Raw genomic sequence first — 98,003 nt, 5'->3', positions numbered from 1 at the left:
GACGTTTTCCGCTCCGTTTTCCGGGGCTTCGTCATCCAACTCGCCGGTGTCTTCTGCGGCTTGACGCCCCGTCCGACGTTTCAAACTCTAGCCGACCCTCGCTCCGAAAAGCGAATCCAGCTGCAATCCGATAAAACGCACATGCCATATAAGCACCGGGCCGAGACGCAAAGAAGCGAAACGGCAGGTGCGGACCTGACGTGGTGTTTCAAGGGATTGGCCGCCCCGGGGCCGTCCGCGCCGATGCGTGTCCGGTGCTCCCTGCCGAGCGACTGGGAGACAGTACCCGTCGTCAGGCCTCGGGGACAAACTCGGCTCGTCAGGCCACGGGCGTCCGCCCGCGCTGGGCCGACCAGGGGATTCCGGGATGCGCCGTCACTCCGTACCCGCCCAGCCCGGAGTGCGGCCACTAACTTTGTCGACGCTTGGTCAACTCCACCCTCTCTCCCCCGGGACCAGCCATGCCCAAAGCCCGTCGGCACGCCCTCTTCACCACGACCAGCCTGCTGGCGCTGCTCTTCAGCGCTGCCCCTGCTCTCCCCGCCCAGGCCGCTGTCCGGGGCCCGATCGCCGACCACCACCACGACAGCGCGCTGCGGTACGGCACCAGCAGCAACTGGTCCGGCTACGCAGCGACCGGCGGGAAGTTCACCAGCGTCAGCGCCGAGTGGATCCAGCCGGCCGTTTCCTGCACCAGCACCAACACCTGGTCAGCCTTCTGGGTCGGGCTGGACGGCGACGGCAGCGAGACGGTCGAGCAGATCGGCACCGAGGCCGACTGTTCGCGCGGTAAGCCGGTGTACTCCTCCTGGTACGAGATGTACCCGGCCTACCCGACGAACTTCGGCAACGCCGTCCGCCCCGGCGACCACTTCACCGCGAGCGTCACCACCAACGGCAGCGGCTCCTTCACCCTGACCCTCCGCAACACCACGCTCGGCTGGAGCCACAGCATCGCGAAGACGCTGAAGAGCGCCACCCTGGCCTCCGCCGAGGTGATCGCCGAGGCCCCGTCGAGCCTCACCGGCGTCCTACCGCTCGCCGACTTCGGCACCATCGGGTTCACCAACGCCAGGGTGAACGGCAAGAACCTCGACGCCTCGAACCCGTCGGTCATCGACATGGCCACGAAGGACGGCGTCACCAAGGCGACCACCTCCGGGATCAACACCGGCACCGACTTCTCGGTGACCTGGCACCACAGCTGACCGGTCCCCCGGCGACGCCTGACGTCCACGGTCGTCAGGCGTCGCCCGTCAGCCGGCGCCCCTGCTCCAGGAAGTCCATCAGGCCGGCGGCGCCGCCGAGCTCGCGGACCGGACGGGCGGCGCCGAACGGCGCGTTCCAGAACTCCCCCTGCCGTAGCTCGTGCGGGCCGACATAGGCGTACGGCTCCGCGAGGAACGCGTCCCCGGGCGAGAGCCCGTAGTTCACCGCGCCGACGGTCACCCCGACGTCGAAGTGCTCGGGCCAGATGACCGGCTCCGCCTCGGGGAACAGCCCCCGCAGCGCCGCCTCGCCGAGCGCGAAGCAGTGCGCGAGCCACCGGGCCGCGGCCGGGTCCACCTCGATCGGCCGGTCGGCGGCGACGCCCGGACCGTCCCGGTACACCCCCTCCGGGGCGCCGACGCCGAGCCCGAGGGCCGCGCCGAGCGCGACGCAGCTGGTCCGTTCGAGCGACACCGCCCGCCCGCGCCCCACCAGCTCCGCGCCCACCACCCGCAACCACGGCTCGGCCACGGTCCCGAACCCGCCCGGGCAGGCCCGCAACCGGATCGTCCCGCTCGCCCGGTACTGCGGTCCGGCCAGTACCAGCTCGGCCACCGCGTGCAGGGAGCGACGGGTCCGTTCGAGCGTCTCTGAGTCCATGGAGGCATGGTCTCCCGGGAAGCGGGTCCGCGCACGCTCCTCCACCGCCCCGACCACCGCCCCCCGACCACCGACCACCGACCACCGCCCCCGGCGGCGCGGAACGGCCCCGCCCGCCGGAGGCCCCGGGCCCAGCCGGCGAGGTCCACCGCGAGGTGCGGACGTTCTCATCGAACTACCTCTTGTAAGTGGGGGGTTGGTGAGGGAATCATGACAGCCCTCACACAACCGGGGAGTTGAGACCTCATGGGCGCCGTGGCGGCCGGCACCGAAGTGGCACGGCGGACGGCCTCGGCGAGTCGCCGTCAGCTGGCGATCCTCCTGACCGCCAAGACGATCTCGGACGTCGGCTACGCGCTCGACTTCATCTGCCTGTCGGTCTTCGTCTGGGAACTCCACCACTCGACCCTGGACACCGGGCTGGTCAGCGTGGCGCTGTACGCGGGCGCGATCGCGGGTGGGCGGCTCGGACACCGCTACGGGGACCGCTGGGACCGCCGTCGGATGATGATCGGCGCCGACCTCGCCCGGTCGCTCATGCTGGCGCTGCTGGCCGTGCTGCCGACGGGCGTGCAGAGCTGGTGGCTGTACCCGGCGGTGGTGGTGGTCGGCAGCGGGCGGTCGGTCTTCGAGGCCACGCTGTCCGCCGCCACCCCCGTGCTGGCCGGGCCGCGCACCCCGTCGGTGAACAGCGCGCTGGCCGGACTCAAGGGGGTGGCGTTCATGGTCGGCATGGGCCTCGCCACCGTCCTGGTCCCCCTGGCCGGGTACCGCTGGGTGTTCGGGCTGGACGCGGCCAGCTACGCGCTCTCCGCCGCGGTGCTGCTCGCCCTGCGCCTTCGGATGCGGGAGCCGGACGGCCCGGGCCCTGGGGATCGGGACCGCTCCGGTGCCTGGCCGTTGCTGGTCGCCGCCGGGCTGGCGGGGCTGGTCGCACTGCGCGGACTGGACGCCTTCGGCAGCGCCTCCCAGCACGTCGGACTGCCGCTGCTCGGCACCGAACTGCGCCCGGACGAGCCCGCCGTGGTCTCCGGTGCGGTGTGGGGCAGCTGGGCGGCCGGGCTGCTGTTGGCGAGCTTCGTGCTGCGGCCCCTGGCCAGGCGCATCGTCGACCGCGCGCCGGCCCGGGTGTACTGCGTGGCCACGATGGTGATGTCGCTGGGCTTCATCGGCGTCTTCTGGCTCGACGGCTGGTGGCCGCGGCTGCTGGCGGCGGCCGGGGCCGGTCTGGGCGACGCGCTGAGCGAGATCACCTACAAGCAGTCCCTCCAGCAACTGCCCGACGGGCGGCGGGGGCGGGCGTTCGGGCTGTCCCAGATCACGGTCAACGCGGGCTTCATGTCCGGCCTGCTCGTCACGAGCCTGGTGCTGCAGCCGGCCTGGGTGGCGCAGTGGGTGCTGCTGCTGCACGGCGTCCCGCTGCTGGTCGCGGGCTGGATGGCGGTCGCCGCGCCCCGGGCCGCCCGCCCGGTCGGGCCGGTCTCGTGAGCGGGCTCCGACGACCGGCCGGCGCCGCCACCGGTGAGGTCTACCTCGACTACGCCGGGCTGGGGCGGCTCCGGCCCGCCGCCGTTGCCGCGATGCGCACCGCCGTGGACGAGGTCCTCCCGTACGGCAGCGCCAGGGTCGGCCCCCTCTTCGGCGCGCGCACCGCCGCCCGGCGGTCGGTCGCCCGGCTGCTCGACTGCACGCCCGACGAGGTCGCCTTCGTCCCCAACACCTCGGCCGGCATCCATCTGGTGGCCGACGGGCTGGACTGGCGCCCGGGCGACCAGGTCGTGCTGTTCGACCGGGACTTCCCGGCCAACGTGCGGCCGTGGCTGCGCCTGCGCCGCCACGGGGTGGAGCCGGTCTGGGTGCCGATGCGTGACGGCGGCTACCGGATCGAGGACGTGGCGGCGGCCATCGGGCCGGCCACCCGTCTCTTGGCGGTGAGCCACGTCAACTTCGCGACCGGGTTCCGCTGCGACCTCGACCGGATCTGCGCGCTGGCCGCCGAGGTCGGGGCGCTGGTCTGCGTGGACGCCGTGCAGAGCTTCGGCGCGCTGCCGCTGTCGGTGGCCGCGACCCCGGTGGACTTCCTCGCCGCGGGCGCGCACAAGTGGCTGTGCGGGCCGCCGGGCACTGGGGTGTTCTACTGCCGGGCGGACCGGCTGGAGCTGCTGCGCACCACGCCCACCGGCTGGTTCGGCCACCAGGGCGCCGCGGAGGTGTCCAAGGGGCCGGGGCAGCTGCGCTACGACCTGCCCGAGCGGGCCGGGGCGGCCAGGGTCGAGGGCGGGATGTACGACCTGGTCGGCATGGCCGGGCTCGCCGCCGCGCTGGCCGAGCTGGAGGAGACCGGGCTCACCGTGGTCACCGACCGGGTGCGCACCCTGGCCGACCGACTGCGCACCGGGATCGCCGCGCTCGGCTACCGCCCGGCGCTCCCCCCGGACGGCGCCGGACACTCCGGCGTCGTGAGTTTCACCGGCCATCGGACGGAAGGGGTGGAGATCGTCCGGAGATTGACGTCGGCCGGAATACACGTTTCCGTTCCGGACGGCTGGGTCCGGGTTTCCCCGCATTTCTGGACAACCGACGAAGAAGTGGCGGAGATCCTTTCGGAGCTTGCCGCGCAGAAGCCTTGACGGCGCCGTTCCGGTTCCCGAAGAATATCGCTCAACCGCTTCGCCGGACCGGATATCCGGACCGGCCCGTGAAAAGAGAGGGGTGGCGAAATGGCTTACGAGACCTGGGAGTCCCTGGAGGACGAGGTCGAGATCAGCACAGGTGCGGCGGACTGCTGGACCTGTCTGATCGACGACGCCGGCGTCTGATCCCGGCGCTCCACGCATGCCCCGCGAGGGATTTCCGGCCCGCCCGGATTCCGTCGCGGGGCATGTCGCCGATCGCCCGGATCCTGATCCCAGAAAGGCACAGGAATTACCGCGTGAACCGTTGGGAATTCAGTCACGGAATCGTCGGGGTCAACGCGCCGAGTTGGCTCACCTTCGAGGTGCACCGCCCGTACTTCGATGGTGCCGAATCACCGGCCACCGCCATCCAGGCGCGGGCCGCGGTCCTGGCCGCCCGGCGTTTCGAGAATCCCGCTCCGGGCGCGCTGCGGTTCGGCATGACGATGCCCGCGAGCTACCGCCGGCTGCTGGTGCAGGAGTCCCGGCTGACCGCCTACCGGGCGGCGCTCCCGACTGACCTGCCCGACGAGCTGGCCTCCCCCGCCTGGCGGCGGATGACCGGGGCGTACCGGCGGCACGCCGAGCTGGACCAGGTGGACCGCTCCGGGCTCGCCCACTGGCTGGTCGCGGTCTGCCTTCCCGCCGCGGTGCTGGAGGTCGTCCCGGAGGACCTCGACCCGGCAGCCTGCCGGGACCAGGTGACGGCAGGCCTCCAGGCCGCCCGCGCGGCCGCCCTGTTCGGCTCCGAGGGCCTGTCCGAGCGGACCGCCACGGCCTACCGGGTGCTGGCCGACCGTCCCGCGCCCACGGTCTCCCACGTCCAGGCGGTGGCCGCCTGGGGCTACCTGCTCGCCCGGCACTCCGGGGACGACTCCGCCGCGCCGCTCCTCCTCGCCCGCGCCAGGGAGCTGCTCAAGGAGATCGCGGGCGAGCTCACCCCCTTCACCCACACCGTCCTGACCGCCCGGCTGGCACTGCGCGAGGTCATGTACGCCGAGCGGCAGCGGGACTTCGGCGGCGCCCGGGCGCTGCTGGCCGACGTCCGGGCGGGCGTCGCCGAGCTGACCGCACCCGACCGGGACGACGAACTGGTCCTGCTGGAGACCCGTCGGCGGCTGCTCGACCGGCACCTGGAGATCGTGGTGCGGATCGGCGACACCGAGGCCGAACGCGCCGCCGTCGAGGAGGGCCTCGCCCTCGATCCGTGGGACGTGAAGATCCGGATGCAGGCGGCGCAGGCCCACGAACGCGCGGGCGAGCACGAGCAGGCGCTGGCCGGCTACCTGCACGCCGCCCGGCTCGGCCCGTTCGGCACCGCCTTCGCGCTGCTGCGGGCCGCCGACCGCGCCCGGGACCTCGGGCACACCGAGTTCGCCCGGGTGCTCGCCGAACGGGCCTTCCGCGCCGCCCCGCGCGCCCGCGCCACCCGGGACGCGCTGCTGGAGGCCTGCCGGAACGACGGCGACCGGCCGCTGGAGGAGCTGACCGCGCGCGCCGCCACCCGGGACGCGGAGCGGCCGTACGCCAACAACTGGCACTACCGGATGTACGCCTCGTACTTCAACCTGGGCGAGTCCGAGTCCCCCGGCCTGTACGCCCGGCTTCCCAGCCTCGCCTACGAGTTCGCCGAGCGCGGGGGTGAGCGGGCCGAGGTCAACTGGCAGCGCCTGATGCCGCCGGCCTTCCGCGGCAACCTGATCCGCGAGTCCGGGCTGACCGAGTTCGCGGTCGACCACCCGGCCGAACTGCCCGCGCACCTGCGCACACCGCGCTGGAACCGGCTGTGCGAGTGGCTGGACGAGTTCGACCGCTGCGAGCCCGAACGCCGGCAGCAGATCGCCATGGTGCTGTACCGGCTCGGATTCACCAAGCTGGTCCTGGAGCTGATCCCGGCCGTGCCGGTCGACCGGCTCCGGACCCCGGCCGAGCTGCGGCTGCACCACTGGCGCGACCTGGTGCGGTACGTCGCCTCGATCGGCACCGCGGTGGCCGCACCGGAGACCTCCTTCGCCATCGCCGAACACCCGGCCTGCCCGACCCACCTGCGGTTCGTCATCGCCGTGGTGGCGGTGGTGTTCCACGCCCGCGAGACGCGTTCGCTGGAGGAGGCGACGCGCTGGCGGGAGATCGGCGCCCGTGCGCTGGAGGAGCTGCTGGCGGACCCGGACCGCTCCGCGTTCGAGCGGACGATGGCGGAGAGCCGGTTCTACCGCAGCGTCAGCTTCGTCCCGTTCATGGCCAGGGACCGCGCGTGGCTGGCCCGCGACATGGACCGCGCCGAGGAACTGGCCCGGGCGGTGCCCGCCGAGGGGCCGTACCAGGAGTTCCTCAAACGGGAGAACCTGCGGGCCTGCGTGGAGAGCCGCTCCAAGGAGTGCTACGCGTTCGGCGAGGACGAGCGCGGCGACCTCATGGTCGCGGAGGCGCTGGCCGTGGACCCGTACGAGCCCAAGACGCACATCGAGGTGGCGGAGGGCCTGCTGCGGCGCGACCGTCCCCGGGAGGCCGCCGACAGCTTCCTGCGGACCGCCCGGCTCGGCCCGGTCTCCACCGCCTTCGGCTACGCGTCCGCGGCCGAGTGCTTCCGGCTGGCCGGTCAGCCGGTCCTGGCCGAGGACTGCTACCTCCAGGCCCTCCGGGTGGACCCGTACGCGATCTCCGCGGCACGCGGCTGGGCGGCCGTCGGCGCGGCCAACGGCATGGCCGAGGCGGCCCGGGCGTACCTCGCCGACCTGGAGGCCTGGGGCGCGGCCCGGCGCGCCGCCCGGCAGGAGCGGCCGTGAGCGTCACCTGGGTGCTGCGCCCCGAGCCCGGCCCCGAGGTGGAGGCCGTCGTACGGCCGGTGCGGGTCGGCGAGCTGCCCGCCGACCTCCCCGCCGCGTTCCTCGCCGGGACCGGGTTCAGCGGCGAGGTGGGCGAGGTACTGCAGCTGCCCGGCACTCCCGTGACCGTGCTGCTCGGCGTCGGCCCGCGGGCCCGGACCGACCGGGACGCGATCCGGGCGGCGGCGGCCGGGCTGGCCCGGGCCGTCTCCGCCTACCGGCGGCTGGCCGTCCACCCGCCGGGCCCGGACCTCCGACCGCTCGTCGAGGGGTACCTGCTCGGCGGGTACCGGTTCACCCGGTACCGGAGCGGTCCGGCCGAGCCGTCCGACCAGCTCGTCGAGGTGCTCGCCCCCGGCACGCCGGAAGCCGCCCGAGGCCTGTTCGAGGGCCGTCGGCTGGGAGAGGCCGTCCTGCTGGCCCGGGACCTGGTCAACGAACCAGGCGAGGCCCTGACCCCGCCCGCGTTCGCCGACCGCGCGGCCGAGGTCGCCGAGGCGGCCGGACTGGAGTGCGAGGTCTGGGACGGCCCCCGGATCGCCGACGAGCGGCTGGGCGGACTGCTCGGGGTCAGCCGGGGCTCCCTGGTGCCGCCCAGGCTGGTCAAGCTGGGCTACCGGCCGGACGGCTGGACGGAACGGCCCGGAGCGGGCGGACGGACCGGGCGGATCGCCCTGGTCGGCAAGGGCGTCACCTACGACGCCGGCGGCCTGTCCCTCAAGCCCAACGCGCAACTGGCCGGGATGAAGGCCGACATGGCCGGAGCGGCCGCTGTCCTGGGGGCGATGTCCGTCCTCGGCGCTCTGGACTGCCCCGTCGCGGTGGACGCCTGGCTGCCGCTCACCGAGAACATGCCCAACGCAGACCCGATCCGGGTCGGCGACGTCCTGGTGATGCGCAACGGCACCACCGTCGAGATCTGCCACGCGGACGCCGAGGGCCGGCTGATCATGGCCGACGCACTGGTCCTGGCCGGCGAGACCGGGCCGCAGGCGATCATCGACATCGCCACCCTCACCGACGCCGCCGCGATCGCCCTGGGCCGCCGGGTCGCCGCGCTGATGGGCACCGACGACACCCTGGTGGAGCGCCTGCGCGCAGCCGGCGCCCGGGCCGGCGAGCCGCTCTGGCCGCTGCCGCTCCCCGACGCGTACCGGCCCCAACTCCGCTCCCGGGTCGCCGACCTGGTCAACTACACCCTCGGCACCCGGCACGGCACCGCACTGCTGGCCGGCCACTTCCTCCGCGAGTTCGTCCCGCCCGACATCCCGTGGGCCCACCTCGACATCCAGGGCACCGCCCTCTCCGACGGGACGGATGCGGAGTGGGTCGCCGGCGCCACCGGCTTCGGGGTCCGCACCCTGGCCGAACTCCTCACCGGCCACCCCCACCCGCCCAGCTGACCGTCCGCCGTCGCGCAGCGGCGTGGAGTGGCACGGAGTGGCGTGGAGTGGCGTGGATCACGCCGGGTTCCGGCCCGTCGGTGAAATGCGGAGGCCGCCGCGGTGGTTGGCACCGGCGATCGCCGCTGCCCCAGCGCACCCCACCGCTACCCGCGAGGAAGCCCCCATGACCGTCACCGAGCCGTCCTCCTCCCGCGCGGCCGAGATCCTCTCCCGGCCCGTCACGATCAACGGGCTGACGGTGCCCAACCGCATCGTCATGGCGCCGATGACGCGCCAGTTCTCCCCGGGCGGCGTCCCCGGCGAGAACGTGAGCGCCTACTACGCCCGCCGTGCCGCCGCGGGCGTCGGCCTGATCGTCACCGAGGGCACGTACGTCAACCACGAGTCCGCCGGGCAGAGCGACAGTATTCCGCGCTTCCACGGCGAGGAGCAGCTCGCCGGGTGGGCCCGCGTCGCCGCGGACGTCCACGCGGCGGGCGGCACCATCGTGCCGCAGCTCTGGCACATCGGGATGGTGCGCAAGCAGGGCGACCCGCCGGTCGCCGACGCCCCGGCCGTCGGCCCGTCCGGCATCCGGCTCGACGGCACCGAGGGCACCGGCCGGGCGATGACCCGGGCCGACCTGGACGCCGTCATAGGCGCCTTCGCCGAGGCCGCCGCGGCCGCCGAGCGGATCGGCTTCGACGGTGTCGAGCTGCACGGCGCCCACGGTTACCTCCTCGACCAGTTCCTGTGGGCCGGCACCAACCGCCGCACCGACGCCTACGGCGGGGACGCGGTCGCCCGGACGAAGTTCACCGCCGAACTCGTCGCGGCCGTGCGCGCCGCCGTCTCCCCCGAGTTCCCGGTGATCTTCCGCTACTCGCAGTGGAAGTCGGACAACTACGACGCCCGGCTCGCCGAGACCCCGCAGGAGCTGGAGTCGATCCTGGCCCCGCTCGCCGAGGCCGGCGTGGACGCCTTCCACGCCTCGACCCGCCGCTACTGGGTCCCCGAGTTCGACGGCTCCGACCTCAACCTGGCCGGCTGGACCAGGAAGCTCACCGGCCGCCCCACCATCACCGTGGGCTCCGTCGGCCTGGCCGGCGACGTCATCGCCTCCTTCGCCGGCGAGGGCTCCGACACCCGGAGCATCGACAACCTCCTCGACCGCCTGGAGCGCGACGAGTTCGACCTCGTCGCCGTCGGCCGCGCCCTGCTCCAGGACCCGGAGTGGGCCGCCAAGGTCCTCGACGGACGCTTCTCCGAGCTCCGCCCCTACGACGCCGCCGCCGTCCGCACCCTGAGCTGACCGGCAGCGGTGGCACCGGTGGCGGGATCGGCCGATCCCGCCACCGGTGCGCGGCCCGCGCCGTATGCTCGCCGGATGGAGACGAACGGGTCCTTACCTCCGTACGAAGTCCTGGTTGCGGGGCCGTACTTCACCGATCTGGTGTTCCACGGCCTGGACCGGCCGGTGCGGCCGGGCACGGAGGTGTTCGCGGACGGCTTCGGCCTGGTGCCGGGCGGCGCGTACACCCCGGCGATGGCACTGCACCGGCTCGGCCGGCGGGTGGTGTGGAGCGCGGACTTCGGCACGGACCCGTTCAGTGCCCACGTCCTGGCCTGCGCCCGGCGGGAGGGGCTGGACGGGGCCGCGTTCCGGCGGCACCCATTCCCGGTGCGCAGCCTGACCGTCGCCCTGGCCACCGAGGACGACCGTGCGATGGTCAGCTTCCAGGACCGGGTCGACCCGGCTCCGCTCGTCCCGCTGCTGCGGCGGTTCCGCCCGAAGGTCCTGCTGCTGCCCCAACTGCGGTGGGACGAGGGGACGGTGGCGGCGTGCCGGGCCGCGCGGGAGCTGGGCGCGCTGGTGGTGATGGACTGCCACGACACGCCCGCGAGCCTCGACGACCCGGCCGTCCGCGCCGTCCTCGCCCTGGTCGACGTCCTCACCCCGAACGACGGTGAAGCCCTGCGCCTCACCGGTGCCGCCGGTCTGGACGAGGCGGTCGACCTCCTCGGCCGCCTGGTGCCCACCGTGGTGGTCACCCGGGGCGCGCAGGGTGCCACCGCCGTCCGGGCGGGCGAGCGCCACGACGTCCCGGCCGCCCGGACCGCCACCGGGGCCGCCACCGTCGACCCGACGGCGGCGGGCGACTGCTTCAACGCGGGCCTGGTGCACGGGCTCCTCGGCGGCTGGGACCTGCCCGACTGCCTCGCCGCCGCGTCGCTGTGCGGGGCCGCGGCGACCACCGGCCCCGGCTCCGGCTCGGCCCTGCGCGCCGAGGAGCTCGACCAGCTCCTCGGCCAGCGCACGCGACCGCTCGCTCGCTCCGCCGAACTCCGCTCGTAGCAGCATGAGATGAACACTTCACCACCCGGCGTGATCGTGTTAGCGTCCGTCGGATGTCGAGGATTCTGGTCACCGATCTGGACGGCACCCTGCTCGGCGGCACCCCGGACGACCGGCGTCGATTACGGGACGCCCTGGCCCGCCACCCCGAGGTGGTCACGGTCTTCGCCACCGGACGCGGCCTGGCCTCGATCCGCGAGGTGCTCCGCGACCCGCTCGTCCCGCACCCCCGGTGGATCATCGCCGACGTCGGCGCCACCGTCCTGGACGGCACCGACCTCACCCCCGTCGACCCCGTCCAGGACCAGCTGCGGGCCGGCTGGCCGGGACCGGACCGGATCCGCGCCGCGCTGCTCCGCTTCCCCGCACTCGCCTACCAGCACGGCGTCCACCAGGACGGGCGGTGCTCCTACCACCTCCCCCCGGACGGGCTCACCGCGGAACTGACCGCGGCCGTCGAGGCCCTCGGCTGCACCTGGGAGTACTCGGCGGACCGCTACTTCGACGTCCTGCCGCCCAACGCCTCCAAGGGCAACGCCCTGCGGGCCCTGGCCGCGAAGCTGGGCTGGGAGTCCGACGGGATCCTGGTCGCCGGCGACTCCCTCAACGACCTCTCGCTGTTCCGCGCCGGCACCCACGCGGTGGTCGTCGACGGGGCCGAACCCGCCCTGCTCACCGCGCTCGCCGGGAACCCGCTGGTCCAGCGCCCGGGCCGGCCCGGTGCGGCGGGCATCCACGCGGCGCTCCGCACGCTCGGCTGGACCTCCCGCGCCGCCGACCACGAGTCCGACGACGGGCCCGGCCACAACTCCGGCCACGAGTCCGACCACGAGTCCGTCGCCGCGGCCGAGGCCGAGGCCGGTGCCGAAACACCCGTCGGCCGGCACTCCCTCGTGGTCGCCTACCACCGCCCGCCGCTGCACTGGAACGGCGAGAGCTGGCAGCCGCCCAGCAGCCCCAACGGCATCCTGCCCACCCTGAGCAGTGCCTTCGCCGACGACCTGCCCGGCGTCTGGGTCGCCGCCCGCACCGGCCGTGACCGGCAGGCGCCGCTCCCGTCCCCGGCCTCCGCCCCGCCCCTGGCCGCCGTCCCCGTCGACCCGGCCACCTGGAGCGGCTACTTCCACCGCGCCTGCAAGGAGACGCTCTGGCCGGTCCTGATGTCCGAACCGGACCGGGCCGTCTTCGACGAACGCTCCTGGGCCGACTACCGCACCGTCAACGCCCGCTTCGCCCGGCACATCAGCGCCCAGGCCGCCCCCGGCGCCACCGTCTGGCTGCACGACTACAACCTCTGGCTCGTCCCGGGCCTGCTCCGCCGGTCCCGCCCCGACCTGAGAACGGGGCTCTTCCACCACACCCCGTTCCCGGCCCCGGAGACCTTCGCCGGCCTCCCCGTCGCCGCCGAACTGCGCTCCTCGCTCGCCTGCCTCGACTGGGCCGGCTTCCACATCGAGGCCTTCGCCGACCGGTTCCGCCGGACCCTCGCCGGCCTCCCGGGCCAGCCGCACACCACCGTCCACCCGCTGGGCATCGACCGGCCGGCCGTCGAGCGGCTCGCCCGCCTGCGCGCCCCGCACCGCCGCCCGGGCACCCAGCGCGTGGTGCTCTCCGTCGAACGCCTCGACTACGCCAAGGCCCCGGTCCAGAAGGTCGACGCCGTCGACCGCCTGCTCGCCCGCCGCCCCGACCTGCGCGGCCGGCTCGCCTTCCGCCTCGTCTGCCCGCCGCCCGAGCCCGGGATCACCGCGTACGAGAGCACCCGCCGGCACCTGGAGCGACGCATCGCCGAGACCAACTCCCGCTGGCGGAGCGGGGCCTGGCAACCGGTCGACTACCTGCCGCGGCGCCTGTCCACCACCGAGGTGATCGACCAGTACCTCAGCGCGGACGTCCTCTGGATCACCTCCCTCCAGGACGGCATGAACCTCACCGCCAAGGAGTTCGTCGCCGCCCGCGCCGCGCTCCCCGAGCACCCCGAGCACCGGGCCGACCCGGGGGTCCTCGTGCTGTCCCGCCACACCGGCGCCGCGGCCGAACTCGGCGAGGCCGCCCTGCTCACCGATCCGCACTCCCCCGAGGACCTCACCGCCGTGCTCGCCCACGCCCTCGACCTCGCCCCGGCCGAGCGCCGCGCCCGGATGGCCCGGCTCTCCGCCCTCCTCGGGAACAGCCGGCCCGCCGACTGGGCCCACGAGATCCTGCGCGCCATCCGGAGCGGCGCCCACCGGAGCCCGGCCGCGTGACGCGCCGTGAACCCCGGCCCGGGAGCTGCCGGGCCGGGGGGTCACGGCTGGAAGCGGATCCCGCCGTCCCGCCCGGCCGCTCCGGCCGCTCCGGCCGCTCCGGCCAGGACGACGTACGCCCGCCGCCACCACTCACCCCACGGACGGTACGGCCGGGGTACCTTCGCGACACGGATCGCGGGGCGTGATCGAGTGCCAGCAGCGCTACGAGCGCCGACCCGGCGACCCGACCACCCGGCGACCCGACCACCCGGCCCCCGGCGACCGCCGTCCCGACACCGACAGGAAGGCCCCGCGAACCATGGCGCAGCATTTCGGTGACTACCAGAACGAGATCTACCTCAACGGGCTCGGCGGTGTGCTGCCGACGATGCCGATGGCCTTCGCGGAGTTGGAGGCGCGGGCGCAGGCCGCGTTGCCGCCGTCGGTGCTCTCGTACGTCGCGGGCGGGGCCGGGGACGAGTCCACCCAGCGGGCGAACGTCGCCGCCTTCGAGCGGTGGGGGCTCTACCCGCGGATGATGGTCGGCGCGAAGGAGCGGGACCTGTCCGTGGACCTGTTCGGGCTGCGGTTTCCCTCGCCCCTGTTCATGGCGCCGGTCGGGGTGATCGGCCTGTGCGCGCAGGACGGCCACGGGGATCTCGCCACCGCCCGGGCGGCCGCCCGGACCGGCGTGCCGATGGTCGCGTCCACCCTCACCGTCGACCCGCTGGAGCAGGTCGCGGCCGAATTCGGCGACACCCCGGGCTTCTTCCAGCTCTACACCCCCACCGACCGCGACCTCGCCGCCAGCCTGGTCCACCGCGCCGAGGCCGCCGGGTTCAAGGGCATCGTCGTCACCCTGGACACCTGGGTCACCGGCTGGCGCCCGCGCGACCTGGCCGCCTCCAACTTCCCCCAGCTGCGCGGCCACTGCCTCGCGAACTACACCTCGGACCCGGTGTTCCGTGCCCGCCTCGCCAAGGCCCCGGAGGAGGATCCGGGCGCGGCCGTCCTGGAGTGGATCCGGATCTTCGGCAACCCGCTGACCTGGGACGACCTGCCCTGGCTGCGCTCGCTCACCGACCTGCCGATCATCCTCAAGGGCCTCTGCCACCCGGAGGACGTCCGCCGGGCCAGGGACGGCGGGGTCGACGGCATCTACTGTTCCAACCACGGCGGCCGGCAGGCCAACGGCGGCCTGCCCGCACTCGACGCCCTGCCCGGGGTCGTGGCGGCCGCCGACGGCCTGCCCGTCCTGTTCGACTCCGGGGTGCGCACCGGCACCGACGTGATCAAGGCGCTCGCCCTCGGCGCCACGGCGGTCGGCATCGGCCGCCCGTACGCCTACGGGCTGGCGCTGGAGGGCACCGACGGCATCGTCCACGTCCTGCGCGCCCTGCTCGCCGAGGCCGACCTGCTCATGGCCGTCGACGGCTACCCCGCACTGGCCGACCTGACGCCGGAGGCGCTGGTACGGCTCTGACACGGGTAGCCGTCCTCCTCCCGTGTGACGGATGCGGCGCGGCTCGCCGAGCGGGCCGCGGCCGTACCCCCCCTGGGGAGCGGCGTGGCAATTCCGACATCCGAGCCGTAATCAGACAACCCGAACATGAAATGTCATCAATTCAACTAACTGAATTGCGGATACGGCCGACGAGGGCGCGGAACACCCGCCCGGTCCGGCTTCCGGGAGATCCACCTCACCCTCCGCTGGTCATGCCGCCGCAACACGGCAGCAATGAAGCCTCAGGTCGTATCCATACCATCTGACGGCAGTCCGACCAGGGTTCCGAAGGCATATCCGAGTGATAGCCTTGCTTTCTGCGAGCGGGTGACCCCACAGACCCCGATGTCGCATCAGCTGACGAACCATCCGCGCACCGCTGAACCTCAGTGCGCACGCCCGGTCCGTTTCCCGAACCCGTTGCCCGCCGAGTCGCACCGGAATCGAATTCCACCGACCGCCGGCTCAAAGATCGCCTCCGACCCGTAGGGCGAAGTCGTGCACCCCACGACCTCGCTCCGCCCTCGCACGCCCAAAAGCAGGAATTGATGCCCGTTCAACCGATAGCGGAACTCATACGCTTCGCCCGCCACAACTCACCCTTCTACGCCGAGCTGTACGCCGGTCTGCCCGACTCGGCCACGCTGCTGACCGACCTCCCGGTCGTCCCGCAGGCCGAGTTCTGGCAGGCCAACACGCCCCGCGACAACCGGCTGCTGACCGGGCCGCTGGAGGAGGCGGTCGTCTTCAAGAGCGGTGGCACCACCGGTTCGCCGAAGTTCTCGTTCTACAGCCGGGAGGAGTGGCGGGAGTTCACCACCTCCTTCGGTGCCGGGCTGGTCGACGCCGGACTGCGACCGGGGCACCGGGTCGCCGACCTCTTCTACGCGGGTGACCTGTACGCCAGTTACACCTTCATCCTCGACTCGCTGCACCGCTCGCCCGTCGGCAACGTCCGGCTGCCGATCGGCGGGGCGGCGCCCCTGGAGTCGACCGCGCAGACCCTGGAGCAGTTCCAGGTCGAGGTGGTGGCCGGCACCCCGACCACGCTGTGCGCACTGGCCGACCACCTCCTGACCTCCGGTCGCGAACTCCCCTCCGTGGAACTGCTGTTGTTCGGCGGCGAGGGCCTGTACCAGGACCAGCAGCCGCTGCTGCACAAGGTGTTCCCCAACGCCCGTGTCTCGTCGATCGGTTACGCCGCCGTCGATGCCGGACTGCTCGGCCGCCCGGTACCGGGGCCGGACACCCGGGTGCACCGGGCGTTCACCCCGGAGACGGTGGTGGAGATCCTCGACGACCACACCGGCGAGCCGATCGACACCGAGGGCGTACCCGGCCGGGTCGTGGTGACCGACCTACGGCGACGGCTGATGCCCGTACTGCGCTACCCCGTCGGGGACCGCGCGGAGTGGACCGACGTCGCCACCGGGCAGTTCCGCATCCTCGGCCGGGCCCAGGAGGGCGTACGGGTCGGGCCGGTGTCGCTGTACACCCAGGACGTGCTCGACCTCGTCCGGGCCGCCGACCCGGCCGGCCGGGTGATCGGCGTGCAGCTGGTGGTGCGCCGCTGGGACGGCCGGGACGGGTTGGTCCTGCGGCTGGCCTGCGACGGGGACCCCACCGGGCTCCCCGAACTGGCCGCCGCCGTCACGAGCGCCGTCCACACGGCGCGGCCGCTGTACCCGGAGGCGGTCGCCGCCGGGTTCGTCCACGCGCTGTCCGTCACGTGGGTGCGTCCGCACGAACTCGCCGTCAACCCGCGGACCGGCAAGCTGATCCGCGTCCTCGACGAACGGCCGCACTCATGACGGGGGGCCGGGCTTCCGGGGCCGCCGGGACGGTCGGGACGGTCGACGCTGCCGAGGCGGCTCAGGCTGTCGAGGCGGTCGAGGCGGTCGAGACGACTGACGAGGCCGACCTGGCCGACGCAGCCGCCCGCCGCCTGCCGCTCGTCCTGCGCAACCGGCGCTTCGCCGCCGTCTGGGGCGCGCAGGTCCTCACCCAGGCCGCCGGCCGGATGTTCCAGGTCGGCGCGGTGTGGTGGCTGATCGGCTACGCCGCGGGCTCGGACCGGGGCCTCGCCTCGGGCGCCTTCCTCGCCGTCAGCACCCTGCCCGCAGTGGTGCTGGCCCCGCTGGTGGCCGCGCTCATCGCCCGCCGCCCGCACCGCACGGTGCTGGCCGCCTCGGCGGCCGTCGCCGGTCTGGTCGCGCTCGGCACGGCCTGCTGGACGTACACCGCGACACCGCCGATGGCGGTCATGTACGGAGCCGCACTGCTGCTGGCGGGCTGCCAGGCGGTCTTCGACCCCTGCCTGACCACGTCCGTCCCCGAGCTGGTGGGGGACGCCGACATCGAGGCCGCGACCGGCTTCGAGCTCGCCACCCAGTCGCTGGCCGGCCTCGCCGGCGGGCTGTTGGGCCCGCTGGTGGTCGACGGCGCGGGCCTGCCCGGCATCGTCGCCGGGTGCGCCGGGGCCTACCTGCTGGCGGCCGCGCTGGTCGGCGCGACCCGCTTCCCCGCCGCCCCGCCCGCCACCGCGCCGGAAGCCCCGGGCGAGGACGGCCCGTCGCCCACCGCCCGGCGGCCGCTGCGCCGCATCCTGGCCGAACTCCCGTTCATCCGCCGGGTGCTCCTCTGCTTCACCGCCGCGAACGTGTTCACCACGGCGGTGTTCGTGGTCATGCCGCTGTACACCCGGACGGTGCTGCACGCCGACGGCTCGACCGTCGCCGCCCTGGAGGCGGCCCTCGGCGTGGGCACCCTGGTGGGCTCCTTCACGGGCGGCCGGCTCCCGGGCTCGCCGACCGCGATCGGCGCCGGCTGCCTGGGCCTGATGGCCGCCGCGCTCGGTCTGCCCGGCCTGGCCGTGGGGCAGGCGCCGGCCGTCGGGGCGATGGCGGTCGCCGGCTGGTGCGTCGGCGTGATCGGCGTACGGTTCGTGGCGCTGTTCCAGCGGCTGGTGCCGGCCGAGGACCGGCCCGGTTTCTTCGCCGTCATGCAGGCGCTGCTCGGGGCGACCTTCCCGGTGTCCTCGCTGGCGTTCGGCCTGCTCGGCGACCACCTCCCGGCGCGGACCCTGTGCCTGGTCCAGGCCGTCGGCGTGCTGCCGGTCGCCGCCGCGCTGTGGTGGACCGGCCGACGCGAACCGGCCCCGGCCACCGCCACCGCGATCTCTCCGACCACCGCCGCGCAGCCGAACGGGGATCCGCGATGACCGTGACGATCGCCCCGGCGGTACCGCAGGACGTCGCCCAGTTGCGGCAGCTCTACTTCGACGTCTACGGCCACGGCTACCCGGTCGCCCTCGGCAGCGATCCCGCCGAGATGCGCCGTCTGATCGACGACCCGCACACCCACTGGCTGACCGCCCGCCCCGAGGGCGCCGGCCGCCTGGCGGGTTCGGTGGCGGTGCAGACCGACCCCGGCAGCCGGATCGGCAAGCTGGTGGGCCTGGCGGTCCACCCGGAGCAGCGCGGCGGGGGCCTCGCCGCCCGGCTGACCGCCTCCGTCTGCGCGGACGCCTTCGCCGCCGGCACGCTGGACTCGGTCTACGCGACCGTCCGCGTGGTCACCCCCGGCCCCCAGCAGGTCTTCGCCCGCAACGGCTTCCAGGCCCTCGGCCTGATGCCCAACGCCGTCGAGGTGGCCGGGTGCGAGAGCCTCGCCCTGTTCGCCCGGCACGCCGACGGCGTCCTGGCCCGCCGGGAGAGCGTCGGCGCGGTGCCGCAGGCCCTGGTCCCGCTGCTGGAGGCGGCCCGGCAGAGCACCGGCGTCGACTACGGCCGCCCCCGCCCGACGGACGCCCCCGCCCCGGCCCTCGGGCGGGCCGCGCCCGTCACGGCGCCGATGGAGCTGATCACCGCACCCGGCTTCGTCCGCCGCCGCTTCCTCGAACTCTTCCCCGATCCGGGGGAGCGGTTCTTCCCGCTGCACGTCCCGAACGCCGTACTCACCCCGCCGGACGGCGCGTTCGAGGCGTACGCCGACCTGGACCGGGCCGCGGCGAGCTGCTCGCTGATCGCTGTGCACCCGTCCCCGGCGGCCGTCACCGGGGCGCTGGAGCCGCTGATGGCCGCCGTCACCCGGGCCGGCGCCGACTACGTCGAGACGCTGCTGCCGCTGGCCGACACCGCCGGGCTCGACGCCTTCCTGGCCGCCGGGTTCATCCCGAGCGCCGTCTACCCGGCGATGCGCCGGATCGGCGACCGGTTCCACGACTACGTGGTGCTCTCCCGCACCAGCCGTCAGATCGACTTCCGGGCGGCGGCCGTCAGCAGTCCGCTCCAGCCGTACCTGCTGGCCTACCTGACCGCCTGGACGTCGACCTACCTACCCATTCCCGAGGTCTCACGATGACTGACCACCTGGCCGACCACCTCACCGACCACCTCACCGGCCACTTGGCCGACCACACGGCCGACCAACCCGTGAACGCCCATCTCGCGCCGGTCGCGGTGCCCGACCCGGCCGCGCTCCCGCACGTCCAGCGGCTCTGCGACCTGGCCGCCCCGTACGCAGCCGGGCCGGAGACCGACGCCCTGTTCGCCGCCGCCATGGCCGAGTCCCACGCGTGGCACGCCGAGCGCTCGCCGTTCCTCCGCTCGCTGCTGGACGGCCCGGCGGAGACCCCGGCACCGACCGTCGGCGAGGGGATCCGCACGCCCCTGGTGCACGCCAACTTCTTCAAGCGGCACGAGGTGCTCTCCATCCCCCGGGAGGAGGTGTTCCTCCACCTCACCTCCTCCGGCACCACCGGCCAGAAGTCGCAGATGTTCTTCGACACCTGGACGATCCGCTCCGCGCAGCGCATGGTGGCCCGCATCTTCGACCACTACGGCTGGATCACCCCCGACCAGCCGGTCAACTACCTGCTGTACAGCTACGAGCCGGCCCCGCAGCTGAAACTCGGCACCTCGTTCACCGACAACTACCTCTGCGACTTCGCCCCGGCGAACCACACCACGCACGCGCTGCGGCACACCGGCAGCGGCCACGAGTTCGACGTCCACGGCTGCATCGAGGCCCTGCAACGCTACGCCGAGGAGGGCCTGCCGGTACGGATCCTGGGCTTCCCCTCCTTCCTGCACTTCACCCTGGAGCGCATGCGCGCCCTCGGCCTCCCGCCGCTGCGACTCCCGGCCGACTCCCTGGTCCTGCTCGGCGGCGGCTGGAAGGGGCACACCGACCGGCAGATCGGCAAGGAGCAGTTCTACGCCGGGGTCACGGAGCAGCTGGGCATTCCCTCGGACCGCATCCGCGACACCTTCGGCTCGGTCGAGCACTGCGTGCCGTACATCGAGTGCGGTCACCACCGGCTGCACGTCCCGGTCTGGTCGCGGGCGGCGGTGCGCGACACCCGCACCCTGGAGCCGCTGCCGTACGGCGAACGCGGCTTCCTCCACCTCGTCTCCCCGTACATCACCTCGGTGCCGGCGCAGAGCGTCGTCATGGGCGACCTCGCCTCGCTGCACCCCGGGCAGGAGTGCCCCTGCCCGCTGCCCACCCCGTGGTTCACCATCCACGGCCGCGCCGGGGTCAGCCGGAACCGCAACTGCGCGGCGGCCGCCGCCGAACTCCTGAAGGGGATGTCGTGACCACCGAACCCATGACCACCGAACCCGCGAGCACCGAACCCGCGAGCACCGAGCCCGTGACCACCGAACCCCCGAGCACCGAACTCGTCGGCACCGGGCCCCACTTCTGGCAGGGCTCGTTCATCGACGACGACGAGGCCGCCCGCCGGCTCGCCGAGCTCCCGGCGCTCGCCGCCCGCGTCCTCGCCGAACCTCTGCCCACCGAACTGGTGTTGAGCGCCTGCCAACGCCTCGCCGACGCCCTCGCCACGGCGGGCAGCCCGGTCCGCACCCGCCTCCTCTCCGAACTCACCACCGGCGGTGTCGAGGCGGACGAAGCGGCCGCGACGCTCGCCGAGATCGCCGGCGCGATCGCCCGCCCTGCCCTGGAACTCAAGCTCCGTCGCGAACTCGGCGGACTGCGCCCCGAGCGGCTCACCCGGCCCGACGCACGGGAGACCACCTTCGAGGCGTGGGCACCGGTCGGGCTGCTGGTCCACATCGCCCCCGGCAACGCCGCCGCCGTGGCCCCGCTGAGCGTGATCGAGGGCCTGCTCACCGGCAACCTCAACGTGCTCAAGACCAGCAGCAACGACACGCTGCTCCCCCAGCACCTGCTCGCCGAGCTGGCCGCCGCCGACCCGACCGGCGCCCTGGCCCGCCGGATCGTCGGGCTGCGCTTCCCCTCCGCCCGCGCCGAGTGGCTGCGCCTGCTGTGCGAGCCCGCCGACGCGGTGGCGGTGTGGGGCGGCGAGGACGCCGTCCGCTCGGTCGCCGAACTGGTCCCGCCCGGCTGCCGCCTGGTCGAGTGGGGCCATCGGATCTCCTTCGCCTACCTGACCCGTGACGCCTGGTCGGACGGGCCGACCCTGGACGCGCTCGCCGCCGACGTCTGCCGCTTCGAACAGCAGGCCTGCTCCAGCCCCCAGGTGATCTACCTCGACACCGAGGGCACCTCCGACGGTGACGCAGCCGACGACGCCGCCAACGCCACCGAGGTCTTCGCCTTCGCCGAGCGCTTCGCCGCCCACCTCGCCGAGGCCTCCGCCCGGCTGCCCCGCCCCGAACTCGAACCGGCCGAGCACGCCGAGGTCACCACCACCGAGCTGATCGCCCGGCTGGAGGAACACCTCGGCCTCACCAGGGTCGTGGCCGCCGAGGACGGCTCCTGGCGCGTCCTCGCCGACACCCGCCCCGCCCTGGCCGCCTCGCCGCTCCACCGCAGCGTCTGGGTCAAGCCGCTGCCCCGCGGCTCCGTGATGACCGTGCTGCGCCCGATGCGCCGCTACCTGCAGACCGCCGCGATCGGCGGCAGCCGGGCCGACGTCGCCCGGCTGTCGCAGGCGGTGCTCGCCGCCGGCGTCCTGCGGGTCACCCCGGTCGGCGGGATGCTCGACAGCTACCACGGCGAGCCCCACGACGGCGTGTACGCGCTCCAGCGCTACAGCCGCCGGGTCAGCGTCCGCGCCGACGGGGCCTTCGCCACCACCGCCTGCCTGGACGACCTGGCGGCCCCCGCCTTCGTCCCGGCCGCGCCGGACGGCCCGCTGCTGGACAAGGCCGGGGTCCAGGAGCAGCTGCGCACCCTCGCGCTCGAGCACGCCCACCTCCACTTCCGCAGCGGCGGCAGCTCCGGCGCCCCGGCCCTGTCGGTGTTCACCAACGCCGACTACGACACCCAGATGCGGGCCTGCGCCGACGGCCTGCTCGCCGCCGGGTTCGACCCGGCCCGGGACCGCGCCGCCAACCTGTTCTACTGCGGCGGCATGTACGGCAGCTTCATCAGCTTCTTCTCGATCCTGGAGCGCCTCAACGCCACCCAGCTCCCGATCGCCGCCGGCCCCGACCACGCCGCCACCGCCGAGGCCCTGGTGACGCACCGGGCGGACACCGTGTTCGGCATGCCCTCGTACCTCTGGCAGCTGTTCCACGACCAGGGCGCCGCGCTGCGCGCGTACGGCGGGATCCGCAAGGTCTTCTACGGCGGCGAGCACTTCACGGCGGAACAACGCCGGGTGCTCACCGAGGAGTTCGGCGTGGAGGTGATCCGCTCGGCGGCGTACGGCAGCACCGACCTGGGGCCGCTCGGTTACCAGTGCACCCACTCCGAGGGCTCGGTCCACCACGTCCTGACCGACCTCCACACCCTGGAGATCCTGGCCCCGGAGGCCGACCGCCCGGCACCCGCCGGGCAGCCGGGCCGCCTGGTCTTCACCAGCCGCACCCGGGCCGGGCAGCGCCTGGAGCGGTACCAGATCGGCGACCTCGGCCGCGCCGTCGAGGGCGTCTGCCCCTGCGGCAGCCACACCCCCCGCATCGAACTCCTCGGCCGCTACGGGGACGTCGTCCGGGTCGGCACGTACTTCCTCAACGTCCGGCGCCTGATCGCGGTGGCGCAGGAGGAGTTCGGCTACCAGGGCGAACTCCAACTGCTGCTGGACCCGGGCGCGGCCCGCGAGCACGCCACCGTCCGCCTCGACGAGCGCTACGCCCCGCCCGCGGCCACCGCCCGCGCCGCGTTCCTGACCGCCGTCCCGGAACTGGGCTCGGCCGTCGCCGAGGGCCTGCTCGACGTCACGGTCGAGACCGTCGGCTCCGCCGCCTTCGAACGGACACCCACCAGCGGCAAGCTCCGGACGGTGGTCGACCGGCGGCAGCCCACACCGTGACACCGCCCTGCGCCGGGCTTGCGCCGCCCCCGGGCGGGTTCAGGCCCGGCGCAGGTCCAGCATGGCGAACACCTTGTCGTACCGACGCTCCCCGACGGCGACGTAGTCCGGCAGCCGTCCGTACTCGGTGAAGCCGAGCGAGTGGTACAGGTGCAGCGCGTCGGCGTTGTCGCCGCGGGCGTCCAGGGTGAGCACCTCGATGCCCGCGGCCCTCGCGTCCGCGATCAGCGCCGTGGTCAGCGCCCGCCCGATGCCCCGCCCCTGGGCGGCGGCGGACACCGCGAGCTTCTCCAGCTCCGCGTGCGGACGGTGGGTCGGCCGCTGGTGGCGCAGCCAGTAACCGAACCCGACCGGCCGCCCGCCCAGGTACGCCACCCGCAGCGCCCCGTCCCCGGCCCGCGACCTCGCCACCACCTCCTCGACCAGCGCCGCCACCTCCTCCCCCGACGGCGGCTCCACCCACCCCAGCGCAGCGCCCCCCGCCACCAACTCCGCCAGGATCCGGTGCGCCGCCCCCGCGAACTCCCCACCCACCGCTGCCGCATCGACGATCACAAGCTCTCCGGCACTCGCGGCAACACTCACGTTCTGACCCATGCCCGGCAGCCTAACCAAGCCCGACCGAGCGCCCCTGGTCGCGCGTCGTAATCGGCGTTGATGTGGTCCGTATCCAGGGCGACGGCCACTGCTTCGTCCACTAATCGTTGCAACATGTCATCACACGATGACAACCAAGAAAGTCGCCGAACAAGCGACAAGTGTGGGCCCTGGGGGGAAGAAGATCTTCATGGCCGATTCCAGGAAACCTCGCTCTGCGGTTGTGCCGATACCGTCTTTGGAGGTATACGGACTGGTGGGGGCTGCCCTGTGGCCGGCCCGCACCTCGGAGGAGCCTGCGCAGTGCATCGCCTCGGCGGAGGAGGTGTCGAGAGTGATCACGGAATTGGCCCTGGAACGCGTGGAGTTCACCTGCGGCCACTGCTGGCACCAGTGGAGCATCGACTACGACGTCCAGCACTACCGCGATGACGAGGGCCGGGACTGGGAGTACTTCTCCCGGGACGGCATGCCGGTGGACTCGCCGTACACCCCTGCCGGGGCGCCGCCGTGCCCTGAGTGCGGACGCCACTGGGTGGGGCGCGTCGCCGCGCGCCGGCTGATCCCGGTGCCGCCGGGAGCGCTCGAAACGCCACGTCAGCAGATCACCGACGCCGCGGGTCACCGGCCGGAGCGGCACGGCGCACCCGTGCTCGGCGCACGGGCCCACGCGCAGCCGGAGCAGCTCGGCCCCCCCGGACCAACGGCCTGACGGCGGTGGCGACCCCGCAGGGGCTCGCGACGCCCGCGCGGAGGAGGCGTGAGGTGACGGCGCGGCTGACGGTGGCCGAGCTGCACACGGCGACGAACCGGTCAGAGCTGGCGGCACAAGAGGGTTCCGGGCCTGACCCGGGCGGTTCAGCCGTGCTCCCGGTCCCAGGGTGCATCACTACTTGAAGGGAGGCCGACCTTCCTTCGCGGTCACGGTTCCACCTCCCACAGCCGGCGCAGCATCCAGGCCAGAAGGTCTCGGGGGGTCGGGTCTCCGGGGTCGCTCCGGGCGAGCGGGGATTCGGACGGTGCGAACCGCACCGGCCCGACCCGGACCGCCGGGCCGGACGGCCGACCCGGTCGGCTCCCGCCTCGCGGGAACGGGGCGGCGGCCGCTGTTGCGCTGCCGGCCGCCGGGACGACGCGCACTTCCACCCGCCTGCTCCCGGCCGCACGACCTGCACGGTTGCCGCCGTGCTCGGCGTCATAGGCGGCGCGCCGCTCGGGATCATGCAGGACCTGGTAGGCGGCGACCACCTCGCGCAGCCGCTCGGCCGATCCGGGCCGGTCGGCGCCGGCATCGGGGTGCAGCAGGCGTACCAGGCCGCGGTAGGCCGAGGTGACCTGCCGCGCGGACGCCGAGGGCTCGACGCCGAGGACCGCGTAGTGATCAAGCACCGCGTAGTGATCCCGCTGGGGTCGCCCGCTGGTCATCGCAACCGCCCTCCTCCCGTGTGCCGGTGAGTCCGCGCCCCACCTGGGAGTGCGGACCCGATCCGCGGGGCAAATCCCTCCTCATTGACCTGGATAAAATCTTGGCGGGCGCTTGTCAAGGCGCTGCCCGAGAGGGGCTTGTTCGCTGGTGGGCGACCGCCTCCGCAGCGGACGGGGTTCGCCCGTTCGGCTGCGGATCGCGTGGTGTTCACCGCAGATGGACGGATCGTGGAGGGGTACCCGCCCGACCACGAGGGATGAGCACCATGAAGCTTCGCAAGGTGACCGTCGGGGCCTCCGCAGCGCTCGTGCTGTCCCTGACGGCCGCCGGCTGCAGCTCCGGCGGCGGCACGAGCGGTAAGAAGATCACCGTCGGTATCAAGTTCGACCAGCCGGGCATCGGCCTCAAGACCCCGGACGGCAAGTACACGGGCTTCGACGTCGACGTGGCCACCTATGTCGCCAAGCAGCTCGGCCACCAACCCGGCGACATCGTGTGGAAGGAAGCCAAGAGCGCCGACCGCGAGGCGCTGCTCCAGCGCGGCGACGTCGACTTCATCGCGGCGTCGTACTCGATCACCCCGGCGCGCTCGGAGAAGGTCGACTTCGCCGGCCCCTACCTGCTGGCGCACCAGGACGTACTGATCCGGGCGGACGACGACTCCATCAAGAAGCCGGAGGACCTGAACAGCAAGAAGCTCTGCTCGGTCACCGGCTCCACCTCGGCGCAGAACGTGAAGACGAGGATCGCGCCGAACGCCCAGCTGCAGGAGTACGGCGGCTACTCGGAGTGCCTGACCGGTCTGGAGAACAAGGTCATCGACGCCCTCACCACCGATGACTCGATCCTCGCCGGCTACGCCGCGCAGGCCGACTTCAAGGGCAAGTTCAAGCTCGGCGGCTTCAAGATGAGCAACGAGAACTACGGCATCGGCGTCAAGAACGGCAGCGATCTCAAGGCGAAGATCAACACCGCCCTGGAGAAGATGGTCCAGGACGGCTCCTGGGACGCGTTCGTCAAGAAGAACTTCGGTCCGGCCGACTACCACAACGAGCCCGCGCCGAAGATCGGCGTCATCGTCAGCTGAGGCCGCCACCCTCGGCGCGCCGCCCTCGAAGCGGCGCGCCTCGCCCTTCCCGCACCCAGCAGGCCGGGAGTCACAGAACGTGTTCGACTTTCTCAACCGCTATGACCTGTTGGGGGCCTTCTGGGTGACGGTGCAGCTCACCTTCTACTCCGCCATCGGGGCCCTGGTCTGGGGAACCGTGCTCGCGGCCATGCGGGTGAGCCCGGTGCCGCTGATGCGTGGCTTCGGCACCGCCTACGTCAACACGGTCCGGAACATTCCCCTCACCGTGATCATCGTCTTCACCTCACTCGGCCTGTTCCAGACGCTCGGCGTCACGCTCGGCGCCGGCAGCTTCAAGACGATCGACTTCCGGCTCGCCGTACTCGGCCTGATCACCTACACCTCGGCGTTCGTCTGCGAGGCCCTGCGCTCGGGCATCAACACGGTGCCGATCGGTCAGACCGAGGCGGCGCGCGCCCTCGGCCTGACCTTCCCCCAGGTTCTGACGCTCATCGTCCTTCCGCAGGCCTTCCGTTCCGTGGTGGGCCCCCTGGCGAACGTCCTGATCGCCCTGACCAAGAACACGACGGTGGCCGCCGCCATCGGCGTCGCCGAGGCCGCGGCGCTGATGCGGGAGATGATCGAGAACGAAGCCCAACTCCTGCTCATCTCCGCCATCTTCGCGTTCGGGTTCATCTGCCTCACCCTCCCGACCGGGCTGATCCTCGGCTGGGTGAGCAAGAAGGTGTCGGTCCGGCGATGAGTCCGTCGTCCGTCCTGTACGACGCGCCGGGGCCGCGTGCCAGACGCCGCAATGCGATGTCGACGGCGCTGTTCCTGGTCGCCCTGGCCGCGCTGGCCTGGTGGGTGGTCCAGAGCCTCGCCGACAAGAACCAGCTCGAGTGGGTCAAGTGGAGGCCCTTCTTCACGGACTCCCGCGCCTGGGGCACGTACCTTCTGCCGGGGCTCCAGAACACCGTCATCGCCGCATCGCTCGCCATGGTCGTCGCACTGCCGCTCGGAGCCCTGTTCGGTATCGCCCGGCTCTCCGACCACCGGTGGGTGCGGGGTGCGGCCGGGACCGTCGTGGAGTTCTTCCGCGCCATCCCGGTGCTGATCCTGATGCTCTTCGCGAACGCGGCGTACGCCCAGTACACCAACGTCGGCTCGGACAGCCGACCGCTGTACGCCGTGGTCACCGGTCTCGTCCTCTACAACGCCTCGGTGCTCGCGGAGATCGTCCGGGCCGGAATCCTGGCCCTCCCCCAGGGCCAGAGCGACGCGGCCGTGGCGCTCGGCATGCGCAAGGGCCAGGTCATGCGCCACGTGCTGCTGCCGCAGGCGGTCACGGCGATGCTGCCGGCGATCGTCAGTCAGCTGGTCGTCATCGTGAAGGACACCGCGCTGGGCGGCGCACTGCTCGGCTTCTCCGAGCTGCTGGCGTCGGTCCGCCCGCTGAGCGCGAACTACGGCGCGAACACCATCGCCGCCTTCACCGTCGTCGCGGTGGTCTTCGTCGTCGTGAACCTCACGCTCACGACCTTCGCCGGCTGGCTGGAGGGCAGGCTCCGACACGGCAAGAGGTCCACCGGCGCGGTGGTCGGCGCGCACGCGGTCGAGGATCTGGCGACGCCGGGCGAGCACCTGGGCCCCGACGAACTCGGCGGAGCGGGCGGCGCCTCCGGCAGATGAGTACGCGCGGATCCGAAGCCGAGGCCGTAGGCGCCGGCACACCGGCGGTTCCGCCGTCCACCCGTTCAGCGGTGGACCGGGGTGGTCGCGTGGTGTCGGTGGCGCACCCGGGGCCACCGGGGTGGTAATCCCTGGATCCCCTGACAATGCGGCGGAGGTACGAGCATGGCGGAGATCGTGACCGAGGCGGGCCGACTGGTGGTGCGCCTGACGGCGTGGGAGCGGATCGAGGCGATGCACAGCGACATCGCCGCGCCGCTGGCCGCCATCCGCTCGGTGTCGGTGGAGGATCAGCCGCTGACGGCGGCACACGGCCTGCGCGCGCCGGGAACCAGCGTTCCGGGCGTCGTCAAGGCCGGGACCTGGCGAAGTTCGACCGAGGGACGGCAGTTCGTCCTGGCGAGTCGGGGCCGACGGGCCGTACGCATCGAACTGGCCGAAGACGGCGGCGACTTCGACGTGCTCCTGGTGGCCGTCCCGGACCCGGAGGCCGTGGTCGCGCAGGTCCGGGCGGCTGCGGGCCTCTGAGGACGCGGCTGTCCGCTGTCAACCGCTGGATCTCTGTCCCAGGAGTGAACCCATGTACAGGAGTGAACCCGTGTCTCCGTCCGCGCCCTCGAACCGTCCGACCGTCCGACTGGCCTCGGCGATCGCTCTGCTCACCGCGCTGGGCCTGACCACTGCCTGCGGCTCCGGCACCAAGCCCGAGCCCACACCGGCCGGCGGCCGGGCCGCCGCCAGCTCCGCCGTCAGCGCCGCCGCCCAGGTCGAGGCGACCCCGGCGGCCGCCTCGACCTCCCCGTCCGCACCCGGGTCGCCCACGGCCCCGGGCGACCAACAGGTGTCCTTCGTCGTCAACGGCACCACCACCTACGGCACCCTGCACATCCCGCCGAACGCGACCGGTGCGAAGATGCCGGCCGCGCTGTTGCTGCCCGGCAGTGGGCCCACGGACCGCAACGGCAACCAGCCCCCGCAGTTGATGCCCGACACCCTCGCCGACATCGCCCAGCAGATGGGCGACGACGGCATCATGACCCTGCGATACGACAAGTACGGCACCGGCCAGACCGGCCTCGGCACCTACGCGGGCAACCCGGGCGGCCTCGACCTGAACTCCTTCGTCCAACAGGCCACCGCCGCCTACCAGTTCCTCGCCGGTCAGCCCGGCGCCGACCCACAGCGGCTGCTCATCGCCGGCCACAGCGAGGGCGCGATGATCGCCCTGGAGGTCCAGCAGGCCGCGAAACCGGCCGTGGCCGGGCTGGCGCTGCTGGAACCCCAGGACGAGCGACTGCTCGACCTCGTCACTCTTCAGGTGGATCAGCAGGTGGACGCCGCCGTCTCGGCCGGGCAGCTCGGCTCCGCCGAGGCCACCACTGTCAAGACCGCCGTGACCAACGGGGTGTCGAGCATCCGGGCCGGCAACCCCGCCGACACCACGGGCATGCCCGGGCCGATCGCGACGGTGTTCCAGAGCCTCAACGCCAATCTCGCCTTCGCTCGGACCGACGATGCCGTGTACCCGCCGGACCTGGCGGCCAAGCTGCCCTCCAGCATCAAGGTGATGGTGACCTGCGGCACCGCCGACACCCAGATTCCGTGCTCGACCACCGGCCCGCTGGTCAGCGCCCTCAAGGCGGCCGGCACCGGCGGGCCCGGCCTGGTCACCCTCCCCGACGTCACCCACCTCCTCCAGCCGGCCGGGTCGCCCCCCACCACCAACACCCTCGCCCCGGCGGCCCAGCAGGCCATCCACACCTTCGACCAGCTCTGGCAGTGAGACCGGACCGACACCTCTGGCGTGCCAGGGGCTTCAACCGTTTCGTCCTCCGCGGTCGTCCTCTCGTGCGCTCCCGCCTCCGCCCGGGTGCCCGCCGCCGGGCACCCGGGTCGGCCGAACGAGAAGCGTCAGCAGGACGCCGGTGGCGAGGGCCAGCGCGAGCAGCAGCCAGGAGCAGCCGGAGAGCGCGGAAGTGAAGTCGCCCGGCGTGCGCCCGGCCGAGGAGTCCTGCGGGTCCGCGCCCAGCAGGACGACGAACACCGCTCCGACCACGGCGACCCCGAGCGAGCTCGCCAGCTGGTTCACCGTCAGCACGATCCCGGAGCCGGCACCGGCCTGTCCGGGGCGGACGGTGGCCAGGACCGCGCCGAGCAGCGGAGCCGAGACGAGCCCCTGGCCGACGCCGCCGACCAGCAGGGACGGCGCCATCGCCAGCGCCTCGACGGGGCCGGACCGGGTCGGACCGGGCAGCAGCGTCAGCACCAGCAGCAGGTACCCGGCCGCCATCACCCCGGCACCGACGGGCAGCACCACCGGCCCGTACCGGCGCACCATTCGGCGGCCGGACAACGAGGCGACGGCGAACCCGGCCCCGAGCGGCAGGAAGGCGACCCCGGAGGCGAACGGGGACAGCCGCAGGCCGTCCTGAAAGACGTAGGCGAGCAGCAGGAACAGCCCGTAGTTCCCCGCGTAGAACGCCAGCGCCGCGCCCAGACCGATCCGGAAGCCCCGGTCGCGGAACAGCGCGGGCGGCATCAGTGCCACCCGACCGGCCGACTCCCGGCGCCGTTCGACCCGCCACAGGGCGGCCAGCGACAGGGCCGAGCCGGCGAAGGCCGGCCACACCCACACCGGCCAGCCGTCGTCGGAGCCCTGGATGAGCGGGTAGACGAGCAGCGCCATCGCGGCGCCGGTGAGGAGCAGCCCGGGCAGGTCGAACCGCCGGCGAACCGGCCGGGTGGCCGGGACGAGGGCCGGGACACAGGCCGCGGCGAGCAGGCCGACCGGCACGTTGACCAGGAACACGGACCGCCAGCCGAGCGCGAACAGGTCCGCCCGGATGAGCGCACCGCCGACGAGTTGCCCGGCCACCGCCCCCAGGCCCAGCGTGGCCGCGTACAGCGCCAGCGCCCGTCCCCGCTCGCCGACCGGCACGATCACCTGGATCAGGGACAGCACCTGCGGCAGCATCAGCGAGGCCGCGAGCCCCTGGCCGATCCGCAGCCCGATCAGCACACCGACGCTCGGCGCCGCCGCGCAGCCGGCGGACAGTGCGGTGAACGCGAGCAGGCCGGCGAGGAGGAGCGGCTTCTGGCCGTACGAGTCGCCCAGCCGCCCGCCGGTGGCCAGGGTGGCGGCGTAGGCGAGGACGTATCCGCTGATCACCAGTTGGATGTCGGCGAAGTCGGCGCCCAGATCCCGCTGGATGGACGGCGCGGCGACGTTCACGATCAGGACGTCCAGGATCCCCATGAAGGACGCCGAGAGCAGTACCGCGAGCGTCAGGTGCCGCCGACGACCGCTGCCGCTCGGTGCACCGGCCGCCGGGGCGTCGGAAACCTGGGGCATGGGCACCATCGTCGAGGGCACGCAGGTCGTCGGCCACTCGGCACCCGGCGGGCGGAGGACCGGATGTACCAGCACCGGGAGGCCCGGAACGGGCGCCCCGCCCAGGATGGGCCCGTGAGCAGTGCGCGGGCGGCGAGGCGCTGGTGGGTGCTGACGGCCATGAGCGGAGCGCTCGCGACGACGGGCCGGCGCTGACCGCGTTGCTCTTCGGCGAGCCGTGGCGGCGGACGGCCGCTCATCGGACGGCCGCTCATCGGGCGGCCGCCTCGGGTTGCCGGGCCGCCGCGCGCAGCCACCGCTGGTACACCGGGCTGCGCTCGGCCGCGACCCGGTGGGCCGCGCGGACGTGCTCGACCAGTGCCGTCTCCAGGGCGGCCAGCGGACCCGCCTGGTGCCAGGCGATCAGGTGCCGGTACCAGAGCGGGTCGCCCGTGATGGGCCGCACGGCGATGCCGGGCAGTTCCTCGTAGGTGGCCTGGCACAGGCTCACCGCGCTGCCACTGCGGACCAACTCCATCAGCAGCCGCCCCTCCGCCTCGTGCACGGTGCGCATCCGGTGGCCGGTCGCGTGGAAGGTGGTGGACCAGTACTCGCGGACCCGGTCGTCGTCCGGCCGGGGCGACACCCAGTCCTCGTCGGCGAGTTCATCCAGTCCGACCTCCGGCCGGGCGGCGAGGCGGTGGCCCGCCGGCAGGGCGACGAAGACGGGCTCGGTGACCACCGGCCGCAGGACGACGCCGGGCCGCGCGGCCAGCTCGTAGCCGGGGCAGTCGCCGACCACGACGGCTTCGAGGCGGCCGGCCGAGACGTCCTCGATCAGGGGGACGGACGAGCCCTGGGCGCGGGAGACGATCCGGGCCTCGGGGAGGTGGGCGCGCAGGGCGTCGATCAGCCCGCCGATCAGCGGGGCGTTGACCGAGCCGAGCCGCAGGCGCGGGACCGGGCTGCTGGAACGGGCGGCCAGGGCGGAGGCGCTCAGCAGTTCGTCGACGGTGGGCAGGACGGCGCGGGCGCGGGTGAGCACGGCCTCGCCGAAGGCGGTCGGCACGGCGCCGGTGCGCCCACGGTCGAACAACGGCCCGCCCAACATCGCCTCGATCCGGCGCAGTTGGGCGCTGAGCCCGGGCTGGCTGAGCCGTAGTGAGGCGGCGGCGCGGGTGAGGCTGCCGGTTTCGGCGATCGTGCAGATCATCCGGAGATGCCGTATCTCGAGCTCCATAACCGGATGTTATGAACAGCTGGGAGCTCCCGGAAGGGACCGCGGAGGCCCAATCTTGTCCCACATGTGAAATGTCATATCACACCAGAGGGGGACGAATGAGGCCACGAAGAGCCGCATGCGCCCTGGCGGCGGCCCTCGGGCTGCTGTCCGCGGCGGCCTGCACCGGATCGACCGGGGCCGGATCGACCGGGGCTCCCGGGAACGCCGTCCCCGTGAAGGGCGGCACCCTGCACGTCCTGTCCACCATCGATCTGGAACACCTGGACCCGGCCCGCGCGTACGTCACCTCCACCCAGGACGTAGGCCGACTGATCTACCGGACGCTCACCACCTTCGCCCCGGCGCCCGGCCAGGCCGGCGGAAAGATCGTGCCGGACCTCGCCACCGACACCGGCCGTCCCACCGACGGCGCCCGGACCTGGACCTTCACCCTCCGGGACGGCGCGCGCTTCGAGGACGGCCGGACCGTCACCAGCAAGGACGTCAAGTACGGCGTCGAGCGCACCTTCGCCGCCGAACTACCCGAGGGCCCGCCGTACGCCCGGCTCTGGCTGACGGGCGGCGACACGTACAAGGGCCCGTACCAGGACAAGGCCGGCCTCGCCTCGATCGAGACCCCGGACGAGCGGACCGTCGTCTTCCACCTCAACCGGCCGGTCGCCGACTTCGGCTCGGCCGTGTCGCTGCCGATGTTCGCGCCCGTGCCGCAGGACAAGGACACCGGCGTGGGCTACGACAACCGCCCGTTCTCGTCCGGCCCCTACCGGATCGACGTGTTCGAGCCCAAGAAGCAGCTCACCCTGGTGCGCAACCCCTCGTGGGACCCGGCCACCGACACCGTCCGCAAGGGCCTGCCCGACAAGGTCGTGATCGACCTCAACCTCGACCCGGCCGTGGTCGACCAGCGGCTGATCTCCGGCCAGGGCGAGGACGCGAACGCCGTGGCGATGGAGCCCATCGGCCCGGCCTCGGTGGGACGGGCGCTGGGCGACCCCCGGCTGAAGCAACGCCTGGTCACCGGCGACTCCATCAACACCCGCTTTCTCGGCATCAACACCAGGCACAAGCCGCTGGACGACGTCCGGGTGCGCCAGGCGATCGCGTACGCACTCGACAAGGACGCGCTGCGCACCACCCGTGGCGGCCCGATCGCGGGCGACCTCGCCACCACCCTGCTGCCGCCCACCCTGCCCGGGGCGGCCCCCGAGGACCCGTACCCGAGCCAGGACGGCAAGGGCGACCCGGCCAAGGCCAAAGCCCTGCTCGCCGAGGCCGGACACGCGTCCGGCCTGGAACTCACCCTCGACACCCCGGCCACCGCCGGCGGCAAGGCGCAGGGCGAGGCCGTGCAGGCCTCACTCGCCCGGGCCGGCATCGCCGTGCGGATCAACGAGATCAGCTCCTCGGCGTTCTACAGCACCATCGGCAGCCCCGCCCGCGAGCACGACCTGCTGATCGACGGCTGGACACCGGACTGGCCGGGCGCCTCCACCTACCTGCCGATCCTGTTCGACGGCAGGCTGATCACCGCCGAGGGCAACAACAACCGCTCCCAGTACGACTCCCCCGAGGTCGACGCCCGGCTCGACGAGATCGCCGCCGCCGGCGACCCGACCACCGCGCAGGCGGCGTACGGCGAGCTCGCCAAGCGGATCATGCGGGACGCACCCGTCGTCCCGTTCCTCTGGGACCGGGCCGCCGTCCTGGTCGGGCCGAACGTGGCCGGCGCGTACGGGCACACCGCCTTCGTCGGCCGACTCGACCTCGTCTCGCTGGGACTGCGCAGGTGAGCGCCCGCGCCGCCGCGACCACGGACACGGGTTCCCGCACGGCCGGGACCGCGCAGGTGACCGTCCTGCGCAGGCTCCTGTCCCAGCGCGGGACAGCGCTCGCACTGGCCGCGGTCGCCCTGCTCGTCCTGGTCGCGCTGGCCGCCCCGCTGATCACCTGGCTGACCGGCGGTTCCCCGACCGCCTTCCACGGCGAAGCCGTCGACCCGGCGCTCGGCGGACTGCCCCGCGGTACGGCCGGCGGCGTCAGCGCCGAGCACTGGCTGGGCGTCGAGCCGGTCAACGGCCGGGACGTGCTCGCCCGGGTCGTGTACGGCGCGCGCGTCTCACTGCTGATCGCCGTACTGGCCACCGCCGTCTCCACGCTCCTCGGCACCGCGCTCGGCCTGCTCGCCGGATTCCTCGGCGGCTGGGCCGACACCCTGATCGGCCGGCTGATGGACCTGCTGATGTCCTTCCCCAGCCTGATCTTCATGATCGCCCTGATCTCGGCAGCGCCCGGGGCGGACCGTCGGCTCTTGCTGATCATGGTCCTCGGCCTCTTCGGCTGGCCGTACATCGGACGGATCGTCCGCGGGCAGGCGATGGTGCTCGCCCGCGGCGAGTTCGTGGCGGCGGCTCGGGTGCTCGGCGCGTCCCGACGGACACTGCTGCTGCGTGAGGTGCTGCCCAACCTGACCGGGCCGGTGCTGGTGGTGGCGACGATGTCGATCCCGGCCTGCATCGCCACCGAGGCCGGGCTGTCCTTCCTCGGCGTGGGCGTGCAACCGCCCACGCCCTCCTGGGGGCAGATGATCGCGTCCGCCGTGCCCTGGTACGCCTCCGACCCCGCCTACTTCCTCATCCCCGGCGTCCTCCTGTTCGTCACGGTGCTCGCCTTCAACGTGCTCGGCGACGCCGTGCGCGACGCGCTCGACCCCCGGAGCAAGCCTCGATGATCCGCTATCTGCTGCGAAGACTGGCCGTCACCGCGGCCATCCTGGTGGTGATCTGCGCCGCCACCTTCGCCATCTTCTACCTGATGCCCGCCGACCCGGCTCAGGGCGCCTGCGGCAAGGCCTGCAGTCCCGAACGGCTCGCCACGATCCGCGCCACCCTCGGGCTGGACCGCTCCCCGTTCGGACAGTTCGGGGACTACCTCGGCGGCATCCTCTCCGGACGCACCTACGGCAGCGGGGCGACGGCCGTCCAGTGCCCCTTCCCCTGCCTGGGTTTCAGCTTCCAGACGAACCAGCCGGTCTGGGAGATGCTCACCGGCAGGCTGCCCGTCAGCATCTCCATCGCCGTCGGTGCGGCGGCACTGTGGCTGTTCGTCGGCGTGACGGCGGGCGTGGTGTCGGCACTGCGGCGCGGCAGTCTGTGGGACCGCGCCGCCATGACGGCCGCCCTCGGCGGGGTCTCGCTGCCGATCTACTTCACCGCTCTGGTGCTCCAGTACCTCCTGGTGGTCCAGCTGAACGTGCTGCCCTACCCGACCGCCGTCCGCCTCACCGAGGACCCGGTCGGCTGGGCGCAGTCGATGGTCATGCCCTGGATCACCCTGGCCATGCTCTACGCCGGGGTGTACGCCCGGGTCACCCGCAGCGAGATGCTGGAGAGCCTCGGCCGCAACTACGTCCGCACGGCGCGCGCCAAGGGACTGTCCGAGGTCACCGTGGTCCGCAGACACGCGCTGCGACCCGCACTGATGCCGATCGTGACCATCTTCGGCATGGACCTCGGCGCGCTGCTGGGCGGCGCGCTGATCACCGAGTCGGTCTTCGGCCTGCCCGGCGTCGGCAAGCTGGCCGCCGACGCGATCGCGAGCGCGGACCAGCCGGTGATCCTCGGCGTGACGCTGTTCGCCGCCTCCTTCGTCGTGCTCGCCAACCTGGCGGTGGACCTCGGTTACGCCGCACTGGACCCGAGGGTGAGGGCCGTCGGATGACCTTGCTGACCGTACGGGACCTCACGGTCGACTTCGCGTCAGGCGTCCGGGCGGTGGCCGGGCTCGACCTCGACCTCGCGGCCGGACAGGTCCTGGGCGTGGTCGGGGAGTCCGGCAGCGGCAAGTCCGTCACCAGCCTCGCCGTCCTCGGGCTGCTGCCCCGCGATGCCCGCGTCGGCGGCGAAGTCCGCTTCGACGGACGCGAGTTGACCCGCCTCGACCAGCGCGCCCTGCGCCGCCTGCGCGGCAACCGGATCGCCATGGTCTTCCAGGACCCGCTCTCCTGCCTCAACCCGTACTACCCGGTGGCCTTCCAGATCGCCGAGGCCTACCGCGCTCACCACCGGGCCGGCCGGAAGGCGGCCCACCGGGTCGCCGTCCGGATGCTGGAACGGGTCGGCATCCCCGAGGCCGAACGACGCGCCCGCTCCTACCCGCACGAGTTCTCCGGCGGGATGCGGCAGCGCGTGATGATCGCCATGGCGCTGTGCCTGGAGCCGGACCTGCTCATCGCGGACGAGCCGACCACCGCACTCGACGTCACCGTCCAGGCCCAGATCCTCGACCTGCTGCGCGAGCTGCGGCGGGAGACCGGTACCGCGATCATGCTGATCACCCACGACATGGGCGTGGTGGCAGGGCTCGCCGACCAGGTCGTCGTGATGCGCGACGGCCGCGCGGTCGAGCGCGGCGCCGTCCACGACGTCTTCCACCGCCCGCGGCAGCCGTACACCCGCGGCCTGCTCGCCTGCGTCCCCCGCATCGACGGGCCGCTGCCGCGCCGGCTGCCGACCCTTGCGGAGCAGACATGACCGCGTTGTTGGAGACCAGGGACCTGGTCAAGCGATTCCCGGTCCGCCACGGCCTCACCCGGCGCCTCGCCGGCCACGTCACCGCCGTCGACGGCGTCTCGTTGCACGTGGCGGCGGGCGAGACCCTCGGCCTGGTCGGCGAATCCGGCTGCGGCAAGTCCACCCTGGCCCGCCTGCTCACCAGGCTGGAACCACCGAGCTCCGGCAGCATCCGGTTCGCCGGCCAGGACCTCGCCGAACTGGACGAACACGGCCTGCGCCCCGTCCGCCGCGAGCTCCAGATGGTCTTCCAGGATCCCTTCTCCTCACTCAACCCCCGCCAGACCGTGCGCCGGATCCTCACCTCGCCCTTCGCCTACCAGGGGTTGGAGCCCGACGAGCCGGTGGAGCGACTCCTGGAGCGGGTCGGCCTCGGACCCGAGCACGCCGACCGCCACCCGCACGAGTTCTCCGGCGGCCAGGCCCAACGCATCGGCATCGCCCGGGCGTTGGCCCTGCGGCCGAAGCTGGTGGTGTGCGACGAGCCGGTCTCCGCCCTCGACGTCTCGGTGCAGGCCCAGATCCTCAACCTGCTCAAGGACCTCCAGGACGAACACGGCCTCGCCTACCTGTTCATCGCCCACGACCTCGGCGCCGTCCGGCAGATCAGCACCCGGATCGCCGTCATGTACCTCGGTGCCGTCGTCGAGACCGCCGACCGCGACACCCTCTTCGGCGCCCCCGCCCACCCGTACACCCGCGCCCTGCTCTCCGCCGTACCCCTGCCCGACCCCGACGCCGAGCGCGCCCGCGAGCGGATCGTGCTCCACGGGGACCCACCAAGCCCCCTCGACCCGCCCAGCGGCTGCCGCTTCCGCACCCGCTGCCCCAGGGCGGCCGACCGATGCGCCGACGAGCGCCCCACCCTGCGGGTGATCGCGCCCGGCCACCAAGTCGCCTGCCATCACCCGGAGTTGCCACAGTGATCCTGACCACCCACCGCCTCCCCGGACTCGCGGTGACCGACCACGTCTTCACCGTCCCGCTCGACCACGCCGAAGCCGGCGGCGCGACCATCGACATCTTCGCCCGGGAGGTCGCCGACCCGGCCCGCGGCGACGAACAACTGCCGTGGCTGCTCTACCTCCAGGGCGGCCCGGGCGGCAAGTCACCCCGCCCGCTGAACGCCGGCGGCTGGCTCGACCACGCCCTCAGGACCCACCGGGTCCTGCTGCTCGACCAGCGCGGCACCGGCCGTTCCACCCCCGTCACCGCCCGCTCCGCGGCCGGGTTCGGCTCGCCCCGGCAGCTGGCCGATCACCTCGCGCTGCACGGGGCCGACTCGATCGTCGCCGACGCCGAGCTGATCCGTCGTCGCCTCTGCGGCGATGAGCCCTGGGAGACGCTCGGACAGAGCTACGGCGGATTCGTCACCCTCAGCTACCTGTCCTTCGCGCCCGAGGGCCTGCGTGCCTGCTACATCACCGGTGGCCTGCCCGGACTCGACGCCACCGCCGACGACGTGTACGCCGCCACCTACCCCCGAGTGCGCGACAAGGTGCTCGCCCACTACCTCCGCCACCCCGGTGACCGGCTCACGCTCCGACGGCTCGCCGACCACCTCCACCGCCGCGCGGTCCGCCTTCCCGACGGCGACCGGCTCACCGTACGGCGGCTTCGCACCCTCGGTCTGATGCTCGGCATGGGCGACGGCTCCGCCCGCCTGCACTGGCTGCTCGACGAGTCCCTCGACCCCGCCGGCGAGCCCACCACCGCCTTCCTCCAGCAGGTCATGCAGCTGACCGCCTTCACCGACAACCCGCTCTTCGCCGTCCTCCAGGAGTCCATCTACGGCCGCCCGGGCGCCTGCACGGGCTGGGCCGCCGAGCGCGCCCTGGCCGCCCACCCCGCCTTCGCCGAGGACGCCGACCCGCTGCTGCTCACCGGCGAGATGATCTACCCCTGGATGTTCCGGGAGATCAGCGGCCTGCGCCCGTTCGCCGACGCCGCCGACCTGCTCGCCGCACGGACCGACTGGGCCACGCGGTACGACCCGGCCCGACTCGCCGCCAACCGGGTACCGGTGGCCGCCGCCGTCTACCACGACGACATGTACGTGGACGCCGACCTCTCCCTGCGCACCGCGCGCTCGATCGGCGGTCTGCGGGCCTGGGTCACCAACGAGTGGGAGCACGACGGCGTGACCGCCTCGAACGGACGCGTCCTCGCCCGCCTCATGGCCCTGGCCTCCGGCCGGGCGTAACCACCCACCCGAAGGAAAGAGTTGAGTTCTCGCCTGCTCGCCGGCGCCCTCGCGCTGGCCCTGCCGCTGATCGCCGCCACCCCGGCCGCCGCGTCCCCTTCCCCCTCCGCCGCGGCGTGCGCCCTGCCCGGCCGCACCGGATGGACGGACGAGGGCCACGACACCGACCGTACGCAGTTCCTCCGGCCTCTGGGCACCAAGCACGTGCTGATGCTGTTCGTCGACTTCCCCGACGCGCCCGCGGTCGGCGACCGCGACGACTACTACAACCGACTCGCCCCGGCCGCGGACTGGATGAGGCAGGACTCCTACGGCCGGACCCGCCTCGACATCACCCCGCTCGACCGCTGGGTCCACATGCCCCAGGCGTCCACCAGCTACGGTTTCGAGCGCGGCCTCTCGTTCGAGCAGCACGAGGCGTACGTCCGCCAGGCCGTCGAGGCCGCCGGGCCGGACGTGAACTTCTCCCGGTACGACCTGCTGTACATCGTCCCCACGAAGTCCGCCTCCGCCATCTCCTTCTCGCCCACCTACCTCTACGACCCCGCCGCCACCGGCATCGTGGCGGGCGGCACGCGGATCAAGTGGGCGGTCACCTTCGGCCAGGACATGTACCGCTGGGGCCCGAAGGTCGCCGACCACGAGACCTCGCACACCTTCGGCCTGCCCGACCTGTACGCCTTCCAAGGCGCCGACACCCACCGCTACGTCGGCGGCTGGGACCTGATGGGCCTCATCTCCGGCCCGTCGCCGCAGCATCTGGGCTGGGAGCGCTGGAAGTTCGGCTGGATCGACGACCGCCAGGTCGCCTGCCTCCCCGCCGCCGGCCGCCGCACAGTCCGCCTGCACGCGATCGAACGCCCCGGCGGGACCAAGATCGCGGTGATCCGCACCGGCGAGACCACCGCGTACGTCGCCGAGTCCCGCCGCGCGATCGGCGGCGACGAGTCCGCGTGCTCCACCGGCGTCCTGGTCTACCGGATCGACACCGCCACCCAGACCGGCCAGGGCCCGGTCCAGGTCGTCAACGGCAACCCCACCGCCGTACCGCCGACCGGCTGCACCCCGCTCGACATGGCCGCCCACCGGCCCGGCCAGAGCTTCACCGACCCCGCAACCGGGGTCCGGATCGACGTCCTCCACGGCACGCCGACGACCGACACCATCACCGTCACCAAGTCGAGCTGACGGTTCACCCGCCCGCGCCGTGAACAACTCCGGCGGCCCGCCCCCGGGCCAACGGCGCGCCCCAGCCCGGCCAGGGATGCCCGGCCCTGGCCGGGCTTCCTCCCCCACCCCCACACGGGAGGCACATCCGGGCGATCTCCGAAAGCCGCCCTGCTGGCCCTCCTCGGCGCCCTCGTCCTGGCGTTACGACCAGAACGAGGTCGTCCGGCCCAAGTACCGCACCTACACAGCCATACGGCCAGTCCCGCGGCTACGCCGACGTGCAGACGTTCACCGGCGACGGCGTCAATGACCGGCAGACGCAGAGCGAGGTCCGCTACTACCAGGGCATGTCCAACGACAACAACACCACTGCGGTGACGTTGCCGGACTCCCAGGGCGGCACCCACGACGACGCCGACCGGCTCTCCGGCCGTCCGCTGGAGGCGACCTCCTACCTCGGCAGGGGCGGCCCGGTCGACCACTCGACGATCAGTTCCTACTGGATCTCCCCGGCCGCCACACCTCTCCTAATGTCACACCAGGAGCCGGCACGGGCACGCCACTCGGAGGAGGTGGCACCGGAGGCTGTCTTCCCGACTACCGCCCTTGCCGGGCCCGTTGGGCGGCGATCAGGTCGCGATACCAGGCATACGAGGCCCTCGGGGTGCGCTTCTGCGTGGCGAAGTCGACGTGGACGAGGCCGAAGCGCTGGTGGTAGCCCTCGGCCCATTCGAAGTTGTCGAGGAGGGACCAGGTGTAGTAGCCGCGGATGTCGAGGCCCTCGGCGACGGCCTGGGCGAGGGCGTCGAGGTGGGCGGCCAGGTAGTCGATGCGGGGCTGGTCGGGGACGGTCTCCTCGGCGACGGAGCAGCCGTTCTCGGTGATGGTGATGGGCGGGAGGGCCTTGCCGTAGGTGTCGCGGAGGTGGAGGAGGAGGCGGGTGAGGGCGTCGGGGACGACGGGCCAGCCGAAGGCGGTGTGGGGGGCTTCGGGGATGTCGACGAGGTCGAAGGGGAGGTCCGGGGTGGTGGGGGCGGCGACGCGGGTGGGGTTGTAGAAGTTGAGGCCGAGGGCGTCGAGGCCGGGGGTGTGGATGAGGTCGAGGTCGCCGTCGTGCACGGCACCGTAGATGTCGTCGGGGACGCCGAGGGCGGAGAGGTCGGGGTAGCGGCCGAGCAGGACGGGGTCGGTGAACAGCCGGTTGTGGAGGGCGTCGTAGGCCTCGGCGGCGGCCTGGTCGGCGGCGGAGTCGGAGGCCGGTTCGACGGGGGTGAGGTTGTTGGAGAGCATCACCTCCAGGCCGCGGTCGTGGAGGATCGAGGCGGCCAGGCCGTGGCCGAGCAGCTGGTGGTGGGCAGCCGGGAGGGCCTGGAACATCAGGGTGCGGCCGGGGGCGTGGGTGCCCAGCGCGTAGCCGAAGACGGTGTGGACGAAGGGCTCGTTGAGGGTGATCCAGGCGGGGACCCGGTCGCCGAGGCGGTCGGTGACGAGGGCGGCGTAGTCGGCGAAGCGGTACGCGGTGTCGCGGTCGAGCCAGCCGCCGTGGTCCTCCAGGGCCTGCGGGAGGTCCCAGTGGAAGAGGGTGGGCAGCGGGGTGATGCCCGCCTCCAGCAGTGCGTCCACGAGTCGGTCGTAGAAGGCGAGTCCGGCCGGATTGACGGCGCCCGCGCCGGCGGGCAGGACCCGGGACCAGGAGACCGAGAAGCGGTAGCCGTCCAGCCCCAGGCCCTTCATCAGGGCAATGTCCTCGGGGTACCGGTGGTAGTGGTCACACGCCACCGCCCCCGTGTGCCCGTCGCGGATGACCCCGGGGCGGGCACAGAAGGTGTCCCACACGGACGGGCCACGGCCGTCCTCCGCCACCGCCCCCTCAATCTGGTACGCGGCGGTGGCGGCACCCCAGCGGAACCCCGCCGGTAGGTCGTAGCGGTCCGGCATGACAGCCTCCTAACGCAAACGTGAGGAGGACTCATGTTACCGGCGAGGCCTCAGAACGCCAGAGGACCGTCGCCCACGTGCCGGAGACTCCACAACCGGCCCCCGGAGCCCCCTTGACCCCCAGTCATTTGACTGACGACCCGCTCGCGGTCCGCGGGTCAGGGGGCACTGGCCGCCCCGGCCCGGGTATGGGCCAGGGTTCGACACGGGCTCGAAGGGCCCGCGTTCCCGGGATCATGGTCGGTGGTCGGCGTACGCGGGAAGGGGCCGGAGCATGACTGGGTCGCAGCGGTGGGGTGTCACCACGACGCTGGTGGGCCGCGAGGAGGAGCGGGCGCAGCTCGCGGAGTTCCTCGGGTCCGCCACGGGCCGGGCGCTCGTCCTGCGCGGGGAGGCGGGGGTCGGCAAGAGTTCGCTGCTGAGCCACGCCGTCGCGCTGGCGGAGCAGGAGGGCCACGTGGTGGTCCGGGCCGCCGGCGTCGAGGCGGAGTCCGGGCTGCCCTATGCCGGGCTGCACCAGTTCCTCCATCCGCTGCTGGCCGACGTCGAGCGGCTGGACGACGGGACCCGGGCGGTCTTCGACGCCGTGTTCGGCGGGGTGCAGGGCGATCCGCCCTCGGTCATGACGCTCGGCATCGCCGCTCTCAACCTGCTGTCGCTCGCCGCCGCACAGCGGCCGCTGCTGCTGGTCCTCGACGACGGGCAGTGGCTGGACGACGCCAGCGCCGACGTCTGCGGCTTCGTGGGCCGGCGCCTGGCCGGCGGCCCGGTGAAGCTCCTGGTCGCGGTCCGCACCGACCTCACCTCGCGCTTCGACACCGCCGCACTGCCCGAGCTGCCGGTGGACGCCCTCCCCGACGAGGAGGCGGCACTTCTGCTGGACCATCGGTATCCGGATCTGGGCCGACAGGCCCGCCGGATCGTCCTGGACCAGGCCCAGGGCAACCCGCTGGCCCTGGTGGAGCTGCCCGCCCACTTCGCGGGCCGGTCGAGCGACCTCCCGCTCGAAGACCTCATCGGTCAGCGCGGCGTGCCGCTGCCCCGGCGGCTGCAACGGCTGTTCGGCGCCCGCATCGCGGCCCTCGACGAGCAGGTCCGGGCCGAACTCCTGACGGGCGCGCTCGACGGAGCCGGAACCCCGCGCGGCACCGACGCCGTCCCCGGCACCCGCTACGCGATGCGCGACGCCGACGCGGCCGTGGCCATCGGGCTGCTGGACAGCGACGCGGTCACCGGTGATCTCGTCTTCCGCCACCCACTCGTACGTTCTGCCGTCGTGCGGATGGCCACTCCCAACCAGCGCCGCGCCGCGCACCTGGCGCTGGCGCAGCTTCACCGGGAGAACCTCGAACGCCGGGCGACGCACCTGGCGGCGGCGACGGTCGATCCGGACGAGGAGGTCGCCGACGTCCTGGAGGCGGCAGCCGAGTCGGCGACCCGGCGCGGCGGCGCGCTGGCGGCCGTGAGCTGGCTGACCCGGGCCGCCGAGCTCAGCGAGAACCACACCGACCGGTCCCGGCGCCTGACCGACGCGGCCTTCGTCGCCGGTCACGCCGCCCGCCTCGGCCAGGCGCACCGGCTGGTCCAGGCGGGCCTCGCGCCCGGCTCGACGGAGTCGCCGGCCTCGGTGCTGGCGGCCGCCTACCGGGCGCTCTACCAGGACGGGGACGTCCGCTCCACGCACCGCCAGGTCTCGGCCGAGATCGAGAAGCTCCGGGACCGCGGGACAGCCGCTGCGCCGGCTGTCGGCAGCACCACTGCGTCGACCGTCGGCAAAGCCGAACCTGACGAGGTCCTCACCCGGCTGGTGGTCCTCCTCCTGGCGATCAGTCAGTTCGGCGGGGATCGCGCGGTCTGGGAGAGCACGCGCGAACTCCTGGCCTCCATGAGCGACCTCGTCACCGAACGCCCGCGCCTCTTCAGCGACACCTGGAGCGATGTGACCAGGCACGGGGCAGGCTGGGCCGGGCCGGTGCGAGACGCCGCCGCCAACCTGTCGAATCTGGAGCCCTGGGACGTCACTCGGATCGGCGCGGCCGCGTACCACCTCGACCTCCTGAGCCACTACCGCCCCCACCTGCAGCGCGTCGTGGACCGCGAGCTGGAGACCGGAGCCGTGGCCACCGGCATGGTCATGCTGCACCAGATCATGCTCGACCAGATGGCGGCCGGCGAATGGGCCCAGGCCGAGGAAACCGGACAGCGCGGCCTGGACCTGGCGACCGAGCACGGCCACCAGCTGTTCGCCACCCAGAGCCGCGCGTACCTGGCCCAGTTGGCGGCGCTGCGCGGACAGGTCGGGCGGGCGCGGGACCTCCAGGCCGAGGTGGACGCCTGGGCCCGCCCGCGCGGACTGGGGTTCCTCACCCAGGTCGCCGACTCCGCCGGCGCGACCGCCGCGCTGGGCTCCGGCGACTACGAGGCCGCGTACCTCTACGCCATCGGCATCACGCAGCCGGGCACGTTCCGGCCCTACACGTATCAGGCCTCCCGTACCCTGCTCGATCTCGTCGAGGCCGCCCAGCACACCGGACGCGTCGAGCAGGCCCGGGCGCACGCCCTCGCCGCCCGCGACGCCGGTCTGCCGTCCGTGTCGCCCCGCCTGGCGCTGATCACCTACGGCGCGCTGGCGATGACCGCCGAGGACGAGCGGGAGGCCGCCGAGATGTTCGTCCGGGCCGAGTCCCACCCGGACGCCGCCCGCTTCCCGTTCGAGTTGGCCCGGATCCGGCTGGCGCACGGCGTCCGGGTGTGCCACGTCCAGGGCCGGGCGGCGGCGCGGCCGTACCTGGTCCCGGCGGCCGAGGCGTTCGAGCGGCTGGGCGCGGCCGGCTGGACCGAGCGGGCCCGGGCCGAACTGCGCGCCACTGGGATCCCGCCCCGCGTCTCGACGCTGAACCTGGCCTCGCTGACCTGGCAGGAACGCCGCATCGCCGACCTGGCCGCCAGCGGTCTGACGAACAAGGAGATCGGCGAGCGGATGCACCTGTCGCCGCGCACCGTCAGCTCACACCTGTACCGCATCTTCCCCAAACTGGGCATCACGGCCCGGGCGGCGCTGCGCGACGCGCTGAGCCGGACCGACACCCTGAGCCGGACCGACGCGGCGCAGGTCTGACGCCCGCGCTCAGCCCTGTGCGTCCGCGGCCTCGATGCCGTTCGCGGCCAGCCAGGCGAGGACGTGGTCGGCGACCGGGCGCCAGCCGCTGTCGAACACCAGGGAGTGCCCCCGATCGGCGAACTGCTTCAGATCGGTCACGGCGGAGGAATCTCCGTAGAGCTTGTAGGCCGAGCGGGTCACGGCGTCCGGGACCATCCGGTCCTCCTGGCCGGACACGAGCAGGAGCGGTCCGCGCGCCGAATCGGCCGTGTCCACGACGGTGTCGGCCGACCCGGCGGCGGTGCGATCGCGCCCGAGGTCCGTGAGCAGCCGGAGCGGGGCCGGGACGGCGTACCGGTCGTAGAGCTTCGCGGCCTCCTCCTCACCGACCGCGTTGGAAACGACGTGCCGGAACCAGGTCCGGGACAGCGGCTCGAAGGACAGGTGCCGGGTCGAACCGGCCGGCAGCGGCGCGAGGGCCACGGCGGCGCGGCCGAGGCCGGCGCCGAGGAGGCGCTGGGCGATCAGACCGCCGGCTGAATGCCCGATGAGCACCGGCGGGTTGTCGAAGGAACGCACGATCCTCTCGTAGTGGGCCGTGAGCGCGGCGAGCCCGAGGTCGCGCAGCGGCCCGGGATCGCGGCGGACCTGGTCGGCGGTGGGGGCCTCGCCGGGCCAGTCCGGGACGCACACCGCGTAGCCGTACGCGGTGAACCGTTCGGCCCAGCTCTCCCAGGAGGACCTGTGGAACCACGCACCGTGGATGAGGACGACGGGGGTTTGCTTCACGGCCAGACCTTCCGATTGCACACACGACGATCACATGACGGCACACGACGATCCGCCGGCATCGCGGCGCTCCTTCGAGGATCACCGAGCGGAAGCACGGCGGAAACAGTCGAATGACTGAATGTGGCGGCCCGGCAGAGCCTTACGCCTCTTCGGGTGTCTCGACGTCATGTGACTGATGTGTCACGCCGGTTGCCGAAGAACAGTGGAGGCACCAGCGGGCCTCCAGGAAGGATCGGACATGATCAACAGGCGTACGTTCACCAAGGCAGTAGGCCTCGGCATGGGCGCCACGGCGGTGTCGGTCGGCGCGGCGTCGAACGCTCCGGCCGCCTTCGCGGCCGGTTCCGAGCAGCCCGGCCGCCCGGCCCCGGTCATCCCGACCATCGCCCCGGGCACCCACACCGCGTTCACCGAGCTCAAGCGGGTCCGGGCCGGCGTGCTCGACATCGGCTACGCCGAGGCCGGGCCCAAGCACGGCCCGGTGGTCATCTGCCTGCACGGCTGGCCGTTCGACATCCACAGCTATGTCGACGTGGCGCCGCTGCTGGCCGACGCCGGCTACCGGGTGATCGTGCCGTACCTGCGGGGCCACGGCACCACCACCTTCCTGTCCCCGACGACCGTCCGCAACGCGCAGCAGGCCGCGATCGCCGTCGACGTCATCGCTCTGATGGACGCCCTGAAGATCCACAAGGCGGTGCTGGCCGGCTTCGACTGGGGCTCGCGGGCCGCCGGCACCGTCGCGGCGCTGTGGCCGGAGCGGGTCAAGGCCCTGGTGGCGGTGAGCGGTTACCTCATCGTCAACCTCCCGTCGCAGCGGAACCCGCTGCCGCCGAAGGCCGAGCACACCTGGTGGTACCAGTACTACTTCGCCACCGACCGCGGCCGCATCGCCATGGAGACCAGGCAGAACCGGCACGACCTGTGTCGGCTGGTGTGGGAGGAGACCTCCCCGACCTGGAAGTTCGACGACGCCACCTTCGAGCGCACCGCCACGGCCTTCGAGAACCCCGACTACGCCGCCGTCGTGATCCACAACTACCGCTGGCGCCTGGGCCTGGCCGACGGCGAGCCCCGCTACGAGCGCTACGAGCAGCTGCTCGCGGCCCGGCCGGCCATCACCGTGCCGACCATCGCCGTGGACCCCGCCCTCGACCCGTTCCTGCCCACGACCGACGGCAGCGGGTACCGGAGGTTCTTCACCGGCCGGTACGAGCACCGCCTGCTCGACGGCATCGGCCACAACGCGCCGCAGGAGGCGCCGACGGCCTTCGCCCAGGCCGTGGTGGACGCCGACCACCTCTGAGCCACGCGCATGCCGACCACAGGAGGTACGGACGTGAGTGATCCTGGTCCCAGCACGAACGGACAGGCGGCGGCGGTCCGCAAGGCCCGGTTCGGCACGCTCCCGGAGCGTGTCGCCTTCGAGGACATGGTCGAGGAGAAGGCGGTGCCGTCGGCGTACCGGGCGGTGGACGCCCACGACCCCGACGCGCTGGCGGTCAGGTTCTCCTGTCTGGCGGCGGATCTGGCTCTCTGAGCGCAGCGGGTCACGTACGACAGAGTTCGGGTCCGTCCCCGGCCGGGGCACGGACCCGAACCTGTTGTACCGCAGGTCTCAGCCGCGCGAGGGGCGGACGCAGCGGAAGCCGCTCGCGGCGTTCGGGTCACCGTGGCCGGTGTAGCGGGAGACCATCGGGTAGCGGCACAGGTCACGGGCGACGGTCCCACCGGTGGCGGTGGTCAGGGCGGCGTGCAGGACCGCCGGTGCCTTGCCGTGCTCGACCCAGGCGGTCAGTGACGCCAGGTCGTCGACCTTGCCACCGTCCAGGCCGCAGTGCGAGACGCCCGGTGCCAGGAAGAGCCGGTAGAAGTCGTCGACCTTCCTCGTGCCGCTCATCTCCTCGTCCACGCGCTTGCGGTAGTCGACCGTGCCCGCGGTGGGGATCAGCTGGTCGGCGTCGCCGTGCCAGGTGATCAGCTTGCCGCCGGCGTCGCGGAACGCGGAGAGGTCCGCGTCCCGGGTGCCGATGACCGGGTCGTACTCGGCGCGGGCCTTGCGGAAGAGCTCCTCGAACGTCGCGGTGGTGAGGTTCGCGGTGTCGAACGAGGGCTGCTCCTGCACGAACGTGGCGGCCCACACCGACGGGACGAAGAACGGCGCGCCCGTGGTGACGCCGTTCGCGTCCTTCTTGGTGGCCGCCAGGGGGAGGAAGTCGGCGCCGATCGACAGCCCGTACCAGAGCCGCTTGCCGTTCACGTCGCGCGGGCCGTCCCAGATCTTGCGGACCACCTCGGCGTCCGCCTCGGTGACGGTGACCTGCTTGCCGTCGCACTCGATCCGCGTGCCGACCAGGCGCCGCGGGTCGAAGTCGCACCGCTGCGGGTCGCTGATCAGGCCGTCGGCGACGCCGTCGAGCTTGTCGCAGGCCTTGAGGGCGGCCTGCTTGAAGGCGTCGAACTCGCAGCCGGTCGGGTAGGTGTGCGCCTCGTTCATCACGACCTGCGGCCACAGGGTGGCGACCTCGAACTGGTTCCAGTTGATGCCCGGCGCCGCGGCGTTGATGCCGTTGAAGTCGTTCGGGTAGCGCTGGGCCTCCATGTAGCCCTGGCGGCCGCCGGTGGAGCAGCCGTTCCAGTAGGAGTAGGACGCCGCCCGGCCGTAGACCTCGGCCACGACCTGCTTGCCGACCAGCGCCATCTCGTGCGCGGAGCGGGAGGCGAAGTTGTCCAGCAGCGCGGTGTCGACGTGCCCGGAGGGGTCCAGCGCCCAGTCGGTGTCCAGGGGCCCGCCGACGCCGGCGTCGGTGGTGGCGGCGGCGTAGCCCTGCTTGACGGCCGCCGCGAGACCGGCCCCGTTGTCCCCGGCGGCGTACGCCTTGCCGCCGACCGCCTGGAAGCGGCCGTTCCAACCGGCCTGCGGCAGCCAGACGTTCACCTTGGCGTGGTCGTTCGCGCCAGGGTGCGTCAGCGTGACCGTCACCTCGCAGTGCGCCGGGACGTCGGGCACCTGGCCCCCGCCGAGCGGCGGCACCCCGGGCACCTGGAAGGTGCCGGCCGGCACGGCGGCCGCGGTCACGGACTCCACCGCGGTGCCCTCCGGGGCCGGCAGCGTGGACGGAGCGCAGGTGTAGGACGAGGGGCCGGCAACGGCGAGGGACGCCGACGCGCTCACCGGTGTGGAGACGGCCGCGGCGGCGGCCAGGGGGACACAGGCCGCGACGATGGTCAGGAACCGTCGTTTCATGATCTCTCCTCGGAATCGGGGACGGCACCCTCACTGTGGTGGCCCAGGCGGTGGCGGCACATCAGTCACCTGACGCAAGTCGGCGGGACGGCTCCGGGGACCGGAACGGCCGGAACGGCCGGAAGCATGGAGTCACATGACCGATGCGCCGGGAACGGCCCGAGGGCGACAGTGAGGACCGCCAGATCCACTGCGCTGCTCAAACCCCTTGGAGCGTTTGCATGTTCAGCATCGAGAGCAACCGCCTGCACCGCTTCGTCGCCGGGGCCGTCGCCGCGGCCGGTGCGATCGCCACCGTCAGCGCGTTCGCCGTCGCCGGCACCGCGAACGCCGCGACCGAGGACTCGGCCGCCGACCGGGGCCCGAAGCCGACCGTCGTCCTGGAGCACGGCGCGTTCGCCGACGGCTCCAGCGTCCACGCCCTCCGCGCTCCCGTCTCATCCCCTGCGTCCGGCGTCGCAAGTCCATGACCGCAAGGTGCTGCACCGGTTGCTGTCGGGGTGCCACCACCGCGCCAATCTGCGCCGCCTCACTGGAGCTTGCCGTCCCGATCGACTCCCTCGACTGAATCGGCCCCGGAATCATCCGCGGCGCACTCTCCCTCCCGGTCCGCTACCGCCTCGGCTGACCCGGAAGATCCGGACCTGCGCCGGCGGACGTGACCGCGAGGATGCGGTCCCGGCGAGCACAGGCGCGGTGAAACGTCCTTCGGCGAAGAGCAGTTGTCGATCGGCGCCAGGCCGGGGCGCGCCTTCTCGACCCGCGGCGACACGCCACGTCTGTTACATTCGAGGTGACCTGTATTCGCGTGATCGAGGAGTGGCAGACGTGGCGGGTGACGACGACATCTCCGGGTGAGATCCGGATCTGACGGCCACCGGCCGGTGCTTCACGAGCGCCGCAGCCGACGTGGTCCGCATCGTCGTGCCCCTTTCCCCACACCTGCCCAGGGCAGAGGTCCACCCTCTCGCCCTCGCTCTCCTTCGAGGTCACCTCCATGTCCGACGCCGCCGTCGTCTGCTCCAACCTCTCCTTCGCCTGGCCCGACGACACCCCGGTCTTCCACGACCTGTCCTTCACCGTGCCCGCCGGCCGGATCGGCCTGGTCGCCCCCAACGGCTCCGGCAAGAGCACCCTGCTCAAGCTGATCTCCGGCGAACTCAAGCCCGCCACCGGCTCGGTGTCGGTCACCGGACGGCTCGGCCACCTCCGTCAGACCCTCCCCCTCACCTCCGATCTCACCGTCGCCGAGGTGCTCGACATCGCCGGGATCATCCGGGCCATCGACGCCGTCGAGTCCGGCGACGTCGACGAGCGACACTTCACCACCATCGGCGACGACTGGGACATCGAGGAACGCACCCGCGCCCAGCTCGACCGTCTCGGCCTGGCCGACCTCACCCTGGACCGCAGCCTGAGCACGCTCAGCGGCGGCCAGATCGTCTCCCTCGGCCTCGCCGCCCAACTCCTCAAGCGCCCGGACGTGCTGCTGCTCGACGAGCCGACCAACAACCTCGACGCTCAGGCCCGGCACAAGCTCTACGACGTGCTGGCGGACTTCAACGGCTGCCTGCTGCTGGTCAGCCACGACCGCGCGCTGCTCGACCGGATGCAGCACATCGCCGAACTCGGCAGCGGCGAACTACGTTTCTACGGCGGCGACTTCACCACGTACGAGGAGGCCGTCCGGGCCGAGCAGGAAGTCGCCGAGAAGAACGTCCGCAACGCCGAACAGGAGCTCAAGCGGGAGAAGCGGGAGATGCAGCAGGCCCGCGAGCGCGCCGAACGCCGCGCAAGCAACGCCGCCCGCAACCTCAAGAACGCCGGCCTGCCCCGCATCTTCGCCGGCAACATGAAGCGCGGCGCACAGGAGTCCGCAGGCCGGGCGGGCCAGATGCACGCGGCCCGGGTCAGCGAGGCCAAGTCCCGGCTCGACGAGGCCGGACGCGCCCTGCGCGAGGAGCAGCGCCTCTCCCTGGACCTGCCCGACACCCAGGTACCCGCCGGGCGCAACCTCTTCATCGGCGAGGGACTGCAGGTGCGCCACGCCGGCCGGCCGGTGTTCGCCGACGGCGGCGTCGACCTGAGCATCCGCGGCCCCGAGCGGATCGCGCTGACCGGGCCCAACGGCGCCGGGAAGAGCACCCTGCTGCGCTTGGTCACCGGCGAACTGACCTCGGACGGCGGGGAGATCACGCGCAACGACGGGCGGATCGCCTACCTCTCGCAGCGCCTGGACCTGCTGGACCTCGACCGCACCGTGGCGGAGAACCTCGCCGCGTTCGCCCCCGAGCGGCCCGAGGCGGAGCGGATGAACCTGCTGGCCCGCTTCCTGTTCCGCGGCGCCCGGGCCCACCTGCCGGTCGGGGTGCTCTCCGGCGGCGAGCGGCTGCGCGCCACCCTGGCCTGCGTGCTCTGCGCGGAGCCGGCCCCGCACCTGCTGCTGCTCGACGAGCCGACCAACAACCTCGACCTGGTCAGTACGGGGCAGCTGGAGAGCGCCCTGAACTCCTACCGGGGCGCCTTCCTGGTCGTCAGTCACGACGAGCGCTTCCTCGCCGAGATCGGGGTGAACCGCTGGCTCCGGCTGGCCGACGGCACGCTGAAGGAGGCTGCGGCCCCCGCGGTGTGAGCCGCCGACATATGACCGGCCCGCGCCCGAGGCTCCGTGCTCGGCGGGCCCACCACCCCTCACCTCGGAAGGCACCCCGTGCCCCAGCACGCCCTGCTCGCCCATGACGTCGTCCGCAGCCTCGGCGGCCGACGCGTCCTCGACGGCGTCTGCCTGACCGCCTCCCCCGGCCACCGGATCGGCCTGATCGGGGAGAACGGCGCCGGCAAGTCCACCCTGTTGCGGGTTCTCGCCGGCACTCCACCGTGCTCGACCATGGCGACGGCCTGCAGTGCTTCGCCTTCGGCACCTACGGCCCGGCATCAATGCCGCTGGTAGAAGGAACCGTCGGCCCGCCGGAACAGAACGTGGCGCCGGCGCAGCCCTGTCGGCCGGCGGCGCCCGCCGCGCAGACCCGCCGAGGCCCTGGGTGTGTCCTGCAGTCAAATGACTGATGTGTGCCGGGGACGGGTCGGCGACAGTGGTGCGAGCCGGGGGTGCCCGGCGGCGGGCGCGTCCGGCGCGCCGCGCGCTCGTTGATAGATGAGAACGAGGAGTAACAGAATGACCATCAGTCAGCGGCCCGGCGGGAAGTGGAAGACGGCCGCGGTCGCCGCGGTCGCGGCACTGGCCGTCACCGGCGCCATCGCCGCGCCGGCCAGCGCCGCACCCCAGGTGGTTTCGGCGGCGGACCGCCTGAGCATGGGGACCCAGGACCTGTACGAGGCCGCGCAGTCGGGAGAGCCTGCGAAGCCCCGCGACCACCCGGCCGGGCGCCCGCTGCTCCCGCACCGCTGGGTATCCGTGCTCGGTTACGGCGCCGTGCAGGCCCTGAATCAGAAGACCCACTTCGGCTGGCAGCGCAACTACAAGGACTGGTCGGTCGCCATCGTCGGCAACAACATCCAGGGCAAGGAGGTGACCATCTACACCAAGATCACCAACCTGATCTACGGTGAGGGCGGCGTCATCGGCGCCCGGACGGCTCCGACGGGACAGGTGGCGGTCGCGCACAACACCATCGTGGCTCAGGGGAACGTCAACATCGTGACCGAGATCGTGAACGTCCACCTCATCAGCCCCCAGTTCCAGGACGTCTACAGCGGCCAGTGCTATGCCCAGGAGGACCTCCGAAACAGGATCAAGGCAGAGCTCGCCTGCACGCTGGGCTGAGCCGTAGCCCCGGGCGGGCCCGAGCGTGTTGCGCTCGGGCCCGCCCGCTCACCGGCCCCGCCAGGTGGAGAGGGCGCGCCGGCCCGGTCGTAGTAGCGCAGCCGCTGCGGCGCGAGGCCGATCGCGGCCAGTCCGTCGGCCAGACCGAGCTCGGGCGGTCCGCGATCTCCTGGACCGTGCTCGCCGACCCGCAGGAGTACAAGTTCTGCCTCCTCACTCCCTGCTGACCGACTCTGGCCCCTGATCGTTCGTTTCCGTTCGACGGCCGCCGGTGATGCGTTAGGTTCCGTGTCGTGACTGACAACTTCGGGCGCCTGCTGGCCGGGCGGTACCGGCTGCGCGACGTGCTCGGCCGGGGCGGCATGGGGACGGTCTGGCGGGCCCACGACGAGCAACTGGACCGGGAGGTGGCCGTCAAGGAACTGCGGCTGCCCGAGGGCATGGAGCCCGCCGAGCGGGAGTCGTGGATCGGGCGGCTTGACCGCGAGGCCCGTGCCGCCGCGAGGCTCAAGCACCCCGGGGTCATCACCGTCCACGACCGGGTGGCGGGGGAGGACGGGCTGCCGTGGATCGTCATGGAACTGGTCCGCGGGCGCTCGCTGGACGACCTCCTCCAGGAGGAGGGCTCGCTGCCGCCCGAGCGGGTCGCGCGCATCGGTCTGCAGGTCCTTGAGGCACTGCGGGCCGCTCATGCGGCGGGCATCACCCACCGGGACATCAAGCCCTCCAACGTGCTGCTGGAGGGCGAGCGCGTCGTCCTGACCGACTTCGGGATCGCCGCCGTCGAGGGCGACCTGACGCTGACCCGCTCGGGCGCGCTCCTCGGCACGCCGGCCTACATGGCCCCCGAGCAGGTCCGTGGACTCCCGGCGACGGCCGAGTCCGACCTGTGGGCCCTGGGCGCGACGCTCTACACCGCCCTGGAGGGCCGTCCGCCGTTCGCCGGTGCGGGCGCCGGGGCCGTGTTCCTGGCCATCGTCACGGAGGAGCCGACACCGGCCGCCCACGCCGGGGCGCTCGCACCGCTCCTGACGGGCCTGCTCCGCAAGGCGCCCGCGGACCGCCTGACGGCCGAGGCCGCCCACGAGCTGCTCTCCGGACGCGCCCTCGACACCAAGCGCCTCCCACGGGACTGGGCGCCGCCCGCCGCCTCGCACCCGACGCCGGGCACCATGCGCCTGGCGCCACCGGTGGAACGGCACACGCGAACCCGCCGCGCGCTCCTCGCAGTTGTCCTGGCGGCTGCCGTCGCCGTTGCGACGTGGAAGCTGTGGCCGGAAGCGGCATCCGACGCCGGGAGGACTGCGGCCACCAGTGCGCCCACCACGACCGCCGGCAGTGCCGGCACCAGCTCCAGCACCGCGCCCGCGCCGACTCGGACGCCGACCCCGACCCCGGTGCGCACGCCGACCTACACGCCGAAGCCCGCCGTCCCGACGCTCGACCGTGCGGCCGTCGACCGGGTCTTCCAGGTGTACATGAACGGCCTGGCCAACCACGACATGACGGCCCTGCGCAGCGGGACCTGCCCCCGGCTGCGCTCGACGCTGCTCGGGTTCGCGCTCAACGGCTACTACGTCGCGCGCTGGCAGCTCCAGCCGTACGACATACCCGTCGGGACGGACCAGCTCAGCGTCGAGGCGACGGTCACCCAACAGGACCCGAACACCGGGCGCCCGGCGGGCGACGTCAACTACCAGTGGATCGTCGAGCGGGACGCGGACCAGAACTACTTCGTCTGCGGCTGGCTCAACCAGCGCTGACCGCCGCCTGCGGGCATGTCGGGCCGGCCGCTCGGCGAGCCGCGCACGGCAGCAGCCGGCGCGCAAGTGGTCGTCGGCGTCGGTGTCGTGGCGCGTCCCGCGGCTGTGATCGCCGTTGTCGCCGACGCCGCGCGTGGCCTGCTCGCGCCGCAACGCCGCAGCGATGAGCAGCCGGCCGGGGCGACTGATCGCGCTGTGACGAGTGACCCACGTGGGGAAACCGTCAGTCGGTGACGCCGGCCAGATGGCGAGCGAAGTAGGCGGTGAGTTTGCCGACAGCGGGGTCGATGTACTCGGCCTTGTCGTAGAGGTCGACGTGGCTGGCTCCGCTGATCCAGTGGATCTCCTTGGGGCCCGTGGCACGCTGGTGTGCCTCGATGGCCATCCAGGCGGTGACTGCTCGCTCCCCGATGATCTGGAGGACCGGGCGGGGGCCGATCAGCGGGACGGCGAAGAACGGGTCGTAGCCGGCGAGCCGGTCGATGCTCTCCCAGGCCAGGAATTTGGCGGACCGCTCATGCGCGCCACGCGTGGTGCAGTAGTACTCGAACCCCTCGACCCCGTGCTCACCGCCCAGGGCGCGTGCTTGCTCGGCGGTCTGCGGGAACATCGTCATCACGCCGGGCTCCTCCCCGCGGGCAGCAGCGGTACGGGCCCGGGCGGCTTCCACCAGCAGAGTCCGGAATACAGCCGGGTCCTGGCTGCCGTCGGCCCCCAACCGGAACTGGCGTGAGGGGTCGGCGGTGCTCACTGTGGCCACCGCCCGCACCCGACTGTCACCGCTCGCGGCAGCCAGTGAATACCCGCCCGAGGCACAGATACCGAGCAGGCCGATCCGCTCTGCATCGACCTCCTCACGGGTGAGCAGGTACGACACCGCGGCCTTGAAGTCCTCCACCCGCTGGGCCGGGTCCTCCAGCCCTCGCGGAAGGCCGCCGGACTCGCCCTGGTAGGCCGCGTCGAAGGCGAGGGTGACGAATCCACGCTCCGCAAGCTGTCGCGCGTAAGTGCCGGAGGTCTGCTCCTTCACTCCTGTTCCAGGGTGACCGACCACCAGCGCAGGGAGCGGACCCTGGGCAGCGTTGTCGGGGATGTACAGGTGTGCGGCGACTCCGATGCCGGCGCTGTCGAAGCGGACGTCCGTCCTGGGCATTGGGCAGATTCTCCTGTCAGTTTGGGGTGCTTGCATTCCCTCGCCAGTCGAGGGCTGCCTGCGGATTCCGGAAGCGGGTTGCCTTGTCGTTGCGCTCGCGCCGGGAGGGCCTCGGCCACTTCTGGCCACGGCTTTCCAGATGCCCTGCCCGCCCCCGCGGAAGGTCCTGCCACCGGGCGGCCGGGCTTTCCCGTCCACTGTGCCCCTGGGCGCTGCAGCGGCACCTCAGTCATCTGACGTCGGCTGCCTTTTGGGTCATGCCCCTCCCGCGACAGCTGGCTGGGAGCATCGGCCACGCGGATCACCGTCGCCGCCGTTGATGTTCCGCCGTTGCCTGAGTCCTTGCCGTTGCTGGGGCTGGAACTGGAGCCGTAGGCTCGGGCGGCCTGCGATGGGGGCCGTCGTGTGTTCGGCTGCCAAAAGACCCGTGGGCACCGGCGATCACCGCATGGCGGTCACCGCTCCGACAAGGCGCCGTCGATCTCTCGACGGGAGGAGATCCCCAGCTTGGCGAAGACCTTGCGCAGGTGCCACTCGACCGTACGCGGGCTGAGGAACAAATGTGCGCCGATCTCCACGTTCGGGTGCCCTGCGGCCGCGAGGCGGGCGATCTGCGCCTCCTGCGGGGTCAGGACCGGCGCGCCGACGGTCCGCTTGCGCACCGTCTCACCGGTGGCGAGCAGCTCACGCCGGGCCCGCTCGGCGAACGCCTCCATGCCCATGCGCGCGGCCGCCTCGTACGCCGCCCGCAGCTCGGTACGGGCCTGCGCGCGCCGGTTCCGGCGGCGCAGCCACTCCCCGTACAGCAGTCGGGCCCGGGTCTCGAACACGCCGAGCCCGCCGCGGCCGAAGTGGTCGACGGCCTCGCGGTAGCGGTCTTCGGCCCGCTCGGGTGCTCCGGTCAGGGCGTCGGCGACCGCGTGCGCGCCCAGGGCCCAGGGCGTGCCGGCCCGGCTCCAGTCGGCGAGCCGCTCGCGCGCCTCGGCCGCCACGGCCGGCTCGCCGGCCCTGGTCGCGGCCTCGACCAGCTCGCTGCACGTCCAGAAGTGCACCACGAGGTCCTTGTGCCCTCCCCCGCGCAGCGCCGCTTCCATGGCGAGCGGATAGTTGCCCAGGCCGTTGTGGAGCACGGCCCTCTCGCACGCGGCTACGCGGATCAGCCGGCCCAGGCCACGCTGCTCGCCGTCCCGTTCCATGGCCTCCAGCAGTTCCAGGGCCTCTCGCTCCCGTCCCCGATACGCGCCGATCAAGGCCGCCGTGGCCGTGCGCATCGCCACGCCGGTGGCCGTCTCCATGGCTGCGGCCTCGGCCAGCAGGTCTTCGGCTTCGGAGAGACGCCCCGCATGGCCCAGCGCGCCCGCCCGGTAGGGCAACGCCGTCGAGAGGACCGACAGCGTGCCCGTCGTCCGGGCGAAACGGACCGCCCGATCGGTGACGTCCAGCCATGCCTGGAGATCGCCCAGCTCCGCGGCGGCGTTCGTGGCCGCCCACAGGACGGACGGCTCCTCCTCGTCGGTGAGGGAGCGCAGCGCCTGCGCCAGTAGCGGGAAGGCGGCGGCCTGCCCGTGTGTGGTCCATGCGACCAGGGCACGGAGGAAGATTCCGGCCGGCTCGTCGCCGGGTGTCAGGCCACGAGCGACCTCGGCCGCTCGCCGTATTCCGCCTTCGTCGTGCGGCCAGGCCCAGATGGCCGCGTCGAACGCCGCGAGGCAGGTCTCCCGCGCGACGGCCGGGTCGAGGTCCCTGAACTGGCGCGCCGCGTCGAGCAGCGGCTGCACCGCGCCCTTCCCCGAGTCGGTCATGGACGACGCCTTGGCCCGCAGCCGGCCTGCATGGGCCTGCTGCAACCGGTCCAGCGGCCCCAGCTCCGCGGCGGCGAGCAGGTCGGGCACCCCGGTCGGCAGGCCGGCGGCGACGTTGGCCGCTGCGGCCGCCAGTGCGCGCCGCGCCCGCTCCTTCCGGTCGGGGGTGAGCGCGGCGGCCCGTTCCAGGAAGGAGGCGGCGGCCGCCCGGCCACCCCGCGCGAGGGCCCGATCGGCGGAGCCCTCCAGTGCGGTGGCGACCTGCTCGTCCGGCCCGACCGCGGCATGGGCCCGGTGCCAGGCCCGCCGGTCGGGGTCGCGCTCGGCGTCGGTGGCCTCGGCCAGGGCGCGGTGCGCCTCCCGCAGCTCGGCGGGCTCCGCGCCCCGCCAGACGGCGGAGCGCACCAGCGGGTGCCGGAACCGCACCGAGGCTCCCAGCGTGATCAGGTCCGCGGCCTCGGCCGCCGCCGCTGCCTCCGGACCGACTCCCAGCAGGCGCAGAGCATGCCACAACAGCGGCCCGTCGCCGACCGGTTCGACCGCCGCGACCAGCAGCAGGGCGCGGGTGTCGCCCGGCAGCGCGTCCACGCGCCGACGGAAGCCGTCCTCGAGTCGGGTCGCCAACGGGCCGGCGCCGGGCCCGCCGAAGCCGAACGCCAACTCCGCCGGCGACAGGCCCCGGGTCAACTCCAGCAGGGCGAGCGGATTCCCGCTGGTCTCGGCGACGATCCGGTCCCGCACCCGGGCGTCCACCGGCCCCGGCAGCACGCCGTCCAGCAGCGCCCGGGCGTCGGCGTCGGCCAGCCCGCCCAGAGGAAGGTCCGGCAGACCGGAAAGGCCCTCGTCCTCTGCCTTCCCGTCGGTGATCCGCTCGGCGAACACCAACGCCACCGATTCCGCGTCCAGCCGGCGCCCGACGAACGCCAGGATCCGCCGGGACATCAGGTCCAGCCACTGCGCGTCGTCGACCAGGCACACCAGCGGAGACCGGGCCGCCGCCTCGGCGAACAGGCCGAGGACCGCCATCCCGACCAGCAGCATCTCGGGAGGGTTCCCCGCGCTCAGGCCGAACGCGACCCGCAGCGCGGCCTGCTGCACCTCCGGCAGCCGGTCGAGGTGCGACAACAGCGGGGCGCACAGCTGTTGCAGAGCCGAGTACGCGAACTCGGCCTCGGCCTCAACGCCGGCCGCGCGCACGACCTGCCACTGCCCCGCCTGACCGGCCAGATGGTCGAGCAGCGCCGACTTGCCGACGCCGGCCTCACCCCGCAGCACCAACACCCGGCTGCGCCCGTCGCCCACCTCGCGCAGCAGACTGGCCAGCACGTCCAACTCCCGGGCGCGCCCGAGCAGCTGGTGTTTCGCGCGCTGCGGCATGGCTCCTCCGGTACAAGTTCCTCCCGGAGGAGCTGCACCCATCCTACGAAGAGCGGGCCGCCGAGCCGCACGGGCCCGGTCATCCCTATCGGTCATTTGACGGTACGTCCGCGCCGGTCAAGGCCGACCAGGCCCGCTCACCCCCGGCCGTGGCTCACCGCCCGACGTGCAACCGACGCGATCAACCAGTCGGCTCTCGCAGTCAGATGACTGATGTGCCGACGCGCGGCGGTGAAGCACGGTTGGCCAGCGGTTCCGCTCGATGCGTCGTCCCCCCCTCTGCCCGAACGTACCGCTCGATGGCCGCGCGTAAGCAATGTCACCCAGCCTGTATCGGCTCTACAGACCGACCCCCGAAAGCGAGTTCCACCATGGCCCGCACATCCCTCCGGCTGAAGTCCGCCGCCGTCGCGACCGCCCTCGCCGGCGCGGCGCTGATCGCCACGGCGGCTCCGGCGTCCGCGGCGAACCCGCCCTACGACGGCTGCCCCGCGTGGGCGCTCTGCCTCTACCAGCACGAGGGCGGGACGGGTTCGAAGGCGATCGTCACGCCTCCCCCGGCCGGCGGCAACGCGGCGATCGTGCGCCTCACGCAGGTCCACTTCCTGAACGGGGAGATCACCGACAACCAGGTGTCGTCCTGGATCAACAACTCGCAGTGCTCGGTCAAGTTCATGGACGACCCGTACGGCGAGCTCCACCCCTCCGACCTGGACTACACCGAGACGTGGCACTGGGGTGCGACGGCCGACTACGGCACCGGAAGCTCCAAGTACTACGTCAACGACCGGATCTCCTCCCTCCAGTTCTGGTGCCCATAGCAGCAGAGCCCGGTCCGGGAGCGGTGCCTGACGGATCCGCCCCGCTCGCCACTGCCCCCGGCACCCGCCCCCGGAACCATCCGATGACACGGAAGGAACTCCCATCAAACGTCTTCGACCAGCGGCCGCGCTGTTGTCCGGCCTGCTGCTCTCCCTCACCGTCCCCGCGCTCGCCTCGGCTGCGCCCGTCCCCGAAGCGGCAGCCCCCGCCGCCGCGGTGACGGCCGGCCCCGGGGCCGACGGCCCGGACCTGAGCTTCGCCAACCGCACGTCGCCGCCACCCGGGATGCCGGACTGGTCCCGCGTGGGCTTCCGGGGCGGCCAGCAGCTGCCCAGTGACGGTGACCTGACCGACGATCCCGGTTGCCGCATCACCCCGGACGTGCTCGCCGCCCGATACGGCGTGCGGGCGAACGACGGCGCCGACGACACCGCCGGGCTGCAGAAGGCCATCGACGAGGTCAAGGCCAACTGCTCGCCGAACGCCAACTTCAACCGGCTCTCGCTCATCTCCCTGCCGGCCGGGCGGATCGACGTGTCCCGGCAGATCTACGTCGACGCCGACTACCTGGTCCTGCGCGGGCAGGGCTCCGGCGACGGCGGCACCCGGCTGGTGTTCCGGCCGGACGTCAACACCCGCTACGACACCCTGGTCAACGGCCGCTGGGACCAGGACAGCATGAAGGCCGGCAGCGGCAGCGACGTCGGCACCGGCGGCTGGATCTGGCCCGGCCGCGGCCTGTTCCGGGTGCAGACCCGCGACATCGCCGACCGCTACCAGGACGACTGGGCGGCCGCCCCCACCAACCGCAAGGACATCTTCGAAGGCAGCGTCAACCAGCACTGGGCCTCCGGCATCAAGGTCGCCGCCCCGGCCGCCGACCCCGGCTACGCGGCCCGCCAGGGCCAGAGCACCGTGCAGCTGGACGCCAAGGCGGACATGAAGAAGTTCTCCCCGGGCGGCTACGTCTGGGTCGGAGCGGCCAACAGCGTCAAGTTCTACGAGCAGCAGGGCGTGTCCGACCGCAGCCAGATGGACAACCTGCACATGCGCCAGCAGATGTTCCGGGTCAACTCCCTGGACACCGCGGCCAAGACCGTCACTCTGGACCGCCCGCTGGAGTGGGACCTGCCCGTCGACTCCACCTCCGACGGCTCCCCCGCCCTGGGCGACAAGCCGTACGCCAGCAAGGTCACCCCGCTCAAGGTCGTCCAGGGCGTCGGCTTCGAGGACTTCGCCTTCACCCAGGACATGAACGGCCTGCCCAAGCTCGGCGGCGGCACCTACCAGCTGACCCCCGACCAGGCCGTGCACAACTACGGCAACATGGCCCCCGAGTACGCGATGCACGGCATCGTCTTCAAGTGGGCCGCCAACGACTGGGTACGCGGTCTGAAGGCCGAGATGACCGGCTCGCACCCGATCGTCACCGAGGACGCCCGCAACCTCCAGATCGAGCGCAACAGCTTCGACGGTGCCTGGAACAAGGGCAAGGGCGGCAACGGCTACCTGCGCGGCAGCCGCGTCTGGGACTCGCTGTACGCCTACAACCTCAGCCGCAACCTGCGCCACTTCACCTTCCAGTGGTCGGCCAGCGGCAACGTCGCCTTCCGCAACGACCTCGACTCGGACCTGAACCTGCACGGCGGCTGGGAACACAACAACCTCTTCGAGCAGAACAAACTGAGGGTCCCGTACGAGCACCGCTCGGGCAGCTGCCAGACCAACTGCGGTGGCGAGGGCGGCGAGGTCGACGAAGGTACCTGGTACCCGATCTGGTGGGCGGCCGGCCCCAAGGCGGTCAAGTGGTCCGGTTCCTCGGGCCCGCAGAACGTCTTCCACGACAACACGATGGTCAAGCAGACCACACCGGGCGGGGCGTACGAGCCCTACGCGCCCTACGGCACGCAGTCCGGCACGGCCTTCCAGTTCGGCTCCGCCACCGGCGCCCCCGACCGGTTCCAGCCGCTGAGCCAGGACGGCCAGGCGATCCCGGACTGGGGCGGCCGGGAGACCCTCGACTACACGAACAAGGGTGTCGTGCCCCTCGACACGGGCAAGCGGCCGTCGCTGTTCCTGGCGAGCACCGGCGGACTCGATCCCCGCGACAACAACAGCCGCAAGGTCGCCACCTGGAACATGCAGGGCGCCGACACCCCCGACGCCAACGGCAACAAGTACGCCAACGACCTGCCGCAGCTGTACGGGAACGGCTTCGGGCAGGCCGGAGCCGACGTCATCGCCCTGCAGGAGGCCGGCGCTCCGCCCCGCGGCGCCACGTTCCTGGGGGACATCGCGACCGCCAACACCCAGTGGTTCGACAACGGTGGATTCACCGTTCCGGTCCAGGAATACCGGATCGGCAGCGCCGCCCGGCCCACGGGGTTCCTGTACTGGCTGCACACGGACACCAGCCCCAGGCCGGGAACGGTCGGGCGGGTGAACATGGCCGTCTTCAGCCGCACCCGGGTCGACCGCAACGGCGTGTACACCACCCGGGAGGGCAGGATCACCGACGGCACGGACTCCCGGCCCGCGCTCGGCATCAACGTCGGCGGCGTCGTCTACTTCTCGGTGCACGGATCCTCGGGCAGCGGCAGCGACGACCCCCAGCTCCTGCACAACATCCGGGAGCAGTTGAGGGGCACCGACCTGCCCTGGATCGCAATGGGCGACTACAACCGCGCCGTGGACAGCCTGCAGGCCGCGATCGCCCCGGACTTCACCATCCACTCCCAGCAACTGCCCACGCGCCCGACGCCGCTGGTCACCACCACCGCGGCTCCCTCGACCATCGACTACGCGGTCGTTCCCACGGTCCAGGCGCAGCCCAGCGTCACCGGAGCCGTGCGGGTCAACCTGACCACGTCGGACCACTACCCCGTCGTCTTCACCCTCGCCAACCTGCCCGCCCAGCAGGCGCCGGCGCAGCAGCAGGCCGCGCAGGCCGTGCCCGCCCAGGTCGTGGTGCGCAGCGCCGCCACCACCAACGTGGCCGGCCCCTCCGGCACCAGCCACGTGGTCGCCGATCAGCCGATCGACCAGGCGAACCTCCCGTCGCAGGTGTTCAGCCTGACGCCCGACCCCGAGTACCCCGGCTACTACCGCCTGTTCCACGCGAACGTTCCCTTCAGCGGCCGCTACCTGGGGCAGGAGGGCGGCGCCCGAAACGCGCGGACGGTGCTGTGGCCGAACGCGGCACTGGACCAGCTCTGGGCGCCGGTCGACCAGCTCGACGGCACCTGGACCCTGCAGAACTACGTCACCCGGCAGTTCCTCACCGACGTCGGCAGCGGCCAGGCGCTGGCCGGCCGCGACTACGACGGCTCGGCCGCCCAGCGCTGGTTCCTCCAGGACCCCCGCGAGGCCGCGGGCCTCAACGAGATCGTCTCGGGGGACAACGGGTCCCAGCCCTCGGCGCTCACGGTGGACGATCTGGAGACCGCGCCCCACCCGCTGTTCTTCGCCCCGAACGGGCACAACGGCAACCAGCGGTTCGGTACGGTCTCCGCAGGTCGGATCGGCTCGGACGCCTGCTTCTACCTGGTCAACCAGGGGCAGTACGTCAACTCGACGGCGGCCCATCCGGGGCAGCCGCTGGACGGCAGCGCCGTCACCATGGGCGGCTTCCGCCCCAACGACGACGGCTACCTGTGGTGCGCGACACCCGACGGCTCGAACGGGACCCTCCTGACCAACCACACCACCCCCGTGGAGCAGCTGAACCTCACCCGGAGCGCGTCCTCCGACGTGGCGACGATCAGCAGCCCCGCGTCCACCGCACCCAAGCTCCACTGGAGCTTCCTGCCGGTCACCGGCTGACCCCCGTGGCGCCCGGCCTCCCCCGGGCGCCACAGCATCTCCCCACCTCCGGCCGCTCTCCACGGCCGGCCGCTCTCCGCGGCCGGCCCCGAGCGTCCGCCCCGCCGGCTGCAGCGCGAAATTCGCCGTCGAGGGCTTCTCCGAGGTACTGACCGGCGAGAGCGGCGGGCCGGGCCGGTCACGGCGACGGGTGGGCGAGGTGGAGACGGGCGTAGGCGCCGTCGACAGCGAGGAGTTCCTCATGGGTGCCCTGTTCCGCGATGCTCCCGTTCCGCAGGACGAGGATGGTGTCGGCGTCACGGACGGAGCCGAGGCGGTGGGCGATCACGAAGGTGGTCCGCCCGCTCCGCAGTGCCGTCAGGGCCTCGCGGACGAGTTCCTCGGTCCGGGCGTCCAGCGCGCTGGTGGCCTCGTCCAGCACGAGGACGGCCGGGTCGGCGAGGAAGGCGCGGGCGATGGTGATCAGCTGCCGTTCACCGGCGCTGAGGCCCGGCTCCCCGTCGTCCCCGCCGATCACCGTCCGGTAGCCGAGGGGCAGGGTGCGCACGAAGTGGTCGGCTCGGGCGGTACGGGCCGCCGCCTCCACCTGGGCCGGGCTGGCGCCGGGGCGACCGTAGGCGATGTTCTCCTCGATCGTGCCGTGGAACAGCCACGGGTCCTGGAGCACCAGGCCGACCCGGGAGCGCAGGTCTGCGCGGGTCATCGCCGCGGTGTCCACGCCGTCCAGGAGGATGCGGCCCGCGCTCGGCTCGTGGAAGCGCAGCAGCAGGTCCGCCAGGGTGCTCTTCCCGGCGCCGGTGGGGCCGACCACGGCCACCGTCCGCCCGGGCCGCACCTCCAGCGACAGCTCCTCGATCAGCGGGCGGTCCGGGGCGTAGGAGAAGCAGACCCGCTCGAACGCGACGGCGCCGCGCGACGCGGCGGGCCGTTCGGGCCGGGGCGGGTCGGGCGGCTGCTCCTCGGTGTCGAGGAGGTCGACGATCCGCGTCCCGGCCGCGATTCCGGCCTGGACCAGGGCGGTGAGCCCCGCGAGCTGGGCCATCGGCTGGTTGAACTGGCGGACGTACTGGACGAACGCCTGCACCTCGCCGACGGTCATGCTCCCGGAGGCGATCCTCAGGCCGCCGACCACGGCGACCAGGACGTAGCCGAGGCCGCCGAGGAACACCGTCACCGGTTCGACGGAACCGGCGAGCAGCTGGGCACCGGCGGCGGCGTCGCGCAGATCGGCGTTGTGGCGGTCGAAGTCCCGGGTGGCGGACTGTCCCCGGCCGAAGGCCCGGAGTTCGGCGTGGCCGGTGTACATCTCCTCGACGTGGGCGGTGAGAGCCCCGGCCGCCGTCGCCTGGGCGGTGAAGCGCCGCCGCGCCCGTCGGGTGATCGCCCGGGTGGCGAGGGCCGTGACCGGGACGAGGGCGAGGGTGAGCAGGGTCAGTTCGGGGGAGAGCAGGCACGTCATCACGAGGACGCCGGTGATGGTCACCAGCGAGTTGACGGTCTGTCCGACGACCTGGTGCGCGGTCTGGGCGACGGTGTCGAGGTCGTTGGTGGCCCGGCTGAGCACCTCCCCGCGCGGTTGGGCGTCGAGGAAGCCGAACGGGAGCCGGGCGATCTTGGTCTGGAGCCGTTCGCGCAGCCGGGCGACGGCACGTTCGACGGCCAGGACCGCGAGCCGGACGCCGAGCAGGTTGAGCAGCGCGGCGGCGGCGTGAACGGCGAGGACCAGCAGCAGGAGGCGGCCGAGGGCGGTGAAGTCGAAGGGGCCGGGGGTGTCGGCGAGGAGCAGGTCCGTCGCCCTGCCGAGCAGCAGCGGGCCCGACACCGCGAGGGCGGCCCCGGTGGCGCAGACGGCGAGCGCGGCGGCGAGGGTCAGGCGCTCCTCGTGGAAGAGGGCGGCCAGCCTCCGGACGGCGGTCATGCGCGGCCTCCGACGGGCGCGGCGTCGTCGTCGGCGGCGTCGGGTGGCGGCGCGTCGCCGTCGACGGACGGTCGACTGCGCGCCAGTGCCCGGTAGGTGGCATTGCCGGCGAGCAGCTGGGCGTGCGTGCCGGTGCCCACCACCCGCCCGGCCTCCAGCACCACGATGCGATCGGCGTCGCGAACGGCGTCGGCCCGTCGGCCCGTCAGCAGAACGGTGCGGGCCGTGTTCGCCCGTGCCAGCGCGGCCAGCAGGGCGGCGGCGGTGGCCTGGTCCAGAGCGGAGGCCGGGTCGTCCAGGAGCAGGACGGCGGGGTCCGCGACCAGGGCGCGGGCGATCGCCAGCCGCTGGCGCTGCCCGCCGGACAGGTTGGCGCCGCCCTGCCGGACCGGCGCCAGCAGGGCGCCGTCCAGGTCCTCGACGAACGCGCGGGCCTGTGCGGTCTCCAGGGCCCGCCACAGCTCGTCCTCGGTCGCGCCGGGGCGGCCGAGCCGCAGGTTGTCGGCGATCGTGCCGGAGAAGAGCGTGGGCCGTTGGGGCACGACGGAGACGGTCCCGGTGAGGGCGGCCGGGGCGAGGTCGCGGATGTCGACGCCGTCGATCCGGACGGTCCCGGTGGTGGTGTCGTGCAGCCGCAGGACCAGGTTCAGCAGGGTGGACTTGCCGCTTCCGGTGGGGCCGACCACGCCGACCGTCTCGCCGGGCGCGGCGGTGAGGCCGACCCCGGTCAGCACCGGGTCCTCGGCGTCGGGGTGGCGGAAGCCCGCGTCGCGGATCTCCAGGCGTCCGCCGCGCAGGGGCGCGCGCACCGGCTTCCGGGGCTGCGGGACGGAGGCCGCGGTGTCCAGGACTTCGAGGATCCGTTCCGCGCTCACCTCCGCCCTCGGCAGCGCCACGAACAGATAGGCGGTGAGGGCGACGGCGCTCAGCACCTGGGAGAGGTAGCCGAGGAAGGCGATCAACGCGCCGGCGCTCAGCCCGCCCCCGGTGATCCGGTGGCCTCCGATCCACAGCACGGCCACCCCGGCACAGTTCAGGACCAGGCCCGACAGCGGCGACATCAGGGCCATCAGCCGACCCGTGCGCAGGGACAGGGACAGCAGCTCGCCGTTGTGGACCGCGAAGCGGCGTGCCTCGTCCTCCTCGCGGCAGAAGGAGCGCACCACCCGCTGACCGCCGATCTGCTCGCGCAGCACCCGTGCTGCCTCGTCCAGCGCCGTCCGGCCGCCGCGCAGAAGGGGGCGCATCCGCCGCACCGCGAATGCCGTCGGCACTCCGAGCGCGGGGACCACCAGCACCAGCAGCGCGGTCAGCGCGGGGTCCTGGCCGTACGCGAGGACCACCCCGCACACCAGGGTCAGCGGTGCGGCGACGGTGACCACCAGGACCAGCAGCACCAGGGCCTGGACCTGCTGGACGTCGCCGACGGTCCTGGAGACGAGCGAGGCGGCGCCGAAGCGGGCGACCTCCCGCGGGCCGAGCGACCGCACGTGCCGGAACACCGAGGCCCGCAGGTCGTGCGCGATCGCGGCCGCGACCCTGCTGCCGATCAGCAGGACGCCGCCGGTGCAGGCGACCTGAACGGCGCTCAGCCCGAGCATGGCCCCACCGGAGCGCAGGATCGCGCCGGTGCCGCCGGAGGCGACGCCCTGGTCGACGATCGCGGCGTTCAACCGGGGCAGCGCCACGGCCGCTGCGGTCTGGACGAGCTGGAGCAGCAGCAGGAGTCCGACCGGCCGTAGGTGCAGGCGCACACGGGTGCGCAGGAGCCTGAGCAGCATGACGCACTCCTCATTCGTGGCCGGTATCCGGCGGACGACGGGGGGATCCCCGGAACCGCCGTCCGGACCAGGTGAGTTCCCCCCTCTCTATTCGTTTCAACGGGCACGTACCGCCACCGGGTTCAATACGCCCCGGAGAAGTTGGTCACACACCATGAGACTTGTTTTCGGAGCTGCCCCGAGGACACGATCTAGTCGCGGCCGGGAATCGGAATCGGAATCTCGGCCACACACCGCAGTACGTCATCTCACCCTTCTGAACGGAGAAATGAGCATGGACAAGGATCTGCAGAACGAGAACCTCCGCGTGGACGCCATCGTCGACAGCCTCCGGGCCATCGACGCCACCGTGGACGGCGAGGAGAGCCTCGCCGCGGCGCAGGCGGGCGCCACCTGGCCCGACGGCGGCACCTCGATGCGCACCACCATCTGAGACCGCTCCTGACGCCGTGACCGGGCCGGTTCGTCAGGACCGGCCCGGTCACGGCGGGGTCGTCGCGGCCCCGCCCCGACCGTCGTCCAGCTCCCGGAGTGTCGAAAGCGAGCGCCATGAGTGCCGGAACCAGCGAACGGACCGAAGCCGGCCGACGGCCCGGAACCGGCGCGGCGGGCGGAAGCGCCCCCCTCGACTGCGGTGCCATCCTCCGCCGTTACCGGGACCTGGCCGCGGCCATGGGCGACCGTTACGGAGCCGGATCGCAAGCGGTGGTGTTCGTCCGTTACGAGGAACTGCTCACCGTCCGCTCGATGCTGTTGTCACGGCGTGGCGACCCGGTCCTCGAATCCCGGCTCGACGAATTGCGCACCCTGGTGCAGGAACTCTATACCGCGAGCGCGCCGTCGAATTCCGTGGAAACTCCCTGGAGAACCCTGGTGAGCGAATCGCCGCCCGTGGTGGAATACAGCCGGGCCCATTTCGACAGCCGTTACCGGGCGGTGTCCGGACGGGTCATGGCGGACACCGTGACGGTGACCGGCGCGCGGCAGGCCTTCGAGCGCCTCGCCCCTCGGACCTGCTTCATGTTCGCCGTCACCGACGAGGGCGAACTCCGCGTCTGGAACCGGGCGTTCGAACTGCACGACCTCGCCTTCGGCCGCAACCGCGCCACCGTGGACGGCGTGCCGGTCGCCCACCCGATGCTCGTCCCGGAACGGCTGCGGGTCCGCGCGGCCGGAGAGGTCCTCCTCCTCGGCCGCGACCGGGTGGAGATGGTCGTGGCGAACACCAAATCCGGGCACTTCCGCCCGCCGCCGCAATCGGCGGCGGTGATGCGCGAGGTGTGCCGCTCGGTGCTCGGCCTCGCCGACCGGGACATCGACGTCTTCACCCTCTTCACCTCGGCCGACACCAACCGATGAGCCGACGGCCTGCACCGCCCGAGGACCCGACGACCGGCAGAGGAGACAGCCAGTGACCGAGGCGACCAGCGGCACCGCCGCCGTGACTCGCGTGCCGCCCGCCGTCCGGCGGTCCGTCGGCACCGAGTACGAGTTCAAATGGCGCCTGGACCCCGCCGAGGCACGGTCCGCGCCCCTGGACCTCCTGACGGACGGCCTCTTCGACCGCCACCTGACCTCCTGCTCACCGCCGGTGACGGTCACCCAGTCGACCATGTACGCCGACGACGCCGACTTCGGCCTGACCCGCGCCGGGCACTCCCTGGGCTGCGTGGTCAACTCGGGCCGGGCCTCCTCGGTCGCCTGGCTGCGCCTGAAGCAGACCGTCCTGTGGGACGGGCGCCGGGACTGCCTGGAGGTCAGCGAGAAGGTCGACCCCGCCCGGGTCGGCGCCCTGCTGAACGACCCCGCCGTACTGCCCGTCGGCCACCTGCGCCGGTACGGCATGGCCCGAGGGCGCCTCGCCCCCGTCGGCGTGCTGACCCAGGTGCGGCACAAGCGCACCGGCGCCTTCCGGGAGATCCCGGCCTGGCTGGCCTACAGCGTCGACCTGGTGGAGTTCCGCTCCCCGCAGGACGGCGTCGCCCCGCTGGGCCGGTACGCGTGCCTGGAAGTGGAGGTCAACGACTCCACACCGGACGTGCTCGCCCTGCTGGACGAACTGGCCGCCGGACTGGACGGGCTCCTCGGCGGCCGCCGGGAACGGCTCACCAAGGGGCAGCTCGCCGCCCTGGCCGCGAACCCGGGCCGCTTGACGGTCCAGGACCTCGCCCCCGGGCCCGGCACGGCCCCGGAGCACCGCTCGTGAGCGCCGCCCCGGACACGGGCCGAGCGGTGATCGTCGACCTGCCGCACGGCCCGGCCGACGACCCGCAGGACCGCGCGGGCCTGGCGGCGCTCGCGGCACGCCACCTGATGGACCCCCGGGCGGGCGGTCCCGGCACCCTGGCCCGCGCGAGGGTCTGGCACACCCGCCACCAACTGGCCCCGCACTGCTCCTCGTTCGCCTTCTGGTCCGGCGTGGACGACGACCTCGCGGAGGTCGGGACGGCATTCGCCCTGGCCGCGCCGCCCGGGGCCGACCGCCTCCGCGAACTCGTCGCCGCCCAGCTGCGCCTGGCGACCGCGTACCGCGACGACCCGTACACCCGGCTGCTGGACCTCCTGGAGGCCACCGCCACGGGCGCCCCCGACCGGCCCGCGCTCGGGACGGAGCAGAGCCTGGCCGCGATCGGACCGCAGGACGTGCGGGCGTACCTCGCCGCCAACTGCGGCGACCGGGCCGTGACCCACCGCAGCGCGGGCGACGACGCGCCCGCGCCCGCGCCAGGGGCCGTGCGACAGCCGCGACTGCGGCACTGGCACGGCGGCCGGCGCACGGTCCCGCTGCCCGGCGCCGTCGTCCGGGTCGCCCTCGCGCTGCCGGTGGACCCGCCCGCGCCCGGCGCGCTCGAGCTGGCCGTGGAACTCCTCGGCAGCCACGGCCTCGGCGGACGCCTCGCCCGTGCGCTGCGCGGCGAACGCCCGCTGGCCTACGGGCTCGGCGCCTTCCGGCTCGGCGGACCGGACGGCCGGGGCACCGCGGCGCTCGCCGTCCAGGCCCAGGTCGCGCCCGAGCACGCGCGCGAGGCGCTGCACCTGCTGCGGGAGACCGTCCACTCGGTGCTCTCCGGACCCGTCCCGGAGGCCGAACGGCGGGACGCCTCCGCACGGCTGCGCACCGCCCTGCTGTCCCAGGTCGACCAGCCGTTCGGCGCCGTGGACGAACGGCGCCGCCGACTGCGCGGCGAGCCCGAACTGACCGCGCTCGCGGCGGCGGTGGGGGAACGGGCCCTCGACGGTCTGCTCCCGTCCGTGGCGGCAGGGCTGACACCGGCGACGGTGGCACTCGGCGCGGTACCGGAGGACTTCCTGGAGAGTGGGACATGGGCATGACCTCGGTGGACCTCGGCGGACTGCGCGTCCGCCTGCTGGAACGGCCGGGAGCACGGACCACCGGCGCGGTCCTGCTGGTGCGCGCCGGCTCGGCCGACGACCGCCCGGCGGCCCTCGGCGCCGCACACCTGGCGGAGCACCTCCGCATCGCCGCCGGGCCGCCGGGGCCGGCTTCGATGCCGCCGGTGCGCGGAGTCACCGACAACACCACCACCCGGTTCAGCGCCGTCAGCCTGCCCGAGGACGCCGCTGCGCTCGCGGCCCGCCTCGCCGGCCTGCTGGGCACCTCCGACCCGGCCGGCACCGTCTTCGAGGCCGAGCGGCAGGCCGTCCTGGTGGAACACCGCCAGGCGGCCGCCAACCCCCTGCTCGCCCTCGGTCCCGCCGTCGCCGACGCCGCCCTCCCCGGCCACGGCCTGGCCGCCACCCGGTGGGCCGACGCGGACGCGCTCGCCCGGCTCACCCCGGCTGACACGGCCGCCTTCACGGACCGGCACTACCGGCGGGCCGTGGCCGGCCTCGCCCTGACCGGGCCATCGCTGGACCCGGACCGGATCCTGGCGGCGATCGACGCGGCGGCCCGACCGTCGCCGCCGGCGGCCCAGGGGGCCTACGAGGCCTACGCCGAATCCGACGCGGCCGACGCGGCCGACGGACCGTCCGAGGACCGGGGGCGGCGGGGCGGACACCCTCTCGCGCTCTCCCCCGAACTGGACGGACTGGTCCTCCTCTCCCTGACCTGCGACGCCGCCGCCACCGACCACCTCACCGCCCTGCTCGGCCCTGAGGGCACCGCCCCGGCGGCGGCCCTGCGGCACGGCCACCCGGTGCTGGGCCGCACCTGCCTCACCGGTCGCAGCCCGTCCGGGCGGGCCGTGGCCGTCCACGTCCTCTGCTGGAGGGCCGGAGCGGACGCGGACCGGCTCGCCGACAGCCTGGCCGCCGGGGCCCCCGCGTACCGGGCCGCCGCCACCGCCCCTGAGGCCCTGGCCAGGGCCTCGCTGCGCCGTCGGCAGGAGGACGCCCACGCGGCGCGGACCCCGCTCGGTGCCGCCGCCGCCCTGCTGGGGGAAGCCCCCGACGGGCCTGCGTCCCCGGCCCCGCCCGCCCGGCAGGCTCCGCCCGCCCCCGAAGGCCTCGCCCTGTGGCGGGTCGACCGCGGGGTCCTGCGCCGCCACGTCTGAGGACCGGCCCCGGCCACCGCCACGCCCTGACCCGCCGCCCTGACCCGCCGCCCTGACCAGCCGACCGGCTCAGCCCAGAAGGAAGGCCCCACCCGCATGTCCACCGGAACCGACCAGCACCCCGTCGTCGACCTGGGCCCCCGGCGCCGCACCCTCGCCACCGACCCGTACGCGGTCCTCGAGGAGCTGCGCGCCCAGGGGCCGGTCCACCGGGTCCGGCTGCCCGACGGCAGCGTGACCTGGCTGATCGTCGGCTACCAGGAGGTGCTGGCCGCCCTCAAGGACCCGACCCTGAGCAAGAACTGGTACCGGGCGACCGGACAGCTCGGCCCGAACGTCATCGGAACCAACATGCTCACCGCCGACCCGCCGGACCACACCCGGCTGCGCCGGCTGGTCTCGCGAGAGTTCTCGGCCCGGCGCATCGAGTCGCTGCGCCCGCACGTCGAGGCCGCCGCCGCCGAGCTGATCGACGGCTTCCAGCACGCCGGATCGGTCGAACTCGTCGAGGACTTCGCCATGCCGCTCTCCCTCGGCGTGATCACCGACCTCCTCGGTGTGCCGTTCCTCGACCGCGAGGCCTTCCGCGCCTGGACCGCCGACATCATCGTCCCGCCCGAGGACCCCGCCCGCGAGGGGCAGGTGCTGGAGGAGATCACCGCCTACCTCGACCAGCTGATCGAGACCAAGCGCCGACAGCCCGGCGAGGACCTGCTGAGCGCGCTGATCCGCACCATGGACGAGGACCACGACCGGCTCGGCCACGAGGAGCTGAGGGCCACTGCCTTCCTCCTCCTGCTCGCCGGTCACGAGACCACCCTCAACCTGATCGCCAACGGCGTGTACGCGCTGCTGAGCCACCCCGCCGAACTCGCGGCCCTGCGCGCGGACTGGTCGCTGATCGACCAGGCCGTGGACGAGGTGCTGCGCTGGGAGGGCTCGTTGACCTTCGCGACCAACCGGTTCACCACCGAGCCCTACCGGGTGGGGGAGACCGTCATCCCCGGCCGGGGCGCCAGAGTCCTGATCGCGCTGGGCTCCGCCAGCCGGGACCCGGAGCAGTTCCCCGATCCGGACCGCTTCGACATCAACCGCCCGCCCCGGGCACACCTCGCCTTCGGCCACGGCATCCACCACTGCCTCGGTACGCCCCTGGCCCGGCTGGAGGGCGCGGTGGCGATCCGAGCCCTGCTGGAGAGGTTCCCCGATCTCTCCCTGGAGATCGAACACCCCACGTGGCGGCCCAGCATGATGGGGCGGGGGATGTCCGTCCTGCCGCTGGCGTTCAGCCCGCTCACCCGGGCCGGGAGCCGCTGAGATGGACTACGACGACCTGGTGCGGGGCCTCCTGGCGACCGACCCGGCGGGCTGCTGGCAGCTCGTGCCGGGCGACTACTGGTGCCGGGTCAGCCCCTCCCGCTCTCACACCCGGGCCCAGGGCTGGAAGATCCACGTCTCCGCGGTGCCCGCTGACGCCGAGGAGGTCCTGCGCAGGACGGGCGGCGCACTGATCGCCCGGTCCGTCCCGTTCAAGTACGTCGGCACGGCCGAACTGCTGCGCGCGTCACTGGGGCGGCAGAACGACCCGTCGGCGAGCGGCAAGTTCCTCACCGTCTACCCGGCCACCGACGAGCAGTTCACCCGGCTGCTGGACGAGCTGCACAGCCTGCTCGCCGGACTGCGCGGCCCCCGCATCCTCTCCGACCGGCAGTACCGGGGCGGGCTCGTGCACTACCGGTACGGCGCGTTCACCGGCCACAGCCGACTCGACGACCACGGGGTGCGCCAGGAGCTGATCCTCGCGCCGGACGGCTCCCTGACACCCGATCTGCGGCGGGGCTGGTACACCCCGCCCGCATGGGCCCGCGACCCGGTGGCCCGCCGCCCCGAGGACGCACCGCCGGCGGAGGCACCGGGCCAGCAGGCGCAGCAAGTGCAGCAGGCCCAGCAGGCGGACACGACGGACGAGGCGATGGCCCACCAGCCGACCGGCACCGACGAGGCCACGATCGGAGGCCGGTACCGGGTGACCGCCACCATCCGCCACACCAACCGGGGCGGCGTCCACCGTGCGGTGGACACCCGCACCGGCCGTCCGGTGGTGATCAAACACTGCCGGGCCTGGGTCGAGCCGCAGCCCGACGGCACCGACACCCGCGACCTGATGCGGCACGAGGCCGCGATGCTGGCCCGCCTCGCCGGAGCCGTCCCCGTGCCCGAACTCGTCGACCTCCTCGAACTGGGCGACAACCTCTTCCTGGTGGAGAGCGAACTGCCCGGCCGCCCACTGCGCGAACTGCTCTTCCCGGCCGAGGACGACGCCGAACCGCTCGCCGAGGAATCGGTCGTCGAGCTCGCCGTACAGCTGATCGAACTCCTGCGGGCCGCCCATCGCCACGGCGTCGTCATCGGCGACGTCACGCCCGACAACTTCCTCCTCGCCCCCGACGGCCGGCTCCGGCTGATCGACCTGGAAGGCGCCGCCGAGACCGGGACACCCATCGCCCGCCTCACCACCAAGGGCTACGCGCCGCCGGAGAAGCTCACCGCCGACCCCCGGGCCGTCCTCCTCGCCGACGAGGCGATGGACCGCTACGCCGCCGGCGCCATCCTGGAATCGCTCGGCCTCCAGCGGCCCCGGGCCGCGGGCACGGGCGAGCGGCCCACGGGCGCGCCGAGCGCGCTGGACCTGCTGGCCGGCCGCTCCCGGGCGGCGCGGCGGCTCGCCCCGGCGGTCCGGGGGCTGACCGCGGCCGATCCTGCACGGCGGTGGAGCTGGGAGCGCGCCCTACGGTGCCTGCGCCCGGCAGCCGGCACCGGCGCTCGCGCAGTCCCCGCCGACGCCCCCGGGCCCTCCGGCGCGCCCCCCGGCCTCGACGGGGACCGGCTCGTCCACGACGCCCTGCTCTCCGTGCTGAACGCCCTGCGGCCCCGGGAGGCGGCCCTGACCGAACCGCGCGGCTCCAACGGCCGCTACGACCCGCGCTCCGTCCAGGCCGGAGCGGCCGGGGTCACCGGCGTCCTGCTCCAGGCCCGGCGCGCCCTGCCCCGGATGCCGCCGGACCGGGCCGAGGCCCTCGCCGGCCCGCTGGACGACGCGCTGGTCCAGGTCGACCGCTGGTGGGACCGCAATCTCGGCGCCCCCGGCCGCCGCCTGCTGCCCGGTCTGTACAACGGCTTCGCCGGGGCCTGCTGGGCCGCCGCCGACGCCGCCCTCGCCACCGACGACCCCATCACCCTCCGGCACGCGCTGGACCTCAGCGAACAACTCCCCACCCGCTGGCACGTCCCGACCATCGCCCACGGCGTCGCGGGCACCGGGGCCACCCTGCTGCACCTGTGGCGCTCCACCGGCGAGACCGCCCTGCGCGACCGCGCCCGAGAATGCGCCCTGCACCTGGCCGAGACCGCGCTGCCCGACGGCTCCGGCGGCCTCCACTGGCCGGGTGGCACCGGCGGACCCACCGCGTACCACGGCTTCGCCGTCGGCACGGCCGGGATCGGCTGGTTCCTGCTGACAGCCGCCGACGCCCTCGGGGAGCCGGAGCTGACGGCCGTCGCCCGCCGGGTCGGCGACGGACTCGTCGCCGCGGCGCTCACCCGCGCGGTGCCGGGCGACCCGTCCGACGCCCCTGCCCTCGCCGCCTGGTGGCCCGAAGGGCCGGACGGAGGCCCCCGGCGCCACGGCTGGTGGGCCGGCCCGGCCGGAATCGGCGCCTTCCTCCTGGAACTCGGCCGACGCACGGGCGAACAGAGCCACGCCGACACCGCCCGCGCCGCAGCCGTCGCGGTCGCGCACTCCGCCGCCCGAGCCCCCCTCGGCGCCTTCTGGGGCCTGGCCGGGGACGGCCAGTTCCTGCTCGACGCGGGCGCGGACCGCGCGGCCGACCTGTGCACCGCGCTGATCGGGTCACACGCCGGACTCGACGAGCGGGGAGCCCTGACTCTCGGAGACAAGCACGACTTCGCCGCGGGCGTGCCGGGCCTCCTCGCCCACCTGCTGCGCCACCGCTACGGCACCCCGGCGCCCTGGCTGCTGCCCTCCCCCGCGCTGCCGTCCTCCCCGGCCGGGGAGCGGTGACCGCCACCATGACCGAATACTCCGTCTTCGTCCCCTTCGACCCCCAGCGCGGCGATCAGATCCTGCCCTTCGCCGCCCTCACCCAGTGGAGCACCGCGCACCGCCTGTGGCAGGGACAGGGCAGCGGCGGCGACCCGTACCAGATGTTCGCCGTCGCCGCGGCCCACGGCTTCCGCACGCCCTGCGGCACCGGCGTCGCCCTGATGCCCTCCCGGCACCCCTTCGACGCCGCCCTCCAGGCCCGCACCCTCGCCCTCACCACCGGTCACCCCGTCACCGCCTGCTTCGGACCCGGCTCCCGCGCCCTGCAGCGCCGCATGCTCGGCGCCCCGTACGCGAGCCCGCTGACCGCCGCCCGCGAATACCTGACCATCGTCCGGGACCTCCTCCACCGGGGCAGCGCCGACCTGCACGGCGAGTACTTCGCCTGCGACGCCGAACTCGCCCCGGTCCCCGGCCCGCCGGTCGAACTCGGCCTCGGTGTGCTGCGCCCGGCCATGGCGGAACTGGCCGGAGCCGTCGCCGACGTGGCGGTCACCTGGATGACCCCGGCGGCCTACCTCGCCGAGACGATCGTGCCCGCCCTGCGGGCCGGTGCCGCCGCGGCCGGACGCCCCGCGCCCCGGCTCACCGCGATCGTCCCGCTCGCGCTGGAGCGTCCCGGCCGCCGCGCCGCCGACCTCGCCCTCGCGGGCAACGGCCACCACCTGCGCGCCCCGCACTACACCGCCATGCTCCGCCGCGCGGGCGTCGCGCTCCCGGCAGAACCGGGCGATCCCTCCGCCGCCGCGGCGGCACTGGTCCGGGGCGGCGGCTTCCTGTACGGGAGCGGTGCGGAACTCGCCGACCAGCTGGCCGGGTTCGAACGTGCGGGAGTGGACGAGATCGTTCTCAATGTGACCGGGGTCGCCACCGCGTACGGCCGCCGGGCAGCGCTCGACGAACTGCGGGACATCCTGGTGGCCCTCACGGCACCACGGGACCACCGTCCGTAGCCCGCCCCGAAGCCCGAACGCCTACCCGGGCACGCCGCGGGTCAGACCCGCCCGTAGTGCGCGAGGTACTCCGCGAGCCCGTCGTCCGTACACTCGTCGCTTCAGCCCGCGGTTCCGCGGCCTGGACGGCCAGCGGTTCCGGCCGGCCACGATGCCCCCTGCCGGGCACGCGCTGCGTACCCGTCCCCGGAGGGGTCCAAAGCCATGGTCCACGTCGCGATGATCAACCCCATGACCCGCCGCCTCACCGGCGAGAGCACCACCGGCTGGCGCGGAACCCAGACCCCAGACTCAGGGACGAAACGCCCGGTCAGAACGCCAGAGGACCGTCGCCCACGAGCAGGAGAATGAGCATGCCGACCGCCCGTCCGGGCACAAGAGGCCCCAGGAACGGGGGTGACCGGCACGCTCCCGGCCGCCGGCCCGGGCTGGCGGTCCAGTGTCAAGATCCCGTCAGGGTTTGAGCACCCCACCCTGTCGAACGCCTACCCCTTCATCCGCGCGGGATCGCGTTCCGCGCTCGCGCACCGCCACTTTGCGGCCCCATCGCCCTTCGCCGGACCAGCCTCAGCCCTTCGCAACGTGCTCTGTCGCAAGCAAAGTGACGCGGCGCCCTCTTTCGAAGCGACGCCCCGACCTCGGCCCGCCCGTCCTCTCTTCACGGAGGTCATGTCGCCGTTCGGCGTTACGATCTCTCGTCAGTCACATAACAATCGGTTACGAACAAGTTCCGGTTGGTGTCGAGCGCCATGGGGGACGAGGCATGTGTCAGAGGCTGAGCTGTCACATCTTGGGGTCGCGGAGGACGAGGAACTCGTCTACCGATCCGCGCTGTGTTCGCCGGGCCTGGGTGTCGAGGCTCTCGCGCTGGCGGTCGGGATGGGCGTCAGCGAGCTGCGAGCGGTCCTGGAGCGGCTCGAAGCGTCCGGGATGGTTACCGTGACCGATGGCCAGGGCATCACGGCGATGGACCCGTTCGTGGTCACGGAACGGCTTGTCGAGTCCAGACTCGCCTCGCTCCAGTCGGAGATCCAACGTGTCATCGCGTCGCGACACGTGGTCAACGTCCTTCTCGATGATCAGCGGAAAGGCCGTCGACAGTCCGCGCCGGACGGGGTGGAGCGAGTCGAGGGCGCCGACCACGTTCGGGCCCGCATCGACGAGCTGGCCTTCTTCGCCCACCACGAGCTGCTGTCCGTCCAGCCGAACGGCCCGCTGTCCGCCGCCGCCATCGAAGGCGCGAAGGAAGCCGATGAACGGGCGCTGCGCCGCGGTCTGGTGATGCGGACCATCATGCGGACGGATGCTCTGGACGACACGCAAACAGCGGAGTATCTGGCCGAGCTGAACGCAAGAGGTGCCCGGATCCGCACGATGGACGGCCCCCTGGAGCGGATGCTGGCCCGGTCGACGAGTCGCCGGGCGGGGCCCAGTTCGTCCTGCTCAGCTGGAGGCGGCGGCGGGTGATGTCGCTGATGCGGTGTTCGTCGTAGAGGCGGTGGAGTTCGGTGCTCTGGACGGCGATGACCTCGTGGCGCAGCTGGCGGTAGGCGGCGTCGGCAGTGGTGCCGTCCGGAGTCTCGGCAGTGCGGTCGAGGCGGGCGGTGAGGCCGCGGCGGACGCGGTCGACGGCGGTGTCGGGCATCGCTTCCAGGGTGGCGATGTGGTCGACGTGGTCGAGGGCGGCGCGGTTGAGGGCGTCGCGGGCGTCGTCCTCCTCCCGGGCGGTGTGTTCGGGTTCGAGGGCGAGGCCGGAGCGGTTGACCACGGCGGCGAGGGTGAGGCCCTGGACGACGAGGGTGAGGACGACGACGGCGGTGGTGAGCACCAGGACGAGCGGGCGTCCGGCCAGCTTGCTGCCGTCGTCGGTGACCAGTGGAATCGAGAGAGCGGCGGCCAGCGGCATCCCCTGAGCCGACCAGGCTTCCCGGCACACCTGCGGTAATTTTATCGGGACATTAGCGGGGGAGTGGCAGGGCATATTCGCACCTCACCGGGAGCACGCTCGGCGCACACAGGGCGCAACCGCCTCAGCCGGTCTCCCGGTGCGGCTCTGCGGGTACGGGGACGACCATGGAGATGGAGGTGGCCCACTCCCCCGTGGTGCCCACCCCTGGTGGAGTCCGTCGAGCCGTACCGGGTTTCGTCGGGCGGCTGGGAAGGACGGCGGTGGTGCCTCGCGGCCGGTTGCGGGTCTACCTCGGGGCCGCTCCCGGGGTCGGCAAGACGTACGACATGCTCGCCGAGGGGCAGCGCCGTGCCTCGCGAGGGACGGACGTGGTCGTCGCCTTCATGGAGGACTACGGCCGCCTGCTGACCCGCCGGATGGCCGAGGGCTTGGAGACCGTGGCCCGCCGGACCATGACCTACCGGGGCTGCACCTTCACCGAGATGGACCTGGACGCCGTGCTGGCCCGCCGCCCCCAGGTGGCCCTGGTCGACGAGCTGGCGCACACCAACGTCCCGGGATGCCGGCACGAGAAGCGCTGGCAGGACGTCGAGGAGCTGCTGGAGGCCGGGATCGACGTCATCTCCACGGTCAACATCCAACACCTGGAGTCGCTGAACGACGTCGTGGCGCAGATCACCGGCGTCCGGCAGCGCGAGACCGTTCCGGACGACGTGGTGCGCCGTGCCGACCAGATCGAGCTGGTCGACATGTCCGCCGAGGCCCTGCGCAGGCGGATGGTCCACGGCAACGTCTACCCGCCGGAGAGGATCGACGCGGCGCTGACGGGCTTCTTCCGGGCCGGCAACCTGACCGCGCTGCGGGAGATCGCCCTGCTGTGGGCGGCCGACCGGGTCGAGGAGGCGCTGCTGCGCTACCGCCACGACCACGGCATCCAGCAGCCGTGGGGAACCCGCGAGCGGGTCCTGGTCGCGCTGTCCGGCGGCCCCGAGGGCGACACGCTGATCAGGCGGGCCAAGCGCACGGCCTCCCGCGGCGCCGGCGGCGAGTTCCTGGCCGTCCACGTCGCCCGCGACGACGGGCTGGCCGGCGCGTCCCCGCAACTGCTGGCCCACCAGCGCGCCCTGGTGGAGAGCCTCGGCGGCAGCTGGCAGGCGGTGAACGGAGACGACCCGGCACAGGCGGTGCTGGCCTTCGCCCGACAGGTCAACGCCACCCAGATCGTCATCGGCGCCACCCGCCGTAGCCGCCTCAAGAACCTCTTCCGCCGCGGCACCGGCGAGGCGATCATCGAGGGCTCCGGCGACGACATCGACGTCTACGTCGTCACCCACTCCGAAGCCGCGCATGGCCGGTTCCTGCCCAGCCGCCGGTCTCGCAGAAAGCGTTGACCACGACCTTTCCGGCCGAGACGGGCCACCGGCAGGAAACGTTTCGGACAACCGTTGGTCTCCCCGACGACCCCAAGGAGGAGCCGGGTGCCGGACCCGAAGTGGTTCCAGCCCCGGCCCTCCGCCAACAACTACGCCGGCGACAGCTCCGGCGCCAGCAACCTCGGCCCGAACAGCGACGACCTGCTCAAGGCGGTCGACGACCGCCGCAAGGCCGTCGCCGAGTTCGACGGCGTCGACCCGGCGAGCGTCCCGGCGGATGCGCTGACCGCCTCCGGCTCCGGCCTCGACCCGCACATCTCGGTGGCCTACGCCAAGGAGCAGGTCGACCGGGTCGCCAAGGAACGCAACCTGTCGGCCGACACGCTGAACCGGCTCATCGACAAGTACACCCGGGCCTGGTGGGCAGTCCGCACAAGGTCGTCGCCCCGCTCCGGTCTCCGTGCGGTTCGTGCGCCCGCCAGTCCAGGTAGCCGACGACACCGGTCGCCGTGAACGCCACCACCAGTCCCCCGGCGAGCAGCGCCGCCTGGTACCTCCGCATGCCCGTCACCCCTTCCCGTTGACGGTGCTGTTCGCCACGGCACCCACCGCACCGCCCTGGGCGGCCTGATGCCCGGCATGGGTGGCGAGCTGATTGATCTGGTCCATGCTCAGGCCGCTCCCGACTGCCGCGTCCCGAACGGCCTGGGCCGTGCCGATGCCGCTCGCGTTGCGGCCCTCGTCCGCCTTCTGGCCCGCCTCGTCCTGCGCCGCCGCGAGGGTGTCCTGGTGCGTGCTGTCCACGATGCTCTGCAGCATCTGGCCGAAGACGAAGTCCCCGGCCGCGCCCGCGCCCGGGACCACCGCGGTGGCCTGGTAGACCACGGTGTCGAACGCACCCCGGGCCCACGACGCCCCGTTGACCACCGCGTCGTTGTAGGCCTTGTCCGAGGCGGCGTGGTCCTTGAACACCGCGTCCGCACGAGCCTCGTTGAGGATCCCGGCGATGGCGCCACCCGAACTCGCCGCGTTGCCCACCGGGATGGCGAGCTTCGTGGTGTCGGTCTCCCCGCCGGCGAACGCCGTGTGGATGAGCGCGGTGGGTACTGATCCGCTCACGCTCGGCGCGCAGCCCGGCGGGCGTGGCTGGCTCGACGGCCTGCGCGACGTGGGCCGCAGCGGCGCTCCTGCTCACGCGAACTCGCGCAGGCGGGGCCGTACCCCCGCCGCGGTCAGGGCGAGCGCCGCCGCCAGGGCCGCCGCGCCCAGCCCGGCCGTGGCGGCGTCGAGGTCGTCGTCGGTGACGGCCACGGCTCCGTCGAAGGCGCGCTGGTTGATCGCCTGGTTGTCGTCGAGGGCGGCGCTGAGCGCGTCGAAGTCCGCGTTGGACTGGCCCGCGGTGGTGCCGGTGTCGAACGTGACGGCCTCCTTGAGCTTGCCCTGGGCGTTGAGCTCGCGGATCTTCCGGTCGTCGCGCTGGTACTGCTGGAACGCGTTCAACACCCGTTCCGCGGCCTCCTGTTCACCGTCGAAGGTGATGTTGCGCAGTTCGTCGCCGAGGTATCCGCCGAAGCCCACCTGGCCGTGGTCGGCCCGGTGCCGGTCGGCCAGCGCGGCGAGCTTGTCGTTGTACGAGGCGAGGGTGGCACCGTCGACCCGGGCGAAGGACTGCGTCTTGTCGAGGAAGCTCTGCTCGTACGCGGCCGCCCGGGCGGGGTCGGTCAGGTACCGGCTCTCGTCCGCGTTGAGGTCGTACGCCACCGCGCGCGCCCGGCTGAGCGCGATCACCGAGTCGAAGGAGTTGCTCTTGGCTACCACCAGCTGGTGGTCCGCCCGGGAGGCCAGCGTCAGCGCGGTGACCAGCCCGGCGAGGGCGAGCAGGGTCGCGATGGCCAGCGGCACGTTCACCAGCCGCCGGAAGCGCACCGCGAGCAGTCGCTGCAGCACTCCGAGGGCGGCCAGGGCCACCAGGCCGGCGATCAGGATCTCCCACCAACCGCCGGCCAGGGCGGCGCGCTGGTCGGTGTAGTTGCGCTCCACGACGGCCGCGTTGGCCTTGGTCACCTCGTTGACAGCCGGCAGCAGGCGCTGGCGCAGCAGGTCGGTGGCCTGCCGGTAGGCCGCCAGGGCGTCCGCCGAGGGGCGGCCGGCCTGGGCGTGGGCCTGGTCCTCCAGCAGCTGGGCGCGGGCCACCAGGGCCTCGTACTGGCCGAGTTCACCGATGACGGTCTGCACGGCCCGCTGCCCGGCCGTGTCACCGGCCACCGCCTCGGTGACGCGCTGCAGGTCACTGTCGGCCTGGGCGCGGCGCTGCTCGTAGGTGTCCAGGGTCTGCTGGCGCAGCTTCGTGTAGTCCGGGTCGGCGCCGAACAGCAGCAGGTTGGCCGCCTGGGCGTCCATGTCGTTGAGCGCGAAGTAGAGGTCGGCCGAGCGGACCACCTGCGGGGCGGCCTGGTGGCCGATCACGTCCGTGCCGTCCCGGGCTCCGCCCAGGACGGTGCCGGTCGCCGCACCGGCGGCCAGCAGGGCCACCAGGCACAGCCCGGTGAGGCCGCGCACCAGGCGCGGGGTGTTCCACCACGCCCGACTGCGCCAGGAACGGCCGAACCAGTGAAGGGAGGCACGCGGCCCGGGAAGTGGTACGGCTGTCTCCTGTCTCGCCGTCTCCGGCGCGACCGTTCCACCCTCGACCGCCGTACCACCCGACGTACCCGTTGGCATCGCCGCGCGCCCCCTCCCCCTGTCTTTCACTGGCCGCCGAACCTTCCCCGGAGGAACCCGCCGAGGGTCGGGGTTCGGCAAACGGTCCGCCGTCAGGCCCCACGCCCTGGCGGCGAACCGTTTCCTCGCAGCTCACGCTAGGTGTCATCGAACACCCGTCCGCCCGCCTTGACGGGTCCTTGATGTCCTCGACGGTCATCTTGACGAGGCATTGTCGCCGTGGGTCAGGGCCTCGGCCCCGCGGCCGCCGTCCGCACAGCCGGACACCACCCCGACCCGCGCTCACCTCCGCGCCAAGAAGGCGTCAGAACCGCGCCGGACGCCGCCAAGCCCGCGTCAACGACCGCCGTCGACTGCCTACCCCGTGGCCGACTTGGACCGCGTCCACCTCGAAGAGGCGCGCACTCGACTGCGGTGCACTGCCTGGTTCGCCCCGGAACAGGTACTTGCCCGATCCAAGCCGGAGGTTCAGATGGGCCACATCACCGGGCCGGATGACGGCCCGCTGTCGAAGCAGGTCCCGGAGACGGCCGCGCGGCACCATCTGGGCGGCCGTCGTGCGAGCTACGTTCCGGCGCCGCTCCCACCGGTTTTCCAGCGGTCGGAGATCGTCGTCGTGTCCGTCATCCTTGCCGTCATGGTCTCCGCCGGCGTCGCGCTGGCCCCCATGTCCCCGCCCCTGGCTGCCGTCTGCACGGTGCCGATCCCGGTCCTCCTGATCTACCGGTTCGTACGCGAGAGTCGCGTCAGGAGATCCAGGACGGACGTCGGTCTCCACCTCTACGAGCACGGCCTGGTCGTCGTCCGGCACGGCGAACTGCGCGTGCTGCGCTGGGACGCGATGACGGTGTACCAGAACATCGGCCGGTACCACACTTTCGGCCGGAGCAATCGTCTCAAGCACGCCTACACGCTGCACGACCATGGAGGCCGATGGCTCACCATCCGCGAAGGGTTCCCCCACCCCGAGGAATGGGGCCGCCGCATCCAGCGGGCCGTGGCCGACGCGCAACTGCCGGGCACGATCGCCGCCGTCCGGTCAGGAGAAACCCTCACGTTCGGCCGTTTCCGGGTGGACCTGACCGGCGTGGAAGCGGGTCGCGGACGGGTCCCCTGGTCGCAGGTGGCAGGCGTCGGCGCGAGCAGGCAGGGACTCGTCCGCATCGAGGTCGCCGGGAAGGGAGCGGGGCTGTCCGGCGACCCGGTTCGGATGTTCCCGAACCTCCAGCTCTTCATCTCCTTGGTCGAACAACTCCGGCGATAGCCCGCAAACGGGACCGTCCTCGGCGGCGCCGGCGGGCCAAGGCGCAGGATGGGGCGAGCGGATAGCGGAGCCCGCCCAGTTCCAGCACCTGGTCGGAGATGGTGGGAAAGGCGTGCCAGCGCAGGCCCAGCCGTTCGAACCACAGGTGGTCGGGGTGACTGATCCGGACCTCGGGGACCGCATCCGGCGGCAGCTCGAACCACCGCGGTTCACGTCCCGGCCACTGGACAACCAGGGTACCGTCGAGCGGGGTCGGCGATGACCTGTCGGCAGCCGCGGTTCATGCGCCCGCGGTGTCCTCGGCCTCCCAGCGCAGCAGGTCGCCGGGTTGGCAGTCCAGCACCTCGCACAGCGCGGCGAGCGTCGTGAAGCGCACCGCCTTGGCGCGGCCGTTCTTGAGCACCGCGAGGTTGGCGGGAGTGATCCCCACCCGGTCGGCGAGTTCGCCCACCGACATCTTCCGCCGGGCCAGCATCACGTCGATGTCGACGGCGATCGGCATCAGATCACCTCGTCCAGCTCGGCCTGCATCCGGTTCGCCTCGCCGTCGCGGGCGACGGCCTGGGCGAGCAGGGTGCGCAGCACCAGCACGATGAGCGCGACGCCCAGGATGGCCAGGCCGATCCCGGCCATGATGCCGGTGACGCCCGGGTCGTCGCGCTGGCCGGGCGCGTTCACGGCGGTGACCGCGAACCAGGCGAGCGCGGCCGCGACGACGGCGCCGATGATGCCGTCCACGTAGCGGAAGGCGGCGTGGGAGAACACGGTTCCGCGTCGCACCATCGTCACCAGCCGCCAGACGCAGCCCATGGCGACCTGGACGGTGCCGATGCCCAGGATCGTGATCACGCGCAGCGCGGTCAGCGGGAGCGTGCCGCCCTCCTGGTCCTTCCCGCTGACCAGCGCCCACACCATCAAGCCCTGTACGAGCACGCTGCCGGTGAGCACCACCGCGAGCACGGCGCGCAGCGCGCGCACTGTCAGCTTCCCCAAGACTCATCCTTCCATCGAGTTGCGATGGGAATCTATCGAATCTCGATAGGGTGGGCAAGCCTCTCTCCACCGCACCGCCCGCACCGCGGGTCCAGATGAATGAGGCCGATTGCTGGGCCGGCCGCGACCATGACGAAGGGTGCCCGCTGGTTAGTCTGTGAGGACGAACCTGGACACCCTTGCTCGGCCTCCCCTCGGCGAGGCGCGGCGATGTCAGTGTGGCGGCGGATCGGCGCCGAGGGTGGTGGCGAAGGGGTCGTCGGACAGCCCCCAGTGTTCCGCGCCGAGGGAGAGTTCGGCGTCGGTGAGCAGGCACTCGTTCAATTGCCGGTGCAGTTCTGGGACGTCGAGGTCGATGCCGGTGAACGTCAACTCGCAGCGGCGCTCGCCGTAGTAGGGGTCCCAGAGCAGCGAGGCGAGGGTGCGGCGCTGTGACGAGGCGGCGTGCCATGCCTTGCCGTCGTGCTCGGGCAGCCAGGAGCCGGTGTTCTGGATGGCGAGGTGCTCGCCGGCGAAGTCCCATCGGTGGATGGAGTGGGGCCGGTTGGCCAGCCACAGGTGGCCGCGGCCGCGGACGATTCCGGCGCAGATCTGCCCGAGCGCGTCGTGCAGACGCTGCGCGTGGAGCGGCCGGCGGGAGGACCAGAGCGTGGTGGTGACGCCGAACTCCGCTGCGCGCGGCTGCCTGGGGAACGGCAGGGGCCCGTGCCGTTCCCGCACTTCGTCGGCGTCGAAGTGGTTCCCACCCACCAGTGTCGAAGGATTGGGCATCCAGAAGCCGCCGGTCAGCTGGTCGTGGCAGATGTGGGTCAGCTCGTGGCCGGCGCAGAGATGGAGCGCCAGCGCGACGGCGCGCGCGGAGGCGGCGGGGCCGGGGTCGTTCGTGTTCGAGGTCACCACCACGTCGGCGCCTTCCAGATGCCGGGCGGTGGTCTCGGCGACGGTTCGCCGGTCGTCGGGGCCGACGGCCAGTCCGTGGTCCAGGAGCCGGTCGCCACAGCCGAGATCGTCCTCCAGGCGGGAGAGGTTCACGGCGATGGCGACCGTGTCGATCCGCAGGTGGTCGGCGAGCGACTGCCCGCAGACGTGGCCGTGCGCGACATCGAGGGCGACCAGGTCGGCCGCCATGCCCGGCGGGAGGGCCAACAGCAGGTGCCGGTAGTGGCCGGCGCGTGCCAGGCGAAGCAGGACGGCGAGCACGCCCGGCGGCAGCAGGTGAGGGGAGCAGGGACGCGACGGTGTCAGTACGTCGCCGTCCACCGGTCCGGAGCGGTCGGACAGCTGCCAGCAGACCGTCCGGCCGTCCGAACTGACCCGCACGGCGAGCACCGCCACGCCCGGGAGCTCGATGCGGGCCAGGTCGGCGACGCAGTCGCGTACGCCGGCGGCGGGGCCGCCGAGCACGGTGACGGGCAGCGGCTGCGGTTTGCCCTGCGGGGTCATCTCACCTCTCCTCTGTGCACCGGCCAACCACCATAGCTTAATGGTTTTCGTTTTCATTTAGGGTGGTGTCAGGTCGACCAGCACGGTGCCGCGGGCATTCCCGTGCCGCGGTCCCCGTCGGTAGCCGCTCCTCTCCCGTTACTCGGAGTCGCCATGTCCGCTCACTGCCAACTCACCGGCCGCAGGCCCGGCTTCGGCAATGCCATCTCGCACTCGCACCGCCGCACCCGGCGCCGCTTCGACCCCGCGAGCCCCGCGACTTCGCCCGAGGACCGCCTGGCCGCGCAGGCCGAGCTGCAGCGCCAGCCGCGCGACGCCAGCGCCACCCGGGTCCGCAACCGCGACGCCGTCGACGGCCGGCCGCGCGGCTACCTGCGCGCCTTCGGCCTCTCCCGGATCGGCGTACGCCAGCAGGCGCACGCCGGGTTCCTGCCAGGTGTCCGCAAGGCCAGCTGGTAGCAACCCGCACAAGCCGGTCGCGTCCCGCGTCGTACCAGTCCTCCCGGTCCACACGACCCGGGACGCGACCTCCGCCCCACGTTCGTCCCGCCCGGACCACTCCGGCGCGAAGCTCCCAGGAGGAAGAACCGGTGTCCCGATCCAAGCTGCTGCCCGTCGTGGTGGTCGGAGGACTCCACGAGGCCGCGCGCCGCCAGGCCGTCCTGGAACTGCTCGACGGCTGCCAGGACGCAGTGGTCCTGCACCACGACCTGACCGAGGCCGAGGACGGTCGCGTGCGCCGACGGGTCCGGGACACCTCCGGGCCGCTCGGCGAGGCCCAGCTTCCGCTCACCAACAACTGTCCGTGCTGCGCGCTGCGCGAGGACCTGCTGCCCGAACTGCTGAGGATCGCCGATGCCGGACGTCACCGGCTCGCCGTGGTGGAGCTGTGGGGCGGCAGCGAGCCGCACCCGCTGGTCGAGGTCATCGCGGGCGGCGAGGTCGGCGACCGCTGCATGCACGATGCGGTGGAGATCGTCGGCGTGGTCACCGCCGTGGACCCGCTCAGGGTCGTCCCGGAACTCTCCGTCTCGGACGAACTCTCCGAGCACCACCTGCACACCTGCGCCGACGACGACCGCACGGTCGCCGAGGCGCTCGCCCACCAGATCGAGTACGCCGACGTGCTGGCCGTCTCCCACGCCGCCCGGGCCGCCGGGACGCCCGAGTTGCACACCGGCATCGCGATGCTGCGCCAGCTCCACCCGACCGCCCGCGCCGTACGGCTGGGCACCGGCGCACTCGTCCGCGTGGCGCTCGCGGGCTTCGACGTGGCCGCCGCGCGTGACCGGGTCAACCCGGCGCTGGCCCTGCTGCCGCAGGAGGCCGACGAAGCCGGGGTGGCCACGCTGGTGTGGGAGCGGCGCCGGCCGCTGCATCCGGCCCGGTTGCACGAGGCGCTGGAGCAGCTCGTCCCGGCCGCGCAGCGCAGCCGGGGCCGGTTCTGGCTCGCCAACCGCCCCGACCTGATGCTCGGCTGGGACGCGGCCGGGGCCAACCTCGCCGTGGAGGAGTGCGGGCCGTGGCTGGTCTCGCTGCCGGACGCGGTGTGGGAGCTCTACCCGCCCGCGCGCCGGGCCGCCGCCGCCCTGGACTGGGACTACGTCCACGGCGACCGGATCCAGCAACTCAGCTTCACCGCCGAGGGGTTGGACGTGGAAGGAATCACCGAACTGCTCGACTCCTGCCTGCTCACCGATGCCGAGCTCGCGGCCGGGGAGCCCGGTTGGAAAGCCATGCCGGACGCCTTCGAGGACCTGCTCGACCCCGTCGCCTGAACCTTCCGACCCGCACTGAGCCCGCGAGCTGGCGCTGCTCCCGTACGGCACCGCCACCGGCCCACCCACCATCCTCATCGGCCGAGGAGTTGAAGCAGCGCCGGCCAGGATCACACCTGCTCGAACTCCTCGGCAACGACGAAACCCGACCCCGCTGGCTGGAGGCCTAGAACCCCGCGTGCGAAGTCACCGACTGACCGTGCAGGGGTTCGGCCAGTCGTCCCAGCAGGCCCGCGACCAGGGCGGTCTGCGCGGGGACGGTGTCGGGGTAGATGAACTCGCCCTGGGCGTGGGCGCCGTCGCCGACCGCGCCCATGCCGCACAGCACCGGCAGGCCTAGGGCGGCGACGAAGTTGGCGTCGCTGGCGCCGCCGACGGCGGCGGCGGGCAGTCCGTCGCGGCCCTGCTCGCGGGCGACTTCGCGGGCGAGGCCGAGGAGCGGGGCGGAGGCGGCGTTGAGGGTCATCGGGGGCCGGTTCCAGGCGTGGTCGATGTCGATCCGGACCCGCGGGTCGCTGACCTTGATGGCCTCCAGCTCCGTGTCCACGCGCTCCCGTTCGGCCTCGCTGCTGACCCGGATGTCGACGCTCGCGGTGGCCTGCCCGGCGACGACGTTGGCGGCGGAGCCGCCCGTGATGAGCCCGGGGTTGATCGTGGTGCCCAACTCGGGGGCGGCGACGGCTGCGGCGGCGACCACGAACTCGGACAGCGCGGTGATGGCGCTGGCCCCGTCCTCGGGCGCGAGCCCGGCGTGCGCCTCGACGCCGCTGGCGGTGACGCGGAAGGTGCCGTTGCCCTTGCGGGCGGTCTTGACCGCGCCGCCGTGCGCGCTCGGTTCCAGTACCAGTGTCGCGTCGGCGTGGTGCGCGATCTCCTCGATCACCGGGCGGGAGGACCGGGAGCCGACCTCCTCGTCGCCGTTGAAGACGAAGGTGACCGTGGGCACCGGGACGCCGTACTCCCGGGCGAGCTTGAGGGCCCAGATGCCCTGGGCCAGGCCGGTCTTCATGTCGAAGATGCCCGGTCCGCTGAGCCTCTCCCGGCCGTCCGACTCGGACGGCGCCCAGCCGGCGAGGGTGCCGGTGGGCCACACGGTGTCGTAGTGGCCGACCAGTGCGACGTGCCCGGGGCCGGTGCCGGGGTAGGTCAGGGTGAGGGTGTCACCGCGCTCGCCACCGCGGTGGCGGTGCTCCTCGCCGGGCTGCCCGAGCCGGTGGACGGCCAGATCGTGCAGGAGGTCCCGACCTGCCGCCAGGCCTGCCAGGTCGTAGCTGCTGGTCTCCTGGCCGACGAGGGTCATGATGTCGGTGACGATCTCCGAGGAGACCTCGTGGGCGCGGTCGGTGAGGGTGACTGTGGCGGGGTTCATGATCGACTTTCTCGTGCGGACGGATCGGGTCGAAACGGTGGACGGGCGGCTCAGCCGATGCCGAAGGGGATGCCGAGCAGGTACCAGGCGAGGAAGAAGGCGACCCAGGCGACCCAGGCGACGGCGGCCACCGGGAGGGTGAAGGAGGCGAGGGTGCCGATGCCGGCGTCCTTGCGGTACTGCCGCAGGTAGGCGACGGCCATCATGAAGAACGGGCTCATCGGCGTGATGCACTTGGTGACCGAGTCGGCGACCCGGTACATGGCCTGGGTGGCCTCCGGGTGGACGCCGACCAGCATCAGCATCGGCACCAGGACCGGAGCGACCAGCGCCCACAGCGCGGAGCCGCTGGTGACCAGCAGGTTCATCACCGCGATCAGCCCGGCCACACCGAGCAGCACGAGCCAGCCGCTGAGATGCAGGTCGCGCAGGGTCTCGGCGCCCTTGACGGCGAGGATGTCGCCCAGCTTCGTCCACTTGAAGTAGGCGAGGAACTGGGACATCGCGAAGAACAGGACGATGGTCGGTGCCATCGACTTGGTACCGTCGGCCATCGCGGCCATCACGTCGGGGGCGCCGCGGAAGGTGCCGGCGAGTCGGCCGTAGATCCAGCCGATCACGGCGAAGAACACCCCGAGGACCACCGCCATACCGCTGAACACCGGCGAGTTGAGGATGCCGCCGTGGTCGCCGCGCAGCGGCGAGTGCGTCGGGATCATCGCCGCGACCAGGAGCGCGGCGAGGCCCAGCGCGACCACTCCGGCCCCGCGCAGCGCGCTGCGCTGCCGCGCGGTCGCCTCGATCTGCTGCGCCTCCGCCTTCTCGGCGATCGGCGCGGCGGCCACCGGCTCGTCGGGCTCCAGGTCCGAGCGCCGCACGAGGACCGTCTCGACGACGACCGTGATCACGAACGCCATGAGGACCGACGACGCGAGCCCGAACCAGTAGTTCGACACCGGGGTCACCACCGCGTGCGGGTCGATGACGTGGGTGGCGGCCGTGGACATCGACGACAGCAGCACATCGGTCGTGGTGAGGACCGGGGAGGCGTTGAAGCCCGCGGAGACCGACACGTACGCGACGACGCAGCCGAGGACCGGACTGCGGCCGGCGGCCCGGTAGAGCGCCGCGCCGAGCGGGATCAGGGTCACGTACGCGGCGTCGCCGGCGACGTGGCTGACCATCGCGGTCAGCGCCAGCGCGAAGGTCAGGTAACGGCCCGAGGCCCGCGCGACCAGGCGCCGTAGAAGTGTCTCGAACAGACCGCTCTTCTCGGCGACGACGATGCCGAACATCACGATGAGGACCGTCGACAGCGGCGGGAAGCTCGCGAAGTTCTCGACGGCGTGTCCGACGACGAGGTTGAACCCGTCCGTGCTGAGCAGGCTCTGCACCTCGATGGTCTTCTGCGTCCCCGGGAGCACGGCGCTGACGTGCTCGGCGGCCAGTACGGCGCTGAGTACGGCGACGAGGGCCGCGAGGCCCCAGAACAGCCAGAACGGGTCGGGCAGCCGGTTGCCGGCCTTCTCGATCGCCGCCATCGCGCGGTTCATGGCGCGCATGGATCTCGAGCCGGGCTCGGTCTCCCGCGACTCGGTCGTGGTGGCACTCATGGCTACCCTTTCGGCACTACTGAGGGATGTTTTCGCACACGATGGCATCCAAGTGAGAGATTTTCTAGATCTTCCATGTCACGATGGGATCAACTGGCAGTCTAAGGTACGGAAACATGACTGGGCCTCTCCTCGACGAGCTCGACCGGCGCCTGATCGGGGCGCTGCACGTAGCCCCCCGGGCCACCTGGGACGACATCGGCGCGATCCTGTCCGCCGACGCGGGCACCCTCAAACGCCGCTACGACCGGCTGCACAAGGCCCGCACGGTGCGCGTGGTCGGGCAGGCGGACTGGGGCCTGCACTCCACCGCGATGCCGGTCCACGTCTTCCTGGACACCACCGGCGAGACCCCGCTGGCGGTCCTGGAGCGGCTGCGTGACCTTCCCCACGTCCAGCGGCTGGCGCAGATCTCCGGCGACTACCCGCTCTACGCCGTGATCCACGCCCCGTCCGAGGCGGCCACCAGCGAGGCGATCGACCGGCTCTTCTCGATCCCCGGTGTCCGCCGCGTCAACGCCCTGCCCGCGCTCAGCACCCTGCGCCGGGGCGCCAGCTGGGACCCACAGTTCCTCACCGACGCCGAGCGCGCCGGCCTGCTGGAACTCGCCGGGGTCGGCCCGGAGGGCACCGCGACGGCCAACCCGCCCGCCAAGCCCCTCAGTGATGCCGAGCGCAGCGTCGTCACGCAACTGATCCAGGACGGCCGGGCCTCCGCCGCGAGCATCGCCCGCGCCGCCGCCCTGCCCACCTCCACCGCACACCGGGTGGTGCGCCGGGTCCTGGACGAGCGCTGGGTCAAACCGCGCCTGGAGATCGTGTCGGAACGGCTCGGCTTCCGGACCCCGTTCATGCTCCGCCTGCGGGTCGCCCCCGGCGGGACCCCCGAGGTCATGCGGCGCCTCGACCAGCTGCCCCAGACCCGCCTCGCCGTCCACGTCGCCAGCGACCTGTCCGTCCTGTGCACCGGCCTGGTCACCGACCGCTCCGCCCTGGCGGCTTTCATCGACGAGGAGCTCGCCGAGATCCCGGGCATCCTCGCGGTCAGCGTCTACGTGATGCTCGCCGAACCGCGCCGCTACTGGCTGGACCGGGACCTCGCCTCCGGCGCCCTCGGCACCTTCCACGCGCCCACGCTGCTCTGAACGGGCCTTCGGGGCGGCGGGTCGTCCGGGGATTCCGGTATTTCTGTCGGCCTGTTCCCGCTGACCGTCGCCCCCGAGCCGTCCCGATCATCGACGAGTACGCATACGCGGCCTGACCGGCAGCGACCGGTTTCCGGACGGCACCGGATTCCCGCCTCACCCTCCCGAGTGGTCATGCGTGTCCCTCCAATCGGAGCAGAGCCTCCCCCCATAGTGTTCTGCAAACGAACTGTCAGCTCGTAGCCGCATCCCCGGAATTGGAGGCACCGAGCCAGATGACCGACGAGATCGTCCGTGCTGCGATCCACCCCGCCATCGGAATCGCCAGAGTCGGAAACTCACTCGATGAGTACTACATCGCACCCGAGGTGCCCGACCCCGCGCCGCAGGACCCGGGCTTCTACAAGGACTCCGCCGGCGCGATCAAACGCGAGGCGGCGCGCTTTCGGGTCTACGGGTACAACGCCCTGGGCGAGGTGGTGACCGAGCTGACCGCGGACAACGCCGACATCCGCTGGAGCGCGCACCTGGCGAACAAGAAGGCTGCCTGGTACCAGTTCCAGCTCGCTCTCGACATTCCCGACGCGGCGAGCGCCAAAGCGTCCGAGCTGCGCAACAAGGAGATCACCGGCGACCTCCGAAAAGACCTGATCATCGACCCGGGCCCGATCGGCATCAGCGGGAGAAACCTCTCAGGCCCCGACTTCCACTTCCGCGAGGGCAAGTTCATGGGGAAGGAGGTCTATCTCGGGGAACTGCGCACCGACGAGGACGGGCACCTGCTGGTGCTCGGCGGCTTCGGCCAGTCAGCCTCCTACAACGGCAAGCCGATCACCACCTACGCCAACAACGACGGCTGGCACGACGACATCGGCGACGGCCCGGTCACGGCGACCGTCACCGTCGGCGGCCGCGTTCTGCCGGTCGACCCCGCCTGGGTCCTGGTCGCCCCGCCCAACTACGCCCCCGCGTTGAAGGGCATCCGCACCCTCTACGACCTGCTGTACGACGTGTTCGTCGGCGCCGGATCGCTGCCGTTCCCGGACAGGGTCTCCTTCACCCGCCACATCGCACCGGTGCTCCAGCGCTTCACCGATCATCAGTGGGTCAACCACGGCTTCGCCGGGTACTACGGGCACGACGGTCTCGGCCAGTTCACCACCCCGCAAATGCTGGCCCGGCTCAGCAGCAACGCCCCCACCCGGCGCGCACTGCGCCGGCAGGTGTTCAACGCGCTGCGCGACTTCGGGCGCGACGACGCCTCGCCCGTCCCCTGGCCCTGGCTGTACGGGGATGCGATGGCCATCCCGCCGCGCTCGCCGCTGCACCACATGGCGTTCTCCCCGACCCAGTACCGGATGTTCCAGTACTGGGCCGACGGTGACTTCGAGGACGACTGGGGCACCCTCGGGGCCACCCCGCCGCCCCGGACACTTGCCGAGGTGCGCCTCGCCGAGCAGCCGGCCGCGCTCGACCGAGCCGCACTGGACTTCTGCCTCGCCGACGCCTTCCACCCCGGCTGCGAGGTCACCTGGCCGATCCGGCACCCCTCGATGTACATGGCGCCGTTCCGGATCCGCCACCGCCCGGCCGACCAGCCCGAGCCCTCGTACGGCACGGTCCTCACTCCCGAGACCGCGCTGTCGGTGAACGGACCGCTGTACGCCCAGGCACCGGGTGACCTCTCCCGGTGGATGGCCGTCCCGTGGCAGAGCGACACCGCCAGCTGCCGTTCCGGCTACGAGCTGTCCCTCGGCCCGCGCCACGACCCGTACCTGCCGACGTTCTGGCCGGCCCGGGTCCCCAACCACGTCCTCACCGAGGACGACTACCAGGTGGTCGTGGACGAGACCCGGCCGCTGGCCGAACGCACCGAGGCGTTCGAGCGGCGGGCCGTGTGGCTGCGTGGGCTGCGCGGGCAGAACACCGAGCAGCTCAACCAGATGATCGACGACTGGTACCGGCTCGGCATCGTCGAAGTGCGCGAGGGCGCCAAGGACTTCCCCGACCGGATCCAGGTGGAGTCCAGGCCCTCCATCGACCTCGAAGGCGTTCCGCTCACCCAGAACCTGGTGACGCTGCACGTGCCCCAGGCCGCAGACCCGGCCCTCGCGTCGGTGGCGGTCAACCAGGCGATCTCGGTCAGCGGTTACACCGCCGAAGAGGTGACGGCCGGCTTCATCGACAAGGTCGCGCCCTTCCGCGACAACGCCTGATGACCGGTCGACGCCTGATGACCGGTCGGCGCACCGCCGCGGGCGACCACTACGACGTGGTGGTCGCCGGCGGCGGCCCGGCGGGCGCCGCCGCCGCCCTGACCCTGGCGCGCGCGGGCCGGACCGTCCTGCTCACGGACGCCGGGAACGGCCCGCCCAGGCTCGGCGAGGCCCTGCCCTCGGTGGCCAAGGTCCTGCTCGGCGACCTGGGCGCCGGTCAACGGCCCGTCCTGGCCGGCCACCTGACCTGCTACGCCAACCTCTCCGCCTGGGGATCGACCGCCCTGCGTCGCACGGACTTCATCAACGACCCGAACGGTCCCGGCTGGCACCTGGACCGGGCTCGATTCGACCGGTGCCTGCGCGAAGCGGCCGGCTCGGCCGGCGCCGAAGTGGCGGAGCGCACCACAGCGCGCCCGAGGTCCCGTTCCGCAGAAGGAAGTTGGGCAGTCGCACTGCGCGGACCAAGCGAGCAGCGGATGGTCCGGTGCACCTGGCTGGTGGACGCCAGCGGCCGCCGGCGGGCGGTGGCCTCCGTCGGCCGGGCCGCCGCCCACCGCATGGACGGGCTGGTCGCCACCTGCCTGGACCTGGCACCCGACCCGACGGGCCGAGCGGGCGAGACCTGCTCGCTGGTCGAATCCGCCCAGGACGGCTGGTGGTACACCGCGCTGCTGCCCACCGGCCGCCGCCTGGTGGCCTACTTCACCGACGCCGACCTCGCCCCGCCCGCACCGCGCACCCGCTCGGACTTCGCCCGGCTGCTGCGGCAGACCCGGCACGTCGCGGTCCGGGCCGGCGCCCACCCGCTGCCCACCGACGCGACTCCTCGGCGGGCCCCCGCCCACTCCTCGTACCTCGACACTCCCACCGGCGACGGCTGGATCGCCGTCGGTGACGCCGCCGCCGCCTTCGACCCGCTCTCCTCCCAGGGCATCCTCACCGCCCTGCACACCGGTATGACCGGAGCCTCGGCCCTGGCCGCCCACCTCGACGGCGACGACCGGGCACTGGAGACCTACCGCACCCAGGTCGCCGCGATCCTCACCGCCTACCGGCGCAACCACCGCGCGGTGTACAGCCTGGAAAGCCGCTGGAGCGACCGGGTCTTCTGGCAGCGCCGGCACACGTCCCTACCGCATCCCTCCGCACCACAGCACAGCGTCCAGAAGGAGCTCGCATGACCACCCGTCACGACCACGATCACGAGGACCCTTCGGTCCACTCCTTCATCCTGTCCGGCCGGGACACGGTCTTCGGCTACCACCTGGCCATGTTCGGCATGGCCGAGCACCGCTACCAGGTCGTGGTCGAGTACGACCTGCCCACCGACATCGTCGACATCTACCTCAAGGACCAGGCGGACCGCCCGGCCAGCTGGCACGCGGTGCGCAACACCGAGGACATGGTGCTGCCCCCGATCGGCGACGGCTCGGTCACCGAGTACCCGGCCCGGCTCGACCGGGTCACCCAGACCGGCAACGGCGAGGACCGGGTCTGGGAGCCCATCTCGGGCGGCTTCACCGCGCGGATCAAGCGGGTGCTGAACTTCCGCCGGTTCAGCGAGGAGCCCTTCCCCGCGCACCTCACCTACCTGCTCTACGGCCGGGGCAAGGAGGCTCACATCGCCCACCGCCTGGTCCAGCGCCCCCACTTCGAGCAGATCTTCACCCTCCGGCAGGTGCCCGACGGCGTCAAGGCCGACGATCTGGCGAACGCCGTCGAGCTCACCATCCCCTCGGTGCCCGACAACGGGCACGACGGCCAGCCGTGGACCACCAGGCCGCTGCCCGACGGCAGCTACCCGGCCATGCTCCACCGCGGCAAGGCTGCCCCCACGCCGATCACACTCGAGCTCGGTGACGAACGCTGGTGGAACATCACCACGCTCAACGCCTGACGAGGCAGGGCCGTGCACATCGATCCGCTGTCCCGGTTCCCCGACGTGCTCGCCCACTCCTGACCGGCTGACTCCGCAGTGGAACCGCCGGCCGCCGGATCGGGCACCACCACCCGATCCGGCGGACCGGGACCAGCGCCTCCCCAACGCCGGCCTGGACTTCCGGGCTCCGGAGGCCGTCCGTGCAAGGTGTGCGTCGAGGGCAGGCGTTATTGCCTCGGTGCGGTTGGGCGGCAGCTTGGACGTACGTCGTTCGTTCGTTCGGCAGTCGGAGGTGAGGGAGATATCCCGTGGCACGCGCGGCGCCGCCTCCAGTAGGTTCCGCGGATGCGGCAATTCGCGGAGATCGAAGACCTGGCGGGGCTTGTGCGTGACGCGCTCGGATCGGGATGCCGCGTCGTCGCAGTGGACCGGTTGCGCGGGGGGAGCAAGAAAGGGGTGTACCGGGTCCGCCTTGACGGAACCCGCACGGCGAGTGTGATCGTCTACAGCTGGGCCGATGCCGAGAACTTCTGGCCAGGCGCGCGAGAGGCCGATCCGGCTGACCCGTTCGCGCCCGCCTCCGGACTGGTCCCGTTCCTTACCGCGCAGCGGAGCTTGGACAGCCTCGGGGCACGGGTTCCGCAAGTACTCCTGGCGGATGACAGCCGGCGCCACTATCCGGCGGACGTCGCCGTGGTCGAGGACGTCTCCGGCGGCACGCTCGAAGCACTCTTCGAAACCGATCCGACGCGCGCTGCGGCAACCCTGGGCGACCTCGCCGAGCTGCTTGAGGTGATGCACCGACACCAGGACGAGCGCTACGGCAGGGTGGACCTGCTGGAGCGGGGCGGATCCGTGTCCGAGGTCTCGTGCGAGCGACGGGTCCTCGACCGTGCCCTGCAGGACCTTGAGGAGGCGGCGGGGCGCGACGGTCGCATCGCGGCGGCCGACGCCGCACTGCGCGACCGTCTGCAGGAACTGGCCGATCGGGTGGGTCCTCGCACCGCCTACGGGCT

The 98,003-nt window shown here is 72.9% G+C and carries 75 protein-coding genes and 3 pseudogenes; 56 read left to right on the top strand and 22 right to left on the bottom strand.

The features are described from left to right. The first annotated feature begins 461 nt into the window (after positions 1–461). Positions 462–1,208, top strand: a complete 747-nt coding sequence (locus tag AB0F71_RS29025) for a G1 family glutamic endopeptidase (protein WP_360240141.1) — start codon at positions 462–464, stop codon at positions 1,206–1,208. Positions 1,209–1,242: 34 nt separating this feature from the next. Here the strand turns inward: AB0F71_RS29025 and AB0F71_RS29020 are convergent, their stop codons facing one another. Beyond that, positions 1,243–1,869, bottom strand: coding sequence for a hypothetical protein (locus AB0F71_RS29020; protein ID WP_360240138.1), 627 nt, complete (start codon positions 1,867–1,869; stop codon positions 1,243–1,245). A 246-nt stretch (positions 1,870–2,115) separates the two neighbouring features. Here AB0F71_RS29020 and AB0F71_RS29015 point away from each other — a divergent pair, with 246 nt between their 5' ends. The 13 genes from AB0F71_RS29015 (at position 2,116) to AB0F71_RS28955 (ending at position 23,090) form a co-directional block, all read left to right on the top strand. Continuing rightward, positions 2,116–3,357, top strand: a complete 1,242-nt coding sequence (locus tag AB0F71_RS29015) for an MFS transporter (protein ID WP_360240135.1) — start codon at positions 2,116–2,118, stop codon at positions 3,355–3,357. Beyond that, a complete protein-coding gene (locus AB0F71_RS29010) occupies positions 3,354–4,499 on the top strand; it encodes an aminotransferase class V-fold PLP-dependent enzyme (RefSeq protein ID WP_360240132.1) in 1,146 nt (381 codons plus the stop codon). Before AB0F71_RS29015 ends, AB0F71_RS29010 begins: the two co-directional genes overlap by 4 nt. A 302-nt stretch (positions 4,500–4,801) precedes the next feature. Continuing rightward, entirely contained in the window at positions 4,802–7,330 is a 2,529-nt protein-coding gene (locus AB0F71_RS29005; RefSeq protein WP_360240129.1) for a hypothetical protein, read from the top strand. After that, the gene (locus tag AB0F71_RS29000; protein ID WP_360240126.1) at positions 7,327–8,772 is read left to right on the top strand and encodes a leucyl aminopeptidase; all 1,446 of its coding nucleotides are present in this window, start codon (positions 7,327–7,329) and stop codon (positions 8,770–8,772) included. The genes AB0F71_RS29005 and AB0F71_RS29000 overlap by 4 nt, the downstream gene beginning before the upstream one ends. 166 nt (positions 8,773–8,938) lie before the next feature. After that, positions 8,939–10,066, top strand: a complete 1,128-nt coding sequence (locus AB0F71_RS28995; protein ID WP_360240123.1) for an NADH:flavin oxidoreductase — start codon at positions 8,939–8,941, stop codon at positions 10,064–10,066. A gap of 75 nt (positions 10,067–10,141) precedes the next feature. Next, positions 10,142–11,110 carry a PfkB family carbohydrate kinase gene (locus tag AB0F71_RS28990; protein ID WP_360240120.1) on the top strand — a complete coding sequence of 323 codons (969 nt, stop codon included), beginning with the start codon at positions 10,142–10,144 and terminating at the stop codon, positions 11,108–11,110. A gap of 53 nt (positions 11,111–11,163) precedes the next feature. Then, on the top strand, positions 11,164–13,356 hold the full coding sequence (locus AB0F71_RS28985; protein ID WP_360240117.1) for a trehalose-6-phosphate synthase: 2,193 nt from the start codon (positions 11,164–11,166) through the stop codon (positions 13,354–13,356). 301 nt (positions 13,357–13,657) lie between these two features. Continuing rightward, entirely contained in the window at positions 13,658–14,821 is a 1,164-nt protein-coding gene (locus AB0F71_RS28980) for an alpha-hydroxy-acid oxidizing protein (protein WP_360240114.1), read from the top strand. Between the two features lie 569 nt (positions 14,822–15,390). After that, complete coding sequence (locus tag AB0F71_RS28975) at positions 15,391–16,653, top strand: phenylacetate--CoA ligase family protein (RefSeq protein WP_360240111.1); 1,263 nt, start codon at positions 15,391–15,393, stop codon at positions 16,651–16,653. After that, entirely contained in the window at positions 16,650–18,062 is a 1,413-nt protein-coding gene (locus tag AB0F71_RS28970; protein WP_360240108.1) for an MFS transporter, read from the top strand. The genes AB0F71_RS28975 and AB0F71_RS28970 overlap by 4 nt, the downstream gene beginning before the upstream one ends. Then, positions 18,059–19,204, top strand: a complete 1,146-nt coding sequence (locus AB0F71_RS28965; protein WP_360240105.1) for a GNAT family N-acetyltransferase — start codon at positions 18,059–18,061, stop codon at positions 19,202–19,204. The genes AB0F71_RS28970 and AB0F71_RS28965 overlap by 4 nt, the downstream gene beginning before the upstream one ends. Before the next feature lie 71 nt (positions 19,205–19,275). Then, the gene (locus tag AB0F71_RS28960) at positions 19,276–20,442 is read left to right on the top strand and encodes an acyl-protein synthase (RefSeq protein ID WP_360240150.1); all 1,167 of its coding nucleotides are present in this window, start codon (positions 19,276–19,278) and stop codon (positions 20,440–20,442) included. After that, positions 20,439–23,090 (top strand): acyl-CoA reductase, encoded by a 2,652-nt coding sequence (locus tag AB0F71_RS28955; RefSeq protein WP_360240102.1) that lies wholly within the window; start codon positions 20,439–20,441, stop codon positions 23,088–23,090. The genes AB0F71_RS28960 and AB0F71_RS28955 overlap by 4 nt, the downstream gene beginning before the upstream one ends. 39 nt (positions 23,091–23,129) lie before the next feature. Here the strand turns inward: AB0F71_RS28955 and AB0F71_RS28950 are convergent, their stop codons facing one another. Next, complete coding sequence (locus tag AB0F71_RS28950) at positions 23,130–23,687, bottom strand: GNAT family N-acetyltransferase (protein WP_360240099.1); 558 nt, start codon at positions 23,685–23,687, stop codon at positions 23,130–23,132. 334 nt (positions 23,688–24,021) lie between these two features. Between AB0F71_RS28950 and AB0F71_RS28945 the strand changes: the two genes are divergently transcribed. After that, complete coding sequence (locus tag AB0F71_RS28945) at positions 24,022–24,399, top strand: hypothetical protein (RefSeq protein WP_360240096.1); 378 nt, start codon at positions 24,022–24,024, stop codon at positions 24,397–24,399. 209 nt (positions 24,400–24,608) lie between these two features. Here AB0F71_RS28945 and AB0F71_RS28940 read toward each other — a convergent pair whose 3' ends face one another. Continuing rightward, positions 24,609–25,112 (bottom strand): J domain-containing protein, encoded by a 504-nt coding sequence (locus AB0F71_RS28940; protein WP_360240093.1) that lies wholly within the window; start codon positions 25,110–25,112, stop codon positions 24,609–24,611. A 266-nt stretch (positions 25,113–25,378) separates the two neighbouring features. Here AB0F71_RS28940 and AB0F71_RS28935 point away from each other — a divergent pair, with 266 nt between their 5' ends. The 5 genes from AB0F71_RS28935 to AB0F71_RS28915 all read left to right on the top strand — a co-directional run bounded on the left by AB0F71_RS28935 (position 25,379) and on the right by AB0F71_RS28915 (position 29,657). Continuing rightward, complete coding sequence (locus tag AB0F71_RS28935) at positions 25,379–26,200, top strand: glutamate ABC transporter substrate-binding protein (RefSeq protein ID WP_360240090.1); 822 nt, start codon at positions 25,379–25,381, stop codon at positions 26,198–26,200. A gap of 79 nt (positions 26,201–26,279) precedes the next feature. Beyond that, positions 26,280–26,945 (top strand): amino acid ABC transporter permease, encoded by a 666-nt coding sequence (locus tag AB0F71_RS28930; protein ID WP_360240087.1) that lies wholly within the window; start codon positions 26,280–26,282, stop codon positions 26,943–26,945. Continuing rightward, the gene (locus AB0F71_RS28925) at positions 26,942–27,874 is read left to right on the top strand and encodes an amino acid ABC transporter permease (RefSeq protein ID WP_360240083.1); all 933 of its coding nucleotides are present in this window, start codon (positions 26,942–26,944) and stop codon (positions 27,872–27,874) included. Before AB0F71_RS28930 ends, AB0F71_RS28925 begins: the two co-directional genes overlap by 4 nt. 165 nt (positions 27,875–28,039) lie before the next feature. Further along, positions 28,040–28,402: a hypothetical protein gene (locus tag AB0F71_RS28920; RefSeq protein ID WP_360240080.1), complete on the top strand. Its 363-nt coding sequence runs from the start codon at positions 28,040–28,042 to the stop codon at positions 28,400–28,402. Positions 28,403–28,472: 70 nt separating this feature from the next. Further along, a complete protein-coding gene (locus tag AB0F71_RS28915; RefSeq protein ID WP_360240077.1) occupies positions 28,473–29,657 on the top strand; it encodes an alpha/beta hydrolase in 1,185 nt (394 codons plus the stop codon). Between the two features lie 33 nt (positions 29,658–29,690). Here AB0F71_RS28915 and AB0F71_RS28910 read toward each other — a convergent pair whose 3' ends face one another. Further along, entirely contained in the window at positions 29,691–31,226 is a 1,536-nt protein-coding gene (locus AB0F71_RS28910) for an MFS transporter (RefSeq protein WP_360240074.1), read from the bottom strand. A 250-nt stretch (positions 31,227–31,476) separates the two neighbouring features. Further along, positions 31,477–32,445: a LysR family transcriptional regulator gene (locus tag AB0F71_RS28905; RefSeq protein WP_360240071.1), complete on the bottom strand. Its 969-nt coding sequence runs from the start codon at positions 32,443–32,445 to the stop codon at positions 31,477–31,479. A 98-nt stretch (positions 32,446–32,543) separates the two neighbouring features. Here AB0F71_RS28905 and AB0F71_RS28900 point away from each other — a divergent pair, with 98 nt between their 5' ends. The 7 genes and pseudogenes from AB0F71_RS28900 to AB0F71_RS28870 all read left to right on the top strand — a co-directional run bounded on the left by AB0F71_RS28900 (position 32,544) and on the right by AB0F71_RS28870 (position 40,407). Beyond that, positions 32,544–34,238 carry an ABC transporter substrate-binding protein gene (locus tag AB0F71_RS28900; RefSeq protein ID WP_360240068.1) on the top strand — a complete coding sequence of 565 codons (1,695 nt, stop codon included), beginning with the start codon at positions 32,544–32,546 and terminating at the stop codon, positions 34,236–34,238. Further along, complete coding sequence (locus AB0F71_RS28895; RefSeq protein WP_360240065.1) at positions 34,235–35,176, top strand: ABC transporter permease; 942 nt, start codon at positions 34,235–34,237, stop codon at positions 35,174–35,176. The genes AB0F71_RS28900 and AB0F71_RS28895 overlap by 4 nt, the downstream gene beginning before the upstream one ends. Further along, positions 35,173–36,165, top strand: a complete 993-nt coding sequence (locus AB0F71_RS28890) for an ABC transporter permease (RefSeq protein WP_360240062.1) — start codon at positions 35,173–35,175, stop codon at positions 36,163–36,165. Before AB0F71_RS28895 ends, AB0F71_RS28890 begins: the two co-directional genes overlap by 4 nt. Next, positions 36,162–36,932, top strand: a pseudogene (locus tag AB0F71_RS28885) (ABC transporter ATP-binding protein); the annotation flags it as partial. The gene AB0F71_RS28890 and the pseudogene AB0F71_RS28885, both read left to right, overlap by 4 nt. A gap of 41 nt (positions 36,933–36,973) precedes the next feature. Continuing rightward, the gene (locus AB0F71_RS28880) at positions 36,974–37,942 is read left to right on the top strand and encodes an oligopeptide/dipeptide ABC transporter ATP-binding protein (RefSeq protein WP_360240059.1); all 969 of its coding nucleotides are present in this window, start codon (positions 36,974–36,976) and stop codon (positions 37,940–37,942) included. Then, entirely contained in the window at positions 37,942–39,219 is a 1,278-nt protein-coding gene (locus AB0F71_RS28875; RefSeq protein WP_360240147.1) for an alpha/beta fold hydrolase, read from the top strand. Before AB0F71_RS28880 ends, AB0F71_RS28875 begins: the two co-directional genes overlap by 1 nt. Positions 39,220–39,240: 21 nt before the next feature. Next, entirely contained in the window at positions 39,241–40,407 is a 1,167-nt protein-coding gene (locus AB0F71_RS28870; protein ID WP_360240056.1) for a M6 family metalloprotease domain-containing protein, read from the top strand. Between the two features lie 579 nt (positions 40,408–40,986). Here the strand turns inward: AB0F71_RS28870 and AB0F71_RS28865 are convergent. Next, entirely contained in the window at positions 40,987–42,327 is a 1,341-nt protein-coding gene (locus AB0F71_RS28865; protein ID WP_360240053.1) for a GH1 family beta-glucosidase, read from the bottom strand. Positions 42,328–42,601: 274 nt separating this feature from the next. On the opposite strand from AB0F71_RS28865, the gene AB0F71_RS28860 reads away from it, so the two are divergent. After that, positions 42,602–45,445 carry an AAA family ATPase gene (locus tag AB0F71_RS28860; protein WP_360240050.1) on the top strand — a complete coding sequence of 948 codons (2,844 nt, stop codon included), beginning with the start codon at positions 42,602–42,604 and terminating at the stop codon, positions 45,443–45,445. A gap of 9 nt (positions 45,446–45,454) precedes the next feature. Here AB0F71_RS28860 and AB0F71_RS28855 read toward each other — a convergent pair whose 3' ends face one another. Next, positions 45,455–46,216 carry an alpha/beta hydrolase gene (locus AB0F71_RS28855; protein WP_360240047.1) on the bottom strand — a complete coding sequence of 254 codons (762 nt, stop codon included), beginning with the start codon at positions 46,214–46,216 and terminating at the stop codon, positions 45,455–45,457. 241 nt (positions 46,217–46,457) lie between these two features. Here AB0F71_RS28855 and AB0F71_RS28850 point away from each other — a divergent pair, with 241 nt between their 5' ends. Continuing rightward, positions 46,458–47,525, top strand: coding sequence for an alpha/beta hydrolase (locus AB0F71_RS28850; RefSeq protein WP_360240044.1), 1,068 nt, complete (start codon positions 46,458–46,460; stop codon positions 47,523–47,525). A gap of 33 nt (positions 47,526–47,558) precedes the next feature. Then, on the top strand, positions 47,559–47,759 hold the full coding sequence (locus tag AB0F71_RS28845) for a hypothetical protein (RefSeq protein WP_360240041.1): 201 nt from the start codon (positions 47,559–47,561) through the stop codon (positions 47,757–47,759). 78 nt (positions 47,760–47,837) lie between these two features. On the opposite strand, the gene AB0F71_RS28840 is transcribed toward AB0F71_RS28845, so the two are convergent. Then, the gene (locus tag AB0F71_RS28840; protein ID WP_360240038.1) at positions 47,838–49,466 is read right to left on the bottom strand and encodes a tannase/feruloyl esterase family alpha/beta hydrolase; all 1,629 of its coding nucleotides are present in this window, start codon (positions 49,464–49,466) and stop codon (positions 47,838–47,840) included. 221 nt (positions 49,467–49,687) lie between these two features. Between AB0F71_RS28840 and AB0F71_RS28835 the strand changes: the two genes are divergently transcribed. From AB0F71_RS28835 to AB0F71_RS28815, 5 genes and pseudogenes are all read left to right on the top strand, one after another. Continuing rightward, positions 49,688–49,936 (top strand): hypothetical protein, encoded by a 249-nt coding sequence (locus AB0F71_RS28835; RefSeq protein WP_360240035.1) that lies wholly within the window; start codon positions 49,688–49,690, stop codon positions 49,934–49,936. A 527-nt stretch (positions 49,937–50,463) separates the two neighbouring features. Then, on the top strand, positions 50,464–52,098 hold the full coding sequence (gene abc-f / locus AB0F71_RS28830; RefSeq protein ID WP_360240032.1) for a ribosomal protection-like ABC-F family protein: 1,635 nt from the start codon (positions 50,464–50,466) through the stop codon (positions 52,096–52,098). 78 nt (positions 52,099–52,176) lie between these two features. Then, positions 52,177–52,338: pseudogene (locus AB0F71_RS28825) on the top strand (ATP-binding cassette domain-containing protein); the annotation flags it as partial. Between the two features lie 303 nt (positions 52,339–52,641). Further along, a complete protein-coding gene (locus tag AB0F71_RS28820) occupies positions 52,642–53,250 on the top strand; it encodes a hypothetical protein (protein ID WP_097238847.1) in 609 nt (202 codons plus the stop codon). Positions 53,251–53,543: 293 nt separating this feature from the next. Next, positions 53,544–55,013 (top strand): serine/threonine-protein kinase, encoded by a 1,470-nt coding sequence (locus tag AB0F71_RS28815; RefSeq protein ID WP_360240028.1) that lies wholly within the window; start codon positions 53,544–53,546, stop codon positions 55,011–55,013. A gap of 223 nt (positions 55,014–55,236) precedes the next feature. Here AB0F71_RS28815 and AB0F71_RS28810 read toward each other — a convergent pair whose 3' ends face one another. Both AB0F71_RS28810 and AB0F71_RS28805 read right to left on the bottom strand, forming a co-directional pair. Next, entirely contained in the window at positions 55,237–56,166 is a 930-nt protein-coding gene (locus AB0F71_RS28810) for an alpha/beta hydrolase (RefSeq protein ID WP_360240025.1), read from the bottom strand. A gap of 455 nt (positions 56,167–56,621) precedes the next feature. Beyond that, positions 56,622–59,345, bottom strand: coding sequence for a LuxR family transcriptional regulator (locus AB0F71_RS28805; protein WP_360240022.1), 2,724 nt, complete (start codon positions 59,343–59,345; stop codon positions 56,622–56,624). Positions 59,346–59,716: 371 nt separating this feature from the next. On the opposite strand from AB0F71_RS28805, the gene AB0F71_RS28800 reads away from it, so the two are divergent. Together AB0F71_RS28800 and AB0F71_RS28795 are read left to right on the top strand one after the other, a co-directional pair. Next, positions 59,717–60,166: a peptidase inhibitor family I36 protein gene (locus AB0F71_RS28800; protein ID WP_360240019.1), complete on the top strand. Its 450-nt coding sequence runs from the start codon at positions 59,717–59,719 to the stop codon at positions 60,164–60,166. Positions 60,167–60,299: 133 nt separating this feature from the next. Further along, positions 60,300–63,989, top strand: coding sequence for an endonuclease/exonuclease/phosphatase family protein (locus tag AB0F71_RS28795; RefSeq protein WP_360240016.1), 3,690 nt, complete (start codon positions 60,300–60,302; stop codon positions 63,987–63,989). A 178-nt stretch (positions 63,990–64,167) separates the two neighbouring features. Here the strand turns inward: AB0F71_RS28795 and AB0F71_RS28790 are convergent, their stop codons facing one another. Together AB0F71_RS28790 and AB0F71_RS28785 are read right to left on the bottom strand one after the other, a co-directional pair. Beyond that, positions 64,168–65,907, bottom strand: a complete 1,740-nt coding sequence (locus tag AB0F71_RS28790; RefSeq protein WP_360240013.1) for an ABC transporter ATP-binding protein — start codon at positions 65,905–65,907, stop codon at positions 64,168–64,170. Next, complete coding sequence (locus AB0F71_RS28785; protein WP_360240010.1) at positions 65,904–67,688, bottom strand: ABC transporter ATP-binding protein; 1,785 nt, start codon at positions 67,686–67,688, stop codon at positions 65,904–65,906. The genes AB0F71_RS28790 and AB0F71_RS28785 overlap by 4 nt, the downstream gene beginning before the upstream one ends. Before the next feature lie 274 nt (positions 67,689–67,962). Between AB0F71_RS28785 and AB0F71_RS28780 the strand changes: the two genes are divergently transcribed. From AB0F71_RS28780 to AB0F71_RS28740, 9 genes and pseudogenes are all read left to right on the top strand, one after another. Beyond that, the gene (locus AB0F71_RS28780) at positions 67,963–68,121 is read left to right on the top strand and encodes a hypothetical protein (protein ID WP_360240007.1); all 159 of its coding nucleotides are present in this window, start codon (positions 67,963–67,965) and stop codon (positions 68,119–68,121) included. A 116-nt stretch (positions 68,122–68,237) separates the two neighbouring features. Next, positions 68,238–69,047, top strand: a complete 810-nt coding sequence (locus AB0F71_RS28775; RefSeq protein ID WP_360240004.1) for a hypothetical protein — start codon at positions 68,238–68,240, stop codon at positions 69,045–69,047. A gap of 52 nt (positions 69,048–69,099) precedes the next feature. Continuing rightward, the gene (locus tag AB0F71_RS28770) at positions 69,100–69,894 is read left to right on the top strand and encodes a hypothetical protein (protein ID WP_360240001.1); all 795 of its coding nucleotides are present in this window, start codon (positions 69,100–69,102) and stop codon (positions 69,892–69,894) included. Further along, positions 69,891–71,021, top strand: coding sequence for an insulinase family protein (locus AB0F71_RS28765; RefSeq protein WP_360239998.1), 1,131 nt, complete (start codon positions 69,891–69,893; stop codon positions 71,019–71,021). The genes AB0F71_RS28770 and AB0F71_RS28765 overlap by 4 nt, the downstream gene beginning before the upstream one ends. Then, positions 71,012–72,205 (top strand): hypothetical protein, encoded by a 1,194-nt coding sequence (locus AB0F71_RS28760; protein WP_360239995.1) that lies wholly within the window; start codon positions 71,012–71,014, stop codon positions 72,203–72,205. Before AB0F71_RS28765 ends, AB0F71_RS28760 begins: the two co-directional genes overlap by 10 nt. Before the next feature lie 96 nt (positions 72,206–72,301). Continuing rightward, positions 72,302–73,522 (top strand): cytochrome P450, encoded by a 1,221-nt coding sequence (locus tag AB0F71_RS28755; protein WP_360239992.1) that lies wholly within the window; start codon positions 72,302–72,304, stop codon positions 73,520–73,522. Position 73,523: 1 nt separating this feature from the next. Continuing rightward, a complete protein-coding gene (gene lanL / locus AB0F71_RS28750; protein ID WP_360239989.1) occupies positions 73,524–76,286 on the top strand; it encodes a class IV lanthionine synthetase LanL in 2,763 nt (920 codons plus the stop codon). Positions 76,287–76,294: 8 nt separating this feature from the next. Further along, positions 76,295–77,281 carry an LLM class flavin-dependent oxidoreductase gene (locus AB0F71_RS28745; RefSeq protein WP_360239986.1) on the top strand — a complete coding sequence of 329 codons (987 nt, stop codon included), beginning with the start codon at positions 76,295–76,297 and terminating at the stop codon, positions 77,279–77,281. Positions 77,282–77,476: 195 nt separating this feature from the next. Next, positions 77,477–77,560 (top strand): annotated as a pseudogene (locus AB0F71_RS28740) (IS5/IS1182 family transposase); the annotation flags it as partial. A gap of 504 nt (positions 77,561–78,064) precedes the next feature. Here AB0F71_RS28740 and AB0F71_RS28735 read toward each other — a convergent pair. After that, entirely contained in the window at positions 78,065–78,604 is a 540-nt protein-coding gene (locus tag AB0F71_RS28735; protein ID WP_360239983.1) for a hypothetical protein, read from the bottom strand. Next, positions 78,573–79,217: a hypothetical protein gene (locus tag AB0F71_RS28730; RefSeq protein ID WP_360239980.1), complete on the bottom strand. Its 645-nt coding sequence runs from the start codon at positions 79,215–79,217 to the stop codon at positions 78,573–78,575. The genes AB0F71_RS28735 and AB0F71_RS28730 overlap by 32 nt, the downstream gene beginning before the upstream one ends. 236 nt (positions 79,218–79,453) lie before the next feature. Between AB0F71_RS28730 and AB0F71_RS28725 the strand changes: the two genes are divergently transcribed. Continuing rightward, positions 79,454–80,581 carry a universal stress protein gene (locus tag AB0F71_RS28725; protein ID WP_360239977.1) on the top strand — a complete coding sequence of 376 codons (1,128 nt, stop codon included), beginning with the start codon at positions 79,454–79,456 and terminating at the stop codon, positions 80,579–80,581. An 87-nt stretch (positions 80,582–80,668) separates the two neighbouring features. Then, complete coding sequence (locus tag AB0F71_RS28720; protein ID WP_360239974.1) at positions 80,669–81,076, top strand: potassium-transporting ATPase subunit C; 408 nt, start codon at positions 80,669–80,671, stop codon at positions 81,074–81,076. A gap of 54 nt (positions 81,077–81,130) precedes the next feature. On the opposite strand, the gene AB0F71_RS28715 is transcribed toward AB0F71_RS28720, so the two are convergent. Next, positions 81,131–81,682: a hypothetical protein gene (locus AB0F71_RS28715; RefSeq protein ID WP_360239971.1), complete on the bottom strand. Its 552-nt coding sequence runs from the start codon at positions 81,680–81,682 to the stop codon at positions 81,131–81,133. 72 nt (positions 81,683–81,754) lie between these two features. Beyond that, positions 81,755–83,122, bottom strand: coding sequence for a hypothetical protein (locus AB0F71_RS28710; protein WP_360239968.1), 1,368 nt, complete (start codon positions 83,120–83,122; stop codon positions 81,755–81,757). A 634-nt stretch (positions 83,123–83,756) separates the two neighbouring features. Between AB0F71_RS28710 and AB0F71_RS28705 the strand changes: the two genes are divergently transcribed. Then, positions 83,757–84,548, top strand: a complete 792-nt coding sequence (locus AB0F71_RS28705) for a DUF6585 family protein (RefSeq protein WP_360239965.1) — start codon at positions 83,757–83,759, stop codon at positions 84,546–84,548. Here the strand turns inward: AB0F71_RS28705 and AB0F71_RS28700 are convergent. The 4 genes from AB0F71_RS28700 to AB0F71_RS28685 all read right to left on the bottom strand — a co-directional run bounded on the left by AB0F71_RS28700 (position 84,517) and on the right by AB0F71_RS28685 (position 86,984). Further along, positions 84,517–84,783, bottom strand: a complete 267-nt coding sequence (locus AB0F71_RS28700; protein WP_360240144.1) for a nitric oxide synthase oxygenase — start codon at positions 84,781–84,783, stop codon at positions 84,517–84,519. The two genes, AB0F71_RS28705 and AB0F71_RS28700, sit on opposite strands and share 32 nt — an antisense overlap. 45 nt (positions 84,784–84,828) lie before the next feature. Next, on the bottom strand, positions 84,829–85,050 hold the full coding sequence (locus AB0F71_RS28695; RefSeq protein WP_360239962.1) for a helix-turn-helix transcriptional regulator: 222 nt from the start codon (positions 85,048–85,050) through the stop codon (positions 84,829–84,831). After that, complete coding sequence (locus tag AB0F71_RS28690; protein WP_360239959.1) at positions 85,050–85,541, bottom strand: DUF2975 domain-containing protein; 492 nt, start codon at positions 85,539–85,541, stop codon at positions 85,050–85,052. The genes AB0F71_RS28695 and AB0F71_RS28690 overlap by 1 nt, the downstream gene beginning before the upstream one ends. A gap of 213 nt (positions 85,542–85,754) precedes the next feature. Next, on the bottom strand, positions 85,755–86,984 hold the full coding sequence (locus AB0F71_RS28685; RefSeq protein ID WP_360239956.1) for a GTP-binding protein: 1,230 nt from the start codon (positions 86,982–86,984) through the stop codon (positions 85,755–85,757). A gap of 153 nt (positions 86,985–87,137) precedes the next feature. Here AB0F71_RS28685 and rpsN point away from each other — a divergent pair, with 153 nt between their 5' ends. Together rpsN and AB0F71_RS28675 are read left to right on the top strand one after the other, a co-directional pair. Next, positions 87,138–87,443 carry a 30S ribosomal protein S14 gene (rpsN, locus tag AB0F71_RS28680; protein WP_360239953.1) on the top strand — a complete coding sequence of 102 codons (306 nt, stop codon included), beginning with the start codon at positions 87,138–87,140 and terminating at the stop codon, positions 87,441–87,443. Between the two features lie 131 nt (positions 87,444–87,574). Continuing rightward, positions 87,575–88,762, top strand: coding sequence for a GTP-binding protein (locus AB0F71_RS28675; RefSeq protein ID WP_360239950.1), 1,188 nt, complete (start codon positions 87,575–87,577; stop codon positions 88,760–88,762). 166 nt (positions 88,763–88,928) lie between these two features. On the opposite strand, the gene AB0F71_RS28670 is transcribed toward AB0F71_RS28675, so the two are convergent. Together AB0F71_RS28670 and AB0F71_RS28665 are read right to left on the bottom strand one after the other, a co-directional pair. Further along, positions 88,929–90,131 carry a M20 family metallopeptidase gene (locus AB0F71_RS28670; protein ID WP_360239947.1) on the bottom strand — a complete coding sequence of 401 codons (1,203 nt, stop codon included), beginning with the start codon at positions 90,129–90,131 and terminating at the stop codon, positions 88,929–88,931. A gap of 50 nt (positions 90,132–90,181) precedes the next feature. Beyond that, the gene (locus tag AB0F71_RS28665; protein ID WP_360239944.1) at positions 90,182–91,744 is read right to left on the bottom strand and encodes an AbgT family transporter; all 1,563 of its coding nucleotides are present in this window, start codon (positions 91,742–91,744) and stop codon (positions 90,182–90,184) included. A 116-nt stretch (positions 91,745–91,860) separates the two neighbouring features. Between AB0F71_RS28665 and AB0F71_RS28660 the strand changes: the two genes are divergently transcribed. From AB0F71_RS28660 to AB0F71_RS28640, 5 genes are all read left to right on the top strand, one after another. Further along, positions 91,861–92,889: an Lrp/AsnC family transcriptional regulator gene (locus AB0F71_RS28660; protein ID WP_360239941.1), complete on the top strand. Its 1,029-nt coding sequence runs from the start codon at positions 91,861–91,863 to the stop codon at positions 92,887–92,889. A 275-nt stretch (positions 92,890–93,164) separates the two neighbouring features. Beyond that, entirely contained in the window at positions 93,165–95,105 is a 1,941-nt protein-coding gene (locus tag AB0F71_RS28655; protein WP_360239938.1) for a LodA/GoxA family CTQ-dependent oxidase, read from the top strand. After that, positions 95,105–96,289: a tryptophan 7-halogenase gene (locus AB0F71_RS28650; RefSeq protein ID WP_360239935.1), complete on the top strand. Its 1,185-nt coding sequence runs from the start codon at positions 95,105–95,107 to the stop codon at positions 96,287–96,289. Before AB0F71_RS28655 ends, AB0F71_RS28650 begins: the two co-directional genes overlap by 1 nt. Then, complete coding sequence (locus AB0F71_RS28645; RefSeq protein WP_360239932.1) at positions 96,286–97,005, top strand: hypothetical protein; 720 nt, start codon at positions 96,286–96,288, stop codon at positions 97,003–97,005. The genes AB0F71_RS28650 and AB0F71_RS28645 overlap by 4 nt, the downstream gene beginning before the upstream one ends. Positions 97,006–97,332: 327 nt before the next feature. Further along, positions 97,333–98,003 (top strand): phosphotransferase (locus AB0F71_RS28640; RefSeq protein WP_360239929.1); only part of this gene is annotated, 671 nt, incomplete at its 3' end.

Source organism: Kitasatospora sp. NPDC028055, from assembly GCF_040637885.1.
Taxonomy (GTDB): domain Bacteria; phylum Actinomycetota; class Actinomycetes; order Streptomycetales; family Streptomycetaceae; genus Kitasatospora.
Note: the sequence above shows the minus strand (reverse complement) of the source record. Positions and strands in the feature narration are given on the sequence as shown.

Excerpts from the sequence above, each read along its gene's own strand:
- AB0F71_RS28940 (WP_360240093.1), bottom strand. The coding sequence starts at position 25,112 with ATGACCAGCGGGCGACCCCAGCGGGATCACTACGCGGTGCTTGATCAC.
- AB0F71_RS28790 (WP_360240013.1), bottom strand. The coding sequence starts at position 65,907 with ATGACCGCCGTCCGGAGGCTGGCCGCCCTCTTCCACGAGGAGCGCCTG.
- AB0F71_RS28935 (WP_360240090.1), top strand. The coding sequence starts at position 25,379 with ATGAAGCTTCGCAAGGTGACCGTCGGGGCCTCCGCAGCGCTCGTGCTG.
- AB0F71_RS28645 (WP_360239932.1), top strand. The coding sequence starts at position 96,286 with ATGACCACCCGTCACGACCACGATCACGAGGACCCTTCGGTCCACTCC.
- AB0F71_RS28970 (WP_360240108.1), top strand. The coding sequence starts at position 16,650 with ATGACGGGGGGCCGGGCTTCCGGGGCCGCCGGGACGGTCGGGACGGTC.
- AB0F71_RS28820 (WP_097238847.1), top strand. The coding sequence starts at position 52,642 with ATGACCATCAGTCAGCGGCCCGGCGGGAAGTGGAAGACGGCCGCGGTC.
- AB0F71_RS28905 (WP_360240071.1), bottom strand. The coding sequence starts at position 32,445 with ATGGAGCTCGAGATACGGCATCTCCGGATGATCTGCACGATCGCCGAA.
- AB0F71_RS28665 (WP_360239944.1), bottom strand. The coding sequence starts at position 91,744 with ATGAGTGCCACCACGACCGAGTCGCGGGAGACCGAGCCCGGCTCGAGA.
- AB0F71_RS28900 (WP_360240068.1), top strand. The coding sequence starts at position 32,544 with ATGAGGCCACGAAGAGCCGCATGCGCCCTGGCGGCGGCCCTCGGGCTG.
- AB0F71_RS28865 (WP_360240053.1), bottom strand. The coding sequence starts at position 42,327 with ATGCCGGACCGCTACGACCTACCGGCGGGGTTCCGCTGGGGTGCCGCC.
- AB0F71_RS28950 (WP_360240099.1), bottom strand. The coding sequence starts at position 23,687 with ATGGGTCAGAACGTGAGTGTTGCCGCGAGTGCCGGAGAGCTTGTGATC.
- AB0F71_RS28850 (WP_360240044.1), top strand. The coding sequence starts at position 46,458 with ATGATCAACAGGCGTACGTTCACCAAGGCAGTAGGCCTCGGCATGGGC.
- AB0F71_RS28745 (WP_360239986.1), top strand. The coding sequence starts at position 76,295 with ATGACCGAATACTCCGTCTTCGTCCCCTTCGACCCCCAGCGCGGCGAT.
- AB0F71_RS28985 (WP_360240117.1), top strand. The coding sequence starts at position 11,164 with ATGTCGAGGATTCTGGTCACCGATCTGGACGGCACCCTGCTCGGCGGC.
- AB0F71_RS29020 (WP_360240138.1), bottom strand. The coding sequence starts at position 1,869 with ATGGACTCAGAGACGCTCGAACGGACCCGTCGCTCCCTGCACGCGGTG.
- AB0F71_RS28910 (WP_360240074.1), bottom strand. The coding sequence starts at position 31,226 with ATGCCCCAGGTTTCCGACGCCCCGGCGGCCGGTGCACCGAGCGGCAGC.
- AB0F71_RS28660 (WP_360239941.1), top strand. The coding sequence starts at position 91,861 with ATGACTGGGCCTCTCCTCGACGAGCTCGACCGGCGCCTGATCGGGGCG.
- AB0F71_RS28780 (WP_360240007.1), top strand. The coding sequence starts at position 67,963 with ATGGACAAGGATCTGCAGAACGAGAACCTCCGCGTGGACGCCATCGTC.
- AB0F71_RS28800 (WP_360240019.1), top strand. The coding sequence starts at position 59,717 with ATGGCCCGCACATCCCTCCGGCTGAAGTCCGCCGCCGTCGCGACCGCC.
- AB0F71_RS28670 (WP_360239947.1), bottom strand. The coding sequence starts at position 90,131 with ATGAACCCCGCCACAGTCACCCTCACCGACCGCGCCCACGAGGTCTCC.
- AB0F71_RS28705 (WP_360239965.1), top strand. The coding sequence starts at position 83,757 with ATGGGCCACATCACCGGGCCGGATGACGGCCCGCTGTCGAAGCAGGTC.
- AB0F71_RS29015 (WP_360240135.1), top strand. The coding sequence starts at position 2,116 with ATGGGCGCCGTGGCGGCCGGCACCGAAGTGGCACGGCGGACGGCCTCG.
- AB0F71_RS28995 (WP_360240123.1), top strand. The coding sequence starts at position 8,939 with ATGACCGTCACCGAGCCGTCCTCCTCCCGCGCGGCCGAGATCCTCTCC.
- AB0F71_RS28810 (WP_360240025.1), bottom strand. The coding sequence starts at position 56,166 with ATGCCCAGGACGGACGTCCGCTTCGACAGCGCCGGCATCGGAGTCGCC.
- AB0F71_RS28805 (WP_360240022.1), bottom strand. The coding sequence starts at position 59,345 with ATGCCGCAGCGCGCGAAACACCAGCTGCTCGGGCGCGCCCGGGAGTTG.
- AB0F71_RS28965 (WP_360240105.1), top strand. The coding sequence starts at position 18,059 with ATGACCGTGACGATCGCCCCGGCGGTACCGCAGGACGTCGCCCAGTTG.
- abc-f (WP_360240032.1), top strand. The coding sequence starts at position 50,464 with ATGTCCGACGCCGCCGTCGTCTGCTCCAACCTCTCCTTCGCCTGGCCC.
- AB0F71_RS28775 (WP_360240004.1), top strand. The coding sequence starts at position 68,238 with ATGAGTGCCGGAACCAGCGAACGGACCGAAGCCGGCCGACGGCCCGGA.
- AB0F71_RS28785 (WP_360240010.1), bottom strand. The coding sequence starts at position 67,688 with ATGCTGCTCAGGCTCCTGCGCACCCGTGTGCGCCTGCACCTACGGCCG.
- AB0F71_RS29025 (WP_360240141.1), top strand. The coding sequence starts at position 462 with ATGCCCAAAGCCCGTCGGCACGCCCTCTTCACCACGACCAGCCTGCTG.
- lanL (WP_360239989.1), top strand. The coding sequence starts at position 73,524 with ATGGACTACGACGACCTGGTGCGGGGCCTCCTGGCGACCGACCCGGCG.
- AB0F71_RS28655 (WP_360239938.1), top strand. The coding sequence starts at position 93,165 with ATGACCGACGAGATCGTCCGTGCTGCGATCCACCCCGCCATCGGAATC.
- AB0F71_RS28890 (WP_360240062.1), top strand. The coding sequence starts at position 35,173 with ATGATCCGCTATCTGCTGCGAAGACTGGCCGTCACCGCGGCCATCCTG.
- rpsN (WP_360239953.1), top strand. The coding sequence starts at position 87,138 with ATGTCCGCTCACTGCCAACTCACCGGCCGCAGGCCCGGCTTCGGCAAT.
- AB0F71_RS28695 (WP_360239962.1), bottom strand. The coding sequence starts at position 85,050 with ATGCCGATCGCCGTCGACATCGACGTGATGCTGGCCCGGCGGAAGATG.
- AB0F71_RS28990 (WP_360240120.1), top strand. The coding sequence starts at position 10,142 with ATGGAGACGAACGGGTCCTTACCTCCGTACGAAGTCCTGGTTGCGGGG.
- AB0F71_RS28650 (WP_360239935.1), top strand. The coding sequence starts at position 95,105 with ATGACCGGTCGACGCCTGATGACCGGTCGGCGCACCGCCGCGGGCGAC.
- AB0F71_RS28840 (WP_360240038.1), bottom strand. The coding sequence starts at position 49,466 with ATGAAACGACGGTTCCTGACCATCGTCGCGGCCTGTGTCCCCCTGGCC.
- AB0F71_RS28920 (WP_360240080.1), top strand. The coding sequence starts at position 28,040 with ATGGCGGAGATCGTGACCGAGGCGGGCCGACTGGTGGTGCGCCTGACG.
- AB0F71_RS28880 (WP_360240059.1), top strand. The coding sequence starts at position 36,974 with ATGACCGCGTTGTTGGAGACCAGGGACCTGGTCAAGCGATTCCCGGTC.
- AB0F71_RS28835 (WP_360240035.1), top strand. The coding sequence starts at position 49,688 with ATGTTCAGCATCGAGAGCAACCGCCTGCACCGCTTCGTCGCCGGGGCC.
- AB0F71_RS28860 (WP_360240050.1), top strand. The coding sequence starts at position 42,602 with ATGACTGGGTCGCAGCGGTGGGGTGTCACCACGACGCTGGTGGGCCGC.
- AB0F71_RS28755 (WP_360239992.1), top strand. The coding sequence starts at position 72,302 with ATGTCCACCGGAACCGACCAGCACCCCGTCGTCGACCTGGGCCCCCGG.
- AB0F71_RS28975 (WP_360240111.1), top strand. The coding sequence starts at position 15,391 with ATGCCCGTTCAACCGATAGCGGAACTCATACGCTTCGCCCGCCACAAC.
- AB0F71_RS28980 (WP_360240114.1), top strand. The coding sequence starts at position 13,658 with ATGGCGCAGCATTTCGGTGACTACCAGAACGAGATCTACCTCAACGGG.
- AB0F71_RS28685 (WP_360239956.1), bottom strand. The coding sequence starts at position 86,984 with ATGACCCCGCAGGGCAAACCGCAGCCGCTGCCCGTCACCGTGCTCGGC.
- AB0F71_RS28925 (WP_360240083.1), top strand. The coding sequence starts at position 26,942 with ATGAGTCCGTCGTCCGTCCTGTACGACGCGCCGGGGCCGCGTGCCAGA.
- AB0F71_RS28760 (WP_360239995.1), top strand. The coding sequence starts at position 71,012 with ATGGGCATGACCTCGGTGGACCTCGGCGGACTGCGCGTCCGCCTGCTG.